At 64.4% G+C, this 113,926-nt stretch carries 102 protein-coding genes, 2 tRNA genes and 8 pseudogenes (2 of these 112 only partly in view); 40 read left to right on the top strand and 72 right to left on the bottom strand.

Annotated elements, in window-relative coordinates; all coding sequences use genetic code 11:
* The 3 genes from HAP41_RS25005 to HAP41_RS25015 form a co-directional block, all read left to right on the top strand.
* Positions 1-1,131, top strand: partial view of a multicopper oxidase family protein gene (locus tag HAP41_RS25005; RefSeq protein ID WP_166096575.1) — the 3' portion only. Its footprint begins 1,077 nt before the window's first position; the window shows 1,131 of its 2,208 coding nt (coding positions 1,078-2,208); the start codon falls outside the window, past its left edge; the stop codon is at positions 1,129-1,131.
* 31 nt (positions 1,132-1,162) lie between these two features.
* Positions 1,163-1,810, top strand: coding sequence for a DJ-1/PfpI family protein (locus tag HAP41_RS25010; protein WP_166096574.1), 648 nt, complete (start codon positions 1,163-1,165; stop codon positions 1,808-1,810).
* Between the two features lie 115 nt (positions 1,811-1,925).
* A complete protein-coding gene (locus HAP41_RS25015) occupies positions 1,926-2,117 on the top strand; it encodes a hypothetical protein (protein WP_028153368.1) in 192 nt (63 codons plus the stop codon).
* A gap of 58 nt (positions 2,118-2,175) precedes the next feature.
* Here the strand turns inward: HAP41_RS25015 and HAP41_RS25020 are convergent, their stop codons facing one another.
* Positions 2,176-2,391: a hypothetical protein gene (locus HAP41_RS25020; protein WP_166096573.1), complete on the bottom strand. Its 216-nt coding sequence runs from the start codon at positions 2,389-2,391 to the stop codon at positions 2,176-2,178.
* Between the two features lie 261 nt (positions 2,392-2,652).
* On the opposite strand from HAP41_RS25020, the gene HAP41_RS25025 reads away from it, so the two are divergent.
* On the top strand, positions 2,653-2,973 hold the full coding sequence (locus HAP41_RS25025) for a DUF1476 domain-containing protein (protein WP_063986370.1): 321 nt from the start codon (positions 2,653-2,655) through the stop codon (positions 2,971-2,973).
* Between the two features lie 18 nt (positions 2,974-2,991).
* Here HAP41_RS25025 and HAP41_RS25030 read toward each other — a convergent pair whose 3' ends face one another.
* The gene (locus tag HAP41_RS25030; RefSeq protein WP_166096572.1) at positions 2,992-3,582 is read right to left on the bottom strand and encodes a TIGR00645 family protein; all 591 of its coding nucleotides are present in this window, start codon (positions 3,580-3,582) and stop codon (positions 2,992-2,994) included.
* A gap of 162 nt (positions 3,583-3,744) precedes the next feature.
* Between HAP41_RS25030 and HAP41_RS25035 the strand changes: the two genes are divergently transcribed.
* The gene (locus HAP41_RS25035) at positions 3,745-4,035 is read left to right on the top strand and encodes a hypothetical protein (RefSeq protein WP_071913898.1); all 291 of its coding nucleotides are present in this window, start codon (positions 3,745-3,747) and stop codon (positions 4,033-4,035) included.
* A gap of 31 nt (positions 4,036-4,066) precedes the next feature.
* On the opposite strand, the gene HAP41_RS50080 is transcribed toward HAP41_RS25035, so the two are convergent.
* The gene (locus tag HAP41_RS50080; RefSeq protein ID WP_256374848.1) at positions 4,067-4,195 is read right to left on the bottom strand and encodes a hypothetical protein; all 129 of its coding nucleotides are present in this window, start codon (positions 4,193-4,195) and stop codon (positions 4,067-4,069) included.
* Positions 4,196-4,999: 804 nt separating this feature from the next.
* Here HAP41_RS50080 and HAP41_RS25040 point away from each other — a divergent pair.
* Positions 5,000-5,932 carry a septal ring lytic transglycosylase RlpA family protein gene (locus tag HAP41_RS25040; RefSeq protein ID WP_166096571.1) on the top strand — a complete coding sequence of 311 codons (933 nt, stop codon included), beginning with the start codon at positions 5,000-5,002 and terminating at the stop codon, positions 5,930-5,932.
* Positions 5,933-5,998: 66 nt separating this feature from the next.
* Here the strand turns inward: HAP41_RS25040 and HAP41_RS25045 are convergent, their stop codons facing one another.
* The 3 genes from HAP41_RS25045 to HAP41_RS25055 all read right to left on the bottom strand — a co-directional run bounded on the left by HAP41_RS25045 (position 5,999) and on the right by HAP41_RS25055 (position 11,881).
* Complete coding sequence (locus HAP41_RS25045; protein ID WP_224580749.1) at positions 5,999-8,038, bottom strand: IPT/TIG domain-containing protein; 2,040 nt, start codon at positions 8,036-8,038, stop codon at positions 5,999-6,001.
* 92 nt (positions 8,039-8,130) lie between these two features.
* On the bottom strand, positions 8,131-9,405 hold the full coding sequence (locus HAP41_RS25050; RefSeq protein WP_166080342.1) for an IS256 family transposase: 1,275 nt from the start codon (positions 9,403-9,405) through the stop codon (positions 8,131-8,133).
* Positions 9,406-9,481: 76 nt separating this feature from the next.
* Positions 9,482-11,881, bottom strand: a complete 2,400-nt coding sequence (locus HAP41_RS25055; RefSeq protein WP_224580748.1) for a beta strand repeat-containing protein — start codon at positions 11,879-11,881, stop codon at positions 9,482-9,484.
* A gap of 584 nt (positions 11,882-12,465) precedes the next feature.
* Here HAP41_RS25055 and HAP41_RS25060 point away from each other — a divergent pair.
* From HAP41_RS25060 to HAP41_RS25075, 4 genes are all read left to right on the top strand, one after another.
* On the top strand, positions 12,466-13,011 hold the full coding sequence (locus HAP41_RS25060) for a phage tail protein (RefSeq protein WP_166096569.1): 546 nt from the start codon (positions 12,466-12,468) through the stop codon (positions 13,009-13,011).
* 110 nt (positions 13,012-13,121) lie between these two features.
* Positions 13,122-13,649: a phage tail protein gene (locus tag HAP41_RS25065; RefSeq protein ID WP_166096568.1), complete on the top strand. Its 528-nt coding sequence runs from the start codon at positions 13,122-13,124 to the stop codon at positions 13,647-13,649.
* A 40-nt stretch (positions 13,650-13,689) separates the two neighbouring features.
* Entirely contained in the window at positions 13,690-14,238 is a 549-nt protein-coding gene (locus HAP41_RS25070; RefSeq protein ID WP_085401505.1) for a phage tail protein, read from the top strand.
* A 10-nt stretch (positions 14,239-14,248) separates the two neighbouring features.
* Positions 14,249-14,776, top strand: coding sequence for a GNAT family N-acetyltransferase (locus tag HAP41_RS25075; RefSeq protein ID WP_224580747.1), 528 nt, complete (start codon positions 14,249-14,251; stop codon positions 14,774-14,776).
* Here HAP41_RS25075 and HAP41_RS25080 read toward each other — a convergent pair.
* Positions 14,773-15,729: an alpha/beta fold hydrolase gene (locus tag HAP41_RS25080; protein WP_166096567.1), complete on the bottom strand. Its 957-nt coding sequence runs from the start codon at positions 15,727-15,729 to the stop codon at positions 14,773-14,775. The genes HAP41_RS25075 and HAP41_RS25080 overlap by 4 nt on opposite strands.
* 152 nt (positions 15,730-15,881) lie before the next feature.
* On the opposite strand from HAP41_RS25080, the gene HAP41_RS25085 reads away from it, so the two are divergent.
* The 6 genes from HAP41_RS25085 (at position 15,882) to HAP41_RS25110 (ending at position 22,595) form a co-directional block, all read left to right on the top strand.
* Complete coding sequence (locus HAP41_RS25085; RefSeq protein ID WP_166096566.1) at positions 15,882-17,144, top strand: D-alanyl-D-alanine carboxypeptidase family protein; 1,263 nt, start codon at positions 15,882-15,884, stop codon at positions 17,142-17,144.
* Between the two features lie 2 nt (positions 17,145-17,146).
* Complete coding sequence (tmk, locus tag HAP41_RS25090) at positions 17,147-17,833, top strand: dTMP kinase (RefSeq protein WP_085401502.1); 687 nt, start codon at positions 17,147-17,149, stop codon at positions 17,831-17,833.
* Positions 17,830-18,876, top strand: coding sequence for a DNA polymerase III subunit delta' (locus HAP41_RS25095; protein ID WP_166096565.1), 1,047 nt, complete (start codon positions 17,830-17,832; stop codon positions 18,874-18,876). Before tmk ends, HAP41_RS25095 begins: the two co-directional genes overlap by 4 nt.
* Positions 18,877-18,985: 109 nt before the next feature.
* Positions 18,986-20,995, top strand: a complete 2,010-nt coding sequence (metG, locus tag HAP41_RS25100) for a methionine--tRNA ligase (RefSeq protein ID WP_166096564.1) — start codon at positions 18,986-18,988, stop codon at positions 20,993-20,995.
* Positions 20,996-21,007: 12 nt separating this feature from the next.
* Positions 21,008-21,784, top strand: coding sequence for a TatD family hydrolase (locus HAP41_RS25105; protein WP_166096563.1), 777 nt, complete (start codon positions 21,008-21,010; stop codon positions 21,782-21,784).
* A gap of 13 nt (positions 21,785-21,797) precedes the next feature.
* Positions 21,798-22,595, top strand: a complete 798-nt coding sequence (locus tag HAP41_RS25110) for an MBL fold metallo-hydrolase (protein WP_166096562.1) — start codon at positions 21,798-21,800, stop codon at positions 22,593-22,595.
* Between the two features lie 15 nt (positions 22,596-22,610).
* Here HAP41_RS25110 and HAP41_RS25115 read toward each other — a convergent pair whose 3' ends face one another.
* The 5 genes from HAP41_RS25115 to HAP41_RS25135 form a co-directional block, all read right to left on the bottom strand.
* Positions 22,611-24,260, bottom strand: a complete 1,650-nt coding sequence (locus HAP41_RS25115; protein WP_166096561.1) for an acyl-CoA synthetase — start codon at positions 24,258-24,260, stop codon at positions 22,611-22,613.
* Between the two features lie 23 nt (positions 24,261-24,283).
* Positions 24,284-26,173 (bottom strand): TRAP transporter large permease, encoded by a 1,890-nt coding sequence (locus HAP41_RS25120; RefSeq protein WP_176400465.1) that lies wholly within the window; start codon positions 26,171-26,173, stop codon positions 24,284-24,286.
* Between the two features lie 32 nt (positions 26,174-26,205).
* Positions 26,206-27,225: a TRAP transporter substrate-binding protein gene (locus HAP41_RS25125; protein ID WP_166096560.1), complete on the bottom strand. Its 1,020-nt coding sequence runs from the start codon at positions 27,223-27,225 to the stop codon at positions 26,206-26,208.
* 504 nt (positions 27,226-27,729) lie between these two features.
* Positions 27,730-28,269, bottom strand: a complete 540-nt coding sequence (locus HAP41_RS25130; protein WP_166096559.1) for a 4-hydroxylaminobenzoate lyase — start codon at positions 28,267-28,269, stop codon at positions 27,730-27,732.
* On the bottom strand, positions 28,248-28,877 hold the full coding sequence (locus tag HAP41_RS25135) for a nitroreductase (RefSeq protein ID WP_248577113.1): 630 nt from the start codon (positions 28,875-28,877) through the stop codon (positions 28,248-28,250). Before HAP41_RS25135 ends, HAP41_RS25130 begins: the two co-directional genes overlap by 22 nt.
* Here HAP41_RS25135 and HAP41_RS25140 point away from each other — a divergent pair.
* Both HAP41_RS25140 and HAP41_RS25145 read left to right on the top strand, forming a co-directional pair.
* Positions 28,871-29,635, top strand: coding sequence for a LysR substrate-binding domain-containing protein (locus HAP41_RS25140; RefSeq protein ID WP_224580745.1), 765 nt, complete (start codon positions 28,871-28,873; stop codon positions 29,633-29,635). The genes HAP41_RS25135 and HAP41_RS25140 overlap by 7 nt on opposite strands.
* A 55-nt stretch (positions 29,636-29,690) precedes the next feature.
* Positions 29,691-30,888 (top strand): annotated as a pseudogene (locus tag HAP41_RS25145) (M24 family metallopeptidase).
* 149 nt (positions 30,889-31,037) lie between these two features.
* On the opposite strand, the gene HAP41_RS25150 reads toward HAP41_RS25145, so the two are convergent.
* Positions 31,038-31,853: a hypothetical protein gene (locus tag HAP41_RS25150; RefSeq protein ID WP_166096558.1), complete on the bottom strand. Its 816-nt coding sequence runs from the start codon at positions 31,851-31,853 to the stop codon at positions 31,038-31,040.
* A 317-nt stretch (positions 31,854-32,170) separates the two neighbouring features.
* Between HAP41_RS25150 and HAP41_RS25155 the strand changes: the two genes are divergently transcribed.
* A complete protein-coding gene (locus HAP41_RS25155) occupies positions 32,171-32,371 on the top strand; it encodes a hypothetical protein (protein WP_248577241.1) in 201 nt (66 codons plus the stop codon).
* Positions 32,368-32,463: pseudogene (locus tag HAP41_RS25160) on the top strand (ClpX C4-type zinc finger protein); the annotation flags it as partial. The gene HAP41_RS25155 and the pseudogene HAP41_RS25160, both read left to right, overlap by 4 nt.
* Positions 32,464-32,811: 348 nt before the next feature.
* On the opposite strand, the pseudogene fsrB (HAP41_RS25165) reads toward HAP41_RS25160, so the two are convergent.
* Positions 32,812-33,711 (bottom strand): annotated as a pseudogene (fsrB, locus tag HAP41_RS25165) (siderophore utilization protein FsrB); the annotation flags it as partial.
* 116 nt (positions 33,712-33,827) lie between these two features.
* Here fsrB (HAP41_RS25165) and HAP41_RS25170 point away from each other — a divergent pair.
* On the top strand, positions 33,828-35,171 hold the full coding sequence (locus tag HAP41_RS25170; RefSeq protein WP_166053720.1) for an IS1380 family transposase: 1,344 nt from the start codon (positions 33,828-33,830) through the stop codon (positions 35,169-35,171).
* Positions 35,172-35,341: 170 nt separating this feature from the next.
* On the opposite strand, the pseudogene fsrB (HAP41_RS25175) reads toward HAP41_RS25170, so the two are convergent.
* From fsrB (HAP41_RS25175) to HAP41_RS25190, 4 genes and pseudogenes are all read right to left on the bottom strand, one after another.
* Positions 35,342-35,740, bottom strand: a pseudogene (gene fsrB, locus HAP41_RS25175) (siderophore utilization protein FsrB); the annotation flags it as partial.
* Between the two features lie 553 nt (positions 35,741-36,293).
* Positions 36,294-37,700, bottom strand: a complete 1,407-nt coding sequence (locus HAP41_RS25180) for a Dyp-type peroxidase (RefSeq protein ID WP_166096556.1) — start codon at positions 37,698-37,700, stop codon at positions 36,294-36,296.
* A 115-nt stretch (positions 37,701-37,815) separates the two neighbouring features.
* Positions 37,816-39,723 carry a primary-amine oxidase gene (locus HAP41_RS25185; protein WP_224580743.1) on the bottom strand — a complete coding sequence of 636 codons (1,908 nt, stop codon included), beginning with the start codon at positions 39,721-39,723 and terminating at the stop codon, positions 37,816-37,818.
* A 15-nt stretch (positions 39,724-39,738) separates the two neighbouring features.
* Positions 39,739-40,935 (bottom strand): annotated as a pseudogene (locus tag HAP41_RS25190) (serine hydrolase domain-containing protein).
* A gap of 179 nt (positions 40,936-41,114) precedes the next feature.
* On the opposite strand from HAP41_RS25190, the gene HAP41_RS25195 reads away from it, so the two are divergent.
* Positions 41,115-42,098, top strand: coding sequence for a helix-turn-helix domain-containing protein (locus HAP41_RS25195; RefSeq protein WP_166096555.1), 984 nt, complete (start codon positions 41,115-41,117; stop codon positions 42,096-42,098).
* A gap of 175 nt (positions 42,099-42,273) precedes the next feature.
* Here the strand turns inward: HAP41_RS25195 and HAP41_RS25200 are convergent, their stop codons facing one another.
* From HAP41_RS25200 to HAP41_RS25220, 5 genes are all read right to left on the bottom strand, one after another.
* The gene (locus HAP41_RS25200; protein ID WP_166096554.1) at positions 42,274-43,047 is read right to left on the bottom strand and encodes a MetQ/NlpA family ABC transporter substrate-binding protein; all 774 of its coding nucleotides are present in this window, start codon (positions 43,045-43,047) and stop codon (positions 42,274-42,276) included.
* A 28-nt stretch (positions 43,048-43,075) separates the two neighbouring features.
* Positions 43,076-43,732 carry a methionine ABC transporter permease gene (locus HAP41_RS25205; protein ID WP_166096553.1) on the bottom strand — a complete coding sequence of 219 codons (657 nt, stop codon included), beginning with the start codon at positions 43,730-43,732 and terminating at the stop codon, positions 43,076-43,078.
* A complete protein-coding gene (locus tag HAP41_RS25210; protein WP_175618083.1) occupies positions 43,722-44,861 on the bottom strand; it encodes a methionine ABC transporter ATP-binding protein in 1,140 nt (379 codons plus the stop codon). Before HAP41_RS25210 ends, HAP41_RS25205 begins: the two co-directional genes overlap by 11 nt.
* A 233-nt stretch (positions 44,862-45,094) precedes the next feature.
* Positions 45,095-46,567: a DASS family sodium-coupled anion symporter gene (locus tag HAP41_RS25215; RefSeq protein WP_063983311.1), complete on the bottom strand. Its 1,473-nt coding sequence runs from the start codon at positions 46,565-46,567 to the stop codon at positions 45,095-45,097.
* A gap of 128 nt (positions 46,568-46,695) precedes the next feature.
* The gene (locus tag HAP41_RS25220) at positions 46,696-47,502 is read right to left on the bottom strand and encodes an enoyl-CoA hydratase/isomerase family protein (protein ID WP_063986375.1); all 807 of its coding nucleotides are present in this window, start codon (positions 47,500-47,502) and stop codon (positions 46,696-46,698) included.
* Between the two features lie 120 nt (positions 47,503-47,622).
* On the opposite strand from HAP41_RS25220, the gene nthA reads away from it, so the two are divergent.
* From nthA to HAP41_RS25235, 3 genes are read left to right on the top strand one after another with little or no spacing between them, the layout of a single operon-like run.
* The gene (gene nthA, locus HAP41_RS25225; protein WP_063983312.1) at positions 47,623-48,246 is read left to right on the top strand and encodes a nitrile hydratase subunit alpha; all 624 of its coding nucleotides are present in this window, start codon (positions 47,623-47,625) and stop codon (positions 48,244-48,246) included.
* Entirely contained in the window at positions 48,243-48,902 is a 660-nt protein-coding gene (gene nthB, locus HAP41_RS25230; protein ID WP_166096551.1) for a nitrile hydratase subunit beta, read from the top strand. The genes nthA and nthB overlap by 4 nt, the downstream gene beginning before the upstream one ends.
* A complete protein-coding gene (locus HAP41_RS25235) occupies positions 48,902-49,279 on the top strand; it encodes a nitrile hydratase accessory protein (protein WP_063983314.1) in 378 nt (125 codons plus the stop codon). The genes nthB and HAP41_RS25235 overlap by 1 nt, the downstream gene beginning before the upstream one ends.
* A gap of 242 nt (positions 49,280-49,521) precedes the next feature.
* Here the strand turns inward: HAP41_RS25235 and queC are convergent, their stop codons facing one another.
* A complete protein-coding gene (queC, locus tag HAP41_RS25240; protein WP_166096550.1) occupies positions 49,522-50,238 on the bottom strand; it encodes a 7-cyano-7-deazaguanine synthase QueC in 717 nt (238 codons plus the stop codon).
* A gap of 137 nt (positions 50,239-50,375) precedes the next feature.
* On the opposite strand from queC, the gene mazG reads away from it, so the two are divergent.
* Positions 50,376-51,230, top strand: a complete 855-nt coding sequence (mazG, locus tag HAP41_RS25245; RefSeq protein WP_166096549.1) for a nucleoside triphosphate pyrophosphohydrolase — start codon at positions 50,376-50,378, stop codon at positions 51,228-51,230.
* Positions 51,231-51,508: 278 nt separating this feature from the next.
* Positions 51,509-52,261: a YukJ family protein gene (locus HAP41_RS25250; RefSeq protein WP_248577114.1), complete on the top strand. Its 753-nt coding sequence runs from the start codon at positions 51,509-51,511 to the stop codon at positions 52,259-52,261.
* 3 nt (positions 52,262-52,264) lie between these two features.
* On the opposite strand, the gene HAP41_RS25255 is transcribed toward HAP41_RS25250, so the two are convergent.
* From HAP41_RS25255 to tnpA, 4 genes are read right to left on the bottom strand one after another with little or no spacing between them, the layout of a single operon-like run.
* On the bottom strand, positions 52,265-52,867 hold the full coding sequence (locus HAP41_RS25255) for a plasmid pRiA4b ORF-3 family protein (RefSeq protein WP_166055583.1): 603 nt from the start codon (positions 52,865-52,867) through the stop codon (positions 52,265-52,267).
* Positions 52,864-54,429 carry an IS66 family transposase gene (tnpC, locus tag HAP41_RS25260; RefSeq protein ID WP_166055670.1) on the bottom strand — a complete coding sequence of 522 codons (1,566 nt, stop codon included), beginning with the start codon at positions 54,427-54,429 and terminating at the stop codon, positions 52,864-52,866. The genes HAP41_RS25255 and tnpC overlap by 4 nt, the downstream gene beginning before the upstream one ends.
* 51 nt (positions 54,430-54,480) lie before the next feature.
* Positions 54,481-54,834, bottom strand: coding sequence for an IS66 family insertion sequence element accessory protein TnpB (gene tnpB, locus HAP41_RS25265; RefSeq protein ID WP_166065968.1), 354 nt, complete (start codon positions 54,832-54,834; stop codon positions 54,481-54,483).
* A complete protein-coding gene (tnpA, locus tag HAP41_RS25270) occupies positions 54,828-55,250 on the bottom strand; it encodes an IS66-like element accessory protein TnpA (protein ID WP_166055731.1) in 423 nt (140 codons plus the stop codon). Before tnpA ends, tnpB begins: the two co-directional genes overlap by 7 nt.
* A gap of 35 nt (positions 55,251-55,285) precedes the next feature.
* Between tnpA and HAP41_RS25275 the strand changes: the two genes are divergently transcribed.
* Complete coding sequence (locus HAP41_RS25275) at positions 55,286-55,564, top strand: hypothetical protein (protein WP_175618081.1); 279 nt, start codon at positions 55,286-55,288, stop codon at positions 55,562-55,564.
* Positions 55,565-55,642: 78 nt separating this feature from the next.
* On the opposite strand, the gene hflX is transcribed toward HAP41_RS25275, so the two are convergent.
* From hflX to HAP41_RS25295, 4 genes are all read right to left on the bottom strand, one after another.
* Positions 55,643-57,022 carry a GTPase HflX gene (gene hflX, locus HAP41_RS25280; RefSeq protein WP_166096548.1) on the bottom strand — a complete coding sequence of 460 codons (1,380 nt, stop codon included), beginning with the start codon at positions 57,020-57,022 and terminating at the stop codon, positions 55,643-55,645.
* A gap of 11 nt (positions 57,023-57,033) precedes the next feature.
* Complete coding sequence (gene hfq, locus HAP41_RS25285; RefSeq protein ID WP_007591126.1) at positions 57,034-57,282, bottom strand: RNA chaperone Hfq; 249 nt, start codon at positions 57,280-57,282, stop codon at positions 57,034-57,036.
* A 248-nt stretch (positions 57,283-57,530) separates the two neighbouring features.
* Entirely contained in the window at positions 57,531-58,901 is a 1,371-nt protein-coding gene (gene ntrX / locus HAP41_RS25290) for a nitrogen assimilation response regulator NtrX (RefSeq protein WP_071914044.1), read from the bottom strand.
* 17 nt (positions 58,902-58,918) lie between these two features.
* Entirely contained in the window at positions 58,919-61,306 is a 2,388-nt protein-coding gene (locus HAP41_RS25295) for a sensor histidine kinase (protein WP_166096547.1), read from the bottom strand.
* A 45-nt stretch (positions 61,307-61,351) separates the two neighbouring features.
* Here HAP41_RS25295 and HAP41_RS25300 point away from each other — a divergent pair, with 45 nt between their 5' ends.
* Positions 61,352-61,636, top strand: a complete 285-nt coding sequence (locus HAP41_RS25300) for a histidine kinase (RefSeq protein ID WP_166096546.1) — start codon at positions 61,352-61,354, stop codon at positions 61,634-61,636.
* 166 nt (positions 61,637-61,802) lie between these two features.
* Here HAP41_RS25300 and ntrC read toward each other — a convergent pair whose 3' ends face one another.
* Genes ntrC through dusB form a run of 3 tightly spaced genes read right to left on the bottom strand, consistent with a single transcriptional unit; the run spans position 61,803 to position 65,428 of the window.
* Positions 61,803-63,245, bottom strand: a complete 1,443-nt coding sequence (gene ntrC, locus HAP41_RS25305) for a nitrogen regulation protein NR(I) (protein ID WP_166096545.1) — start codon at positions 63,243-63,245, stop codon at positions 61,803-61,805.
* A gap of 9 nt (positions 63,246-63,254) precedes the next feature.
* Entirely contained in the window at positions 63,255-64,430 is a 1,176-nt protein-coding gene (locus HAP41_RS25310; RefSeq protein ID WP_166096544.1) for a two-component system sensor histidine kinase NtrB, read from the bottom strand.
* Positions 64,427-65,428 (bottom strand): tRNA dihydrouridine synthase DusB, encoded by a 1,002-nt coding sequence (gene dusB, locus HAP41_RS25315; protein WP_175618410.1) that lies wholly within the window; start codon positions 65,426-65,428, stop codon positions 64,427-64,429. Before dusB ends, HAP41_RS25310 begins: the two co-directional genes overlap by 4 nt.
* Before the next feature lie 282 nt (positions 65,429-65,710).
* Between dusB and HAP41_RS25320 the strand changes: the two genes are divergently transcribed.
* Positions 65,711-66,892, top strand: a complete 1,182-nt coding sequence (locus HAP41_RS25320) for a bifunctional 2-C-methyl-D-erythritol 4-phosphate cytidylyltransferase/2-C-methyl-D-erythritol 2,4-cyclodiphosphate synthase (protein ID WP_135213616.1) — start codon at positions 65,711-65,713, stop codon at positions 66,890-66,892.
* 3 nt (positions 66,893-66,895) lie between these two features.
* The gene (locus tag HAP41_RS25325) at positions 66,896-67,507 is read left to right on the top strand and encodes a CinA family protein (RefSeq protein WP_028161429.1); all 612 of its coding nucleotides are present in this window, start codon (positions 66,896-66,898) and stop codon (positions 67,505-67,507) included.
* Between the two features lie 49 nt (positions 67,508-67,556).
* On the opposite strand, the pseudogene HAP41_RS25330 reads toward HAP41_RS25325, so the two are convergent.
* A pseudogene (locus tag HAP41_RS25330) lies at positions 67,557-67,685 on the bottom strand (mechanosensitive ion channel domain-containing protein); the annotation flags it as partial.
* The gene (locus HAP41_RS25335) at positions 67,686-67,865 is read right to left on the bottom strand and encodes a hypothetical protein (protein ID WP_071914051.1); all 180 of its coding nucleotides are present in this window, start codon (positions 67,863-67,865) and stop codon (positions 67,686-67,688) included.
* A gap of 466 nt (positions 67,866-68,331) precedes the next feature.
* Here HAP41_RS25335 and HAP41_RS25340 point away from each other — a divergent pair, with 466 nt between their 5' ends.
* The 6 genes and pseudogenes from HAP41_RS25340 to HAP41_RS25365 all read left to right on the top strand — a co-directional run bounded on the left by HAP41_RS25340 (position 68,332) and on the right by HAP41_RS25365 (position 73,483).
* Positions 68,332-69,039 carry a c-type cytochrome gene (locus HAP41_RS25340; protein WP_063986378.1) on the top strand — a complete coding sequence of 236 codons (708 nt, stop codon included), beginning with the start codon at positions 68,332-68,334 and terminating at the stop codon, positions 69,037-69,039.
* A gap of 8 nt (positions 69,040-69,047) precedes the next feature.
* Positions 69,048-70,304 (top strand): cytochrome c, encoded by a 1,257-nt coding sequence (locus HAP41_RS25345; RefSeq protein WP_166096543.1) that lies wholly within the window; start codon positions 69,048-69,050, stop codon positions 70,302-70,304.
* 19 nt (positions 70,305-70,323) lie between these two features.
* Positions 70,324-70,500 (top strand): hypothetical protein, encoded by a 177-nt coding sequence (locus HAP41_RS25350; protein ID WP_166096542.1) that lies wholly within the window; start codon positions 70,324-70,326, stop codon positions 70,498-70,500.
* On the top strand, positions 70,497-71,060 hold the full coding sequence (locus HAP41_RS25355) for a cupredoxin domain-containing protein (protein WP_135213614.1): 564 nt from the start codon (positions 70,497-70,499) through the stop codon (positions 71,058-71,060). Before HAP41_RS25350 ends, HAP41_RS25355 begins: the two co-directional genes overlap by 4 nt.
* A pseudogene (locus HAP41_RS25360) lies at positions 71,047-72,668 on the top strand (b(o/a)3-type cytochrome-c oxidase subunit 1). Before HAP41_RS25355 ends, HAP41_RS25360 begins: the two are co-directional and overlap by 14 nt.
* A complete protein-coding gene (locus HAP41_RS25365; RefSeq protein WP_166096541.1) occupies positions 72,668-73,483 on the top strand; it encodes a c-type cytochrome in 816 nt (271 codons plus the stop codon). Before HAP41_RS25360 ends, HAP41_RS25365 begins: the two are co-directional and overlap by 1 nt.
* A gap of 110 nt (positions 73,484-73,593) precedes the next feature.
* Here the strand turns inward: HAP41_RS25365 and HAP41_RS25370 are convergent, their stop codons facing one another.
* Together HAP41_RS25370 and lipA are read right to left on the bottom strand one after the other, a co-directional pair.
* Complete coding sequence (locus HAP41_RS25370) at positions 73,594-74,064, bottom strand: type II toxin-antitoxin system RatA family toxin (RefSeq protein WP_071914058.1); 471 nt, start codon at positions 74,062-74,064, stop codon at positions 73,594-73,596.
* Positions 74,065-74,070: 6 nt separating this feature from the next.
* Positions 74,071-75,025: pseudogene (gene lipA / locus HAP41_RS25375) on the bottom strand (lipoyl synthase).
* 130 nt (positions 75,026-75,155) lie between these two features.
* Between lipA and HAP41_RS25380 the strand changes: the two are divergent.
* Positions 75,156-75,764 carry a DNA-3-methyladenine glycosylase gene (locus HAP41_RS25380; protein ID WP_135213610.1) on the top strand — a complete coding sequence of 203 codons (609 nt, stop codon included), beginning with the start codon at positions 75,156-75,158 and terminating at the stop codon, positions 75,762-75,764.
* Positions 75,765-75,850: 86 nt separating this feature from the next.
* Here HAP41_RS25380 and HAP41_RS25385 read toward each other — a convergent pair whose 3' ends face one another.
* From HAP41_RS25385 to HAP41_RS25465, 17 genes are all read right to left on the bottom strand, one after another.
* Positions 75,851-78,727 (bottom strand): valine--tRNA ligase, encoded by a 2,877-nt coding sequence (locus HAP41_RS25385; protein WP_166096540.1) that lies wholly within the window; start codon positions 78,725-78,727, stop codon positions 75,851-75,853.
* 150 nt (positions 78,728-78,877) lie between these two features.
* Positions 78,878-79,645, bottom strand: a complete 768-nt coding sequence (locus tag HAP41_RS25390; protein WP_166096539.1) for a PopZ family protein — start codon at positions 79,643-79,645, stop codon at positions 78,878-78,880.
* Positions 79,646-79,951: 306 nt separating this feature from the next.
* Positions 79,952-81,343 (bottom strand): TolC family outer membrane protein, encoded by a 1,392-nt coding sequence (locus HAP41_RS25395; protein WP_166096538.1) that lies wholly within the window; start codon positions 81,341-81,343, stop codon positions 79,952-79,954.
* A 217-nt stretch (positions 81,344-81,560) separates the two neighbouring features.
* Entirely contained in the window at positions 81,561-82,217 is a 657-nt protein-coding gene (locus HAP41_RS25400; RefSeq protein ID WP_176400466.1) for a protein-L-isoaspartate O-methyltransferase family protein, read from the bottom strand.
* 137 nt (positions 82,218-82,354) lie between these two features.
* Positions 82,355-82,531 carry a hypothetical protein gene (locus HAP41_RS25405; protein ID WP_094183926.1) on the bottom strand — a complete coding sequence of 59 codons (177 nt, stop codon included), beginning with the start codon at positions 82,529-82,531 and terminating at the stop codon, positions 82,355-82,357.
* Positions 82,532-82,800: 269 nt separating this feature from the next.
* On the bottom strand, positions 82,801-83,805 hold the full coding sequence (locus HAP41_RS25410; RefSeq protein ID WP_166096537.1) for an ABC transporter substrate-binding protein: 1,005 nt from the start codon (positions 83,803-83,805) through the stop codon (positions 82,801-82,803).
* Positions 83,802-85,907, bottom strand: coding sequence for an adenylate/guanylate cyclase domain-containing protein (locus tag HAP41_RS25415; protein ID WP_166096536.1), 2,106 nt, complete (start codon positions 85,905-85,907; stop codon positions 83,802-83,804). The genes HAP41_RS25410 and HAP41_RS25415 overlap by 4 nt, the downstream gene beginning before the upstream one ends.
* A 22-nt stretch (positions 85,908-85,929) precedes the next feature.
* Positions 85,930-86,946, bottom strand: a complete 1,017-nt coding sequence (locus HAP41_RS25420; protein WP_166096535.1) for a SphA family protein — start codon at positions 86,944-86,946, stop codon at positions 85,930-85,932.
* Between the two features lie 61 nt (positions 86,947-87,007).
* The gene (locus HAP41_RS25425) at positions 87,008-88,435 is read right to left on the bottom strand and encodes a DUF1254 domain-containing protein (protein ID WP_166096534.1); all 1,428 of its coding nucleotides are present in this window, start codon (positions 88,433-88,435) and stop codon (positions 87,008-87,010) included.
* A 25-nt stretch (positions 88,436-88,460) separates the two neighbouring features.
* Entirely contained in the window at positions 88,461-89,480 is a 1,020-nt protein-coding gene (locus tag HAP41_RS25430; protein ID WP_166096533.1) for a DUF1214 domain-containing protein, read from the bottom strand.
* An 11-nt stretch (positions 89,481-89,491) separates the two neighbouring features.
* Positions 89,492-90,433: an HlyD family secretion protein gene (locus tag HAP41_RS25435; RefSeq protein WP_085399542.1), complete on the bottom strand. Its 942-nt coding sequence runs from the start codon at positions 90,431-90,433 to the stop codon at positions 89,492-89,494.
* Positions 90,433-90,672, bottom strand: coding sequence for a DUF3302 domain-containing protein (locus HAP41_RS25440; RefSeq protein ID WP_014495358.1), 240 nt, complete (start codon positions 90,670-90,672; stop codon positions 90,433-90,435). Before HAP41_RS25440 ends, HAP41_RS25435 begins: the two co-directional genes overlap by 1 nt.
* Before the next feature lie 32 nt (positions 90,673-90,704).
* Positions 90,705-91,214: a hypothetical protein gene (locus tag HAP41_RS25445; protein ID WP_166096532.1), complete on the bottom strand. Its 510-nt coding sequence runs from the start codon at positions 91,212-91,214 to the stop codon at positions 90,705-90,707.
* A gap of 57 nt (positions 91,215-91,271) precedes the next feature.
* Positions 91,272-92,315: an HAD family hydrolase gene (locus tag HAP41_RS25450; RefSeq protein WP_166096531.1), complete on the bottom strand. Its 1,044-nt coding sequence runs from the start codon at positions 92,313-92,315 to the stop codon at positions 91,272-91,274.
* An 83-nt stretch (positions 92,316-92,398) separates the two neighbouring features.
* A complete protein-coding gene (locus HAP41_RS25455; protein WP_166096530.1) occupies positions 92,399-94,219 on the bottom strand; it encodes an arylsulfatase in 1,821 nt (606 codons plus the stop codon).
* Positions 94,220-94,291: 72 nt separating this feature from the next.
* The gene (locus HAP41_RS25460; protein WP_414643392.1) at positions 94,292-95,896 is read right to left on the bottom strand and encodes an arylsulfatase; all 1,605 of its coding nucleotides are present in this window, start codon (positions 95,894-95,896) and stop codon (positions 94,292-94,294) included.
* 121 nt (positions 95,897-96,017) lie between these two features.
* Complete coding sequence (locus HAP41_RS25465) at positions 96,018-97,031, bottom strand: formylglycine-generating enzyme family protein (RefSeq protein ID WP_166096529.1); 1,014 nt, start codon at positions 97,029-97,031, stop codon at positions 96,018-96,020.
* Positions 97,032-97,541: 510 nt separating this feature from the next.
* Between HAP41_RS25465 and HAP41_RS25470 the strand changes: the two genes are divergently transcribed.
* The gene (locus tag HAP41_RS25470; RefSeq protein WP_166096528.1) at positions 97,542-98,534 is read left to right on the top strand and encodes a helix-turn-helix domain-containing protein; all 993 of its coding nucleotides are present in this window, start codon (positions 97,542-97,544) and stop codon (positions 98,532-98,534) included.
* A gap of 151 nt (positions 98,535-98,685) precedes the next feature.
* On the opposite strand, the gene HAP41_RS25475 is transcribed toward HAP41_RS25470, so the two are convergent.
* The 11 genes from HAP41_RS25475 to HAP41_RS25525 all read right to left on the bottom strand — a co-directional run bounded on the left by HAP41_RS25475 (position 98,686) and on the right by HAP41_RS25525 (position 110,755).
* Positions 98,686-98,760 (bottom strand) — tRNA-Asn (locus tag HAP41_RS25475).
* Between the two features lie 132 nt (positions 98,761-98,892).
* Positions 98,893-99,261, bottom strand: a complete 369-nt coding sequence (locus HAP41_RS25480; protein ID WP_166096527.1) for a hypothetical protein — start codon at positions 99,259-99,261, stop codon at positions 98,893-98,895.
* 210 nt (positions 99,262-99,471) lie between these two features.
* A complete protein-coding gene (locus HAP41_RS25485; protein ID WP_166096526.1) occupies positions 99,472-101,166 on the bottom strand; it encodes a flotillin family protein in 1,695 nt (564 codons plus the stop codon).
* Between the two features lie 23 nt (positions 101,167-101,189).
* Positions 101,190-101,849, bottom strand: coding sequence for an OB-fold-containig protein (locus tag HAP41_RS25490; RefSeq protein ID WP_166096525.1), 660 nt, complete (start codon positions 101,847-101,849; stop codon positions 101,190-101,192).
* Positions 101,850-101,859: 10 nt separating this feature from the next.
* Positions 101,860-103,023 (bottom strand): PspA/IM30 family protein, encoded by a 1,164-nt coding sequence (locus tag HAP41_RS25495; RefSeq protein ID WP_166096524.1) that lies wholly within the window; start codon positions 103,021-103,023, stop codon positions 101,860-101,862.
* 340 nt (positions 103,024-103,363) lie between these two features.
* Positions 103,364-103,747: a RidA family protein gene (locus HAP41_RS25500; RefSeq protein ID WP_085401464.1), complete on the bottom strand. Its 384-nt coding sequence runs from the start codon at positions 103,745-103,747 to the stop codon at positions 103,364-103,366.
* 14 nt (positions 103,748-103,761) lie between these two features.
* Positions 103,762-106,092, bottom strand: a complete 2,331-nt coding sequence (locus tag HAP41_RS25505; RefSeq protein ID WP_085401463.1) for an acetamidase/formamidase family protein — start codon at positions 106,090-106,092, stop codon at positions 103,762-103,764.
* Between the two features lie 134 nt (positions 106,093-106,226).
* The gene (locus HAP41_RS25510) at positions 106,227-107,468 is read right to left on the bottom strand and encodes an acetamidase/formamidase family protein (RefSeq protein WP_166096523.1); all 1,242 of its coding nucleotides are present in this window, start codon (positions 107,466-107,468) and stop codon (positions 106,227-106,229) included.
* Positions 107,469-107,511: 43 nt separating this feature from the next.
* Positions 107,512-109,134 carry an amino acid ABC transporter permease/ATP-binding protein gene (locus tag HAP41_RS25515; RefSeq protein ID WP_166096522.1) on the bottom strand — a complete coding sequence of 541 codons (1,623 nt, stop codon included), beginning with the start codon at positions 109,132-109,134 and terminating at the stop codon, positions 107,512-107,514.
* Entirely contained in the window at positions 109,134-110,051 is a 918-nt protein-coding gene (locus HAP41_RS25520; RefSeq protein ID WP_166096521.1) for an ABC transporter substrate-binding protein, read from the bottom strand. The genes HAP41_RS25515 and HAP41_RS25520 overlap by 1 nt, the downstream gene beginning before the upstream one ends.
* 440 nt (positions 110,052-110,491) lie before the next feature.
* Positions 110,492-110,755 carry a hypothetical protein gene (locus HAP41_RS25525; RefSeq protein ID WP_166096520.1) on the bottom strand — a complete coding sequence of 88 codons (264 nt, stop codon included), beginning with the start codon at positions 110,753-110,755 and terminating at the stop codon, positions 110,492-110,494.
* A 262-nt stretch (positions 110,756-111,017) separates the two neighbouring features.
* Between HAP41_RS25525 and HAP41_RS25530 the strand changes: the two genes are divergently transcribed.
* Positions 111,018-111,212, top strand: a complete 195-nt coding sequence (locus HAP41_RS25530) for a hypothetical protein (protein WP_039148908.1) — start codon at positions 111,018-111,020, stop codon at positions 111,210-111,212.
* An 81-nt stretch (positions 111,213-111,293) separates the two neighbouring features.
* Here the strand turns inward: HAP41_RS25530 and HAP41_RS25535 are convergent, their stop codons facing one another.
* From HAP41_RS25535 to HAP41_RS25555, 5 genes are all read right to left on the bottom strand, one after another.
* On the bottom strand, positions 111,294-111,440 hold the full coding sequence (locus HAP41_RS25535; protein ID WP_008132040.1) for a hypothetical protein: 147 nt from the start codon (positions 111,438-111,440) through the stop codon (positions 111,294-111,296).
* Between the two features lie 189 nt (positions 111,441-111,629).
* A tRNA-Cys gene (locus tag HAP41_RS25540) sits at positions 111,630-111,703 on the bottom strand.
* A gap of 56 nt (positions 111,704-111,759) precedes the next feature.
* A complete protein-coding gene (locus HAP41_RS25545; RefSeq protein WP_166096519.1) occupies positions 111,760-112,521 on the bottom strand; it encodes an ABC transporter ATP-binding protein in 762 nt (253 codons plus the stop codon).
* A 7-nt stretch (positions 112,522-112,528) separates the two neighbouring features.
* Positions 112,529-113,374, bottom strand: a complete 846-nt coding sequence (locus tag HAP41_RS25550) for an ABC transporter permease (RefSeq protein ID WP_175618079.1) — start codon at positions 113,372-113,374, stop codon at positions 112,529-112,531.
* Between the two features lie 67 nt (positions 113,375-113,441).
* Positions 113,442-113,926, bottom strand: partial view of a tRNA-uridine aminocarboxypropyltransferase gene (locus HAP41_RS25555; RefSeq protein WP_063983412.1) — the 3' portion only. The gene runs 250 nt beyond the window's last position; 485 of the gene's 735 nt are visible here — the last part of the coding sequence; the start codon falls outside the window, past its right edge; it ends in the stop codon at positions 113,442-113,444.

The raw sequence follows: 113,926 nt of genomic DNA on the forward strand, positions 1-113,926 counted from the left end.
CGCTTCGTGCATGCCGGCATTCACGATACGATCAACATTCAGCTCGTGCGCGCCACGCCGGTCGGCACAACGAACCTGATCGCGACCTCGGCGCTGAGCGGCAACCGCCAGCAGCAGAAGGCCGATCTTCTGGCCGCCTGTAACGCCTCGACGGGCACACTGATCCAGCAGTTCGAGATCGCATCCGACGGTCTGACCCGGACCAAATTGCGCACCGTGCACGCCTCGCAAGTCGGCGGCGTGCTCGAATCGAACTACATGCAGCCCGGCTATCGCAGCGACGTTCTCGTCGTATTCCCCTCGGACGGCGACTATTGCCTGCTCAACCAGGCGGCGCCGAAGGCTGAGCGCGTGTCCAACGGCAACGGCGGCGGGCAGGGGCCGACGACGCCGCAATTGCTGGCCTATGTCCATGTGCGCGGAGGGCAGCCCGTGACGGGGGACCTGCAGGCCTATGTCGGCAAGGCGCTGTACGATGCCAATCCGACGTTGCCGGACGCCGTTCGCACCGGGCTGCGTGACGGCGATCTGCGGCCGTGGGCGCCATTCGAAAACCTTGCGCCGCCAGCTGCCGGCAGCCAGCAGCAGCAGGCGGCCTTTGCGATCAACTTCCCGGCCTTCACGGTCAACAACGCCTCGTACGATCCCGACGTGGTGAACTTCACGCGCGAGGTCAACACCACGGACGACTGGATGCTGTCCGCGCAAGGCGAGCCGCACATCTTCCATATCCACGTCAATCCGTTCCAGGTGATCGACGTCACCACCACCAACACCAACGGTCAGCAGATATCGATCTACAATCCCGACGGCACCTGCAAAGCTGACATCGTGTATGCCGACAAGCAGCAACTGGCCAACCAGTATTGCGGCATGTGGCACACATTCCGCGACACGATCATCGTCGAGAACAACTATCAGATCCGCGTCAGGACGCGGTACGACCGCTACATCGGCGAGTACGTCCTGCATTGCCACATCCTGGACCACGAGGACGCGGGCATGATGGCCAATATCGCGATCGTTCCCGACCTCAACGCGCCGGGCGGCGGCCTCGGGATGGCGGGGATGCGCCATGCCAAGCAGCCGACGGCGACACCCGCGGCGACGCCCGTAGGCCACAAACATTGATCGTCACAGGAAGCAGGGAGGATTACGCGCGATGAAGATCGGCATCCCCGTCTACGACGGCGTCGACATGCTCGACGTCGCCGGTCCCTTCGAAATGTTCGACTGGGCCGACTTCGACGTCGAGGTCGTCGCGGCAAAGCCGGGAATGAAACGGTTTCGCAACCGGGGATTTCCGTTCGAGGTCGCAAAATCCTTCGCGGAATGCACCCAGTATGATGCCGTCTGGATTCCCGGCGGCGATCCAGACGCGCTCACCGAGATCATCAACGATCCGCACCGGACCTACGTCCAGTTTCTGACCAGGCAGGCCGCCGGTGCGAAGTACGTGTGCTCGGTCTGCGAGGGAGCAATGCTGTTCGCGGCATCGGGCCTTCTCGACGACCACTGGGCGACGACGCACTGGGCTTTCCTGGAATGCTTCCCGACGCTGTTCCCGAAGGTGAAGGTTGCCGACGGACATCCGCGTTTCGTGCTGGATCGCAATCGCCTGACCGGAGCCGGAATATCCGCGGGCCTCGACGAGGCCCTGATGTTGATCACGCTGCTCGGAGGCACGGAGCTGGCGCGTCAGGTTCAGCAAAACACCGAATACTATCCGGATCCGCCCGTGCGCAGCGCGATTCCCGCAGCGCCGCAGTGCCCGCTCACAGGCGTCAAGCCGCCGGGGTCGATGCAATAGGTCCGGCCGACCGAATGCATCATCTAACTATCTGATATGTTGATACTTCAATCGGCCGCGTCGACTGCCGGGTTCAACTCATGGAACCGTTTCGTTGCTTGCGCGTTGTCTCCGCATGACCGAAGACCTTTCCTTCCGACGCAAACCCCTGACCCCTGAGCAGCGCCAGGCTCGTGATGCCGCACGCCGGATCGAGGCCGAAAAGGCCATGCGCGATCACGAAGAGGCCCAGAAGGCGTTTTACGCCAATAAGGAACGGCTGAGGGCCGAGCGGCTCGCGCGCGAAGCGGCCGAGGCGAAGGGCTGACCGAACGCGGTCGTCGCCCAAAATCTTCTGAGGCGATCTCCCAACCGGAGACCGGCAGCTAATGCCGATTGGACATTCCCGTTGCGCTCAAAGCCAGCTTGAGCGCCTGGACGGCGCCGGCGAACGCGCCGCGGGGCGCTTGCGCCTCGATCGCGATGCGACAATCGTCGGCGACCTTGAGCAACCCGCTTCGCGCGAGATCCATGGTGGAGAGGGCAGCCTGCTCCAGGCAGACCCGTTCAAGCCGTCGAAACTCCCGCAGCTCTTTTTTCATGCGCCAGCTCTCGATGTCCCCCGGCCCATCCGGCGCCGAGTCTGCTTAACGGACGGTAAACATCTCTGCCTAGCCGATTTGGCTGGCGCGGCGCTGGTGCGTGCCGTGCCCACGCCCGGGCTGCGGTGCACCACCGCGCAGACTTGACGGCCTCTGCCTTCCGGGAGGAAGATTCAAATGATCCTAAACTGACGAGAACCACGGAGACGTTCGCTCCCAGCCAGTCCGATTCTCCTCAGCGAAAACGCATTGGAGCTGACCATGACCACGTTCGACAAGCGCGAGCAGGGCTTTGAGGCCAAATTCGCTCACGACGAGGAATTCATGTTCAAGGCCACGGCCCGGTCCAACAAGCTGCTCGGGCTCTGGGCCGCGGGCCAGCTCGGGCTCAGCGGCGACGCCGCGGCAAGCTACGCAACGGCGCTGGTGACAGACAATCTGGAGAGCCAGAGCATCGACGATGTCGTGGGCAAGGTGTCCGGCGATCTTGCCGCCAAGGGCGTGGCGCGCGAGCAGGTCGCGCAGAAGCTTCAGGAGTGCCTGCACCAGGCGCTCGCGCAGCTCGAAGCAAGCAAACAATAAGAAGGCCGGCCGTTGCCCTCACTCGGCGTGCTTGCGCATTCCGGAGTCGCTGAGCCTGTCGACGTAGGCAATGCCGATCGCCGAGGCGATGAAGGTGATGTGGATCAGGACCTGCCACATCACGCCGGTCTCGGTGAAGCCGGCGCGGTTCGAGCCGAGATTGCCGGCCTCGATGAAGGTGCGCAGCAGCGCGATCGAGGAGATGCCGATGATGGCCATGGCGAGCTTGATCTTCAGGACGCTCGCATTGACGTGGCCGAGCCATTCCGGCTCGTCGGGATGACCCTGGAGGTCGAGCCGCGAGACGAAGGTCTCGTAGCCGCCGACGATCACCATCACGAGCAGATTGGAGATCATCACGACGTCAATCAGCGCCAGCACGCTCATCATGATCTGCTGCTCGGTGAGATCGATCGCGTGCCGGGACAGATGCCAGAGCTCCTTGAGGAACAGCACGATGTAGACGCATTGCGCCACGATCAGTCCGAGATAGAGCGGCAGTTGCAGCCAGCGCGAGCCGAAGATTATCATCGGCAGCAGGCCCAAACGCGGCAACGGCGGGCGGGGTTCGGTGCGCAGTTCGGACTCGGGTCCAGGCTCAACCGACATTCAGGCAGCATCCTCGCGAGCTGAGATGATCTCGCCTTCATGTAACCCGACAAGATGGCCGGTGGAAGACGGCCAAGCCGCTGGCTGCGGCCGGCAGATCGCGCAGTCTCGTGCTACCGTGCCGAACGGCCAAAGAGTCAGGGCTTGAATGGGGAGGCGGGGGTGTCTTGGAGCGGCTTCGGCAAAGGGCTCGGCGGCATCGCGGTCGCCGTCGCAATCGTGGTTGGCGCCGGTGGCGCGGAGGTCTCGGCGACGCCGCTGACGCCGTTTCGCTACGAGGCGCAGGCGCAACGTCATTGCCCGCACGATCAGGTGGTCTGGCTCGATTTCAGGAAAGGCATCTACTACGGCAAGGGCCAGAAGCGGTATGGCCAAGGTTTCGACGGCAGCTTCGTCTGCCTGAGCGAGGCCCGCGACAGCCTTTATCGCCGCTCGCTATTGGGCCTGCGCTGAGCAGCGGGTGATTCGGAGGTTTGGGGGACGGCTATTTCCGGTCCGGCAGCTTCACCGGCACGTGCGGGGAGGTGCTGATCACCCGGGGACTTCCGTCGGGATAGGTGCGGTCGCCGCGGATCAGCGATTCCAGAACCAGAAAAAATTTCTCAGCAAGCATTTGCGTCACCCTCGTTGGTGATGGCCTCTTGAAATGAGTCGAGGCGCCGAACGCAGAAATTCAATCAACTAAACGGGAGCAGGGCAATACCGGACAGCGCTGTATGCTGCATCGCGGTGTAGTTGTGGTTAGAAAGAAGGAGACTGGTGGTGGTGCTCAGGCGAAGGCCAGTGCCACCAGGCTCGAGCAGAGAAGAAACAAGCCGCCGGCGGTCAGTGCCAGGAAGCCATCGGATACGAAGTCATGATTGCGCATGGGACACCTGCCGCTCTCGTGTTCGATGCTCGGTCGGATCGATTAAGATTGTCCGAACGTGCCGTCTTGAAAGAGGTGATCCTTGCCGTCCGCGCGAATGCCCTCAGGCCCTCGTGCGGTAACCTTCAAACGCATGGGCCAGGAAGATCCCCGCGCTTACCAGACCCATCAGTGCCGAAACCGTCTCGATCATCGTCAAATTCCAGTTCGCCCCTGCAACCGAGAAAACGCGTGCGGCCTTGCACAGTCAAAAGAATTCCAGTGAGCCACAAGACAATGGGGCTGGAGTGAGGATTTGGCGCAACAGAATGTCCAGGAGTGGCACAGAGCAGGGGGCCTGCGCTCCGTAGATCAACGGGGAGAAGCGAACGCCCCGTTTACCATCCCGGCGTGAACGCTGTGGGCTCCCCATTTCCGCCGTGTTCGGGTTGCGTTATCCTTACTGCTTCCGACGCGGTGGTGGGCCGCCTTGGATTTTGGGACCGGACAGCGCTCCCCCGTAGCCAAAGCGGGTTGGGTATGCCTCCGGCGAAGTGGTATTTGGGGCGCATGGGGATCCGACGGTCAGATTCGGTTTTGCGGGCCGCGCGCGGTGTTGCCGCGGTCGCGACCTGCCTCGCGCTCGCCAATTGCGCCTCCTCGAACAAGTTCGCCAGCCGGGTCGATCCGAAATACGGCGTGTCCTCGAGCCCGCGGGTCGTGGCGTTTGGGGATCCGGTTCCGAAAGGCGGCGGCACCTACCGCGTCGGCAAGCCCTATGTTGTGGGCGGCCGGACCTACGTGCCGGAGGAGGACGTCAACTACCGCGCCGAGGGTATGGCGTCCTGGTACGGCGACGATTTCCACGGCCGCCTGACCGCCAATGGCGAAGTGTTCGACATGACCTCGCTGACAGCGGCGCATCCGACCCTGCCGATGCCGTCCTATGCGCGGGTGACCAATGTCTCGAACGGCAAATCGCTGATCGTGCGCGTCAACGACCGCGGGCCCTATCACGGCAACCGGCTGATCGACGTCTCGAACAAAGCCGCTGAACTCCTTGAATTCAAAGGCAATGGCGTCGCCAAGGTCCGTGTCGAATACGTTGGCCGGGCGCCGCTGGAAGGCTCCGACGATCGCCAACTGATGGCGACCCTGCGCACCGGGATCCCGGCGCCGTCGCCCTCGATGGTGCGGGTTGCCTCGGCAAGGCCCTTCGTGCCGGAGCTTCCGTCGTCGAACCGCGGCGCCATTCGCGGTGAGGTTCCGACGCCGGAGGGGCGGCCCTATAATCTCGGCAACACCTCCGCCGACATGGCGTCGCTCAACGCGACCTCGGAGATGTCGGCCTCGAGCCGCAGCCGCAGCCGGGGCCGGGCGCTCCAGAACGCGCGTGCCGTGTCCTATGACGAGGATGGCCGCTACGCGACCGAGAACGCACCGTCATCGGCCGACGGCGCCGCCGAGGCCCGCAGCATCCTGAGCGGCCGCGGCCTCTACTAAGCAGGTACCAAACCGGCAAATCCGGCGAGCGGCGTAGCGCCGCTGGCCCGTCGTCGCGCCCAGGGATCAGAATGGGATGCGCGCGCGTCCCGTGAACGTCCAGATCTGCGTGTTGCTGCCGATGCCGCCGAGTTCGGCGCCGAAGCCGACCGTGGTGCCACCCGCCAGCCTTGCGCCGATGCCGCCCGTGATGCGGGCTGACCAGCCCTGGAGCAATGGTGTCGAAGCGAGCGGGATGCCGCCCGCAGCAACGATCGCGGCCGCATCGTCCTGCGTGAAGTAATAGTCGGCAAAGACGCCGGCATAGGGCGCCAGCAGCACGCTATCGAGCCACGGTATGGGGTAGGAGACCCTGTTGCCGGCAGACGCGCGGCCGCTCGAGAAGGTGCGGGCCGCCTGCTGGGTGCCGAGCGAGTCGACATAGGCGTTTTCCCGCTCCCAGATCGCGTAGACCTTGGCCGACGGTTCGATATTGAAATTGGCCCAGCTGTAGCTGCCGGTGAAGCCGGTCGCGAATATCCAGCGATTGCCGTTGAAATTGCCTTGCGCCGTGCCGGCGGTGCCGTCATAGCCGATGCCGGAATAGGTCACGGCCACGTCGTAACGCAGCGTCGGGATGATCTTCCAGCCGAGATAGGCGCCGACGGTCCAGCCGTCGCCCTTCAGCTTTCCGTTGATGTCGGTCTGGGTGTAGCTGAAGTTCTCGTAGCCGCCGGTCACACCGACCAGCAAATTGGGTCTCGCCCGGTAGGTCAGTCCGGACAGCAGGTTGATCTGCTGGCCGAAGAGCGTGGCCTGGGTTGCACCCTGACCGATGTTGCCGGACGAGCCCCATTGATCGATGCCGGTGCCGCGCACGTCGATCCAGAACAGCCAGTCCCTCTGCTCCCTGAAGCGCGCAGCCGGTGCCTTGGTCGGAGCCGCCCGATCGATCGCGGCGAAGGCGTCATCGATCCGCGAGGAGCCGCGCCCGCGGCCGCCGGTCCGGCCGGAGCCGCCGTCGCCCGAATAGGCGTTCAAACTTTGAGAACCGGGCTGCTGACCGGATTTGGGCTTGTCGTCCTCATCGCCGTCGGGCGCGGCGGCGAAATTGACGCGCAGCCCGCCCGCGCCTGGCGTGATGTATTGCCCGCCGTCGCTGAACCCTTCGGAAATCGCGGTGTCAATCGAACCGGAGATCGCCTGTCCCGAACTCTGCGCCACGATCTTGGTGACGTTGAGCTGGAGGGCGCGCAGCTTGGCGCTGTCGGCGGGCATGTCGATCGACTGGTTCAGGGCCGGCGAGGTCGAGGCGTTGAAGGCCACACTGCCGTTGTAGGTCACCGTGATGCTGTGATTGCCGACGGCGAGCGTCGTCGTGGCAAAGGTGGCGACGCCGGCCGACAGGCTAGACGTGCCGATCGGCGTGCCGCCGTCGTTGAAAGTGACCGTTCCCGTCGGCGTTCCGCCCAAGCTGCTCACCTTGGCCGTGAACGTTACAGACTCGCCGTAGCTGCTCGGATTCTTCGACGAGGTGAGCTCCGTGGTGGTCGTCGCGGACAGATAGGTGAACCTGTCTGCCGCCGAGGTCGGCGACGTCCCTCCGGCCGTCGTCACGGTGACATCGACCGTGCCGGCGCCGGGCGGCGAGGTTGCCGTGATCGACGTTGCCGAATTAACCGTGAAGCTGGTCGCGTTGTTGGCGCCGAACTTCACTGCGGTGGCGCCGCTGAATCCGGTCCCCGTGACCGCCACGGAGGTGCTGCCGATCGCGGATCCGGAGCTCGGTGAGATCGAGCCGACCGTTGGTGCCGGCGTGTAGCTGAATTGGTCCGATGCCGATGTGGCGGACGTTCCGCCTGGCGTCGTCACGGTGACATCGACCGTACCGGCGCCGGCCGGCGAGACCGCGGTGATCGAGGTTGCCGAATTGACCGTGAAGCTCGATGCATTCGTCACCCCGAACTTCACGGCGGTCGCACCGGTGAAATTGGTACCGGTGACGGTCACCGACGTGCCGCCTGCGAGCGGGCCGCCTGTCGGCGAGATCGACGTCACGGTCGGCACGGCGAAATAGGTGAACTGGTCTGCCGCCGATGTGGCCGAGGTGCCGCCCGTGGTCGTCACCCTGACGTCGACGGTACCGGTGCCGGCCTGCGATGTCGGGGATGTCCCGATCGCTGTTGAACTACGTCGGGTCGACGTTGCCGGAATGAATATTACGCAGCCCTCGTGACGTGGGCAACGGACTTGATTGTCATGCGATCGTGGTGAGCTTGAAGGGCCGCACGCAGAACCGACAATTGCTTATGCGCCTTCAATCGTCGGAAGCCCTTGTTGGCCTCGATCATACCGGCCGCGACCCATCGCAAGGCCATACCGGCATCCCGCCAGCGTTTAACGTTGCGCGTGACGCGGCGAATGGTGCCCATCATGTTCTCGGCGATATTGGTACAGGCGAGCGATCGGCGAAGCTCCTTCGGCAACTTCAACCGGACGACAGTCAGGATTTCGTCGAGGCCTTCGAGGATACTGGCCGCAACGCCGGGCCATTGCTGGTCGAGTCGACGCGCGAGATTGCGGATCAATTTTTCAGCCTTGTCGGCGTCATCGAGCTCCCAGGCCTGGCGCAGCACCCGGCGGGTGGCCGCATGATGCTCTTTCGGCAGGCGTTCCATGATGTTGCGCGCCTTGTGGATCTGGCAGCGCTGGATCGCAGCGGCCGAACCGAAGGTGCGGCGGATCGCCTTCGACAACGCCTTCGCGCCGTCGGCGATGAACAGTCTTGGCACCGTCGGGTCGAGCCCGCGCGAGACCAGGTTGTCCAGCAGGGCCTGAACCGTTGCTGCATTCTCGGTCGCCCCTTCCACCAGCGCCAGCGGATGCTTGTTGCCTTCGCCGTCAACCCCGATCGCGGCCACCAGCACGAGATCGTCGTCGAGATGCAGCCCGTCGATTTGGACCACCAGAAGGTCGAGCGCGGACAGATCGGCAGCCATGAAGTCGGCCAGCCGCGCCGCCGACAGAGCCACGAACCTCCGCGAGGCCGCCGACTTCGAAATCCCCGATCCGGGCGGTGCCGGCACGTCACCCTCGGGCAGCCGGACGGCGCGGCCGAACCGGCGCGTCGACACATTGATCAGCATCAGGTTCATCGCCCAGCGACCGAGCCAGTCCTCCTGCGCCGCCGTTTCCCAGCTCGGGATCGTGACCTCGCGGCCGTCCATGCCCCGGACCCGCGGGCGACCGACCTCGATCTTGCCGCCGTGGAAACCGATCCGCCCCCGCGTTCGGCCCCAACGGTGCGCCCGCCGCGCCGCATCACGACCGTGGCGCGGCCCGCAGGCCGCTGTCACATCCGCCTCCATCATCGTGCCGAGCGCCTCGATTCCTGCCGCAAGGCAGAACCGATCGAAGCTCGCTCGCACTTCCGCAAATGATTTCTCCACAGCCCCGGTCGCCGGCCAACCAGCCGGTGTGATATCTCTCGTCATGGCGTTGCTCTCCTTTGTGGAATCAGCACCCCGAGCCTACCGGCTCAAGGTGGGCAACGCCGACCTCTTCAGAAATTCAACAGAACCCGGGACATCCCCGCGATGTCGCGGTGATCGAGGTTGCGGAGTTGACGGTGAAGCCCGCCGCCGCGGTTGCACCGAACGTCACGGCTGTCGCGCCGGTGAAATTGGTGCCCGTGATCGTTACCACCGTGCCGCCGGCCGCCGGCCCCGACGTCGGCGAAAGCGACGTGACGGCTGGCGTGGCGACATAGGTGAACTGGTCGGCGGCGGAGGTGGCCGAGGTGCCGCCTGGATTGGTCACGCGGAGGTCAACGGTGCTGGTACCGGCGGGTGACGTCGCGGTGATTGATGTTGACGAATTGACGGTGATACTCGTTGCGGCGGTTGCGCCGAATGTCACTGCGGTGGCGCCGGTGAAGCCTGTGCCCGTGACCGTCACGACCGTGCCGCCTGTCTGCGGACCCGTAGTCGGTGAGATCGAGGTGACGGTCGGCGCGGCGGTGTAGGTGAATTGGTCAGCGGCGGACATTGCCGACGTTCCGCCCACGGTGGTCACTCTGACATCTACGGTGCCGGCCCCGGCAGGCGATGTCGCGGTGATCTGGGTTGCCGAATTGACGGTGAAGCCGATTGCCGCCGTGGCGCCGAACGTCACCGCCGTTGCACCTGACAGATTAGCGCCGGTGATCGTGACCGTCGTGCCGCCGGCAAGGGGGCCGCCTGTCGGCGAAATCGACGTGATCGAGGGAGGGCCGGCATAGGTGAACTGATCAGCCGCCGAGGTCGCGGACGTCCCGCCCGGCGTCGTCACCCTGACGTCCGCGACGCCGGTCCCGGGCGGCGAGGTCGCTGTGATCGATGTTGCCGAATTGAACGTGAAGCCGAGCGCGGCCGTCCCGCCGAATGACACGGCCGTGACGCCGGTGAAATTTGTGCCTGTGATCGTCACCACCGTGCTGCCGGCCGCCGGCCCCGACGTCGGCGAAAGCGACGTGACGGCTGGCGTGGCGACATAGGTGAACTGGTCGGCGGCGGAGGTGGCCGAGGTGCCGCCGGCTGTCGTCACCCTGATGTCGATCGTGCTGGTTCCTGCCGGCGACGTCGCGGTGATCTGGGTCGCCGAATTGACCGTGACGCCAGTCGCAGCCGTTGCTCCGAACACTACGGTCGTCGCGCCTGTGAAGTTGGTGCCGGTGATGGTTACGGTGGTGCCGCCAGCGCCCGGACCCGAGGTCGGCGAAATCGAAGTGACCGTCGGTGCCGGAACATAAGTGAATTGATCGGCTGCTGACGTTGCCGATGTTCCGCCCACGGTCGTCACCGTGATGTCGACCGTACCAGTGCCTGCGGGCGATGTCGCGGTAATCTGGGTCGCCGAATTGACCGCGAAACCGGTTGCCGCCGTTGCGCCGAACGTGACCGCAGTTGCTCCGGAGAAGTTCGTACCGGTGATGACCACGGTCGTGCCGCCGGTCTGCGGACCCGATGTCGGCGAGATCGACGTCACGGTCGGCGGCGCGGCATAGGTGAACTGATCCGCAGCCGAGGTCGCTGATGTCCCGCCCGGTGTTGTGACCCTGACGTCAACAGCACCGGCGGCACCCGCCGGCGAGGTCGCCGTGATCGATGTCGCTGAATTGAATGTGAAGCCGGCCGCCGCGGTCCCGCCGAACGTCACGGCCGTGACTCCGGTGAAGTTGGTGCCGGTGATCGTCACCGATGTTCCGCCGGCGGTGGGGCCTGCGGTCGGTGAGATCGAGGTGACAGTCGGGGCGGCAATATAGGTGAACTGGTCTGCCGCCGACGTCGCCGACGTCCCGCCGGCGGTCGTCACTCGGACATCCACGGTGCCAGTCCCGGCCGGAGATGTCGCGGTGATCTGGGTCGCCGAATTGACCGTGAAGCCGGCCGCGGCCGTTGCCCCGAACGTCACGGCCGTCGTACCTGTGAAATTGGTGCCAGTGATGATCACGTTGGTGCCGCCTCCACCTGGGCCTGAAGTCGGCGTAATCGAAGTGATGGTCGGCGCGGGGACGGGCAGATTGATCGTGAACGTGTAAGCGGTGTTTGCTATCGAACTGCCGGAGCAGCCCACGTTGAAATCGCTGCAGCCCGGCGCGTAATACAGGATGATCGTGTCCTGTCCGTTACCTGTCTTGCTGTTCAGCGTGATATCGATCTCGGCCTGGCCGGCCTTCGCGGATTGACCGTTTTGGTTCGGGTTCGTTGGATGAAATGTGTAAGTTGCCTTTGACGTGGTCGGATTATAATCGGCCGCTGTGAGCAGTGCGCTGCCCAAATGGCCGCTCGAATTTGCGATCGGTGCATTGTAAAAGGCGTCTGTGCCCGCGACGGAATAGACGCCGTATACAACCGAGTCGTCGGCCGCGGCTGCGCCGACGGTCAGACACAGGCGATAGATCTGACCGACCGACGTGAAGTTGATGGTCACGCCCGACGTCGAATCCGTCGTTTGATCGCAAGCCGCGTTCGCCGCTGCCATCGCGCCGAGCATCACGACGGCCGCGATGCAGATGCGTTGAGCCGCCCGCCAGAGAGAGCGCAATATCCGCGAAGGCGTAGCTTCACCATCGCGTGTCGGGACGGCCAGTTCCCCGACTATCTCTGGAATGGCCACCGCAATTGCGTGACTCACCGGCCCCCCTTAGCGGCAGCTCTCGATAGAGCATCCGCCTAAAATCCCTGATTGTGAAATTATTCGCCTATATCGTTGCGTGCATTTGACGGGACGCGGTGCGCAACGCAAGCGAACGAGCCAGCCAAACGGCCGGTACCAAGTCGCGGGCACTACTTTCCGGCGAACCGTTGCATAGTGGCAACAAAAGCGTGCTTTGATGGCAATCGACGGAAACGCTTGACGCGTCAATTTATGGTTGCGCTTGCGCTTGACTGTCGACGCTGGCTGTTCAACAATCTTGGCGAGTGGGCCGCAATAAATTCATTCTTTAATTTAAGTGCCGCCGTCGTGGTCTGCATCATCACGCGACGGGTCGTTAGATTTTTGGGGGAGGCGTCATGCCGTTACAGCCGGTTCTCGGACAAATCATGCCTTTTGCGGGCGCAGTGATTCCCAGAGGTTGGGCGCTGTGTAACGGTGCGCTGCTGGCCATCCAGCAAAATGCCGGGCTGTTCTCGTTGCTCGGCACCTATTATGGCGGCAACGGAGTGACGACGTTTGCACTCCCGGATCTGCGCGGTCGCGCGATCCTCGGCTCGAGTGGCGCCGGCCAATATCCCGTGGGCATGACCGGCGGATCGTATATGGCCAGCCTCAATGTGCAGCAGCTCCCGGCCCACAATCATCTCATTCAAGTGTCTGCAGCGGTCGGAGGAGGCGGACGCGGGAGCGTCCCTCCCACAGGCAACGTCTTCGCGACAAACTCACTGCCGGCGACCAATCCGACGAAGATTTTTGCCGCAGCCGGGAGCGGCGACACGCCATTGGCCACCGCCACCAATCTGGTGAACGAAGGCGGCAACCAGCAGCATAACAACATGCAGCCCTATCTCACGATCAGCTATCTGATCGCGACGCAGGGGATTTTTCCGTCGCGAAGCTGAGCGGCTGCACGGCCGCATTTTCGCAAACGTAATCCGTCCACTTCAATTTTCCCATATTCGCGCATTCGCCGATCGGATCGGAACGGGCGCACACCAAAGGATCATATGCGATGGCAGATCCGTTTCTCGGCGAGATCAGGTTGTTCGGCTTTCCGCGGGTGCCGGACGGCTGGTTCGCCTGCAATGGACAGTCGGTCTCGATTGCCCAGTTTGAGACGCTTTACGCCGTGATCGGCACCACCTATGGCGGCGATGGCGTCAACACGTTCAACCTTCCTGATCTACGCGGCCGTGTGCCGATCGGACAGGGACAGGGGACAGGCCTTCCGAACTATACGCTGGGCCAGCCCGGGGGTGAGGAGAACCACACCCTGATCGAAGCCGAAATGCCGACCCACAGTCATGCGCTGATGTCCTCGACCGTGACGGCAACGGATGTAACGCCCGGGCCGACCCTTCATCTTGCCACGGCGTCAGCAGGTGAACTCTACGCACCGATTGCGAACGCTGGGACGTACTCCACGATGGCCCCCTGCGTCGCCACTTCGGGCAACAGCCTCGGGCACAACAACATGATGCCGAGCGTCGTTGCCAATTACTGCATTTGCTACGCGGGCGTCTTCCCTTCGTCCGGTTAGGCTGCGCACGCATCCGTATTCAGTCTCAAGGAAAGACAACATGTCAGATCCGTTCGTCGGAGAAATCCAGGCTTTTACGTTTCCTTTTGCGGTCGGCGGCTTCAACAGCGCCTGGCTGCCGTGCGGCGGCCAGCTCCTGCCAATTCAGGGTTACAGTGCGTTATTTGCACTCATCGGTACCTACTACGGCGGCAATGGCACGACCAATTTCGCCTTGCCGAACCTGAACGGTTCGGTCGCGATCGGTCAGGGGCAAGGCCCGGGATTGCAAAATTATGTCGTCGGCGAGACCGTCGGCAGTTCGACGGTGACGCTGATCGGCGACAACATGGCGAGGCACACGCACGCCCTGCAACTCGGCGACAAGAGCGCGACAGGCGCTACGGCAGGTCCCGGCGCGGCGGGGACCACGGTTGCGATCGACCCGAACTTCACCGGCTTCACGGCGCCACCCGGCAGTCTCACCTTGGTGCCAAGCGCCGTCACACTCACCGGGCAGAACCTGCCGCACGACAACATGCAGCCGACCCAGGCGATCGTCTGGTGTATCGCCTATGCGGGAATCTTTCCGGCTTTCGGCAGCTCCTGAACGATCTTGAGTGCGCGACGGCATGATTGACGGCGCGCCGCTCGACATCGTCCCGGACGATCCGGCGCTTCGGCTTCGGCCCGCAGGCCCGAATGACGAGCCGTTCATCCGGCATCTCTTCGAGGAGGTGCGGACGGGGCAATTCACCGCGACCGGATTGTCCGGGCCGATCGTCGGCCAGATCATCGCGCAACAGTTCCGCGGCCAGGCGGCCAGCTATGCCGCGCAATTTCCGGGTGCGATCTCGCTGATCGTCACACAGGACGCGACCGCGATCGGCCGGCTGCTGCTTCATTGCGAAAGCGAGCACTGGCACATCATGGACATCGCGCTGCTGCCGGCCGATTGCGGTCGCGGCGCCGGCACGAAGATCCTCGACGCTCTCGAAGCGAGCGCACGGCAGCAGGGTGTCGGCGCGCTGACGCTCTCGGTGCTCGCGGACAATTCGGCCGCGCTCAGGTTTTACCTGCGGCGAGGATTTGCCGAGACCGGGCCGGCGGGCGCCGCTCACATCGCGATGAAAAAGGATCTCGGCTAACGCGCAGCCACTTCGTGCAGGAACTTCAGCAGCGCAGCGTTGACCTCGTCGGGCCGCTCCTGCTGGACCCAATGGCCGGCGCCCTCGATGATCAGCTTCCGCGTCAGATTGGGCAGCACGCGCTCGAGCTCGTTGACGCGCTTGGCGCCGATCAGGCCGGTGATGACGGCGTCTTTCGAACCGGCAATGAAGAGCGATGGCTGATGGATCTGCGCGTCCTGCCAGGGCGCCGTCAGCTCCCAGTTGCGGTCGAGGTTGCGATACCAGTTCAGCCCGCCGCGGAAGCCGGACTTGCGGAAGCTTTCGGTGAAATAGGCGAGGTCAGCCTCGCTGAGCCAGTTGGGCAGCGGCTCCTCGGCGAGCGCGTGACCGAGAAAGCCCTTGCCCTCCTGGACGAACATCGCGGCGCTGGGATCGGCAAGGCCGCGCCCGCCGAGCACGATGCGCATGGTGCGGGCGATGTCACGCTCGAACTCGGCCTCGGCGACGCCGGGTGTCTGGAAATACTGCCAGTAGAAATTGGTGACGCCGCCCTGGCGCAGCAGATCGAGCGGCTTGCCGCGGCCGCGGAATGGCGGCGGCACGCTCAGGCCCGCCACCGCCGTGAAGATGTCGGGCCGGAACAACGCCGCATGCCAGGCTACCGGCGCGCCCCAGTCGTGGCCGACCACCATCGCCTTGCTCTCGCCGAGCGCGTGCACGAGGCCAACGACGTCGCCGACCGTGTCGAAGATCGAGTAGGCGGCAACGTCCGCCGGCGCCGCGCTCTGGCCGTAGCCGCGCATGTCGGGGGCGACGACGTGGAAACCGGCGTCCGCCAGCGCCGGGATCTGGTGGCGCCAGGAGTAGGATAGCTCGGGCCAGCCGTGGCACAGCACCACCAGCGGACCCTGGCCGGCCTCGCGGATGAACAGGTCGATCCCGTTGGCCTTGATCACGCGGGTGGACAACATCGCTTTTCCGCCTTGTTTCAGGGGTTTGGTCGGGAAATATCAGGTGCCACGATAGGGGCGCGCCGAGAATCGTGCAATCTCGGGTTCGGCGGCCAGCCCCGTGTTGTTCGCACCGGTTCCTGCTGTTAGAACGCCGCTCTCAGGGCTTCGCCATGGCATTTCGTCTTTTTCCGCTCCGTCGCACCCGGTTCTCCGCCGGTGCGCTGGCGCGCGGGCTGATCGCGGCGGTTCTGGTGGCGGGCATCGGCTGGGGCGGTGCCCTCTACGCCGCCAACCAGAGCATCCAGGGCGCCAAGAAAGCCGAGGATTCCGGCTTCGACGGCGACGCCCCCACCGCGATCCTGATCGAGGCCTCCAGCGGCAGCGTGCTGTTCGAGAAGAACGCCGACGAGCTGCGCGCGCCCTCCAGCATGATGAAGCTGATGACGGCCGAGGTGGTCTTCAATGCCATCAAGAAGGGCGACATCAAGCCGACCGACGAGTACCGGATCAGCGAGAACGCCTGGCGCAAGGGCGGGGCGCCCTCGGGCGGCTCGACCATGTTCGCCGCCATCAACAGCAAGGTTTCGGTCGACGATCTCCTGCATGGCGCGATCATCCAGAGCGGCAATGACGCCTGCATCGCGCTGGCCGAGGGCATTGCCGGCAACGAGAAGATCTTTGCCGCCGACTTCATGACCAAGCGTGCCCGCGAGCTCGGCATGACGAAGTCGACTTTCGGCAATTCCAACGGCCTGCCCGATCCCGGCAACAAGATGACGGTGCGCGAGCTCGGCATCCTCGCGCGCCACATCATTCTCGACTTCCCCGAATTCTACAAACTATTCGGCGAGAAGGAGTACACCTGGAACAAGATCCGCCAGCCCAACCGCAATCCTCTGCTCAATTCAATGGAAGGCGCTGACGGTCTGAAGACCGGCTACACCAAGGAAGGCGGCTACGGCATGGTCGGCTCGGCCGTGCAAAACGGCACGCGGCTGATCGTGGTCGTCAATGGCCTCGAAGATTCTGAGGATCGCGCCACCGAAGCCAAGAAGATGCTGGAATGGGGCTTTCGCAATTTCGAGACCCGCACCTTGATCGCGGCCGACCAGCAGGTTGGCTATGCAAAAGTGTTTGGCGGCGAGAGCCGCTCGGTCAAGCTGGTCGCCAAGACGCCCGTCAAGGTGATGGTGCACAAGAACGGCAGCGACAAGCTGATTGCGCGCATCGTCTATAGCGGACCGGTGCGCGCGCCGATCGAAGCCGGCCAGAAGGTCGGCGTGGTCAAGGTCTGGCGCAGCGGCAATATCGCGGTGGAGACGCCCGTCTATGCCGCCGAAGCGATCGGCACCGGCTCGACCATGCGCCGCGCGATCGACGGTGCCAGCGAGCTCGTGATCGGCATGTTCCGCGCGGGCGCCGAGAAGCTCTGATCATGAGTGAGAGCGCAGCACAGCGACCGTCCGGACGCGGACGCTTCATCACCTTTGAAGGCGGCGAGGGCACCGGCAAGTCGACCCAGATCAAGAAGCTCGCCGACCGCCTCACTGCGGCGAGGATGCGGACCCTCGTCACGCGCGAGCCCGGCGGCTCGCCGGGTGCCGAGATCATGCGCCACCTGGTGCTGTCGGGGATGGGCAAGCTGCTCGGGCCCGAAGCCGAGACGCTGCTGTTCGCGGCTGCTCGCGATGACCATGTCCGCACCGTGATCCAGCCTGCGCTCAATCGGGGCGCCTGGGTGCTGTGCGACCGCTTCGCCGACTCGACGCGGGCCTATCAGGGCAGCCTCGGCCGCGTGCCGATGGGCCTGATCAACGCGATGCAGCGGGTCACGATCGGCGATCTCAAGCCGGACCTCACCCTCATCCTCGATTTGCCGGTCGAGATTGGATTGCAGCGCGCCGCCGTGCGTCGTGGTAGCGGCACACCTGACAGGTTCGAGGGCGAGCAGCTCAGCTTCCACCAGGGCCTGCGCGAGGCCTATCGCAAGATCGCCGAGGACGATCCCGGCCGTTGCGTCCTGATCGATGCCAATTCCGATCCCGACACGGTTGCTGGACGAGTCTGGACGGCGCTGCGCGACCGTCTTCTCCCAACCCCTGCATCGGTGGTTTCCCTATGAGCCCGCGCCAGGCCGAACGCGAAACCGCCATTCCGCATCCGCGCGAGACGAGCCTTCTGTTCGGCCATCGCGAGGCCGAAACGGCGCTGCTCGCGGCCTATCGCAGCGGGCGCATTCCGCATGCCTGGTTGATCGGCGGGCCGCAGGGGATCGGGAAGGCGACGCTGGCCTATCGCATAGCGCGCTTCGTGCTTTCCAACGGCCAGCCGCTGGCGCCGTCCGTGCAGCGCGCCGAGACCCTCGCGATCGATCCTGATAACGCCGTGGCGCGGCAGGTTGCGGCCAGCTCGCATGGCGGGCTGTTGACGCTGGAACGCACCGCCAACGACCGCGGCGTGATGCGCACCGTGATCACCGTGGACGAGACGCGCGAGACGATCGGTTTTTTCGGCTCGACTGCCGCGGCAGAAGGCTGGCGCGTCTGCATCGTCGACACCGTCGACGAGCTCAATCCGAATGCCGCCAACGCACTGCTGAAAATCCTCGAGGAACCGCCGCAGCAGTCACTGTTCCTCCTGGTCAGCCACGCGCCGGCGCGTGTGCTCGCCACGATCCAGTCGCGCTGCCGCAAGCTGCGCCTGCGCCCGCTCGGCACGGATGATGTGATCGGCGCCGCAGCTTCGGCGGCTGACCTCGATCCGAACGATCCGGCGCTACACGAGGCCGCGGAGGCCTCCGAGGGCAGCGTCGCGCGGGCGCTGACGCTGCTCGGCGGCGATGCCCTGAAGCTGCAGCAGCGCACGGCGGCGCTGCTCGCGCGCCTGCCACAGGTCGATCCGCGCGAATTGCACACGCTCGGCGATTCGCTCGGCACCAGCGATCGAGTCGCGCTGGCGGCCTTCATCGACGGCATCGATCGCTGGATTGCGGAGCGCCTGCACTCCGACGAGGCCAATGCCAACCAGAATCTGCCGCGCCTTGCGCGCCTAGCTGAGGTATGGGAAAAGATCGCCCGCGCCGCGCGCGACACTGAAACCTACAATCTGGAGCGAAAGCCCTTGGTTTTCTCGGTGTTCGGCTGGCTGGCGGACGCAACGCGCTAGAGCATGATCCGGAAAAGTGTGCAGCGGTTTTCCGACAGGATCATGCTCCAAATAATGACCTAACGCAGGTTCGTTTCCAAATTTCGAGAAGCCGGTAAAGGAATTCGTCGTGGCCACGCGAGCTAAGAAAACCGCTAGAGGCAAGAGCAGCAAGAAGAAGGCTGCCAACAAGGCCGCGAAGAAGGCCGTGAAGGCGCTCGCGCGCAAAGCTGCCAAGAAGGTCAAGAAGACCAGGAAGGCTGCCGCCAAGAAGGGCGTGAAGAAGAGCGCTGCGAAGACGACAAAGAAGGTCGGCAAGAAGGCCGCGAAGAAGCAGGCCGTCGCCAAGAAGGCGGTGAAGAAAGCGGCCAAAAAGGCAGCCAAGTCTCCGGCGAAGAGCAAGGCTCCCGCGAAGAGGGCCGCCAAGAAAACGAAAGTGACTGCGCCTGCCGTGACCGTCGCACCGGCTCCCGTCGCCACGCCGCCGAAGGTTGTGAAGCCCAAGGTGTCGAAGCCCAAAGTGTCGAAGCCTGAGGCGCCGCCCGCACTGAGGCCCGTCGCAGCTCCGCAAGCCGCAACTCCTGTTGCCGCTCCCGCGCGCGACAACGTCTTCTACATCTCGACCGCCATCGCCTATCCCAACGGCAGCCCGCATATCGGCCACGCCTATGAGGCGATCTCGGCCGACGTGCTGGCGCGCTTTGCGCGGCTCGACGGCAAGGACGTGTTCTTCCTGACCGGCACCGACGAGCACGGTCAGAAGATGGTCCAAACCGCGCAGAACGAAGGCCTGACCCCGTCCGCGCTCGCGACCCGCAATGCTGGTCGCTTCAAGGAGATGGACGAGCGTCTGAACGTGTCGTTCGACCGCTTCATCCGCACCACCGAAGAGCAGCACCATCGCTCCAGCCAGGAGATCTGGCGGCGCATGGAAGCGAACGGCGACATCTACGCCGACAGCTATGCCGGCTGGTACTCGGTGCGCGACGAGGCGTATTACGCCGAGGACGAGACGCGCCTGAACGACGACGGCGTGCGCCTCGGACCGCAAGGCACGCCAGTCGAATGGGTCGAGGAGAAGAGCTATTTCTTCCGCCTGTCGGCCTATCAGGACAAGCTTCTGAAGCTCTACGAAGATCATCCTGAATTCATTGGCCCGGACTCGCGCAAGAACGAGGTGGTGAGCTTCGTACGCGGCGGCTTGCGCGATCTCTCGATCTCGCGCACGACCTTCGATTGGGGCGTGAAAGTGCCCAGCGACGAAGAGCACGTGATGTATGTCTGGGTCGACGCGCTGACCAATTACATCACCGGCGTCGGATTCCCCGACGAGAGCGACAAGAACTGGCGCTACTGGCCGGCCGACGTGCACATCATCGGCAAGGACATCATCCGCTTCCACGCGGTCTACTGGCCCGCATTCCTGATGTCGGCCGGCATTTCGCTGCCGAAGAGGGTCTATGCCCATGGCTTCCTGTTCAACAGGGGCGAGAAGATGTCGAAGTCGGTCGGCAATGTCGTCGACCCCTTCAATCTTGCCGACCAGTATGGCGTCGACCAGATGCGCTATTTCTTTCTGCGCGAGGTCTCGTATGGCCAGGACGGCAACTACAACCACGAAGCCATCGTCGCGCGCATCAATGCCGATCTCGCCAACGATCTCGGCAACCTCGCGCAGCGCTCGCTGTCGATGATCGCCAAGCAGCTCGGCGGCGTGCTGCCGGAGCCGGGCGAGTTCAGCGACAACGACAAGGCGATTCTGGCGATGGCGGACGGCATGATCGCCGCATCGCGCGAAGCGATGGCGACGCAGCAGATCCATCACTGGCTCAACGCCGTGTGGGCCGTGGTCGCGGAGGCCAACCGCTATTTCGCGGGCGAGGCGCCGTGGGCGCTCGCCAAGACCGATCCTGTCAGGCAGAAGACGGTGCTCTATGTCACCGCCGAAGTCGTGCGCCAGATCGCGATCCTGGCCCAGCCGGCGATGCCGACTGCCTCGGGCTTGCTGCTCGACAGCCTCGGCATTCCCGCGGGCGAGCGGAATTTCGTGATGCTCGGGGGCGCCAAACGGATCGCGCCCGGCTCGACGCTACCGGCGCCGACACCGGCGTTCCCGCGCTACATCGAGCCGGCGGCCTAGGGCGTTCGGGCGATGCTGGTCGACAGCCACTGCCATCTGGATTTTCCGGACTTTGCGGAAGATCTCGACGGGATCGTCTCGCGTGCACGTGCGGCCGGCATCGGCCGTATGGTCACGATCTCCACGCGGGTGCGAAAGCTCAATCAGCTTCTGGCCATCGCTGAGCGCTACGACGACGTCTACTGCTCGGTCGGCACCCATCCGCATAACGCGGACGAGGAAGACGGCATCTCGCCGGACGAACTGATCGGGTTGACCGGGCATCCCAAGGTGGTCGCGCTCGGCGAGGCCGGGCTCGACTATTTCTACGACAACGGCACGCCGGAGGCGCAGGCGAGGGGCTTCCGCGCCCACATCGCGGCGGCCCGTGCGACCGGCCTGCCGCTGGTGATCCACACCCGCGAGGCGGACGAGGATTGCGGCCGCATCCTGGAGGAGGAAGCGGCCAAGGGATCGTTTCGCGCCGTGCTGCATTGCTACACGGGCGGGCGCGAGCTGGCGCTGAAGGCGGTGTCGCTCGGGCTCTATATCGGCTTCACGGGCATCCTGACCTTCAAGAAATCGGAGACCCTGCGCGCGCTTGCGGCTGAACTGCCGTCTGACCGTATTCTGGTTGAAACAGACTCGCCCTATCTTGCGCCCGGCAAGTTCCGGGGCAAACGCAACGAGCCGGCCTATGTGGTCGAGGTCGCCAAGGTGCTCGCCGAAACGCGCGGCGTGTCGCTCGATGAGATCTCACGCCAGACCACCGAAAACTTCTTCCGCCTGTTCTCCAAGGTGAAATCTTAGGACTGGGAGCCGCATGACGCTGACGCTGACGATCCTGGGCTGCGGCTCCTCCGCCGGCGTGCCGCGCCCGGCACTCGGCTGGGGCGCCTGCGATCCCAACAATCCAAAGAACCGCCGCCGCCGCTGCTCGCTGCTAGTCGAGCAGACGTCGAGCCACGGCACCACGCGCATCGTGATCGACACCTCGCCTGACCTGCGCGAGCAGCTCATCGATACCAATGTCGACCACATCGACGCGGTGTTCCTGACCCATGAGCATGCCGACCAGACCCACGGCATGGACGATCTGCGCTCCGTCGTGCTCCACATGCGCAAGCGCATCCCGGTTTATTTCAACCAGTCGACCGCGAAAGACATCATGGCGCGGTTCTCCTATTGCTTCATCTCGCCCGAGGGCAGCGACTATCCGCCGATCCTGCACCGGCATTCGATCGAGGCCGGCGAAAGCCGGACCATCAGCGGCAAGGGCGGCGACGTGACCATGACCGCGTTCCTGGTCCAACACGGCCAGATTCCCGCGCTCGGCTATCGCATCGGCAATGCCGCCTACACGCCCGACCTCAACGACATCCCGCGCGAGAGCTGGGGCGCGCTGGAGAATCTCGATCTCTGGATCGTCGACGGCTTGCGCTACACCCAGCATTCCAGCCATTTCAGCATCAACGATGCGCTGTCCTGGATCGAGCGCTTCAAGCCCAAGCGCGCCGTCATCACCAACATGACGGCCGACGTCGATTACGAGGTGATCCGGCAATCGCTGCCGGCGGGCGTGGTGCCGGCCTATGACGGCATGCGGCTCGACACGCACTGATCGCGCCGGCTCGGTTCAGGCCGAGATCGCCTTGGACGAGCCGACCTCGTTACGCAGCAGGAATTTCTGGATCTTGCCCGTGGACGTCTTCGGGATCGGTCCGAACACGACGGCCTTCGGCGTCTTGAAGCCGCTCATATGCGTGCGGCAGAAGGCGATGATCTCGGCTTCGGTCGCGCTGGCGCCGTCCTTCAGTTCGACGAAGGCGCAGGGCACCTCGCCCCATTTCGGATCGGGCTTTGCGACGACGGCTGCGAACAGCACGGCCGGATGCTTGTAGAGGATGTCCTCGACCTCGACGGAGGAAATGTTCTCGCCACCGGAAATGATGATGTCCTTGGAGCGATCCTTGATGATGACGTAACCGTGCTCGTCGAGCACGCCGAGGTCGCCGGTGTGAAACCAGCCGCCCTCGAAGGCTTCTTTCGTCGCCTTCTCGTTCTTGAGGTAGCCCTTCATCACGATGTTGCCGCGGAACATGACCTCGCCGATGGTCTCGCCGTCGCGGGGCACCTCCTGCATCGTCTGCGGATTGATGACGGTGACGCCTTCCTCGAGCGGGTAGGGCACGCCCTGCCGCCGCTTCATGCTGGCGCGCTCGGCGGCGGGCAGATCGTCCCAGCCGGGTTGCTCGGCGCAGACGGAGGCGGGGCCGTAGACCTCGGTCAGGCCGTAGACGTGCGTGAGCCTGATGCCGATGTTTTCTGCGCCTTCGAGCACCGCGACCGGCGGTGCGGCGCCGGCGATCAGGCCGACGACGCGGCGCGCGGCACTGCCCTTCGGCGCGTCGGGTGCGTTGATCAGCGTGTTGTAGACGATCGGCGCGCCGCACATGTGGGTGACGCCGTGCTGCTTGATCAGCTCGAAGATTTTTGTCGGCTCGACCTTGCGCAGGCAGACGTTGATGCCGGCGGCCGCCGCAATGGTCCAGGGGAAGCACCAGCCGTTGCAGTGGAACATCGGCAGCGTCCAGAGATAGACCGGATGTTGGCCGAGCTGGCCGGCAAGGATGTTGCTGACGGCGTTGAGATAGGCGCCGCGATGATGGGTGACGACGCCCTTGGGATTGCCCGTGGTGCCCGAAGTATAGCTCAGCGCGATGGCGTCCCATTCGTCGCCCGGCGGGATCGCCGCGAAGTCCGGATCGCCTTGCGCAACCGCCGCCTCATACTCGATCTCGCCGATGCGCTTGCCGCCCTTGAAAGCGGCGTCGTCGACGTCGACGACGAGCGGCTTCGGCCCCTTCATCTGCGCGAGCGCGTCGGTGATGACAGTCGAAAACTCCGGATCGACCAGGATGATCTTGGCGCCGCCATGATCGAGCTGAAACGCGATCGAAGGCGCATCGAGACGAATGTTGAGCGCATTGAGGACGGCGCCGGTCATGGGGACGGCGAAGTGCACCTCGTTCATCGCCGGAATGTTCGGCAGCATCGCCGCGACGGTATCGCCGACGCCGATGCCCTTGCCGCCAAGCCAGGACGCAAAGCGCTTGCAGCGCTCATGCGTCTCGCGCCACGTGAAGCTGCGCCCCTCATAGACCGTGCTGACGTGGTCGGGATAGACGGCGGCGCTGCGCGCGAGGAAGCTCAGCGGGCTCAGGGGGACGTAGTTGGCGGGGGTCTTGTCGAGGCCGATATTGTACTGGTTCTGCGGCTCGCTCATCGAACCCTCCTTGACGCCGCGCTCTACAGGAATCCGATCGAGATCCAGGGGAAGATCGCGACGATGATCAATCCCACCAGCAACGCCAGCAGATAGCCCCAGATCGGCCTGATACCTTCGGCCGGATCGACGCGTCCGATGGCGCAGGCGGCATAATAGCCGACGCCGAAGGGCGGGGCGAATAGCCCGATACCCATGGCGAGAATGATCACCATGGCATAGTGCACCTCGTGCACGCCGACGGCACGGGCGATTGGAAACAGCAGCGGACCGAACAGCACGATTGCCGGAATGCCCTCGAGCACGCTGCCGAGGATGGTGAAGGCCAGGATCGACACGGCGATGAAGGTCGCAGGTCCCCCGGGCAATCCGGTCATGGCTGAAGCCAGCGAGCGCGAGAAGCCGGATTGGGTGAGCCCCCAGGCCATGCCGGTCGCCGTGCCGATGATCAGCAGGATCGCGCCCGACAGCGACGCGGTCTCGACCAGCATGGGAAACAGCCGCCGCCAGTCGAAGCGGCGGTAGACGAGGAGGCCGACCAGGGCGCCGTAGACGATGCCGATGGTGGAGACTTCGGTCGCGGTCGCAATGCCCTCGACCACGGCGTAGCGGATCACGAAGGGCAGCGCGAGCGCGGGCAGGGCGACGATGAAGGTCTTGCCGATCTCGCCACCCGTGGCGCGGCGGACATGGCTCATGTCCTCGTGGCGGTAGCGCCACCACACCAGCATGCAGAGCGTGATGGCTAGCACGACGCCGGGCAGCAGGCCGCCGGTAAAGAGGGCGGCGATCGACACGCCCGTGACCGAGCCGATCGTGATCAGCACGAGGCTTGGCGGAATGGTCTCGGTCTGCGCGCCGGTGGCCGCGAGCAAGGCCACGAGGTCGCCGGGCTTGGCGCCGCGCTGCTTCATTTCCGGGAACAGCACGGGCGCCACCGCCGCCATGTCGGCGGCCTTGGCGCCGGAGATGCCGGAGACGAGGTACATCGCGCCGACCAGCACGTAATGCAGGCCGCCGCGGACATGGCCGAGCAGGCTCGCCAGGAACGCGACCATGGCCCGCGCCATGCCGGTCATCTCGATCAGAAGCCCCAGGAACACGAACAGCGGCACCGAGAGCAGGATGAGGTGGCTCATGCCCTCGTCCATCCGCCCGACCAGCACCATGACCGGCGTCCGCGTGGTCAGCGCCAGATAGCCGTAGATCGCGAGGCCAAACCCGAACGCAATGGGAACGCCTGCAAAGACGCAGAAGCCGGCGACGCCGACGAAGAAGATGACGAGGTTGAGATTGCCGAGCGGCCGCAGATAAGGCTGCGCCAGCCAGAACAGACCGACGATGACGGCAACCGATATCGCCGCCGTCAGCACCATGCGGTAATCGGCGGCGCGCAGCAGCCGCAGCAGCGCGAACACCGCCATCAGGCAGACGCCGGCCGGCAGCGCCGCGGCGCGCCACATGTTCGAGATCTGGAGCGCCGGCGTGGTGATGAAGCTTTCCTCGTAGGCGTATTCGGCGGACGGCCAGACGATCAGCGCCAGGAACGCCAGCGCCGCACAGGTCGCGACTACGTCCAGATAGGCGCGCAAGGCCGGCCGCGCGCTCGCGACGAGCGCCGTCATGCGCATGTGCTCGGAGCGGCGGAACGCGACCGCGGCGCCGAGCATTGCCAGCCACAGGAACAGGATCGAGGCGAGCTCATCCGACCAGATCAGCGGCCGGTGCACGCCGTAGCGCGCGACCACACCCGCAAACAGGATCACGATCTCCGCGACCACCAGAATGGCCGCGGGGATCTCGACGGCGAGGCCGAGGATGCGCTCCAGCGAGGCCAGCACGAGGGATCGGTGAGGGGGCTGAACGGCCACCTCGCCCACCACTCCGGTCGCCTCAACCTCGACATGAGCCATCTCGATAAGAACCTCGGCGGCCCCAACGCGCGTTACGACAACTTGCCGACGGCCTTTTCCAGGAGATCCCAGGCCTGGTCGCCATACTTGCCCTTCCACTCGGCATAGAAGCCGGCGGAGCGCAGCTTGTCACGGAACGGCGCCACCGCAGGCTGGTTGAAGGTCAGGCCCTTGCCCGCGAGCTCCTGCTGGAGGTTCGCATTCAGCTTGGCGGTATCCTCACGCTCCTTGACGGCGGCGGCGTTGATGTTCTTGGCGACGATGGTGCGGACGTCCTCCGGCAGCGCGCTCCAGGCGCGGCGGTTGGCCAGGAACCAGAAGCCGTCCCACATGTGGTTGGTCAGCGAGCAGTACTTCTGCACCTCGTACAGCTTGGCGGTCGAGATGATCGCCAGCGGGTTCTCCTGGCCCTCGACGATCTTGGTCTGGAGCGCGGAATAGACCTCGGCGAAATTGATCGAGGCGGGCGCCGCATCGAACGCCTTGAACATCGAGGTCCACAGCGGCGACACCGGCACGCGGATCTTGAAGCCCTTGAAATCATCAGGACCGTTGATCGGCTTGCTCGACGACGTGGTCTGGCGGAAGCCGTTGTCCCAGATCTTGTCCATGACATCGAGGCCGGCCTTCTTGATCTCGCCGCGGACATGGGCGCCGAGGTCGCCGTCCATGGCCTTCCAGACCGTGTTGTAGTCCGGGAAAGCGAAGCCGATGCCGTTGATGGACGCGGCCGGCACCAGGGTCGACAGGATCAGTCCTGACAGCGTGAAGAACTCGACGCCGCCGGACCGGATCTGGCTCAGCATGTCGGTGTCCGACCCGAGCTGGTTGTTCGGGAAGATCTGGAGGTCGAACTTGCCGTTGGTCTCGGCCTTGATCGCCGCCGCCATCTCCTTGGCGCGCACGTTCAGCGGATGGGTGTCAGGCAGGTTGTTGGCGTATTTGTAGGTGAACTCGGCGCTCTGGGCGCGGGCCACATGGGGCGCACCGAGGCCGCCCAGGACCGCGGTCGCGGCGGAGGCCTTGAGAAGCGTGCGTCGGGAAAAGCTCATGGGTCTGCTTCCTCGGAAGTTTGTTGTTGTTCTGAGATGCAAACCTATACGGACGGAAGGCCTGAAGGTCATCTGCGATCTCGCGAGGTCTCGCTTATTGCAGCCGGACACCGTCGCGGCAATATCGGCTTTCGGCAGATGGGCCGGATTCAAAATCTGAAAAACAACCCCATGCACAGTAGCCGTCAAGAGCCGAGAGGCCGGTCGCGGCGTAGACCGAAAGCGGACGGCAAGCGAAGGCGCCGTGTCAGGAATTCGATCTAAATATCTGATCTAATTGTATATAAAGATATTCCATAATATACCTTATGCGAATTACGGATATGGCGGTCCGGGCTGGGGCCCGCCTGGCGCATGGTCGCCGAAATCCCTCTCCACCGTTCATGGTGAGCCGCCTTGCTGGCCGTGGCGTCGCGGCGCATCGCCGCGCGCGGACTCAGCTGTGCATGCTTCTGAACGGGTGACGCTCGCGCACGGCGTCACCCGAGACCGTCCGGCCGGCGATTAGGACGGCGCCGCGAAGTCGTAGGAGATGCGTCCGGCGGGCAGATAGAACAGCGCGATGACGGCGCCGCCGCGGACCTCGGGATAGTGCCGGCTGCCGGGATCGGGCGCGGTCCAGCCGGGCCCTTGCCAGCCCTGCAGCCCCTTCAGCTCGGCGCCCTTGTCCAGCGGCACGACCAGGTTCAGTTCCCCATATGGGTGACCGTGATATTGCCCGCGGAGCACGTCGTGGTCGTCCTCGTCCTTGAAGCGGCGCGGATCGGTGCTGTTCATGTAGACGGCCGTGATGCTGAACTGGAACGTTTCAGGCGTCGGGTCCATGATGCGGCTGCGCCGGTAGTTCGGACCGTCGACCTCCTGGTTCGCCGCCCAGCCTTCCGCGACGCCGCGCTTAATCAGCCGTGCCAGGTCCTGGTAGAGCTGGCTGCCCTCGCCGTATGTTTGGTTGAGCCACCGCTCCATCTCCGCGCCGGGCGTCATATCCTTGACCTCGCGCAGAAACGGAATGCTGTACTGAATCAATTCGTCTCGGCTTCCCATGGCGTTGTCCTTTCCATTTGGGTTGCACTTTGTTCTTCAAAGCCCGCGAACGAGGCGAAGTCCGCGATGTCCGCGCGCGGCATCAGCCTGCCCGCGATTTGGTCCCTGGCACGGCCGATCGAAATGCCGCACACGACCATTTGCTCCGCCGGGATCGACAGCAGCGGACGCAGGATCCGGTGGTATTTCGAGAACGTCTCCTGCGGACATGACTGGAGCCCATGGCCTGCCGCAGCCAGCAGCACGTTCTGGATGAACATGCCGAGGTCGAGCCAGCTGCCGACCTCCAGGCGCCGGTCGATCGTGACGATCAGCCCGACGGGCGCGCCGAAGAACGCATAGTTCTTGGCGGTCTGGCCGCTCCTGGCTTTGATATCGGTCTGGGCGATGCCGAGCGAACCGTAGAACAACCGGCCGAACTCCTGTCGTCGTTGCAGGTAGGGTTCGGGCAGGTCACTGGCGTAGTATCTGTATTCCGACATATGTGCGTCGCGGGCGGTTTCGTGCGCTTCGCGCAGTGTGGCCGAGACCCTGTCTTTGGCATCGCCGGCCAGCACGTAGACGTGCCAGGGCTGGATATTGGCGCCGCTTGGCGCAAACCGTGCCACAGGTTCGCGAAGCGCTGCGATCTCTCGAGGCGGCGGTCGAGCAGCCGCGCTTCGTTCCGGCGGCCTCCACAAGGCAATTCACCCTCGCCGCCAACGACTTCACCACGATGGTGCTGGCCTCACCGCTCCTGAAGATACTCGGGCTTGAGGCGCCGGCGATCGACCTGATCATCAAGCCGGTGACACGGATCGATCTTGCCGAGCAGATCGACCTTGGTCGCATCGACGTTGCGATCGGTGTCTTCTCGGATCCGCCAAGCCGCTTCCGGACCTCGCTATTGTTCGAATATGACGACGTGCTGATCGTGGGCGGAAAGCGCAAGCTCGGCCGGATCGACAACGCGGCCCTGGCGCGCATGCCGCTGGTCGTCGTCTCCTTCGGCGGCGAGCAGGAGGGAGCAATCGGGGGCTTCATCTCCGAGCGCGGCCTCGCCAGGCGATCGGAAATGTATGACCGCGCAGCGCTCGAACGGGCATTGTCCGAAAGCGACCGGCCGCCGCGCATAGCTGTTTCGCTTCCACATTTCCTGGCGCTGCCCGCCCTGCTCGCGGACTCCGAACTCGCGGCCATCGTTCCGCGTCCATTGGCGCGGGCATTCGAACGTGAGCATGCCATCACCGCGTGCGAGCTTCCTTACGCGACGACCCCGGTCGAGGTCCGGCTGTTGTGGCACGAACGTATCGAGGGCGAGCCATCGCATGACTGGCTTCACGATATTCTTCGGCGCGCAACCGCGGACCTCAGGCGCGGACGCTAGCTGGCGACGGTCTCGGTCCTGGTTCCATTTGCCATTGGGGCGTAAGGAGCCCGTCATGCAGGAGAACATCGCCCGCGCGACCACCTCGCGCGCCATTCCGTTCGATGCCGCCAAGCTCGACCGTCTCATGGAGGCCGCCGGCCTCGACGTGCTGGTCGTGACCTCCAAGCACAATGTGCAGTACCTGCTGGGCGCCGAGCGCGCGATTTTCTTCGACTACATGGACGCGATGGGTGTCAGCCGCTATCTGCCGGTCCTGGTCTATCCCAGGGGCGCGCCGGACAAGGCGGTCTATATCGGTCACCGTCTGGAAACCCATCAGCGTGCCGTGGCGCCGCCGTGGGTGCCGCAGGTCCGCACCGAATCCAATGGCTCGGTCGAGCGCGGTCACACGGGCCATTGGCCTGATCCGGGCTGCCGGCGTGCCCTTGAAGCGGGTCGGCGTCGAGATGGCGTTCCTGCCGATGGATGCAGGAAGGGTGCTCGCTGACGCCCTGCCCGGCGCCGAGCTCAAGGACGCGCTGCTGGTGCTGGAGCGGCTGCGGGCGGTCAAGTCGGCGGACGAGCTGGCCAAGCTCAAGACGGCGTCCGAGCTCGTCATCGCATCGATGCTGGAGGTGATCGCCGCGCACGGCCCGGGCACCACCAAGCAGCAATTGTCGGACAGTTTGCGTGTCGCCGAGGCCAATCGCGGCCTGACCTTCGAATACTGCCTGCTCGCATGCGGCAGCAGCCACAACAGGGCGCCATCATCGCAGCGCTGGGAGCAAGGCGACGTGCTGTCGCTCGATTCCGGCGGCAATTATCACGGCTATATCGGCGACCTCGCCCGAATGGCCGTGCTGGGCGAACCCGACAGCGAACTGAAAGATTGCCTGGCCGAGATCGAGGCGGTCCAGCGCGCCGCCTTTGCCGCAGTCCGGCCGGGCGCCCTGGGCGGCGACATCTACGTCGCGGCCGAGCGGCAGCTTGCCCAGATCACCCAGCGCGACTGCACCGATTTCCTGGCTCACGGCATGGGCCTCGTCAGCCACGAGGCCCCTCGCCTGACCGCCAAGGGACCGGTCCCCTACGACGACACCGACGCCCGGCTGCCGCTCGAAACAGGCATGGTGGTCTCGATCGAGACCACGATGAAGCATCCGAAGCGCGGCTTCATCAAGCTCGAGGACACGGTCGTGGTGACGGCGACGGGGTATGAGATTTTTGGCGAGGGCGGCCGCGGGTGGAATTTGGGCGGCAGCGCGCTCTAGCCTGATGGCGTTGCAGGACCCTCATGGTGAGGAGCGCGGCACACGCGTCTCGAACCATGAAGGCCCGCCTCTCGCGTGTGGCCATCCTTCGAGACGCCCGCTTTGCGGGCTCCTCAGGATGAGGTGCGGAGTGTGGTGAAGCTGCGCAATTACCGCGCCAGCAGCAGCTCCAACTGGCTCTGTGCCTTCTTGACCGCCGCCGCGAACCAGCCCTGGCTCGGCGCTTCCCTGGCGAAACACTTTGTGTAGGCGTCCATGGCCTGGTCTTCCTTGGCCATGGCGTCCTGCGGGGTGTTCCTGGCCATCATCTGCTTCCAGACTTTTTCGCAGGCCGGGATCTCGGCCGTCTTCACGGCGTCGGTTGCGGCGAGGAAGTAGACCTTGTCGCCCTGGATCGCGACGACGTCGATTTCATGCGGCGCGCCCTTCAGGTCGCCGTTGCCGCGCACGCCGAGCACGGCGACCGCGGCACTCGCGGATGCGGGCTTCGTGATCGGCAGCTCGGCATATTTGGCGAAGGCCGAGTCCTGGATGGCTTGATAGTAGAAGCGATCCGACTTGAAGGCTGCGGCGATCTCCTGCGGCAGGCCGTCCTCGCGGTGCTCGGCAAGCCAGTGCTTGAGCAGCGCGGTCGTCGTCACCACGGCCTGCATCTTGTCGCCCTCTGAGGCGAAGCCCAGCCCGTCGAGATGGCCGAAGCCCGAGTCGCCCTTGAACAGCGTGTCGGCGTTCGACTTGCCTTCCGCCGGCAGCCCCTTGATCGTGACCGGTCCGACCAGGCCGCGCAGCACACCGGTCAGCTCGTTGAGCGCCGCATCGTGCTGCTTGAAAGTCTCGTCGTTCTCCTTGGCTTTGGAGAATTTTGCGATGTAGCGATCGCGCAAATCGAGATAGTGCTGCTCGGGCGTGGCGGCGTCGGTGGGTGTCGCGAAAACGAGCAGGCAGAGCAAGACGAGCAATCTCATTGCAATTTCCGGAAGACTGGGAGCGATCTCCAGTCTTTGTGCTGGTGCCGGACGGGAAGGTTCATCGGCTCCTGAACTGCGAACGTGCGCGGCGGCCGGAGGTGTCGATGTACCCGTTTCAGGTTGACAAGAGCGGCCGTCCGGCGCCAAAATTCGATCGGGTCGATACACCCGCTGCCTGCGCCCTTTGGGGATGGTGAACGTATCAAAGTCGCCCTCACCCTCGCTATTGGCGAGCGGGTCGGCAAGGCAGGCACCGATCTTCTCCGTTCGCCGATACGGGTGCTCTCATGCGCGATTTCCGCGATGCGAAGGCTATGGCTCGTTCCTTGCGCGATGCCTTGAATGCCAAAGCCGTGCAAACCACTCACAGCGAAGCTTTGGAACTGATGCGAAAGCGTTCGGGTACGAGAACTGGAATATTCTGTCGGCCAAGATTGATGCGGCGCAGCCGAGTGCTGGCGTGCAGAATCCTGCCCAGCAGGATCGTCCCATCTACTGTTCGTTCTGCGGCATGAACCAGCATGAAGTGAGCAAGCTGGTGGCTGGGCCGGCTGTCTTTATATGCGACGAATGTATCGACCTATGCACCGATATCGTTGATGAGCAGCTGCTTCGCCTCATCGAAGGAGATGCAGACAGTGCTCGCGACATGCCCACCGATCGACTGCTTCACTATGTGGAGCACGCGAACAAAGGGGTGGAGCGCAATCGGCTGTTGTCGCAGAGCATCGAAAGGGTTTTTGCGCTTCGACAGAACGCCTCGGCGGCGAATGATGACGCGTTCAAGACATCCAAAGTCGCTCGATTGAGAGGCAAGACGTCCGACGAACTGCTGGCGATGAAGAAATTCTCGCTAAGTCAGTTGAAACGTTACGAGCAGGCGCTGCAGACCGCGATGCCCATCGTCAACGAGCGGACTCGGTAAACGCACAGACGATCGAGCGGCACGCCGGCCCTACTCCGCCGGCGTGAGTTGCTGCCGGCTCAGGCGCATCGCCGCCGTCTCGCGCGCCCGGACGCGGGCGCGGCGCTTGCGCCACCAGATCACGACGCCGGTGACCGACAGTGCCGCCACCACGAGGCCCATGATCGAGATCAGGATGCGGCCGAACAGCCCGACGATGCGGCCCGAATGCAGCGGGAATTGCGCCTGCACGAAGATGTCGGCGGCGGTGCCGACCCACGGCAGCCGTTCGCCGATCGGACGGCCGTCCTCGCTGTCGTAATAGAGCTGGGCCGGCCCGACGCCGCCGGCGCCGTGATCGTCGCCGGGATGGAAGTAGGCGGCCGCGTAGACGCCATGGGCCGGGCCGTAGCTGAGCGCGCCGACCGGGACGGTCCACCCTCGCCCCTTGCCGTCAGCCGCCGCGCGCGCAGCAATGTCGGCGAACGTCACCCTGGGCTCGATGGGATCGTCGAGATTGCGGTAGGGCCGCTGCTCATAGGGCGTCGGCGTGTAGTTCGACACCATCTTCATCATCGGCGAGAACACCTCGAAATAGAGGTTCAGCGAGAACGCCGTGAAGGCGATGATGAACAGCACGCCCCAGGTCCACAGGCTGAAGGCGCGATGGATGTCGAAATTGATCCGGTAGGCGCTGCCCGATGCCTTGATGGTCCAGGCCGGCGCCCAGCGCGCCCAGAAGCCGCGTTCGAGCTGGCGCGTGACCTGGGGCGCCCGCGCGGCCTTGGCGCGCCGTCGCGAGGGCAGCGTCAGATAGAAGCCGACGAAGCAATCGATGGTCCAGATGATGGCGATGACGCCGAGCACGCGCATGCCCCAGCGATCGCTGCCCCAGAATTCCGGAATGTGCATGGTGTAGTGGAGCTTGTAGAGGAACGAGACTAACCCGTCTTATTCGTCAGAGGGCGCCTGAGAGGCTGGCGAGCGTGGTGTAAAGCGCTGATGCGGCGTAGGATTCGGTTGCAAAGCCAACCCCATCACCTTCAGCCGCGAACACCACGCCCGCCATGACCGACGATACGATTCTGCCCTTCTCGTTTCCAGCCGTTCACGCCAAGAAAGTCACAGCTGCCTTCGATGGCGGTCGGCTGACCTCGAACGGGGGCGTGATGCTTCTGGCGATGGCCGAGCGGCGTCTCGGCTTGGCCGACAATTTGGCCCGGGTGTTCCCGGATCGGCGCGATCCGACGCGGGTCGTGCACAGCCTGGTCGATATGTTCCGCGCGCGCATGTTCGCGATCTGCTGCGGCTACGAGGACGCCGACGACCTCGATCATCTGCGGTCCGATCCCGCATTCAAGCTGGCCTGCGGACGGCTGCCGGACACGGGTCGCGATCTGTGTTCCCAACCGACGCTGTCGCGTCTGGAGAATGCTCCGCGCCTGCGCGACGTGATCCGACTGACCTACACTTTGGTCGACGCATGGATGGATAGCTACCCGCGCGAGCCGGCATCCGTCACGCTCGACATCGATGATACCTGCGATGTCGTCCACGGCCATCAGCAGCTCTCGCTGTTCAACGCTCATTATGACGAACGCTGCTTCCTGCCGATCCACGTCTACGACACGGAGAAGAGCCGGCCCGTGGCGGTCGTGCTGCGGCCCGGCAAGACGCCGGGCGGCGTCGAGGTGCGTGCCCATCTGCGCCGCCTGGTACGGCATATCCGGACGCGGTGGCACAACACGCGAATTACGTTCCGTGGCGACGGGCACTATGCCCGGCCGGAGGCAATGGCGTGGTGCGAGACCAACGGCATCGACTACATCTTCGGTCTGTCCGGCACCAAGCCGCTCGCCAGAAAAGTCGACGCGGTCGCCGACGACATCCGCACGCGACGCGCCATCGAGAACCTGCCGGTTCTGCGCGGCTATACCGAGACGCGCCACAAGGCAAAGTCCTGGGATCGCGAACGACGCACCGTCGCCCGTATTGAGGCGACGATGCTCGGCCTCGACATCCGCTTCGTCGTCACCAGCCTCGATGTCGGCTCGGCCGAGTGGATCTACGACAGCCTGTATTGCGCGCGCGGCCAAGCCGAGAATCTGATCAAGCTGCATAAGACGCAGCTCGCCTCCGATCGCACCAGTTGCCGTTCGGCGCTCGCCAATCAAGTCCGCCTCGTTCTCCATACCGCCGCTTATTGGCTGATGCTGACCGTGCGCGACGCCATTCCCAAAGTCCGGGAATTGGCCACTGCCGAGTTCGCGACGCTGCGTCTTCGGCTCTTGAAAATCGCCGCCCGGGTTGTCGAGACCAAGAGCCGCATTCGCCTTGCGTTCGCCGCGGCATGTCCCGAAGCCGACCTGATCCGCAGCTTGCCCGGCGCGCTGCTGCCGCTCGGTCCTTGACCGGTGGGGCGTCCGCCCGCGTTCACCCAACCCATCCCTCAAGCGCGTTGCAAAGTACCGGTCGTCAGGCGGTGAAAAGCCGAAGGCAATCCTGTGCGCCTCGTCAGCGGAGGTGTGCGGATGCACCAGTCGGACCAAAATACCGCGCTCTCACGAATAGGGCGGGCTAAGTTTTCGCGCGTCACCGGCCACACCGCGCCCCAATAGCGCCGGCCGAGCTCCGCGCCGGTGTTGGGATCGAGGAAAATCTGGTTGTAGTCGATCGCGAAGCGTTTTCCCGTCGCCGGATCGATCCGCGGCATCACGAAGAACCACAGCGAGTGCCCCTCCTCCGGCGTCATGAAGAGGTAGACGACGCGTGCGCGGGGATCGCGCTGTTCGATCATCTTCGCGAGCTCGATCGAGGGAATCGCCGGGCCTTTGCTGGTGACATCGAACAGGTGGTGATTCAGCACCTCGTCGATCTCGTGGTCCCAGGAGATGATCGCCCCGGTGATGCCGGAGAAGAACAGGAAGCCGGCCGTCAGCAGTCCCGCCCAGCGATGCAGCCTGCCAAATATCGCTCTCATCGTCTCGACTCTCATCAAGCGGGGCGGGCGCGCGGCGCCGGCGCTTCCACCGAGACCGTGGGAATTTGAGTCTGCGCCTGCACGGGCGCGAAGGGAACGCAGAGAGCGAATATGCTGACGGCGCCGAAGAAAAGCACCTGAAGCTGTCGAACACGCGCATTGGAGCACGAACGAAGTTGGAAGTCTGACACGTCTATCGAGGTCCCACGCACTGCCGGCTTTGCCGGAATGATTTTTGGACTCTCGCCCTAACGCGGGGGCATTCTCAGTGCGAGAGACGCAGAGTTAGAATCTATCGAGACCGGGGAATAAATCGTGCGACCAATGCGCCCATCTGCGCGTCGAGGTGCATCGCCGGCCTCTATGATCGCTTCGATATGGAATGCTTCTAGAGTGAGAACATTCGCCGCTTGTCCGCGACCGCCTGGAAACGGCGGGCTCGCTGTCTCGCGCCGCTCGCCGGAGCTTGGGCGATCAGCGCTGCCGCGAACGAATTGCTACGACGACAATGCGACGGCTGACGGAGACCCGTCACCAGGACATTGCCGGCAGTTCAACCTTGCGCGTCAATCATCGTGTTGAGTGCTTTAACGCTCGGCGCAAACAGCACTGCGACACCCTTGTAGCGGATAAACTGCTTCATCTGGAACGTCACGGAGCCGTCCCCCGCGAGCGGAACCTGGAACCGGGTCTCGGCCTTTGGGTCTGCCCGGTTTCCGGTCAACGCATCCTGCGCATTGGCTCCGTTCGGAAGGCGCATGTAGGCGTCGGCAAAGTCCGTCTGATGCATCCACCGCAGGATGGTATAGAATTGCTCGTTGATCCTGGCGAAGTAGAAAAGCCCTACGATGCCGCGGTCCTTGCCGTCGTCCTCCGTGCTCTCCAGATGAGGACCGTAGGAAAATCCGCGGCGTATGACTCGCGGCGGCCCCTTGGGGAAACGAATCTGATTGGCAAATTTCAGCGGATGATCGCGGCAATTGACAATGCGAATGTGAGCCCCGAGCGGGCATTTGACGCCGTTTGGATCGTCGCCATAGCCGAAAGCATCGTTCAATTGCGGGGTCGATGGTGGTGCATCCGGAAAACGTGACAGCGGCGACCCGTGTCGCCAGCGCCCCATCATCTTGGCCGCGATCCATTCCTCGGCCAGTTCCGGACCGACATGCGGCGCCGCCTGCGGTGCATTCGCCTTCAGGAATTTGTTGAAGGCCGCGACGTCCTGATAAAGCCACGACAGGCCGACGAATGATCCATCGCGCGCGAAGTCCTGCCATGGACCGGGCTTGAACGGTGCAGTGGGAAAATCGCTGTTCGGATAGCCGACGACGATCTCGCGACAATCGACGGCGTCGGAAGCCCTGGCAGCCGGCGCATCCTTCCAGTCAACATTGGGCGCGGTGATTCCATCGCGATAGCCAAAATGCAGGCGGCCGTCGGCTGGCCGACAGCCGGACAGCGCACCGTCGTCCCAACTTTCAAGTGACAATTCCCGGACACCGAATCCTGTCGCCGACTGCCGCACCTGCGCGAGGCAATCGGCTTTCTGCTCGGGCGTATCGAACCCGATATGGATGGCGAGATCGATATCGCTCGACTTGAACTTGCCGTCCCACCATCCCGCCGGAGCGCTGGCGTCGAAGAAACCGAGCTGTGTCGCAATGCCGCCATCCGGCGCCTGCGCGGGGTCCACGAACGATACCTCGAACTGCCGCCGCCCCTGCGCGACGTCAAGGTCGGGGCGACCCGACATCAATGTCGCGATGCCGTTCCAACTGAACATGAAGTGGAACGCGGGACCCTCGGCGTCCGGGCCCGCCCCCACCGCGGCCCGCGGTATCCATTGCCGCAGGAAGGACCTGGCACCGCCGACGTCGCCAAACCTAAACAACAGAACCGCGAGTAGCGGCTTGGCGGAGCTTCGAGCGACGATTGCCTGCAAATTGTCGAGATCCACCATGGCGCCTGTCCTGCAAGAACGGTCAGCCGATAGGCAGCCTCAAAGCCGGCCTATCACGAAGTGCAAATACGCTCTGAAAGCTATTTCCCGAGCTTTGCCAGAATGTCTGCGACAGTCATGCCGTCATAAGCCGAGAACAGCCAGCCGGACGGGTTGCCGCTGATGTCGGTTGAGCCGTCGGTCGCCGTGCCCAGCGAGCGCGCGTTGTGGTTCTTCGAGAAAAGGAGTGCCAGACCACGAGATCTGTATTCTCGATATTGCGGTTCTGCGCGGCGTAGCGCGGCAGGCCGTCGCCGCCGGCATGGACATTGGGATAATCGCCGCTGGCGTATTTCTCGTCCTTGTCGAAGGCCGTGACCCAGACATGCTTCGTCGCAAAGCCGCCGCGCTTGCGCACGTAGCTGCCCTCCTGCGCCAGCATCAGCGGGCTCGGATTGACCACGAGCTTGTAGGCCGGCGCGTTGCCGACCGAATTGGTCTCGTTGGGATTGCTGATCTTCCAGAACCGGCCGGTCTCGCCGTTCGCAATGGCAGCCGCATCACGCTCGCGCGACAACACGCGCGTGGTGGTGTCGAAGGCATTGCCGTGCGGATTGTCCGCGCCCCAGGGCCGCGGCACGAACTCGTGCTCGGTGACGGTATTGCCGCCGCCGTCGAGATCCATGTGCAGGCGCACGTTGAAGAAATGCTGGTGCGTCGGCCCGCCCAGATTGTCGTCGACCATCCCGCCCCATTTGTACTTTTCGCCGGATGGCACAGCGGCGGTCTGGATGATGCCGGTGAGTTTTGTTTCGAGCTGGATCGTGCCGTCCTGGTACAGGTACCAGTAGAAGCCGTAATCGTAATTGCCGACGGTGGCGAAGAACGAGATGACGAGCCGTCGCGAGCGTCGGACCTCGAACAGGCCGTTGCGGAATTCGTAATGCTTCCAGGCAATTCCGTAATCTTCTTCATGCATGCAGATGGCGTTCTGCATGACGAAGGGCGCGCCCTTGTTGTCGGCGGCCGGCACGTCGAAATAATGGATGTTGCCGAGACAGTCGCAGCCGAGCTCGAGCGCGTTCGCGAGCATGCCGAGCCCGTATTCGCCGGCATCGAACGCCGACTTCCAGAAATGGTTCTCGGTCGGATCGGCATAGGGCACCACCATCTCGGTGACGCTGGCGCGATGGATCAGCGAGCGCTTGCGATCACCGTCCTGGTAGGCGAGCTGATGCAGCACCAGCCCTTCGCGCGGCGTGAAGCCGACGCGAAAGCTCCATTTCTGCCAGTCGACCTTCCAGCCATCGACCTTGAAGCTCGCGCCCTCCGGCTGTTCGATATGCAGCGGCTTGATGTCGGTGCGCGGGTTTTTGACTTCATGCGCGCCGTAATTCCGCTTTTTGCGCGGGATCGGCACGATCGGGTCTGCGTCCGTGAGGTCGATGACCTTGCCGCCGATCAGGTCGACCACAGCGACTACGCCCTCGATCGGATGGGCGTAGCCGTTGTCCTGCAGATGTTCGCGGAAAAAGCTGACGGCGCGCACGATACGGGCGCCGCGCTCGTACTCAAAATCGAAGAAGCCCGAGGAGAACGGATCGACCTGGACCAGCTCGATATCCTTGTCGGTGAGCCCGCGGCGGACCATCGCCGCGCGCCAGCCTGGATCGGCCTTCACCACGGCCTCGCACTTGAAGAATTCCTCCAGCATCACCGGCGGCTGCCCGTAGGGCGCCTCGCGGTGCGGAATGACCTTGCGGCCGACAATCTCATTGCGCGCGAGATCGACGATGTGCTCGATCGCCTCGCCCGTGGTGATGTCCAGCGTGAGCGCGAAGGCGCGGCGCCCTGCTCCGCCCGCAGCCAATTCCTGTTTGGTCGGCTCCTCCAGCCGCACCGTCGGGAAGCGGCAGTTCTCCGGCGAGGTCGCGGCGGCACGAACCAGCGTGCAGGCGGCCGTGATCTCTTCGGCCGTCAGGGGATCGAGCGGATGAGGTGCGGCCGCTTGAATCGGTGATTTGGCTTTGACGGTATCGAGCATGATGATGACCAAGAATCAGCGCGGGGCGAGATGCGCGGTGATGGCGCGGAAGGCGGCGAGCCAGCGGTGGTCGAGCGGAACGTCCATCGCCTTCGGCTGCGTCGCGAGCTTGACGATGACGGTGTCGGTGGCTGCGTCGATATAGAGCCATTGGCCGTGAATGCCGATCCCCGCGAGATCGTTGCGCGAGGGATCGATCGTGTACCATTTGCTGCGGTAGCGGGCGCCCGGGAAAATGTCGGCGAGATCACCGTCTTTCCACGCCTGGGGATCGCCGTTCTCGTGGATGTCGTCGATCCACCAGCCCGGCACCACCTGCCGGCCCTCGACCACGCCGCGGCAGCGGATCATTTCGCCGAAGCGCAGCAGATCGCGTGCGGTGACGGAAAGCCCGCCGGCGATGCGGCCCATGCCGTGGCTGTCGAGTGTGAGGGAGCCGTCCTCCTCGGCGCCCATCGGCTGCCAGAGATAGTCGGAGAGGATGCGATGGTAAGGCATGCCGCAGGCGCGCTCATAGACCCAGCCGAGCACTTCCGTGTTGGTCGAGACGTAGTGGAACACCTTGCCGTGCGGCTTTCCTGTCCCGCGCAGCGTGGTGAGATAGGCGCGCTGATGGCCGGCCTCGACGCCTGGCGGCGGCACGTCCCAGCCCGAGGAGAAGCGTTAGCGCGCGACGTCGCCGGCGGGGTCCTCGTAATCCTCCTCGAACTTGATCGCGACCGCCATGTCGAGGACGTTGCGGACGGTGCAGCTGCCATAGACCGAGCTCTCCAGCTCCGGCACGTAGCGCACCACCCTCGCCTCCGGATCGAGCAGGCCGCGCGCGGCCAGCACGCCGCCGAGCGTGCCGGCGATCGACTTGCTGATGGAGCAGATCAGATGCGGCGTGGTAACGCTCATGCCGTCGCCGTACCATTCGTGGATCAGCGTGCCCCGGTGCATGACCAGCAGCGCATCGCCGAAGGTTTCGCGCGACGTGGCCTCGACCGTGGTCGGCTTGCCGTCCGGCGCGGTGAAGCTGAGCTTTTGCAGCTCGCGCGGCGCGCTTGCCATCGGTGTGGGATGCGCGGAGCGGCGAACCTCCGCGGTCGGCAGCACTTCGCGGGTGTGGGTGAAGCCCCAGCGGATGGCGGGAAAGCTGCGCCAATTGGCACGGGTCACCTGGGCCTCGGGCGTGGGCGGGCTGCCGCGCATGATGTCCGTCGGTCGCATCTCGATCCTCCGCAAGGCCATCCCGACTGCGATGTCGGAACGGCAAGGGAGAAGACTGCACACAGGCCGCATCGGGCGTTATCGAGATCCGGCAATATTTTGCTGGACAGCGGCCATGGCCGTGCCAGTCTGGCGTAGTTCTTGCTGGCTATTCGGCTTGCAAATTCTGACGTGCTGTCATGGCCTTAAGCGCAACTCTTCCGATTCAAGACTCGGCTGCCAATCTACTTCAAGCGAGCAGCACGGATGTCGACGAGCATTGCGCCACGCTCGGCCGCTGGCGGCTGAGCTACGACCAGCGCCGGGCGTTCCGGGGCAGCTTCACGCAACTCTCCCTGCCCCGGCTCGAAGTGTTCTGCGAGATCACCAGCCAGCAGGTGCGCCAATATGGCCAGTTAGGTGCCGACAGCTTTGGCATCGGTCTGCCCTGGCACGGCGATGGCGAGGTGAATTGCAACGGGGCCAGTGTTGCGGGCTCCCAGGTCATCGCCAGCATCGACGCCGAGATCGACATGTGTACGCCGAAGGCGTTCGAGTTGCGCGGTGTCGTCGCCAGCGCGGTGCTGATCGCGGAGCTTGCGGCACGGCTCGACATCGAATTGCCGCGCGCCGTCTGGCACCAGTTGCGGGTGATCGAGATGGCGGCGGCGCCGGTCGCGCGGCTGCGCGCCCACCTCGCCGCCATTCACGAGACCATCACGGCCGCACCCGAACGGTTCGACGATCCGGCCGCGCGGCAAGCGCTGGAGGACGCCCTCCTCGTCGAGATCATGGACATGCTGCCGACGGCCCAGCCCAGCGATCCCGGCCGCAGCGCCACGGCGCGCAAGCGCACCGTGGATCGCGCCCGTGAGCTGATGCATGGCAGCGGTGATCGCTCGCTGTCGCTGCTGGAGGTCTGCAAGGCGGTCGGCGCGAGCCCGCGCAAGCTCGGCTATTGCTTTCAGGAAGTCGTGGGCACGAGCCCGATGCATTACTGGCGCGCGATGCGGCTGAACCGGGTGCGGCGGGACCTGAAGCGCGCCAGTGGCGCCGAGACGTCGATCTACGACGTCGCCGTGCAACACGGCTTCTGGCACTTCAGCCAGTTCTCGCTCGACTACAAGCGCCACTTCTCCGAGCTGCCCTCGGAGACGCTGCGGCGCGCGAGGCTTGTCGCCTGACGCGCGCGTCTTCTACTCCAGGACAAGTCGTGGCTAGCAGCTCGCTTGCGGCCATCCTTCGAGACGCCCGCCTCTGGCGGGCCCTCAGGATGAGGTCATTTTGCAGCGAGATATCAGACCCTCATGGTGAGGAGCCCGCGCAAGCGGGCGTCTCGAACCATGCAGGCCGGGCACGTTACCAGGTCGGCAAATACGTACCCTTGAAGCGCGTCTCAAGAAACGCCTTCACGGGATCGGAGTGATAGACCGCGATCAGCTGCTTGACCCACGGCTTGTCCTTGTCCTCCTCGCGGACCGCGAGGATGTTGACCCAGGGACCATCGGGGTTTTCGCGCGCGATCGCATCGGTCGCCGGATTGAGGCCGGCCTGCACGGCGTAATTGTTGTTGATCGAGACGACGTCGACGTCCTGCAGCGCGCGCGGAAGCTGGGCGGCATCGAGCTCGACGAAGCGCAGCTTCTTCGGGTTCTCGGTGATGTCGGCAATGCTCGAAGCGACGTTGTTCGGATCCTTCAGCTTGATCACGCCGTGCAGCGCCAAAATCATCAGGCCGCGCGCGCCGTTGGAAGGATCGTTGGCGATCGCAACGCGGGCGCCTTCGGGCAGGTCAGCAAGTTTCTTGTACTTCTGCGAATAGACGCCCTGCGGCGAACCGATCGTGTTCGCGACCTTGACGATTTTCCAGCCGGTCTTGGAGATCTGGTTCTTCAGGTAAGGCTCGTGTTGGAACGAGTTCGCCTCGAGATCCCTGAGCGCCAGCGCCTGGTTCGGAATGACGTAGTCGGTGAACTCGACCACCTTGATGTCGAGGCCGCGCTCGGCGCCGACCTTCTTCACCACGTCCAGGATCTCGGCATGGGGGCCGGCGGTGACGCCGACGCGGATGGTTTCAGCTTGAGCGGTGGTCGCAAGCAAGGCTGCAGCCGCAAGGGTTGCGAGAAAACGCATTGAAGTCTCCAGTTTCAAAGAATGTGGTTCAGCGTTGCCGCAGCCGGCGGTTGACCCGGCGTGCGAGATAATCGCCCGCGCTCTGGACGAGTTGCACCAGCGCGATCAGAACGACCACGACGGCCAGCATCATTTCCGGCATGAAGCGCTGATAGCCGTAGCGGATGCCGAGATCGCCGAGCCCGCCGCCGCCGACCATGGCCGAGTAGCCGAGCAGGCTGACCACCGCGAGCGTCAGCGCCAGGAGCAAGCCGGGCAACGCTTCGGGGATCAGTACCTTGAGAACGATCTGGATCGGTGATGCCCCGAACGAGGACGCGGTTTCGATCAGGCCGCCATCGACCTCGCGGATCGCAGCTTCGACCAGGCGCGCGATAAACGGCGTCGATGCGACGACCAGCGGCACGATCGCGGCAGTCGATCCGATCGAGGTGCCGGCAATGAGCCGGGTGAACGGGATGATGGCGACAACCAGGATGATGAAGGGCGTGGAGCGCGTCGCATTGACGACCATGCCGAGCACGCGATTGATGGTGGGCGCCGCGAACAGCTCGCCTTTCCGGCTGGTCGCGAGGAACACGCCGAGCGGCAGGCCGAAGGCGGTGCCGAGCAGTGCCGCGATGCCGACCATGTACAGGCTTTCGCCGGTGGCCTGGATGATCAGGTTAATGAGTTCAGGCGACATAGCCGAGACGCTCCGCCGAGAATTGATATTGAGAGAGCCAGGCGAGCGTCCGCGTCGCCGTGTCCTCGCTGCCGGGAATGCCGAGCACCAGCGAGCCCACATGCTGGCCACCGATCTCGTCGATGCGGGCCGACAGCAGCGAGACGTCGAGACCGAGCTCGCGGGCGAGCCGCGCCACCAGCGTGTCGCCGGCCCCTGCCCCGCGCACCTGGACGCGGATCACGGCCTGCCCGCCCGCGGACGGCTCCGCCACGATCCGGCTCGCAAGCGACACCGGCAGGCTGTCGCCGATGACTTCGGCGAGGAAAGACTGCGTGATCGGATGTTTGGGATGAGTGAAGATGTCGGCGACATGGCCGCTCTCGACGATGTGGCCGGCGTCGAGCACGACCACTTCCTTGGCAAGCTGGCGCACCACGGACATTTCGTGGGTGATCAGCACGATGGTCACGCCCAGCTCGCGATTGATGTTGGCGAGCAGATCGAGGATCGCGCGCGTGGTTTGCGGGTCGAGCGCCGAGGTCGCCTCGTCCGACAGCAGCACGCTCGGCCGCGTCGCCAGCGCACGGGCAATGCCGACGCGCTGCTTCTGGCCGCCCGAGAGTTCGGAAGGATAGCGGTCGTGCTTGTCGGCGATGCCGACCAGCGCCAGCAGCTCGGCGACGCGGGCCCTGATGTCGGCCTTGGCCCAGCCGGCGATCTCCAGCGGCAGCGCGATGTTGTCGGCCGCCGTGCGCGACGACAGCAGGTTGAAATGCTGGAAGATCATCCCGATCGAGCGCTGCGCCAGCCGCAATTCGCGGCCTGCCAGCGCCGAGATATCGCTGTTGTCGACGATCACGCGGCCCGTGGTCGGCTTCTCCAGCCCGTTGATGAGCCGGACCAGGCTCGACTTGCCGGCGCCGGAGCGGCCGATGACGCCAGTGATCGAGCCGCGCGCAATCGCGAAGTCGATGTCTTGCAGCGCGTTGACGCCGGGCTTGCCGCGATAGGCCGGATAGATCTTCGAGATGCCCTCGAAACGGACCATCGCGTCAGCGTTCCGGGCGGCAGGTGAAATCGCTTCAAGCGTTTCGATCTTCTGTCCGATCGCGAGCGATTGGTGGGCGTTCATGGAGGCGGCCTTCATGCACAACAGTTCCTGCTGCCCCCGTGGGGCATGCGGGAACCGGTCGCGTCAAGCGACGGAGAGTGAAATCGCGGCGAGGGTTCGGGTGGAACACGCTGCACTGCAGCACACACCATCGCCTTTTCGGGTCTTCCTTGCAATGTCAGATATTTGCAGGGAGTTGGACGAAGTTTTCCTAATCCCACCCCGGCGAAGAAAATTCGTCTGCCGGGGGTATGAGCTTCCGGCCCCGCTCAACTGATCTGCAACCAGGGCAGCACGATCAGCAGAAGTCCCGCGAAATAGAGCAGCCCGAACAGCAGCCCAAAGCCCCAGAACTGGCCCTTCCCGATGTAGCCGCTGCCGAAATACATCGGCGCGGGTCCCGTCGCGTAAGGCGAGATCACGCCCATCAGGCCGAGCGAATACATGCAGAGCATGGCGAGCGTCGTGACCGGCAGGCCGGGAATGCCCGATCCGACCGCGAGCACCACCGGCAGCACGGCTGCGGCATGCGAGGTGATGCTCGAGAAGAAGTAGTGGATCCAGAAGAACAGCGCGACCAGCAGGATCATCGCGGTCGACGGCGACAGCCCCGCGAGCGGTTTGGCGTATTCGGTCGCGAACCATTTGATGAAGCCGATCTCGTTGAGGCCCGAGGCCAGCGTCAGCAGCGAGGTGAAATAGAAGAACACCTCCCAGGCGCTCTTCTCGCTGACGATGTCGGCGAATTCGATCACACCCGTCACCAGCATCAGCGAGATCACGATGAACACGACGGTGGTGGCGTTGACGAAGTTCGAGCCGAGCAGCGGCACGTGGATGTCCGGGCTCGAGCCCGCGATCCACAGGAACATCGCGAGGATGATCAGAGCCAGCATGATCCACTCGTTGCGCGACATCGGGCCCATCTCGCTGACCTCCCTGGCCGCCCATTCGGAGATCTCCGGGCTGTGCTTCACCTCGGGACGGCAGACCACATAGCTTAGCAGCGGCACGAGGATCATCAGGAGGATGCCGAGCGGCGCAAAGCCGACGAACCACTGCGCCCAGCTCACCTCGACGCCGGCGGTCCTCTTGGCGATCGCAAGCGCGGCCGCATTGGGCGCGAGCGCGGTGAAGAACAGCGAGCTGGTGATCGCGGTTGCCGCAAACGCCGTCCACATCACATAGGTGCCGATCTTGCCGGCGGTCGGCCCGGGCTCGGAGCCGTAGATGCGCGGGATGTTGCTGATGATGGGATAGACGATGCCGCCGCTGCGCGCGGTGTTGGATGGCGTCGCTGGTGCCAGCAGGAAGTCCGACATCGCGACCGCATAGCCGAGACCGAGCGTGTTGCGGCCGAGCTTCTGCACCAGCACCAGCGCGATACGGCGGCCGAGCTGGCTCTTGCGATAACCGATCGAGAATACGAAGGCGCCAACGATCAGCCACACCGTGCTCTCGGCAAATCCCGCCAGCATCCAGCGCAGCGATTTGCCGGGATCGGGATCGATATAGCCGGCGACGCCCGCGACCGTCAGCCCGATGAACCCGACCGCGCCGACCGGCATCGATTCCAGGATGAGCCCGGTTATGACGGCCGCGAACACGGCAAAATAGTGCCATTGATTGGCGTTGAGACCGGTCGGCACCGGCCATAGATAGATGGCCAGCCACACCACGAGCGGCGCGATCAGCTTCCAGCTAAACCCTTTTGCCTGAGGCGTCTGCGAGCTAGCGGCCATGGGCCCTCCCCCCTCGATTGTCGTCGCATTGTACCGCCCGTTGGCCGAGCCGTTTTTGTCCTAGCGCGGCGTATACGGACTGTCCGCGGCGCGATCAATGGCCTGACTTCACGTTCTACCGCCCCTTGCTACCGCCCCTTGAAGCGCGGCTTGCGGCGGGTCAGGAACGCCTCGATGCCCTCCTTGTGGTCTTCGGTGAGACTCGCCAGCGCGAACTGGTCGACGTCCATGTGGCTGGCGAGATCGTCCAGCGCATGTGCCAGCCGGTTGACGGTCAGCTTGGTCATGGCGACCGAGAGCGGCGGCTGCGCGGCGACCTTCCGGGCAAGCTCCATGGCGGCATCGAACGCATGGCCGGGATCGGCCACCTGCTCCACCAGGCCCCATTCATAGGCCTCATCAGCGCTGATGCGCTGGTCGGCCAGGATCACCGCCTGCTTGGTGCGGGCCGGCCCGATCAGATGCAGCATGCGCGGGATGCTCTGCCAGCTCATGTTCATGCCGAGCCCGATCTCGGGCACGCGCAGATGCGCGTCGTGCCCCATCACGCGGAAGTCGAGCGCCACGGCCAGTGCGACGCCGCCGCCGACGCAAAAACCCTCGATGGCCGCGATCGTGATCTGCTCCATCTCATGCCAGGCATGGGTCAGACGCGGCCCGAGCTTGAGATGCCGCCGCAGCGTGCCGAGATCCATGTCCTTGCGCGAGCGGCCCTCGGCATCCTTGAGGTCGAAGCCGGCGCTGAAGGCGCTGGTGCTGCCCGTCAGAACCACGACGGACGTTGCGGCATCATCCTCGAAGCTGCGCGCGGCCGCGGTGAGCTGGCGTAGCGCCTCCGGCGAGAGCGCGTTGATGCCGTCGCCGCGGTCGAACCGCACCACCGCAATCCGCCCCTCCGGTCCGAGGCCCTTCTCGATCGTCACGAAGTTCGTCACCAATGTCTCCCAATCCGCTTTGCTGCGAGGCTAGCCTACATCCGGCCTCACGAATATGGGACCCGGTTGCGCCCCAGCGCATACTCGACAGGCAGGGACCATTGCGCCTATCTTTGCGCCATGAGCCACGATCACGACCATCATCACGACCACTCCGAGCTGTCGGAGACCGAGCTGCGCGTGCGCGCGCTCGAGACGATCTTGACAGAAAAAGGCTATGTCGAGCCGGCCGCGCTCGACGCCATCATCCAGGCCTATGAGACCAGGATCGGACCGCACAACGGCGCGCGCGTCGTCGCCAAGGCCTGGACCGATCCTGCGTTCAAGAAGGCGCTGCTGGAGGATGGCTCGAAGGCCATCGGCACGCTCGGCCATGTCAGCCGCGTCGGCGACCATCTCGTCGTGGTCGAGAATACGCCAGAGCGACACAACATGGTCGTGTGCACGCTGTGCTCCTGCTACCCTTGGGAGATGCTGGGGCTGCCGCCGGTCTGGTACAAGGCTGCGCCCTACCGCTCGCGCGCGGTGAAGGACCCGCGCGGCGTGCTCGCCGATTTCGACGTCACGCTGCCCAAGGACATGGAAATCCGTGTCTGGGATTCGACGGCCGAGACCCGCTTCCTGGTGCTGCCGATGCGCCCCGCGGGCACCGAAGGCTGGAGTGAGGAGCAGCTTGCCGAGCTGGTTACGCGCGATTCCATGATCGGCACCGGCTTTCCCAAGACGCCTGGAGCGCCGTCGTGAACGGCGTGCACGACATGGGCGGCATGGACGGGTTCGGCAAGGTCGAGGCCGAGCCGAACGAGCCGATGTTTCACGAGGAGTGGGAATCGCGTGTTCTCGCCATGGTGCGCGCGATGGGCGCCGCCGGCGCGTTCAACATCGACACCTCGCGCTTCTATCGCGAGACGCTGCCGCCGCACGTCTATCTCTCGAGCTCCTACTACAAGAAATGGTTTCTCGGGCTCGAGGAGATGCTGGTCGAGAAGGGCTACCTCACCCGGGACGAGGTCGCCGCCGGCCACGCGATGCAGCCTGCAAAGGCGCTCAAGCACGGCAAGTTCGACCTCGCCAATGTCGAGCGCGTCATGGTGCGCGGCAAGTTCGCCCGCCCTGCTCCGGCGCCGGCAAAATTCAACATCGGCGATCGCGTCCGCGCCAAGAACATTCATCCGACCACGCATACGCGGCTGCCGCGCTATGTGCGCGGCCACGTCGGTGTCGTCGAGCTGAACCACGGCTGCCACGTATTTCCGGATTCGGCGGCGATGGAGCTCGGCGAAAATCCGCAATGGCTTTACACGGTGGTGTTCGAGGGCCGCGATCTCTGGGGCGCGGACGGTGATCCGACCTTGAAGGTGTCGATCGACGCCTTCGAACCCTATCTGGACCCGGCGTGATGAGCAGCCCGGCTGCGGCCGCTGCGACGGCGGCCATTCCGAGCATTCCGCGCGATGACGACGGCCCGGTGTTCCGCGCACCCTGGGAAGCGCATGCGTTTGCGATGGCGCTGACGCTGCACGAGCGCGGCGTGTTCACCTGGCCGGAATGGGCCGCAGCCTTGGCCTCCGAGATCAAGCGCGCCCAAGCCGCCGGCGACCCTGACACGGGCGAGACCTATTACCTGCACTGGCTCGCCACGCTGGAAGGTTTGGTTGCAAGCAAGGGCGTCGCATCGGCGGAGACGCTGCACCGCTACCGCGACGCCTGGGACCACGCCGCGGATCGTACGCCGCACGGTAAGCCGATCGAGCTGCGGCCGGAGGATTTTCGGTAGGTCTTGGCTCCCCCGTCATTGCGAGCGCAGCGAAGCAATCCAGTATCTCTCCGCGGTGACAGTCTGGATTGCTTCGTCGCTTCGCTCCTCGCAATGACGCGTTGAAGGAGCGCAAGCTCTCTCCTCCGTCGTCGCCCGGCTTGACCGGGCGACCCAGTACGCCGCGGCTTCTCGGCTCAAGCACCTTCTCTGGAATACTGGATCGCCCGCTTTCGCGGGCGATGACGGCGGAGATTGGAGCGCTATTTGCGCCCCGCCGCAAACGCCCGCCATCCCTTCGCCCGCAAACTGCACGCCGGGCACTCGCCGCACCCGAAACCCCACTCATGCTGCGCGCCGCGCTCGCCGAGATAGCAGGTGTGCGAATGCTCGCGGATGAGATCGACCAGTCCTGCGCCGCCGAGGTCATGGGCTAGCTTCCACGTCGCCGCCTTGTCTATCCACATCAGCGGCGTATGCAGCTCGAATGGCCTGGCCATGCCGAGCGAGAGCGCGGCCTGCATGGCGCGGATGGTGTCGTCGCGGCAATCGGGATAGCCGGAATAATCGGTTTCGCACATGCCGCCGACGATGTGGGTGATACCGCGCCGGTAGGCGAGCGCCGCGGCGAAGGTCAGGAACACCAGATTGCGGCCGGGCACGAACGTGTTCGGCAGGCCGTCGGCGCCCATCGCGATGGCGACGTCGCGCGTCAGCGCCGTCTCGGACACGGCCGCCAGCGTTGGGATCGACAGCGTGTGGCTCTCGCCGAGCCTTGCGGCCCAGTCTGCGCGCAGACCCTTGATGCCGTCGAACAGCCGGTCGCGGCAGGCGAGCTCGATGGCATGGCGCTGGCCATACTCGAAACCCAGTGTCTCCACGCGTGCAAAGCGGCTGAGCGCCCAGGCGAGGCAGGTGGTGGAATCCTGGCCGCCGGAAAAGAGCACCAGGGCGGTTTGTGATGAAAATGCGTCACTCATGGCCCGCGCTTTAGCACTGCGGGCGCGGCTCGCCAATCTGCCGCCAATCGGTGGAAATCGGCCTGTTCCGCCGCGCCGCGCTGGGAACGGCGGGCCGCTTTTGGCATAAGGCTTTGGAGCCAGGAGACTGCCCCGCAATGACCCCTTCCCGCGACATTTCCCGTCTGATCGAGATCATGGCGGCGCTGCGCACGCCGGTGACCGGCTGCCCCTGGGACCTCGAGCAGAATTTCGCGACGATCGCGCCCTACACGATCGAGGAGGCCTATGAGGTGGTCGAGGCCATCAGCCGCGGCGATCTCGACGATCTGCGCGAGGAGCTCGGTGACCTCCTGCTCCAGGTCGTGTTTCACGCCCAGATGGCTTCAGAACAGAATGCCTTTGCCTTCGGCGACGTCGTGGAGGCCATCACCCGCAAGATGATCCGGCGCCACCCTCATGTCTTCGCCGACAAGGACGGCAACCTCGCCTCCTCCCACGTCAAGGAGGTCTGGGACCGCATCAAGGCCGAGGAGAAAGCCGAACGTGCGGCTCGCCGGCCGCCGGAGGAAACGCCGACGCACAAGTCGTTACTCTCGGGCGTCAAGGCCGGTCAGCCCGCGCTGACGCGCGCGATGGAGCTCCAGCGCAAGGCCTCCACCGTCGGCTTCGACTGGAACGACCCGCGCGCGGTGCTGGCGAAAATCCGCGAAGAAGCCGACGAGATCGAGGCGGCGCTCGACCGCAACGACAGCGAGGGGCTGGCGGAGGAAACCGGCGATCTGATGTTCGCACTCGTCAATCTCGCCCGCCACGTCGACGCCGATCCGGAAGCCGCGCTACGCGCGACGAATGCAAAGTTCGAGCGGCGCTTCGCCTTCATCGAGCGCGCGCTTGAGGCGCAGGGGCGGACGCTCGAGCAGTCGTCGCTGGCGGAGATGGACGCGCTGTGGAACGCGGCGAAGAGTGAGGGGAAACCGGTATCAGAGACTCGCTCGCAGGCCCGCCGCTAGCGTTGTGGCCTGCTCCATCGGTGTACCCGCAAGGATCGAAGCGGTCGCGAAGGAGATATAGGTCAGCATCTTTTCCCGAATGCAGCGAGGCGGTCATGGCGGATCGCAGTCAAGCCATGAAACCGTCACGACAAGCAGTCTAAAGTTGAGCAACGGAGCCCGCGCAGCCGAAATCCCACCTCAGGTGAGTGCGATGCCATTAAAGCACTATTCGGTCCTCAAGGGACGCCCGATCGCGTTTCGGCACCGGCCAGTCGCCGCACTATCAAGTCCATGTCGTGGCCGACAACGCGGATTTCCGCATCGCCGTCAATGTGCAGTCAGCCGACGGAAGCGAAGTCGAGTTCCTGGTGCGATCGCACTTTGTCCATCCGATCACCGACCATCTCGCGGCGTTGCCGGAGGGCCTGCACCCGCAGCCGCCGAAGCCGGCCAGCATCGCGCTGGACTTCATTCGCGGCAATCTGATGCAGCCCCAGGAGATGATCCCGCTGCCGCTGTCCGTGCCCGGACCGGACAATGACCTCAACGAGAAGCTCGACCAGTTCGTCCAGCGCGCGCTCTCGAACGAAAGCGCGATGATCTACGCATTCGGTGAGACATGGGGGCCGGAAACCAAAGCGGACAATTATTTCGGCTTCCGGCCGGGTCGCGGCATTCACGACATCCATATGAATCAGGGAAATCCAATCGGGCGATTCTCGGGCGACAACGGGCCATGGCAAGACGGCGGGCTGGTGTTCGAATTCCCGGATCAGAAGCTATGGACGGCGGTCTTCCTCAAATTTCAGACGCAGGCCTGGCACACCGACGACAAGACCGGTGACCCCATCGATCTCGGCGCGCCGACACAGCCGCCAGATCCGACCGCTCCTCCGACCGGGCAAATGCCTGACGGACTCGTGCGCATCATCGCAGCACTCGTCAATGCCTTGAAAACGCCTGAGCGGGAAGTCGTCACGCTGCTCAATACGGCCGATCGCGACATCGATCGTAAGCGTAGCTCTGCGGCCCTTTTGAATGGCGCTTGACGCCTATTTTGTTCGCGTGGCGCGTCGCCGCGGCTTCCTTGTGTCGGACAACGCGTTGACGGCGGCTTCGAGTGCCTTCCGGTCGACGACGTTGGGATCGAACCGCTCCGGGCCCCAGAGGCGCATGTGTCCGTGCTCGGGATGGGCGGGGTCGCTGATGGCGGCGAGGTATTCGGCATAGCCTGGCGCACCGCCGACGTCTTCCGGAGGACAACGACCGGCGGCCTCGAGCAGGAAGGGAAGCCCCTCCGTCGTGGTGTTCTCGAACCATTTTTCGAGCTTGATCACATGGTCCCAGCTGTCGCCGAAGTCATAGAGATAGTGGATCGTCTTGGCGCCGGTCTCGCGAACGATATCGCACAGCCGCGCTTTGCGGGCATCCATGGGCTGGTGACCGTAATCATTGTCGGGGTCGGGAATCCCCCAATGTGCCTCACCAGCAAAGAACTCGAAGAGGTGACTGTTCGTCCAGCCGAATGCCTCCTGAAGCGTCAGATGCAGCCGATCAAGGCGCAGGGTGACGGGTACGACAAGGCGACGCATCACCTCCGGCTTCACATCCTTGAGGGTCACCTTGATCCGGACCGCGGTCGTGTTCAGGCTCATGCCGCCAGCCTCGGATCGCGTGTATGCATCGTATAGGTCGACGCCCAGGGAAGCAGTTCGTCCAGTCGCGCTGCAGGCCAACCATTGACGAGCTTGGCGAGAACGTCAGCGAGCCAGTGCTCGGCACTGACGCCATTGAGCTTACAGGTCTCAATGAGCGAAGCCAGCAATGCCCAATTCCCGGCGCCTTCGTCGCAACCGGCAAAAAGAGAGTTCTTGGCGTTGAGCTTGATCGGTCGCATCGCACGCTCGACAGCATTCGTGTCCATTTCGATGCGCCCATCATCAAGATAGAGCGTCAGGCCGTCCCAATGACGTAGTGCATAGCGCAAAGCCTTCGCCGTGTCGCTCTTCTGCGCAAGGTGATCGAGCTTGGCCTCAAACCACTGCTTCAAGGCTGCAACCAGAGGCCGGGTATGCGCTTGTCGGCCAGCACGGCGCTCGTCCGCAGATCGGCCGCGGAGGGCCTTCTCGACCGCGTAAAGCTGGGCGATGCGCTCAAGAGCCTCGCGGGCAACCGGAGCTGGCGCAGGCGCAGCCTCCCGCTCGATCTTCACAAACTGGCGCCGCAGATGCGACCAGCAGAAGGCGAGCGTCCCGGACAGGGCGTCCGCACGCGTCTCTCGGGTCATGGTCTTGTAAGCCTGATAGCCGTCGCAGTGGATGATGCCGCGATAGCCCTCCAGCAGCCGCAAGCCATGAACGGCGCCGCGGCCCGGTGCATAGGCATAGACTACCCCAGGCGGATCAGGTCCGGCCCAAGGCCTGTCATCGCGTGACAGCGCCCAGAAGTAGCCGGTTTTTGTTCTGCCGCGCCCCGGATCCAGCACCGGCGCCGGGGTCTCATCGACACAGAGCTTCGAGGAGGCGAGCAGAAGCTGGCGCAGACGATGCCACACGGGCTTCAATTCCTGGGCGGCATAGCCGACCCAGAAGGCGAGCGTGGAACGATCCAGCGCTATTCCGTGCGTCGCCAGCATCTGCGCCTGGCGGTAAAGCGGCAAATGCCAGTGATACTTGGCATCGATCACATGCGCGACCAGCCGCTCGGTGGGCAATCCTCCCCTGATCAATCGCTCGGGAGCCGCGTGCTGCAGGACGACGCCATGACAGGCGCGGCAGGCCAGCTTGGGACGGCGGGTGATGATGACGCGATACTGCGCCGGAACGACGTCGAGCCTCTGGCTCTCATCCTGACCAATCTCGAAGAGGTTGCCCTTACAAGACGGGCAGCAGCTCTCGGCCGGCATCATAGTCTCGATGACGCGCGGCAAATGCTCCGGCAGCTGACCACGGTTGGCTCTGCGCGCGGCAGCTCTCTTCTCGCCTGTTTTGGGATTGGCACGATTCTCGGCGGCTTCGAGAGCCGCAACGGCCTGATCGATATCCTCCAGAACAAGCTGCAGCTGATCAGCGTCCAGCTTTTCCGAGGACCGACCGAACTGCGCATCTTTCGCAAGCTTGAGCAACCGCTCGAGCCGGGCGCAGCGATCCAGCAGAGCCGCGGCAAAGGCACGCAACTCGGCTGGATCGCTCGGTAGCTCATCAGGCAAATCACTCATTGGCCCGAGCTTGCCATGCTTCGCGTCACGATGCAGCGATGATTTGCATTTTTACGCAAGCGCTTTCGGCTGCGGGATCCGAGGCGCGTGCATGCGCGTCCAATCCATGCCGGCCAGCAGTGCTGACAGCTGGGCCCCATTCATCCGCATCACACCGGCCACGATGGGTGGCCATTTGAAGCCGCTGCCATCGAGCCGCTTCCAGTACATCACAAGGCCGCTGCCATCCCAGACGACGATCTTCACCCGATCGGCGCGCTTCGCACGGAACACCACCGCCACGCCCTTCATCGGGTCATGGCCCAGCGTATCCTTCGCCAGCAGCGCCAAGCCCTCTGCACCCTTCCTGAAGTCCACAGGTTGCGTCGCCACGTAGATCATGAGGCTCGCCGGCATCGTCAGCATGAACGTGTCCGTCGCAGCGCAATGAACACATCGCTCAACGCAGCAAGGCCAGGCGCCCCGCGCACCTCCACGCGCGCGCCCTGGAACTCAACCGTAACAATGGCTGCTTCCGGCGAACCGGAGGGCTCTGCGGCCGCAGGCAACGCTAATTCCGACACCACCGGCACGAACGACAGCGTGTCCGCCGACGCCGGCAATACCAACTGGCCCAAACGCGCCCGGCGCCGCCAATCATGCACCTGCTGGGGCCGGCAGCCATGGCGACGAGCGACGTCTGTTACAACCGCCCCCGGTTCGAGGCTTTCCGCCGCAATCTGCGCCTTCAAATCATCCGGCCAGCGCTTTCGACCTGCGCCAGCGAACACTTCAATACGCGGTGACAACGGTCGTCTTATGTCGTCAGAATGGTCGTCCATTGTGAGCACCCTTCCAGAAGATGACTCTTCTAACGGTGCTCTCAAGACTCCGCACAAACAATCAGACGGGCCTCGGCGCTACGCTTACCATCGATCTCACCGGCTGGATGCTGGCCGACAAGCAGAAGAACAAGATGGCCCTGTCAGGGAAGATCGCGGCCGGCGGCACGCTCGCAATCGTCGTGCAGAAGCCGATGGAGTTGTCGAACCAGGGCGGCATCATTTCGCTGCTGGACGAGCGCGGGATCAAGATCCACGGCGTCGCCTATACCAAGGCGCAGGCGAAGAATCCGGGCCTGACCATTCCATTCTAGCGTTACGCGTCTCAACCCAGAAACGCGGATATGGTCGATATCGCACGCAGGCCGGTCGGGCGCACCGCGCCCTTCGGATCACGCCACGCGCGGCACGGCATCGAACCGGTTCACCACGATATCCCGCTTGGTCTCGTCGACCCGCACCGTCATGTCGAAGCGGCCGTCGTGCAGCTCTTTCGCCAGCACCTCGGAATTCCTGTGCAGCCAGCTGATCCCGGCACCGTCGGCGGCGTCGATGGAGAGATCGAGCGTGGTGCGCTTTGCGGCGAGCCGTTCCTCGATCGCGGCGAGCAGCGCGTCGATCCCCTCGCCTGACACGGCCGACACCAGCATCGCCGGGTGATCCTCCGGCCGGCGCGCGGCGATGTTCAAGAGCTCTTCGCGCTTGTCAGGCTCGTAACGGTCGATCTTGTTCCAGACCTCGATGATGCGGCCGGAATCGTCGGGGTTGATGCCGAGCTGGCGCAGCACCGCGTCGACGTCACTCTGCTGGGCCTCGGCATCCTCGTGCGAGATGTCGCGCACATGCAGGATGACGTCGGCCTCCAGCACCTCTTCCAGCGTAGCGCGGAAGGCCGCGACGAGCTGGGTCGGCAGGTTGGAGATGAAGCCGACGGTGTCGGACAGCATTGCCTTGCCGCCATGCGGCAAAGTGAGCGCGCGCAGGGTCGGATCGAGTGTTGCAAACAACATGTCGGCGGCCTGGACGTCTGCGCGCGTCAGGCGGTTGAACAGCGTCGACTTGCCGGCATTGGTGTAGCCGACCAGCGCGACGACGCGATACGGCACACGCTGACGGCCGGCGCGATGCAGCCGCCGCGTCGCCTGCACCTTCTTCAGCTCGCCCTCGAGTTTCGAGATGCGCTCCTGGATCAGGCGGCGATCGGCTTCGATCTGCGTCTCGCCGGGACCGCCCATGAAGCCGAAGCCGCCACGCTGGCGTTCCAGATGGGTCCAGGAGCGAACGAGGCGCGAGCGCTGGTAGTTGAGATGCGCAAGCTCGACCTGGAGCGAGCCTTCCTTGGTCTTGGCGCGGCGGCCGAAGATTTCCAGGATGAGCCCGGTGCGGTCGAGCACCTTGGCGTGCAATTCCTTCTCGAGATTGCGCTGCTGGATCGGCGCCAGCGCGCAATCCATCACCACGAGCTCGACGTCGAGGCTCTTGGCCAGCGCGGCGATCTCCTCGACCTTGCCCTTGCCGATATAGGTCGCGGGGCGGATCTGGCTGATCGGCGCGATGATGGCGTCGGCAATGACGAGGTCGATCGCCCGCGCGAGGCCGGCGGCCTCATCAAGCCGGGCCTCCGCGTCACGCTGAACATGGCTTTCCGATTGCGTGTCGGTACCGCCCGCGCGCACACGCAAGTAGGGGCCGATGACAAGCACCCGCCCCGTCTGCTTCGCCCCTGCCGACCGCGGACGGTCGGCCTCCCCGTCGAAATTCCGGGGTTCCAATCAGATCACTCTCAAGCCGGCTGATCCTCGCCGCCTTCGAACAACTGGATCGGAGCGCCCGGCATGATGGTCGAGATCGCATGCTTGTAGACAAGCTGCGAGTGACCGTCGCGCCGAAGCAGCAAACAGAAATTGTCGAACCAGGTCACGATGCCCTGGAGCTTCACTCCGTTGACCAGAAAGATCGTCAGTGGCGTCTTGGTTTTGCGAACGTGATTGAGGAAGGTGTCCTGTAGGTTTTGTGCGCGGTCTGCCGCCATTGTTTTTTTCTCGCTTTGAGTTTCTTTTTATTGCGCCGGTTGCGGCCCTCTTTGTGACATTCGGGGCCTCTTCCGGTTGCTATTCCTCATGAGATCCCCCTCGGAGGAACAGCGGTTCGATTAGAGGACAGGACGGGTTATTAGGCAAGCCGCTTCACGCGGCAGGCCACGCCCAAATGCCCCGAAAAACTACGGAAATCGATGATTTTCCTCGCTAATCCCTGAGGTGCGGCCGCGACGTCGCGGTGTCAGCCGACACCGAGCGCCTTCAGCTTCCGGTGCAACGCCGAACGTTCCATGCCAACAAACTCAGCTGTGCGAGAAATATTTCCTGAAAAACGGCTGATCTGTGCAATCAAATAGTCGCGCTCGAACACTTCGCGCGCTTCGCGCAGCGGCAGCCCCATGATGTGCTCGCCATTGTTGCTGGTCGGCATCGCCGGCACCATCGAGCCGACGTCCTGCGGCAGCATGTCGGCGGTGATGATCACCTCCGGTCCGCCCGCGGCCAGAATCATGACTCTCTCAACGTTGTTGCGGAGCTGGCGCACGTTGCCCGGCCACACATGCGATTGCAGCACCGCCATCGCGTCCTGCCCGATCTGCCGCTTGGGCAGGCCGCTGCCGGCCGAGATCTGCTCCATGAAATAGTCGATCAATTCCGGAATGTCCTCGCGCCGCTCCGAGAGCGCGGGCACGCGGATCGGCACCACCGAGAGCCGATGATAGAGGTCTTCGCGGAAATGACCGGCAGCGATCTCCTCTTCGAGATTTCGCGCCGTGGAGGAGATGATGCGGACGTCGACCTGCACCTTGCCGGTGCCGCCGACGCGCTGGAACGACTGCTCGACCAGCACGCGCAAAATCTTGTTCTGGGTCTCGCGCGGCATGTCCGCGATCTCGTCGATGAACAGCGTGCCGCCATGGGCTTCCTCGAGCGCACCGGGCTTGCGCGCCTGCTCGCCGTTAGATTGCTCGACACCGAACATCTCGTGCTCCATGCGCTCCGGCGTGATCGCGGCGGCATTGATCACGACGAACGGACCATCGGCGCGGCCCGAGGCCGTATGCAGCGTGCGCGCGGTCAGCTCCTTGCCCGCGCCGGCCGGGCCGACGATCAGGATGCGGCTGTTGGCCTTGGCCGCGCGATCGATGGTCTGGCGCAGCTGGTTCATGCTCGGCGAGCGGCCGACGAGCGAGCTTGCGCTCGGCGCGAGCTGCTTCAGCTCCTTGACCTCGCGCTTGAGTCGCGAGTTCTCCAGCGCTCTGTTCGCGACCAGGATCAGCCGGTCGGCCTTGAACGGCTTCTCGATGAAGTCGTAGGCGCCGCGCTTGATCGCGGCGACCGCGGTCTCGATATTGCCGTGGCCGGAGATCATCACGACCGGCAGATCGGCATTGTCCTTCTTGACCTGCTCCAGCAGCTGCAAGCCGTCGAGCTTGGAGCCCTGGAGCCAGATGTCGAGAAACACCAGGTGCGGCCTGCGATTGGCGATCTCGGCGAGCGCCGTATCGCTGTCGCGAGCGGTCCGGGTCACGAAGCCCTCGTCTTCGAGAATGCCCGCGACGAGATCGCGAATATCGGCCTCATCATCGACAATCAGAATTTCACTTGCCATGGTTCGCGCCTGTCTTGTCAGATGCCTGTTGAGGCTTCGATCTTCGTTGAATCATTGGTCATTTCAGCCGGCTCTTTGGTTTCGGCGGCCGGCGGTTTTGTTTCGGGCGGCTTGGCGATGTCCGTGACCGCGTTTGCGGCCAACGATGCCTGCACGGCCCCCTCGCTCTTCGCGGGGGCACCGGAGATCGCAAAACGCATCCGCATCCACGCGCCGCGCTGGCCCTCGCGGAAATCGGAAGCGTCCTTCAGCTCGATACGCCCGCCATGGTCTTCGAGCACGCGGCCGACGATCGCCAGGCCAAGGCCGGTGCCCTTGGCCCGCGTCGTCACATAAGGCTCGAGGAGGCGCGAGCGCGCGACCTTGGGCAGGCCGATGCCGTTGTCGATGACGTCGATCAGCACGTCCTCGCCCTCGCGCGAGACCACGACGTCGATGCGGCCCTTGCCGTAATCCTTGCCGAGCTCCTCCGGCGGCACCTGCTCGACCGCCTCGGTGGCGTTCTTGACGATGTTGGTGACCGCCTGCGAGATCAGCCGCCGGTCGAACTGCGCGCGCAGCGGATCTTCCTTGAATTCGGCCTCGATATCGATCTCGGGATGGGCGACCTTCATCAGGAACACCGCCTGCCGCACGGTGTCGGCGACGTCCTCGCCCTCCATCACCGGCTTCGGCATCCGTGCGAAACGCGAGAACTCGTCGACCATGCGGCGGATATCGTCGACCTGGCGCACGATGGTATCGGTGCACTGCTCGAAGATCTGCTTGTCCTTGGTCTCGGTGATGTCCTTGCCGAACTTGCGGCGGATGCGCTCGGCCGAGAGCTGGATCGGCGTCAGCGGATTCTTGATCTCATGCGCGATGCGGCGCGCGACGTCGCCCCAGGCCGAGGTGCGCTGCGCCGAGACCAGCTCGGTGATGTCGTCGAGCGTGATGATGTAGCTGTCGTGCGGCTGGCTGGTCTTCTCGGCGCTGACGCGGACCGACAGGTTGCGCTCGGTGCCGTCGCGCGTGATCGTGATCTGGCCCTGCACCAGGCGCTGGGTCCCTTCCCGCGCCGTCTTCATCATCTCCTCGAGCTCGGGCAGCACGTCGGAGAGCGGATGGCCGAGCGTCTCCGCTTCGGAGTGCCCGATCAGCTTCTCGGCAGAGCGGTTGAGGATGCCGACGCTGCCCGAATTGTCGACGCCGATGATGCCGGCGCTCGCCGAAGACAGCACGGCCTCGATGAAGCGGCGGCGGCTGTCGATGAGATCGCTGGCGTTGACGAGTTCGTCACGCTGGCTGCGCAATTCCTGTGTCATCTTGTTGAAGGTCTCACCCAGCTGGGCGAGGTCACCTTCCGACTGATGCACGGGCACCTTCACATGGAGGTCGCCGGTCGAGACCGTGTGGGCGGCGTTCATCAGCCGCCGGATCGGGGCCACCAGCGAGTTGGCGAAGTTGAGGCCGATCAGCACCGAGGCCATCAGGATGGTCAGCGCGATCACCGCGAACATCAGCGCGAAGGCGACCTGGATGCCGAGCCGGCGCGACTCGATCTGAGCGTATTCGGCGACGCTGACCTCGGTCTGCTTGAGCTGGTTGACGACGTTCGGATCGAGCGGTCGCGCGACATAAAGGAAGGTGTCGCTGAAGGCGCGCAGGCGGATCACCGCGGCGACGAAGCTCGCATCCGGGAGCACCGCGATCTCGGGCTCGGATTCGTTGACGTTGCTGAGGAAGTCCGGCGCCGGCGGCGAATAGGCTAGCCGCATGCCGGTGTCCGCCGATTCCAGGATATTGGTGTTCTTGTCGATGATCATCGCGCCCGGCAGGTTGCGGGAGCCGGCGCTGGCGGTCAGCAGCTCGCGGAACGAGCGGCGGTCCTGGTCGTAGAGCGGCCGGGCGTGCGCGATGTCATTGGCCATGCCGAGAATGTCGCCGCGGATCAGCTGCGCGTGGTCTTGCATGTAGGCCCGCGCGATCGTCAGCGAATTCTGGATCACCTCCTTGGTCGGGCCGGAGAACAGCCGGTCGAGGCCGCGCTCGATGGTGACGTTGGCGACGACGGCGACCAGCACCGCCGGCAGCACCGCGACGATCGAGAACAGGCTGACGATCTGGACATGGAGGCGTGCCGCCGCCCGGCCCCGCCGACGCGCCAGGATCAGCTGCCAGAGCTCGCGGACGATGATGCCGACCAGCAGCAGGATCGTGGCCGCATTGATCAGATAGAACGAGCGGACCACCTCCGGCGTCGGCTCGATCCGCGTGAGACCGGTCAGGACCAGGAAGGTCAGGAGGGCCGACAGCAACGCCATCGCCACGGCAAGGGGTGCCAGCCAGCGTCGCACCGACCAACGCCGGGGCTCTTCCGCTGGGGCCGTGTCGAAGTGTGCGGCCGAGGTGTCTGCGCTGGTCATTCCGGCAATGGTGCTGAAAACGGGGTCCGCGGCGGGCGGATACTGATGTATTCGTACCACATTGTTGCCGAATTGCGACAATTCCGCGGCGCCCTCGCCGCGACGGACCGGCGCATCCACAGGCCGCTGTTCTGGCAAACCTCGCTTGCGGGAACGGATTCCCGCCCCTACGGCTTGACCGCCATGGACAGGTTCTTTCTCGCGATGATGGTGTCGGCCGTGCTGCTGCTGATCGTAGCCGCCGACCTCCTGGTCAATGGTCTCGGGGTGCAGCAGCCGCTGGCGAACGTCGCCAGCGCCCAGTCGGTCTCGGCGCGGCTGATCAGATGAGCGCGACGCAGCGCTCGGCGGTTGAATAACAATTCATACGTTCCAGCGGAACGTTTCGGCCTGATTCGGACTTTTGCTCACCGCGTTAGCCACAACGGCCAGCGCGATCCGGAAGGCTCAGCTCCGCTTTGGTAGGGGGGAGCTGAGCCACCGTCCGTTCGGAAAACTAGCCCCCGCTCCGATACACCTGGATATCGAGGTCCCGGATCTTCTTCCGCAGCGTGTTGCGGTTGAGGCCGAGCAAATCGGCGGCGCGGATCTGGTTGCCGCGGGTGGCGGCGAGCGCGGCCGTGAGCAGCGGCACCTCGATCTCTTTGAGGATACGGTGATAGAGGCCCGGCGGCGGCACGCCGTTCGGGAAGCCCTGGAAGTGCGAGGACAGATAGGCCTCCACGGCGCCGCCGAGATTGTCGACGCCCTGCTGGACAGCGGCACCCGGGCTGACCGTGGGCGGCGCCAGCTCGCCGTGGATGACGGAGCCGGTGATCACGTCCTGCGGATAGAGCGCGGCGAGGCGCCGGGCGAGGTTCTCGAGCTCGCGCACGTTGCCGGGCCAGCGGTGCTGCTTCATCCGCTCCAGCGCCAGCGCATCGAGCTTCTTCGGCGGCAGACCGTCCTTCTCGGCCAGTGTGAAGAAGTGCCGCACGAGGTCCGGCAGGTCTTCGATGCGCTCGCGCAAGGGGGGCAGCCGCAGCGGCACGACGTTGAGGCGGAAGAACAGATCCTCGCGGAACAGGCCCTGCTGGATCAGGACGCGCAGGTCCTTGTTGGACGCCGCGACGATCCGCACGTCGGTCTTGATCGGGGTGCGGCCGCCGACGGTGGTGTATTCGCCCTGCTGGAGCACGCGCAGCAGGCGGGTCTGCGCCTCCATCGGCATGTCGCCGATCTCGTCCAGGAACAGCGTGCCGCCCTCGGCCTGCTCGAACCGACCCGAGGCGCGGGTGTTGGCGCCGGTGAAGGCGCCGCGCTCGTGGCCGAACAGTTCGGACTCGATGAGGTCACGCGGGATCGCCGCCATGTTGACCGCGACGAACGGGCCGTTGCGGCGCTTGCCGTAATCGTGCAGCGCGCGCGCCACCAGCTCCTTGCCGGTACCGGACTCGCCCGTGATCATCACGGTGAGGTCGGTCTGCATCAGACGCGCCAGCACGCGGTAGATTTCCTGCATCGCCGGCGAGCGGCCGACCAGCGGGATCGCCTCCATCTCGGCGTCCTCGTCCGGCGTCGAGACCCGTTCCTTCGGCTCGGCCAGCGCACGGCCGACGATGGCGATCAGTTCCTTCAGGTCGAAGGGCTTTGGCAGATATTCGTACGCCCCGCGTTCGGAGGCGCGGATCGCGGTCATGAACGTGTTCTGCGCGCTCATGACGATGACGGGCAGATTGGGCCGCATCTTCTTGATCCGCGGCAGCAGGTCGAAGGCGTTCTCGTCGGGCATCACCACGTCGGTGATGACGAGATCGCCCTCCCCCTGGCTGACCCAGCGCCATAGCGTTGCGGCATTGCCGGTCAGCCTGACCTCGTAGCCGGCGCGGGATAGCGCCTGATTGAGAACCGTGCGGATGGCGGTGTCGTCATCAGCAACGAGAATGCTACCTGCGGGCATCGTTAATCCTCATTTCGCCCCCTGTGACGCAGACGACGACTTCCCGGCAGAGCCGTCGCGGCTGCTTTGATCGGCATGTTTGACCGATGTGGAATACATCGGCATCAGCACGCGGAAGGTGGTCTTGCGCGGCTGAGTCTCGCATTCGATGATGCCCCCGTGATCTCCGATGATCTTTGCGACCAGCGCCAGGCCAAGACCCGAGCCGGTCTGCTTGGTGGTCACGAAGGGATCGAACAGGTTGGGCAGAAGATCGTCCGGCACGCCTGGTCCGTTGTCCTTCACGCAGAACTCGAGCGGCAGGGATACACGGGATTTTTGACCGGGGACTGACAGGCGCACGCCGGGACGGAACGCGGTGGTGAGCTGGATCTCGGCGTCGGGGACGTCGATCAGCGCTTCGGCGGCGTTCTTCACGAGGTTGAGGAACACCTGGACGAGCTGATCCTGGTTCGCCAGGACCGGCGGCAGCGAGGGATCATAATCCTCGATGAAGCGGATGTTGCGGGCAAAGCCCGACTGCGCCAGTCGCTTCACGTGATCGAGCACGGAATGGATGTTGACGGGACCGCGCACCACGGGGCGCTCGTCGCCGAACACCTCCATGCGGTCGACCAGCGTCACGATGCGGTCGGCCTCGTCGCAGATCAGCCGCGTCAGCATGCGGTCCTCGGACGAGGCCTGCTGCTCCAGCAGCTGCGCGGCGCCGCGGATGCCGGAGAGCGGATTCTTGATCTCATGCGCCAGCATGGCGGCCAGCGCGATCACCGAGCGCGCGGCGCTGCGATGGGTGAGCTGGCGGTCCATCTTGTCGGCGATGGAGCGCTCCTGGAGCATCACCACGATATGGCCGGGCCGTTCCGTCAGCGGGGCGACATGCAGATCCACCTGGCGGTCGCCGCCCATGCGCGGCGTGCCCAGATCGACCTTGTATTCGTTGACCGGCGAGTTCGACGAACGAACCTGGTCGATCAGCGCTAGCAAGGGGCTCCCGAACGGCACCAGCTCTTTCAGCGACTGCCGTTTCAGGAACTGCGTCGAGATGTCGAAGAAGGCTTCGGTCGCGATGTTGGCGGCGACGATCTTGCCGTCCGGCCCGATCATGAGCACGGGATTGGGCAGCGCATCCAGGATCGCGTCGCTCTCGGACGGAAGCGGCCGGCGATGGTCAGCAACTGAGCTCATGCAGCAGCGCTCCATGCGAAATCGTCGAAGGCATCTTGCAGCGACTGGTGGACGAGGCGCGGATCCTCGGAGGTGAGGATCTTCTGGCGCCAGGCTTTCAGCTTCTCGGCCGGCGCACGGCTCACATCGGCCGCGACGTCGAGCGCCCAGCCGAGATGTTTTCGCGCGTGCCGGAGGCCGATCCGCAGGCCGTAGAGCGCGCAGACGCCCTCATAGAGCGTGCGGACATAATGCAGCTGGGTCTCGAGCGACGGCGCGGCTTCGACCGCCCCGCCCTTCAGGCGGCGGCCGACCTCGCCGGGCAACCAGGGCTGCCCCTGCGCGCCGCGGCCGATCATCACGGCATCGGCGCCGGAGGCCTCCAACGCCGCGAGCGCCTTCTCGTAAGTGGTGATGTCGCCATTGACGACAAGCGGAATGGAGATCGCTTCGCGCACCGCGCGGATCGCATCCCAATCGGCCTCGCCCTTGTAGAACTGGCAGCGGGTGCGGCCGTGCACGGTGACGAGCTCAATGCCGGCGGCTTCCGCACGCCGCGCCAATTCCGGCGCGTTGCGGGTGTGATCGTCCCAGCCGAGCCGCATCTTCAGCGTCACCGGCACCTTCACCGCCGCGATCGTCGCATCGATCAGGCTGACGGCATGGTCGAGATCGCGCATCAGGGCGGAGCCGGACTGGCCGCCGGTGACATGCCGGGCCGGACAGCCCATGTTGATGTCGATGATGTCGGCGCCTCCGGCTTCGGCGATCCGGGCCCCTTCGGCCATCCAGTGCGCCTCGCAGCCGGCGAGCTGGACTACATGAGGCCCGATCCCGGTCGCTTCGCAGCGCAACCGTGACATCTTGTGGCCATTCGCGAGCTCATCGCTGGCGGTCATTTCGGACACGACCAGACCGGCCCCGAGCTCGGCGGCGAGCCGGCGGACGGGCGAGTCGGTGACCCCCGACATCGGCGCCAGGAAGACCGGGGTGGCGACCTCGATATCGCCAATTTTCAACGGCTTAGAGCCTGATACTGCCGAGCCGGTCACAGGGGTCTCGTTGCGTAGGCAGGGCCTCATCGCGCCTGCCATGACCTATCTTGCGCACAATTCTTGTGCAGTCAAGCGTCATGCCTACAGTTTAGACAGTTCTGCAAATCTTTCAAGTGCAGTGCAGCAAAATGCTGTTTCCCACAATCCGGGGAAACCCCTTTTTTTGCGGGCCTGCCGTGCTAGAGGCATGCGGCAATCACCCCACTCCCCCGACTCTCTTCATCACCAACTGAGTATTTGAGTCCTATGGCGAAATCACAGCGCACCGCAGTCGTCCTCGTCGCGGCCGGACGCGGCCTGCGGGCTGGCGCCGGTGGTCCCAAGCAATATCGCGAGATCGGCGGCGTCCCCGTGATCTACCGCGCCATGGAAGCCTTCAGCCGCCACCCCGACGTGTTCGCCGTGCAGCCGGTAGTGAACCCCGACGACAGCGCCATGTTCACGGCAGCGGTCGCAGGTCTCAGCCACGAGCCGCCGACCAATGGCGGCGCGACGCGGCAGGCCTCCGTGCTCGCAGGGCTCGAAGCACTCGCCAAGCATAAGCCCGATATCGTGCTCATCCACGACGCCGCGCGCCCCTTCGTCTCGGCAGGCGTGATCTCGCGCGCGATCGAGGCGGCCAGCCGCACCGGCGCTGCGCTCCCCGTCGTCCCTGTCACCGACACGATCAAGGTCACCGGCGAGAGCGGCAATGTCGAGGACACGCCGGACCGCGCAGCCTTGCGAATCGCGCAGACGCCGCAATCCTTTCGTTTCGACGTCATCCTCGAGGCGCATCGTCGCGCGGCAAAGGATGGGCGCAGCGATTTCACCGACGATGCCGCGATTGCCGAATGGGCGGGATTGACGGTCGCAACCTTTGAAGGCGATGTTGCCAATATGAAGCTCACCACTCCCGAGGATTTCGTGCGCGAGGAAGCGCGCCTGGCCAGCCTGCTCGGCGACATCAGGACCGGCACCGGCTATGACGTGCACGCCTTCGGCGAAGGCGACCACGTGATGATCTGTGGCGTACGGGTGCCGCACACCAAAGGCTTCCTCGCCCACTCCGACGGCGATGTCGGCCTGCATGCGCTGGTCGACGCCATCCTCGGCGCACTCGCCGACGGCGATATCGGCTCGCACTTTCCGCCGAGCGATGCGAAATGGAAGGGGGCTTCCTCCGACCAGTTCCTGAAATACGCCATCGAGCGCGTTGCGCAGCGCGGCGGCCGCGTCGCCAACCTCGAGGTGACGATGATCTGCGAGCGGCCGAAGATCGGCCCCTTGCGCGACACCATGCGCGCCCGCATCGCCGAGATCTCCGGGGTCGATATCTCGCGCGTCGCGGTGAAGGCGACCACCAGCGAGCGGCTCGGCTTCACCGGCCGCGAGGAAGGCATCGCGGCCACCGCGAGCGCCACCATCCGTCTGCCCTGGAGCGTCTAGGTCATGGGCGGCAGCGACGCACGCGCCCTCTCCCGCTCGCTGCTCGATCTGTGCCGGATGCGCAAGCTGACGATTGCCACCGCCGAGTCCTGCACCGGCGGTCTGGTTGCCGGCGCGCTGACCGACATTCCCGGCTCCTCCGACGTGATCGACCGCGGCTTCGTCACTTATTCCAATGACGCCAAGCGCGCGATGCTAGGGGTCGAGGCGAGCACGCTCGCGAATTTCGGCGCCGTCAGCAAGGAGACCGCAACCGCGATGGCGGTCGGCGCGCTGGAGCGTGCCGGCGTCGATCTCGCCGTTGCCATTACCGGTATCGCCGGCCCCGGCGGCGCCACGCCCGGCAAGCCGGTCGGTCTCGTGCATTTCGCGGTTGCCGCGCGCGACGGCCGCATCGTCCATCGCGAGCATCGCTTTGGCGCGATCGGCCGGACCGCCGTGCGCCAGCGCTCGGTGGTCGAGGCATTGCGCATGCTGATGGATCTCGCCCGCGGCCCGAAGGCCCAGCCCAAGCCCCGGCGCGCCGCCGCGGCAACCCGCCTGCGTCCCCGCGTGACCCGCTCGCCGCGCCGGCATGCGGTGAAGCGCAGGACGCCGCGGTCACCGCGCGGCTGAGCCACTTCATGCCGCCGCCAGCAGCGCGCTCGCGCTGTGATTGATGATCGCCACGCCCCACACCGACCTCGACGTCGGCGCCGATGTGGAAGGGCCGGAACAGCAGCAGCATCACGCCGGCAGCGAGATTGGACAGCGTGCCCTGTAACGCCAGACCGATCGCGAGCGATATCGCGCCCTATTGTTCCTGGCGCTTCGTCCGACAAATGACAGGGAGCTTCTGCTCAATCGCCTTCGCCAGCACCGTGCCGCGGGTCCGGCCGAGCTCTTTCGCTATCAGCGCAATCGGCTTGGTGCCTGCCAGGACCTTCAGCCTGCCAAGGTCTTCTTCGCTCCATGCCTGCTTCCAGCGTCCCATCTCCCCGATCCCGCGATAAGGCGCCCGCGCCCGACTCGGATTGTAGTCGAACCTTTCGCGAAGGGCAGAGCTCGCGGTGCGCCGTTTCCGGCAAGGGGTGTTGCGTCAGCGCGGTGCGTTTTGGCACAAACTGCACTTGTCGCCCGACGGGAAGATGCACTCTGATGATGGGTCGTCTGCCCGGCCCAAGCGGCAGAACATCCGCGCGCGCGCGAACGGATTCCACATTGCCGCGCTTCCCGCTTGTGAAGCAAAGCTCGGGCGGAATACGCCGCGAGATCGCGGCGTTACGCCAGTTTTCAAAAAGCACGCAATTCTTGTCGAATTCGATCAGGATCGCAAATGTGCAACCGCGACCAAGCGTCATCGCCATGTCCGATCTTGCGCGCGACTGTATTGGCGCAATAATGCGGCTCTACGCTGTGGCCAGGAATCAACCCGGTCCTGCTTTCTGGAGGGCGACGGCGTGTTCGCTCGCGACACTGCACTGGCAATCGCTATTGCTACCTTGGCCGCTATTGATGGTACTGCAGCACAAACGGCCAACCAGCCGCCGGATACCATGGCGGCGCGGGTGGAGGCGTGCACGCCCTGTCACGGCAACAAGGGCGAAGGCACCAGCGACGTCTATTTCCCGCGGCTTGCCGGCAAGCCGGCCGGCTATCTCTACAACCAGCTCCTCGCCTTCCGCAGCGGCCGGCGCAAATACCCGCCGATGAACTATCTGCTGGAGTTTCTGCCTGATCCGTATCTGGAGGCGATGGCCGAATATTTCGCCAGCGAGCATCCGCCGCTGCCGCAGCCCGCGCCGAGCGAAGTCAGCAAGGAAGTGCTGGCGCAGGGCGAGCTGCTCGCGACCAGCGGCGATGCCGGTCGTAACATACCGGCGTGCGTGAGCTGTCACGGCCCGGGCCTCACCGGCATGCAGCCCGGCATCCCCGGTCTGCTGGGCTTGCGCGCCGCTTACGTCAGTGCGCAGCTCGGCGCCTGGCGCTACGGCACGCGAACGGCAAAATCGCCGGACTGCATGCAGCTCGTCGCCGGCCATCTGACGGAAGCAGATGTTACCGCCGTTGCGGCCTGGCTCGCGACGCGACCCGCGCCCACCAACCCGGCCCCCGTCCCGAAAGGCACCTACGCGCTGCCGTTCGGCTGCGGCAGCCAGCCCAACTGACGAGGCGCATGATGGGCTCAAGACTGTCGATCACGCTGCTTTCGATCAAGCTCCTGGCCCTCGCCGCGCTCATCACGGCCGCGCAGGCGCAGGACAAGGCCGGCGACGTCATTGCGCGGGGTGAATATCTCGCCCGCGCCGGCGATTGCACGGCCTGCCATACTGCGGCTGAGGGCGGGCTGTTTGCCGGCGGGCGCCCGATGCCGACCCCGTTCGGAACGATCTACACCTCCAACATCACGCCCGATCCGGAGACCGGCATCGGCAAGTGGAGCGCGGACGATTTCTACAGAACCATGCACAACGGCCGTTTCCCGGATGGCGGGCTGATCTATCCGGCGATGCCGTTCGCGTCCTACACAAAGGTGACACGCGCCGACAGCGACGCGATCTTCGCCTATCTGCGCTCGATTCAGCCGGTGAACCAGAAGAACAAGCCGCACGAGCTGCGCTTTCCCTATGACAACCGCCAGCTCATCCTCGGCTGGCGCACGCTGTTCTTCCGCGAGGGTGAGTTCAAGTCCGACCCCACCAAGTCGGCGGAATGGAATCGTGGCGCCTATCTGGTCGAGGGGCTCGGCCATTGCGGCATGTGCCATTCGCCGATCAACGCGCTTGGCGGCACCTCGCAATCGGACGCCTTCAAGGGCGGCCTGATCCCGATGCAGAACTGGTACGCGCCGTCCCTCACCTCCAACCGTGAGGCGGGGCTCGGCGACTGGAGCATCAAGGACATCACCGACCTGCTCCAGACCGGCGTCTCCATGCGCGGCGTGGTCTACGGCCCGATGGCCGAGGTCGTGCACAACAGCCTGCAATATCTCAACGACGAGGACACGCGCGCCATGGCGGTGTACCTCAAGGGCATCGCGGAGCCCTCGCCTCCGCCGGCGCCGAGCTCGGCGCTGCCGACCACCGAGAGCAGCCTGCTGATCAGCCTCGGCAAGACCGTCTACGACAAGAATTGCGCGAGCTGTCACGGCCTCCAGGGCGAAGGCAAGCCGCCGCACTGGCCGCCGCTCGCCAACAACCAGTCGATCGAGATGCAGTCGGCGGTCAACCCGATCCGCATGGTGCTCAATGGCGGCTATCCGCCGGGCACCAAGGGCAATCCGATGCCCTACGGCATGCCGCCCTTCGCAGGCCTCCTCTCCGACAACGAGGTCGCCGCCGTCGTCTCCTACATCCGCACCGCCTGGGGCAATCGCGGCACGCCGGTGTCGGCGCGCGAGGCCAACGAGCTGCGCTCCGCACCGCTGAACTGAGAGGCGCCAGAGAACCGTCATGTTCAATTCCGATCCGCCGACCAGCCCAGCCGCCGCCGACCAGGCCGTCGAGGAAGTCGTCTCGCAAGGACCGTCTGGCGCGATCGTGCTGGCCGGCATCGCCACGGCCTGCGTGGTCGCGATGTGGCTTGCCTTCTATCTCTTCGTCTTCCTGCCGCGCGGATCACTGCAATGAGCGCAGAGGACACCCATGGCAGCGCCGAGGTCGCGGCCCGCGTCGAGCGGCGCTGGGCGACCATTGCCGTGATAATCGTCGTCGGCATGGCGCTTCTGGCAGCCTTCGCCGGCATCCATCGCGCCACCATGCCGCAGCCGCGCGTCGAGACCACCGATCCCTCGCGCATTCATCTGTCCGGCGAATTCGTCGAGAGCAATCTCGGCAGCGTGCTGGAGGCCAATGGCAATGTGACCGTGCGCGCGATCGGCCAGCAATATTCCTTCACGCCGGCCTGCATCGTGGTGCCCGTAGATACGCCGATCACGATGCGCGCCACCAGCGCCGACGTCGTCCACGGCATCCTGATCCAGGGCACCAACATCAACACCATGCTGGTGCCGGGCTACATCTCCGAGCAATTGATGCGCTTTACGAAGACCGGCGACTATCTGATGCCCTGCCAGGAGTTTTGCTCCTTCGGCCACGAGGGCATGTGGGGCAAGGTCAAGGTGATCAACAAGACCGACTTCGCCGATCGCGCGAAGGGTGGCGGGAGGCTGAGCTGTGTTGGCGAATAGGAAACTCATCCTCGCCCATTTCTGGCTGGCCTTCGGCGTGTTCGGCATCGCGCTCACGCTCGGCGCCTGGCAGATGTTCATCCGCAGCCCGATCGGCACCTGGCTGTCCAATCCCGAGCTCTATTACCGCTCGCTGACCGCGCACGGCACGGTGATGGGCTACGTCTTTCCCACGCTCGTCGCGATGGGCTTTGGCTATGCCATCAGCGAGTCCGCGCTGGAGCAGCGCCTGGTCGGCGTGCGCTGGGCCTGGACCGGATTTTGGCTGATCGTGATCGGCAGCGTCATGGCGCTGATCCCGGTCGCGCTGGGGCGCGCGTCGGTGCTCTACACCTTCTATCCGCCGCTGATCGGCAACGTTTTCTACTACCTCGGCGTCGTGCTGGTCGTGGTCGGCTCCTGGTTTGGGTCGCGCTGATGGCGATCAATCTGCGCGTCTGGCGGAAGGCCCATCCCGGTGCACCGGTGCCGCTGGCGATGTTCGCCAATGTTGCGGGCTCCTATCTCTGGGCCTGGACCGCGGTTGGTGCCGCGCTCGAGCTGCTGCTCCAGATCATTCCCGTCGCGGCCGGGCTGAAGGCCACGATCGACGCGGGTCTTGCCCGCGTGTTCTTCTCCTGGACGCTGCACGCCATCGTCTATTTCTGGCTGATGCCGACCTACATCGCCTATTACACCATCGTGCCGCGCGCGATCGGCGGCCGGGTTTATTCCGACAGCATAGCGCGGATCTCCTTCATCCTGTTCCTGGTGGTGGCGATGCCGATCGGCATGCACCACACCTTCGCCGATCCGCAGGTCGGCGCCGGCTTCAAGTTCATCCATTCGGCCTTCACGGCGCTGGTCGCGCTGCCGACGCTGCTGACCGTGTTCACGATCTGCGCCTCGGTCGAGATCGCGGCGCGCCTGCGCGGCGGCCGCGGCCTATTCGGCTGGATCAAGGCGCTGCCCTGGGACAACCCGATGATGCTGGCGCTGGCGTTCTCGTTCGTCATGCTCGGCTTCGGCGGCGCCGGCGGCCTGATCAACATGAGCTACCAGCTCGATGCGTCGATCCACAACACGCAGTGGATCACCGGCCATTTCCACCTGATCTTCGGCGGCGCCATCGTGATCATGTACTTTGCGATCGCCTATGATCTGTGGCCGCATCTGACCGGGCGCGAACTCATCGACATCCGCCTGATCCGCACCCAGCTCTGGCTTTGGTTCATCGGTATGATCATCACGACCTTCCCGTGGCACTGGGTCGGCATCCTGGGCATGCCGCGCCGCATGGCCTATTTCGACTTCGGCGATCCCGCGATCGCGCCGCAGGCGCTCTCGGTCACGTTCTCCGCGATCGGCGGCTTCATCCTGCTGGCGTCGGGCATCATGTTCATCGTCATCCTCGCACGTGGCATGCGTGCGCCCCGGGTTGACGCCGGCCCGTACCGCTTTGCGCTGGCTGTGCATCAGCCCGCGACCGTGCCGGTCGCGCTCAACACGCATGCGCTGTGGGTGGCGCTGATGATCGTCCTCACCCTCACCAATTACGGCTACCCGATCGTGACGCTGGCGCTGACCGAGGGCACGTCGGTGCCGGCCGTCTATGTGGGAGCGCAGTGATGAGCGCGCGCGACCTCTTCACCTTCCGCAACAGCCATTTCAGGATGGGCGTCGGCATCACCGCCGCGATCCTGATCGTGACGGCGATCACCGGCTTCATCGTGCTGCCCTTCGCACAGCCCTGGGTTCAGTTCGCCAATGTCTGGGATGCGATCTGCAGCGCCGCCGGCGTGCCACAGCGCGCGGCGAATGTTACTGCGCCCGAGCAGACAAAACGCCTGTCGGAGGTCGTGCTGACCTCGCATACGCTGTCGCGTCCGAGCCAGGAAGCGATCGGCCGCGGCGCGACGCTGGCGCAGCGCTGCGCGATCTGCCACGGCCCGACCGGCATCAGCCGCGCGGATTCGCCCAATCTCGCCGGCCAGTACGCGGCCGTCATCTACAAGGAGCTGCACGATTTCCGATCCGGCGCCCGCACCAATGCCGTGATGTCGCCATTCGCCGTCAATCTGACGGACCAGGAGATCGCCGATCTCTCGAACTATTACGCCTATCTGCCGCGGCCGGCAGCCTATCACCCGACGCCGCAGCTGCCGAAACCGAGCATCGTCATCTACGGCGCGCCGATGCGCGGGATCGCGCCCTGCGGCTCCTGCCATGGCAGCCTCGACAACAAGACCGGCAGTCCGTGGCTCGAAGGCCAGTCCGAAGCTTACATGAAGGCGCAGCTCCAGGCCTTCGCATCCGGCGAGCGGCGCAACGACATCAGCCAGCAGATGCGCAACATCGCCCGCGCGATGACGCCGCAGGAGATCGAGGCGGCCGCGGCCTATTACGCCTCGCAGCCGCCGGATGTGGTGAAGGCGGTGGATTGAGCCTCACTGTCATTGCGAGCGCAGCGAAGCAATCCAGAATCCCTCCGCGGAAAGACCCTGGATTGCTTCGTCGCAAGGGCTCCTCGCAATGACGGCGGAGAGAGTACGCCTTACGACGACGCCAGCTTTGGCCGGCCGTAGATCGCATCCGCCCGCTTCTCGAATGCGATGGAGAAGCGCGCGAACGCGGCATCGAACATCGAGCCCATCAGCATCGCCAGCATCCGGCTCTTGAACTCGTAGGCCAGGAAGAATCCGACGTCGCAGACGCCCTCACCCTTGGGCTCGAACGTCCAGCGGTTCTCGAGGTTGCTGAACGGGCCTTGCAGATATTCGACCCGGATATTCAGATTGGCGCGGTCGAGCGTCACGCGGCTGGTGAAGGACTCCTTGACCAGCTTGAACGACACCGTCATGTCGGCGACCAGCACCTCGGTGCCGTCGGGTTTGGCCATCCGCTGGCGGATCTTGAGCGCGCTGCACAGGGGCACGAACTCCGGGTAGCGCTCGACGTCGGCGACCAGATCAAACATCTCGGACGCGCTGTGATGGACACGGCGCTTGCTTGAAAACTTGGGCATGGCGGTTCAGCGGGCAGACGCGGCCCGTGCGGCCTTCAGTCTCGCAAAGTCCTCGCCGGCATGATGCGACGAACGGGTGAGCGGGCTCGCCGACACCATCAGGAAACCCTTGGTGTAGGCGACCTTCTCGTAGGACGAAAACTCGTCGGGCGGCACATAGCGCATCACGGCGTGGTGCTTGCGGGTCGGCTGGAGATATTGCCCGATGGTCAGGAAGTCGACGTCGGCGGAGCGCAGATCGTCCATCACCTGCTGCACCTCGTGGCGCTCCTCGCCGAGGCCGACCATGATGCCGGACTTGGTGAAGATGGTGGGATCGAGCTCCTTGACCCGCTGCAACAGCCGGATCGAGTGGAAGTAGCGCGCGCCGGGCCGCACAGTGAGGTAACGCGATGGCACGGTCTCGAGATTGTGGTTGAACACGTCGGGCCTCGCCGCGACGACGACCTCCAGCGCGCCCTCCTTGCGCAGGAAGTCCGGCGTCAGGATCTCGATCGTGGTCGACGGGCACGCGGCCCGGATCGCACGGATGGTCTCTGCAAAATGCTCGGCGCCGCCATCGGCCAGATCGTCGCGGTCGACGGAAGTGATGACGACGTGGGCCAGCCCCAGCTTGGCGACGGCTTCGGCGACGTTCTGCGGCTCGACCGCATCCAGCGCATTGGGCATGCCGGTCTTGACGTTGCAGAACGCGCAGGCCCGGGTGCAGGTGTCCCCCATGATCATGAAGGTCGCGTGCTTCTTGTCCCAGCACTCGCCGATGTTCGGGCAGCCCGCCTCCTCGCACACCGTGTGCAGGCCGTTGGCGCGCACGATGTTGCGGGTGTCGGCATAGCCGCGGGTATTGGGAGCGCGCACGCGAATCCAGTCCGGCTTCGGGCGAAGCGGAATCAGGGCGATTCACCTTTTCAGGGTGGCGGGGGCGCAACGGGTTCGAGATGGTGTCGACAATAACGACCATGGGCTGTCCGGTCTGTTCAGGTCCTACCTAGTCGGTCTGGCTGCCTGCCGCAACCCGGCTCGCGCCGCTTCAGGGAACATGGCAGATATGGGCAATATCCTGCTCTGTTCTCAGGCGATTCTCACCTCGAATGGCTCCAACATCGAAAGCCTCACCACCGCGGCTCGGCAAAGCCCTGAAGCGTGCGTTTTTCGGCCGCAGCGTCCACGAGGTCGCGCCCGACCTGATCGGGGCCACCATGCTGGTCAATGGCGTCGGCGGCCTCATCGTCGAGGTCGAGGCCTATCATCATACCGAGCCGGCGGCGCACTCCTACAATGGCCCGACGCCGCGGAACCAAATCATGTTTGGCCCGCCCGGCTTTGCCTATGTCTACCGCTCCTACGGCATTCACTGGTGCGTGAACTTCGTCTGCGAGGAGGAAGGCTCCGCCAGCGCCGTGCTGATCCGCGCACTGGAGCCGACGCATGGCCTGGCGGCGATGCGCCGCCGCCGCCATCTCCAGGAGGCGCACGCGCTGTGCTCGGGCCCCGGCAAGCTGACCGAGGCGCTGGGCATCACCATCGCGCACAACGCCCTGCCGTTGGACCGGCCGCCGATCGCGCTGCATGCGCGGACAGAGGAGGTCGAGGTGGCGGCCGGGATCCGGATCGGCATCACCAAGGCCGTCGAGCTGCCCTGGCGCTATGGCGTCAAGGGCTCGAAGTTCTTGAGCAAGCCGTTCCCGAAGGAGGCCTAGAACCCGTTCCGATGGAACGGGCTCTAGATTCTAGTTTTGACGCGTTTTCTTGACGCGAACCGGTTTCCACTTCGCTCGAAAACGCTCTACGACGCCTGCTTCAGCCGCTCCTGCGCCTCCAGCAGCTTGGCCTTCCGCGCCAGCGCCGCCTCGCGCTTTTCGCGCTCCTCCTCGACGACCTCTTCGGCCGCATTGGCGACGAACTTCTCGTTCGCCAGCTTGGACTCGGCGCGCTTGATGTCGGCGTCGGCCTTGCCGATCTCCTTGTCGAGGCGCGTGCGCTCGGCGGCGACGTCGATCACGCCCTTCAGCGGCAACGCGGCCACCTCGCCGCGCACGAGGAGCTGGACCGCACCATCAGGTGCGCGGTCGGCGAAGGAGATGTCGGACAGCCGTGCCATGCGCTTGATGACGTCGGTCCAGCGCGGCGCGCGTTCCTTCGTCTCGGTCGAGGCGCCCGCGAGCACCAGCGCCGTCAGCGTCGCCGGCGGGATGTTCATCTCGGCGCGCACCGAGCGGATCTGCGTGACGAGGTCGATCACCCAGCCGATCTCGGCTTCCGCCTTGGGATCGGTGAAGTCGGCATGGTCGAAGATCGGCATGATCAGGACCGGCGAGATCAGCGGATCAGTCGGCCCGGCTGCCGCGGCGAGCATCGCGAGTTGCTCCGGCGTCGGCTCGGACGGTTTCAGCGGCCATTGCGCCAGCGCCAGCAGGCCGTCGCGCTTGGCCGTCACCTCCCACAGCTCTTCGGTGATGAAGGGCATGAAGGGGTGCAGCAGCTTCAGGATCTCGTCGCGCGCCCAGGCGACCATGGCGCGGGTTTCGTCCTTGGCGGGGCTGTCCGGACCGAGCAGTACGGGCTTTGCGAGCTCGACATACCAGTCGCAATAGACGTTCCAGACGAAGCGGTAGATCGCACCGGCCGCGTCGTTGAAGCGATAGGCTTCGATTGCCTCGGTCACCTCGCGCGTGGTGTGGGCGCTCTCATGCGCGATCCAGCGGTTCAGCGTCTCCTTGGCCTTCGCCGGCTCGAAACCTTCGGGCACGGCGCAGTGGTTCATCTCCGCGAAGCGCGACGCATTCCAGAGCTTCGTCGCGAAATTGCGGTAACCCTCGACACGGCTGGTGGCGAGCTTGATGTCGCGTCCCTGCGCCGCCATGGCGGCCAGCGTGAAGCGCAACGCGTCGGCGCCGTATTCGTCGATCAGGTTGAGGGGGTCGATGACGTTGCCCTTCGACTTCGACATCTTGGCGCCCTTCTCGTCGCGGACGAGGGCGTGGATGTAGATCGTCGAGAACGGCACTTCCTTCATGAAGTGCAGGCCCATCATCATCATCCGGGCGACCCAGAAGAAGATGATGTCGAAGCCGGTCACCAGCGCGTTCGTCGGGTAATAGCGCTGCACTTCCGGCGCGTCCTCGGGCCAGCCGAGCGTCGAGAACGGCCACAGTGCCGAGGAGAACCAGGTGTCGAGCACGTCCTCGTCACGCGTGATGAAGCCTTCGCGCTTGTTGCGGTCGAGCGCCATCTCGCGGCCCTGCTCGGCCGTGATGACCTCCTGCTCGACGTAATAGCCGAGCGCGTGGCTGACGGCCTCCTCCTCGGTCTCGGCGACGAACACCTTGCCATCGGGGCCGTACCACGCCGGGATCTGATGACCCCACCACAGCTGGCGCGAGATGCACCAGGGCTGGATGTTCTCCATCCACTCGAAATAGGTCTTTTCCCAGTTCTTCGGCACGAACGTCGTTTCGCCCGAACGCACCGCCGCGATCGCGGGCTTTGCCAGCGTCTTGGCGTCGACGTACCACTGGTCGGTCAGATAGGGCTCGATCACGCTGTTCGAGCGGTCGCCGTGCGGCACCATGTGGGTGTGCGGCTCGATCCGCTCGACGAAGCCGAAGGATTCCAGCCGCTCGACGATGCGCTTGCGCGCCGCGAAGCGGTCGAGCTTGTGAAACTCCTCGGCGAATTGCGAAGCGCCTTCCGGCAGGTTACGCAGGTAATCCTCATTGTCGACGAGGTCGAGGCAACCTTCCTTGTCGATGACGCTGATCCGGCCCAGGCCGTGGCGATTGCCCACCTCGAAATCGTTGAAGTCGTGCGCCGGCGTCACCTTCACCGCGCCCGAGCCCTTATCCGGATCGGAATATTCGTCGGCGACGATCTTAATCTTGCGACCGACCAGCGGCAGGATCACGTTCTTGCCGACCAGCTTCTGATAGCGCTCGTCATCGGGATGCACCGCGACGCCGGTGTCGCCGAGCATGGTCTCGGGCCGCGTGGTGGCGACGACGATGAAGCTCGAGGGATCCTCGGGGCTGAACGTCTTGCCCTCGATCGGATAGCGCAGATACCACAGGCTGCCCTTGACCTCGGTCTGCTGCACTTCGAGGTCGGAGATCGCGGTCAGCAGCTTGGTGTCCCAGTTCACCAGCCGCTTGTCCTTGTAGATCAGGCCGTCGCGATGCAGCTCGACGAACACCTTGATGACGGCCTTCGACAGGCCCTCGTCCATGGTGAAGCGTTCGCGCGACCAGTCGCAGGAGGCGCCGAGGCGCTTGAGCTGGTTGATGATGGTGTCGCCGCTCTCGGCTTTCCACTGCCAGACCCGCTCCAGAAACTTCTCGCGGCCCATCTCGCGACGGCTGGGCTGCTGGCGCTCCATCAGCTGCCGCTCGACCACCATCTGGGTGGCGATGCCGGCATGGTCGGTGCCGGGCTGCCACAGCACGTCGCGGCCGCGCATGCGCTCGAACCGGCACAGGATGTCCTGGAGGGTGTTGTTGAGGGCGTGGCCCATATGCAGCGAGCCCGTCACGTTCGGCGGCGGGATCACGATGGTGAAGGGCACTGCGTCGCGGCGGTCGGGGCGGCCGGCCCTGAAGGCAAGGCTGTCCTCCCACACGACGGACATGCGGGCTTCGATATCGGCGGGCTGGTAATTTTTCTCGATCATGGGCTGCTAGAAAGCCGCGCGCGGGGGGCAAGTCAACGAAAAGGTCCGGGAGAGGATCAACGGAAAGCCCGGCGGCAAAACGGCTTTCCGGCCGGTCGGCAGGCCAAACAGGCGCATAAGAGGGGCTTTATGAGGGCTCGGGAGCCGCCCTCACCTGCCGCCGCGCGAGACCCGCTCGATTTCGGCCTTCACGATGCGTTCAACGAGGCCCGGCAGGTTGTCGTCGAGCCAGGATTTCAGCATCGGACGCAGCATCTCCTTGACCAGATCTTCCAGCGTCCGCGCATTGCTGCTGAGCACCGTGTGGGCCAGGGAGTTGAAGGCGGATTCGACCGCCGAGACCGTCGATTGGGCCAGGATCGGCTGTTGGGGCGGTACCGGCGGCGCATCGTAGTCCACCGCCGCATAGGACGATGACGGCGTCAGGCGCGGCGGCGATTCGGCGAATTCCAGATCGTCTCGCGGCTCGACCTTGCGGAAGCTCGGCGGCGGCGGAGGCGGCGTCGGCTCCGGATCCACCGCCATCTCGTCGGTCAATTCGAGCACGTCGGGTTCAGGTTCGGGCTCTGGCTCAGGCGCACGGACCTCGGGCGCAGGCGTAGCCGCGTCCAGCCCCGCCAGCAGAGCATCAATTTCGTCCTGGTTATTGGATGCATCCGCCGCAGGTGCGGGCGGCGGCGGCGCTGGAGCTGGCTTCGCAGCCGGCGGCGGCGCGGGCTTCTCGGCAGCAGGTTTTGCGGGAGCGACCTTGGATGGCGGAATGTCGTTCATCGCCTGCGGCTTTGGTGCGGGCGCCGCGGGAGCGGGCTTGGCAGCTTCTGCCGGCGGCGGCTTGGCCTCATCGTCGGCAATGATGCGCCGGATCGAGGCCAGAATCTCCTCCATCGAGGGTTCTGTGACCTTTGCAGGCTGCGTCATCTCCGACTCCACATCATCAACGCCCTCGCATGCGTTGTTTTACACCAAGCACGACAGGATTGGCCGGTTCCGCAACGGACGCCCCGACATTTTCGTCGCGGCAGCCCGACTTGTCCCCAGTTCACGGCTCAACGTGCGGCGGTGCGCCCCTGCCCTCGGCACTCAAGCCTTTACGCACACGACATCAGGTGCCGGGCGAATCGACCCGCATCTTCTTGGCAAGGCTATGTCAGGGATTTTGATGATTGCAAGCAAAGCACCAGTCGGCCTCGGCTGTTTGCGAGGCCGACCGGATGACTACGGACCTTAGCGTCCGTCAGGCGTGCGCACGCCGGCCCAGCTGTCGCGGACCTGATGGTAGTGAACGCTCGCATCATAAACCGTGGTCGCAAGGCCGAGGACCTGCGGCGACAGACGGCCGATGGCGGCCAGAACCTGATAGGACGCGACCACGCGGTCGTGCTGTGCGGTCACCAGCGCGACGCGCGCGTTGACCAGCGCCTGCTGCGCGTTGAGCACGTCGAGGGTGGTACGCTGACCAGCCTTGGCTTCTTCGCGCACGCCGTTCAGCGCGATCTCGGACGCCGTGACCTGCGCCTGCGCGGACTGCACCTGGGCCTTGCCGGCCTGCAGCGAACCCCACCACTGCACGACCGTCGCGCGGGTCTGGTCGCGGGTGGTTTCGAGGTTGAGACGCTGCTGCGCCAGGTTTTCCTTGGACTGGCGGATCAGCGAATATGAATTGCCGCCATCGTAGAGCTGCCAATTGGCCTGCGCGATGGCGGACGCGTTGAACGACCTGTATTGAATCAAGGACTGTTCGTTCCCCTGCGTGGCCCCCACCTGCAACGCGATCGTCGGCAGCAGCGCGCCTTCGGCGACCTTGACCTGCAGAAAGTTGACGTCGATGCCGAACATCGCGGCCGTGACGTTGGGATGTTCGATCAGGCCGAGCTCGACTGCCCCGGCGAGGCTTGCGGGGAGGAAACGATCGACCGGCGAACCGGGCGCGAGGTTCGTCGGCTCGTTGCCGATGATGCGGCGGAAGTTCGCGCGCGTCGTGGTGAGATTTGCTTCGGCAGTGAGGGCCTGCGTCTTGCCAGCCGCCAGCTGCGCTTCCGATTGCGCAACGTCGGTGCGCGTCACTTCGCCGACGTTGAAGCGATCACGCGTCTGCTTCAGCGTCTGCTCGAGCACGCGCACGTTGCTGCGCTGGACTTCGAGCGTAGCCGCATCGCGCAGATAGTCCATGTAGATCGAAGCGCCCTGAAGCAGCACGCTCTGATCCAGGCTGCGCAGCGCTTCGCGGGAGCCGGAAACCTGGCTCTCGGCGGCGCGCGTCCTGTTGCCGGTGATGTTGCCGTTATAGAGCGTCTGCGTGACGGTCACACCCACGCTGCGCGGCACGCTGGGCCCGTTGATTGGTGTGTTACCCGGCCCCGGCGAACTCAGTGTATCCTGATATTGATAGCCGCCGTTCGCCGTCAGCGCGACCCTGGGACGATAGCCCGACAACGCCTGAGGCACGTTCTCGTCGGTCGAGCGCACCTGGGCGCGCTGTGCGTTGAGCTGCGGATTGTTCTGATAGGCCCGCACCAAGGCGGCCTCGATCGTGTCCGCCAAGGCAGGCGTCGGCCCGGCAAGCGCCAGCAGCAGGACCGAAACCGCAGCTCCGGTGAAGAGCTTCACCCCATTCATCCCTTAAATTCCGTTCATTCTAACGCCCCGCTCGTGCCCGCGAGCTAGGATACCGTCTACCGAGTGGAGTCGTTGCCCCTCAGCAACATAGGCTGCCAATTGGCGCAACGGAACCACCTGAAGGTAGTTCCCGGTGGAAACTCTTCACGTGCAGCATCCGGGCCACACTTCTGATTCAGAACGGGATTTTAACGGGCCAAAGCCCTCAATCGGGCGTTCAGAAAACGAAAGCGGCGGCCCGTTCCAACCCGGGAAGGACCGGAGCTGCGGCATCGAACAGCGCCCGATGGCCGAATTCACCGTGGGTATGGGTCACGATCACGGCCCGGGGGGGCGTGGATTGGGCCGACACCCCCACGAGGCGCCCGCCCTCCTTGAGCTGCCCGAGCAGCGCCTCTGGCGTCACCTCGAAGGCGCCGTTGAGGATAATGACGTCATAGGGAGCGGCAGAAGGATCCCCTTCGGCGCAGGCTGCGGCCTTGCACGTGACGTTGGCGAGGCTGGCGCAAGCATCCTTGGCCTTCGCGGCCAGGGCCGAATCACATTCCGTCGCGGTGACCTGACGGGCGAGCGTAGCCGTCAGCGCGGCGAGGTAGCCCGTGGCGCAGCCGACCACCAGCACGTTGTCCCCCTCGCCGATTTCGGCGGCCTGGAGCAGCTTACCGGTCAGCTGCGGCTTGATCAGGAACCGCTTGGCCCCGCCTTCGCTCACGTCGAGATCGAGGTCGAGATAGGCCAATGCCTGCCTGGCAACCGGCACGAACGCCTCGCGCGGAACTGTGAGCATTGCGTCGAGAATACGGCGATCGGTGACGTCATTGGTGCGCACCTGGCCATCGACCATTTTTAGGCGCGCGGTCGAGAAACCGGACATTTGCGGACCCTGCAATGCGGACGATGCCGCGGACGAAATTTGGCGGCATCTTTGGAACAGGCTCCGCGAAAACGCAACACGTCCGTTGGCCCGGCGGACCAGGCTGCGCAACCCGAGGCGTCAAGGTGATCGATGAGCTATTCGATCGTGACTGCGAGGCGGCCGATCAATGCGGCGACTTCGTCGAGCCGCGCCGAATCGTGCGCCTCGACGGCGCGCGCGAGGCAGGCCAGGCATTCATCATCGCTGAGCTCGGGAACGTCCGCCGGCAGAATCGAGGGGGCCATTTCGGAACGGTCGAGGACGTCTGGCATTGGAATCACCTCCGTAAGGATCCGGCGCCTGCCAAGCTCGATTTGAATTGGGTCGAATTGGCGTCGCCCTCATGACGCGACCGCGCCCGACACACACAACTGCTTGAGTGCGATTCTGCGCTGGGGCGGATATCACCTGAAGTGGTGCCGCGGCTACATTAGAATGCGGGCGCAGGATATTGAAAACACATTGAAATATGATCTGGACGCTGGGCAGTCGATGCATGGCCCGAAGGGAGTGTCCGTGCGAGCCTGTGCCCCCTGCAAGTTCAGGCGACGGTTGCAAGGTAGAGCTGCGTGTCGAAATAGTCTGCGGCCCGCACGGGTGTGGTGACGCCGGCATCCGTCATGAAGAAGTCACTGACCTGCTGGAGCCATTTCACGACGGTCCCGTCGGAATACAGCCGCTTCCATTCGCGCGAGGAATAGAGCTTCTGGGCCTTGAGGGCTTCCGCGATGTCGGCGGGACGCGACTGCCCGTAATGTGTCTGGAGCGCCTCCGCTGCGGCCGCCGGGTTGCGCACCATGTGGTCGTTCGCTTCCGCCCAGGCGCGGATGATCCGGGCCAGCACGTCCCTGTTCCCCGCATAAAAATCCATCCGCGCGGCCCAGCCGCCGAGCACGGCGGATTGCGGGTAGAAGGCGGAGGCGTCCACCAGCTTGACCGCATCCGGCAACGCCTCGCGGACGGCAATGTTGAACGGCACCCAGAGCGCAACGGCCGGCACCTCGCCGGCGATGAACGCCTTGACGGCGGCGGCCATGCTGCCGTTGACGATCTCGACCTCGGACGGATTGACGTTATTGGCCCGCAGCGCGCGATCGAGAAAAATGTGCGCCGTGGTTTTCATCGTCGTCGCGATCCGCTTGCCCCTGAGATCGGCCATCCCCTTGACGCCGAGCGCCGGCCGGACCCAGAGCTGCGCGGTCGCGACCTCAATGTCGTTGATGAGAAAGCCGCGGCCGCGGCCGAGCGCCAGATAGTTGGAGATGACGCCGCCGGCCGAGAGGACGTCGAGCTCACCCCGCGCCATCGCCTCGAAGACCTCAGGTCCGGTGTTGAACTCGTGCAATTCGAAATCGATCCCCTCGCGGTCGAACGAGCCGCGATCGAGCCCGGTCCAGATGTGTCCGTCCACGGCGACCACGTGGAGATAACCGAGCCGAATTCTGCTGCGCGCCTGCGCAATGGCTGGCGCCGCGTGCATTGACGCAGCCGCCAGCGCCGCGCCGTGCCGCAGCAACTGCCGGCGATTGACACCGAAGATGTTCATGCCGCCGCTCCCGCATTCCGGGCCGCGGACCGAAATCGCTGGGCATGAAATAGCGCGACGCTATCCTTGGGATAGTCGTGCAGGAAGCCCGACAGCCGGACCCGCGTCGTCTCGGCCGCGCCGTCCTGCGCGATCGCCGCAAAGACTTCATCCCAGCGTCGACACATCGCAACCTCGGCTTCATCGGCGTGCGCCAGCTCGCCGCGGAGCTCACTGACTTCGATCGCGTCGGCAAATCCCTTCGGCGTGATGCTGTCGACGCTGCGGAACAGGAACCGATCGCCGACGCTGGCGCGGACCGCCGCGCTGACCAGCACGCGCGTGCCGTAATTCTTGTTCAGTCCCTCCAGCCGCGACGCCAGGTTGATGGTGGCGCCAAGCGCGGTGTAGTTCATCCGGTCGCTCGAGCCGATGTTGCCGACCACGGCGTCGCCGACATGCAGGCCGAAGCGGGTGTCGTAGGGCGGCCAGCCCTCGCGCCGAAACTCCTTGTTGAGCGCTTCGTTGGCCGCGAGGCATGCCAGGATGGCGCGGCAGGCATTGACGGTGTGGTCGGGATCGTCCGCCGGCGCGTTCCAGAACGCCATCACGGCGTCGCCGATATATTTGTCGACCGTGCCCTGGTGCCGCATAATCTCATCCGACAGCACCGCGAAATAGCGCGAGGTGTGGATCATCACCTGCGACGGGTCGGCGCGCTCCGTCTTGGCGGTAAAATCGGCGACGTCGGTGAACAGCACCGTGACCTCACGCCTGGAGCCGCCGAGGCTGAGCGAAGAGCCGGTCTCGATCAGCTGCCGCACGATCTGGCGCGGGATGAAGCTCGCAAAGCTGCGGACCACGCTGCGCATGGTGAACACCGAGCGGCCAAGCTCCTCGATCTCGGCGATGACGGAATGGACGCGCGGCCGCTCGGTAATCTCGAACCGCTGAATCGCGTCGGTCTCGTCGGCGAGCTTGCGCAGCGGCTGCGCCATCAGTGATCCCAGCCAGAACGCGAATGGCAGCGTGGCTCCGACGAAGGCGAGCGCCAGAGCGAACAGCGTGCGGCGCTCATCGATGATCTGCGCATAGAACTCGTCGAGCGGCGCGACCATCGCCATCCGGATATTGGCCGAGCCGGCCGTCTCGAGCCTGTGAACCGCTGCAACATAGGTTCGGCCCGACGCGTCGGCAAAGAACTGCTGGGCCGCCCCTCCGTCCCGCCAGGAGCGGATGACCGGCACGAGCGCGGGCAGCCGGAGCGCGCCGATCTGTGGCAGGTCGTCCTGCCGCTCCGGGATCTCCGCCATCAGGCGGTTCATCTCGGGATGGCCGACGATGCGCCCGGCATCGTTGAACAGGAACGCCAGCCCTGATTGGCCGAGCTTCTGCTCCGCCAGCATGTCCTCGAACCGGTTCAGCAGCAAATCACCCGCAATGACGCCGCGGCGCCCTTCCCTCAACGGCGTCCGCAGCGTGTAGCCCGGCTCGCCCGTGGCGTAGAAGACGTAAGGACCGGTCAACAGCGTCTTGTCGTTCTTGAACGCCTCGACATACCAGGGCCGCTGCCGCGGGTCGTAGCTCGCGGGTCCGGCGACCTCGGCAACCTGAATGAGGTTTTCGGAGAGATACTGCGTGACAGGCGCGGCCCCCGCCGTGCGCGAGATCACGACCAGCCGGAAGGCAGCATCCTCATCGACGTTCAAGCCCTTCCGGAACGACGGCTGGGCCCGGTCGATCACGTCCATCTCGATGAACGAGCCGTCCTCGTAGCCGACATAGAGATTGAAGAGCTGCGGGTTGTTGCGCAGCATCGCCGCCATCAGGCTGTAGAGCCGCGTATTGTCCGCGATGTCGGCCTCCTGGATCGGCGGCAGGCCGGACAGGATGTCGAGATTGTCGCGGACATTCTTGAACTGCTCGTCGATGTGATCGGCGCCAAGCTGCGCCACCTTCTCGATGAAGCCAGAGGCGGCCGTCCTGGTGATGGCGGTCACGCGTTCGAAGCTGAGATAGACCAGCGTCAGGCCCACAAGCAGCACCACGCCCACGAACACCGTGATGATCGATGTCTGGTAGCCAATGCGAAATACGCGTTTGCTGGTTTTCTCTCCGGTCATCGGAGCTGCCTGAACGCCTCCATCAGTACTTTCGAACGATGGGCTTCGTCGCCACCGGCGCGGGCGCTGCCGGCGAGACCGAGAAAGTAACCCAGGTCGACCAGCTGTTCGGCCGGTTCTCGGTCTCAAGGTCCTTGTAGCCTCGGACATTGAGATAGCCCTGGTAGCCGTCGGACATCGGGATCATGAAACCGATCTGCGGACCGATGCCGACCGCCTGACCGCGGAAGCCACCGAGCTTGGCGCCGGGACCGCTATCGTCGGTGATCTGCTGGAAGAAATAGCCGGCGATGCCGATGTGAACGTTCTTGCTGACGAACTGCGAGGCAGCCCAGTCGACATGAAAATCCATGCCGTTCTGATACTGGAGGGCCCCGTTCATGAAACTATAGGTGAGGCCGCCGACGATCGAGAATTCGTGTCCGGTCTTCGGATCGAGATAGGTGTAGCCGGCACCGACGTCGATGGCGGGGAAGCCAAAACTCAGATTGGCGAGCCGGCTGGAATCATAGGTGCCGCTCGGGATGTTGCCGGTGATGTAGACCAGCTCGTTGTGGACGCCCTGATTCCATTTCAGCGTGCCCTGGTAGAACACGTCGGTCAGCGTCGTGCGGTTGTCGGTGGCGCTGCCCGAGATCGTATTGCCGCGCGGACCGGTCAGCGTCGCATCGATGCCGGCGCCAATGTTGCCGGGCGCGGTGAGCACGGTGAAGCCGGCTTGGCCGCCCAGCACCGGCATCGGCGAGGTGTAGGTGATGCCCATGACGAACGCGTCGGCATGTGCGTTGAGGCCGGCGGTCACCGAGCCGGGTATGCCGCCGCTGGTGACGAAGTTCTGCCCTCCTCCGGCCTTTTCGTTGAGGTGAAGGTAGATCGTCGAATAGGCCCATCCAGGCGTTACGGGAACGGCGGCCAAGCTGCCGAAGATGCCCGGAAGCCAGAAGCTCACGCCGCCAGAAACGGCGAGCGCGGGCTGAGCGGCGAAGCTCGCCAGCGCCAATGCAGTCCCGAGCCCGGCTTTGCGAATGTGTCCCGTCACGTCGCGTCTCCCTATTCTCGTCACGTCTTCCACCCGAACGCATCACGCTCGCCCAATTGCACTACTTCTTGGCGCCCCCGATCGTGGCGGCGACACGCTCGGCATCGGGCAGTTTCCAGCTGTGGTCGAACAGCGGCTGCTCGGGCCCGTAGAGGCGGAATAGCAACTCGAACTTCCGCGCCGGATCGGTCGGCACCCAATTGGCTTCCTTGCCCTCCGGCGCCTTCGGACCGAAATAGACATCGACCGAACCGTCGGCATTCTTCTGGATGCCCGGGCTGATCGAAGCCCGGCTTGCACTCGGCATGTTGCGCACCAGCGCGTGCGTCTCGCGGTCGTAGACGGTTGCGGACCAGTATTGCTTGACCGGCGCGTTGGCGGGCACCGTCAGGCGATAGGTGGCGGCGCCGTCGAACGGCTGGCCATCCCTGTCCTTGTTGGCCAACAGGTAGAACTGCGCGGTGCCCAGTCGCTTGATACCGGTGAAGCCAAGCGTGTAGGAGACGCCGCGCATGTCGACCGGATAGGTGTTCGGATCGGCGTATCCAGTACTCGCCGCCTTGACCATCTCCGGCACCGCAGCCGGGAACCAGCGGATGCCCGGGTTGATTACGGCGAAGCCGGCGTCGTAGCGCTGTTCGAGTATCGCATGGGCCTCGCGGGCGGCCTGATCGAGCAGCGCGACGGTCTTCTGATCCGGATTGAAAGCCTTGCCCTTCTCGATGCCGATGCTCGCGAGCTGGTCGATCATGGCCCGATCGCGATCGAGCCACGGCTCGTTCTGCACCACGCGGTCGAGGCTGCGATAGAAGCTCGCATCGAAGGGAATCGTGGAGTCGAACAGCACGTCGTAGGCGTCAGTGAAATTGGTCTGCGGCGGATCCTTCGCCTGCGCGAGTGGGTAGACCTTGACCTGCTTGCCGTAGGAGACCGACTTCGCCACGTCGGCATCGCCGTGGCTTGCGAGATTGGAGCGCAGCAGCGCGAAGCCGCTGAACGTGTCCGACTGAAGCGAGATGTAGCCCGCGGGCGCGTCGCCCTTGTAACCGGGCGGCAGGATCAAATATTTGCCGCCCTGCCCCTTGTCGGCGCCTTCGGGACCTGCGTCCTCCAGCGGCATCTGCCACGCCGTGACGATGTTGCCCGCGATCGAGCCGCCTTGCGCGGGCGGAATGTCGATCACGACCGGGCCGTCCTTCACGTTCCAGAACGACATCAGATAGATCGAGTCCGGATTGGGCGTCAGCGTCTGGTTCTTCCAGTTCACCGGCTTCGACCAGTAAATGATCTCGTTCGGCTTTGCCTTGGTCGTCCCAAGCATGGTCTGGAGCATGAGATCGGCATTCACCGCCGGCATGCCCCAGATCATCGCCTCGACTGCGCGACGCTGGATAGTGCGCGCGGCAACCTCATCCGGCGACAGACTCTGCGCATGCGCGCTCGCTGTCATCAGTGTCATGGCGATGGCGCCTGCGATTGCGTGTCTCATGACAGCCTCCATTCTCGTTCAGCCTTCAGCTCACCGGCTTCGGCTCGGGGAATTTCCACTTGCCGTTCAGAATTTCGGCACGCGGCCGATAGAGTCGCACCGTGTAGTTCCAGCCCTTCATGATCGGCAGGCAGTTCGGGATCTTGCCGTCACAGCCACCGAACTGGACCACCGTGGAGCCGTCGGCTGATTTCGTCGCCGTCAGATTGTTGAGCGAGTAAGCGTTGTAGGGGTTTTTCTCGAAATAGCCCTCGGCGTTGTAGAGACTGATCGACCAGAAGCCGTCCACCGGCACATTGCCGGGGACGGTCAGCTTGTAGACGGTGCTGCCGTCGTTCTTCTCGGGAGTGACGCTGAGATAGGTGGCGTCCTTGTCGGGATTGCCGCCCCATCCCGCAGCGGTCGCGATCAGGTGCCGGATCGGATCGACCTGCCCCTTGGCGCCAAACGCATTCTTGAAGCCGCCTGCGGTTGACGACAGCACCAGGAGCGCGTCCCGCACCTTCTTCTGACTGACCGGATCCCAATTCGGTATCTCGAACTTGCCCGGGGCCTTCTGGCTGATCGTGACGGCGTCCTGGACTGCGCGGACCTTCTCGACATCCTTGGGATCGTTGGGATCGACGAGGGTTCGAAGCCCGATCAGCGCATAGCGTGTGCCGACCCTCTTCCGATCGTAGGTGTAACTTCCGGCGCGATACTCTATGTCGCCGACGATGTAGTGATCCTCGTTGACCACCATCAACGACCGGAACCGCTTGCCAGCGTCCGGCAACTTGATCGTTACCGGTCCCGCATCGAGATCAACGACGACCATGGAGTACAGCGTGTCACGATTCGACCGGATGACGCCCTGCTTATCGATCGCCATCGGCTCGCGATGGTGAAACAGCTTGCCGATGCCACCGGCGTCCTTGACGCCGTTGCCGAAGTACAGGTCGGATTCCGCGCGCCCAAAATTATCGATCGTCACCGGGACCGGCGACTGCGCCTGCGTGGCCGAGGTGAGGATGAGGAACGAAGCCGTCAGCACTGCTCTTTTCATGCGCCCTCTCGCTAGAACGGATTGACGTAATTCAGGATCGCGACCTGCCGCAGGATCACGCGGCGCACGACGTGGGTCGGTTTGACGTGATCGGTGTAGATCGCAGCCGTTCCGGCGCTGCCGGCCGGCAACCGTTTGACGAAATCGGCGTCGTCGAGCTTGACGCGCACGACGAAGGGGGCGGCCTCGATGGCTTTCGGCAGGACTGCCGTGCCCGATGTCTGCACCTGTCCGGTCGCGATCGCCTGGAGCACGCTCTCGACCTTGCCGGAGTAGATCTGCCCGGGTGCGAATTTGAATGTGGCCTCGACCTCCTGGCCGGGCGCCACGTAGCGCGCATCGTTCTGGTTGATCTCGACGCCGATGATGGTGCTTGAGACGTCAATGAACGCCATCACCGGTGCCAGCGGCAGGTTCGCCACGCGCGCGCCCTTGCGCAGCGCGAGATTGGTGACGTAGCCGTCGGCCGGCGCGCGCACCACTGTCTTGTCGAGATTCCACTGCGCGGCCTCGAGCTGGCCGGAGAGCTGGTCGGCCTCCGATTGCCGCTGTTCGACATCGAAGCCGCGGCCGGCGTCGCGCTCGTAGAGCTGCGTCATCTGGCCGAGGCGCGTCTTGGCGAGCTTGAACTGCGCGTCGATCGCCTTGACCTGCGCCGCGTAAGGCGTCGGGTCGATCTTGAACAGGACATCGCCTGCCCTCAGCGGCGCGTTGGCGAGAACCGGAACATCCGTCACCTCGCCCGCCACATCAGGCACGATCGAGACTGCATTGCGCACGACCAGCGCATTGCCCTGCGGTGCGCCCCACCCCATCGGGATCAGCAGTCCGAACAGCAGCAGCACCAGCACGATCGCGGGCGACGCCTTCCAGAACAGGTTGAAGCGTACGATCCCGAAATGCACCAGCAGGAACAGCAGCACCAGATAGGTATTGAAGAGCGCGACACCCATCACGCATCTCCCGCCTTGCGTGCGGGCACGTCGAGATAGGCCCAGATCAACGCGATCGGCCACAGCGCGAAGCCGAAGAACAGCGTGATCCAGCCGGCGACAGTCACTGCCTGCGCATGAGGATGGTTGCGCGACTTCGCGATGTGGCCGGGCAGCCAGCCCGCGATACAGACCACGCCGATCGCGCTGGCGAGCAGGATCACCAACACGATCCAGGCGAAGATGTCGTAGCCGCTCATGACCGCCGCCTTATTGCGTCAGTGACGTGCCTTCATTGGCAGTAGTCCCAAAAACCCTGCGTGCGGGATGGATCGGTGTAGTACCAGCACATCCCCGGCGCGGGCGCAGCACCCGCCCAGGCCACAGCCGTGGCCGCCGTCACGAAACCGATCGCCGCACCGGCAGCGATCGCGCCGCCCCTCGGCCAGTGGTAATAGCCGGGTCGCGCCCAGCCGCCGCGCCCGGCCACGGCCGTGGTGCTGCGGACGGCGACGTTGCCGCGCGGTCCGACCACTGCGGTCCGGCCGCGATAGGCGGCGCCTCGGGGGCCGACCACGGCGCCGCCACGATGGACCACGGCCCCACCACGCGGCCCCATGGCGGCCCCGCCGCGGCGAACAGCGGCACGCACCTCGATCAGATCGGATGGTCCAGTCGCGCCCTGCTGGATTGCCGCTGGCTGGAGCGGCGCCGCCGACACCGTTCCGACCGGAAGCGACGCGCCGGTTGCCAACGCCAGCAGGCAGTTCGTCCACCGAAACATGCGCATATGTCCAGACATCCTTGTCCCTCCCTTTGTTATTGCTGTCGTTGATGCAGCTTCCCGCACGCGTCCTCGTCATTGCGACGCTTCCGCGGTGCCGCGTTCGGACGCAAACACCGTCGTCCAGTCCTTTGCCATGTCGACGACGGTCCAGCCGCGCTGCGTGGCCTCGTCCCAGGCCTTGTCGAGCTTTCCGATCTTGGACTCCCTGTCGTAGGAATATTCGCGGGCCGCATCGGTGTGATGGACGATGCCGACGAAGCGCGCTCCAGGTCCGGCCGCGGTCCATTGCAGCATCTGGTGGTCGCCGTCCGAATTGCCGAAGGCGAGGATTGGACGGCGGCCGATGAAGCGGTTGATGCCCGACGGCTTGCCGGGGCCATCGTCGATGAACTCGACCTTGGGCAGCTTCGTCAGGACGGGACGCCCGTCAGTGCCGATCTTGAACTGCGCGACTCCGGAGGAGCCAACTACCTGCTCCGGCGGGATGCCGTAGGCTTTCTCCGCCCACGCCCGCATGAATTCGACGCCTCCACCCGAGGCGATGAAGGTCTTGAAGCCATTTGCGCGCAAGTATACGAGCAGCTCCACCATCGGCTGATAGACAAGCTCCTTGTAGGGGCGCTGACAGCGCGGGTGCTGCGCCCGGGCCAGCCAATCGGCAACCGAGGCCGCATAGGCGTCCGTCGTTATGCCGCTATGGGACGCCGCGATCAGCGTCAAAAGACCTTTCTCACCCTGCGCCGCCAGCACGTCCTTGTTGCCTGAGAGGAACGCCTTTAAGGGCTGCTGCTGCTTCCACTCGGGATGCTGCGGCGCCATCGCCCTGACGCTATCGAGGCCGAAGGCCGCCTGGAAATAAATTGGCTGTTCGCACCAAAGTGTACCGTCGCTGTCGAACACGGCAACGCGCTCCGCCGGCGGCACGAAATCGACTCCGCCTTGCGAGGTCACCCGCCCAACAAAGTCGATGATTGATGTCTTCGTGACCCCGTCGTTCCACGAAGGTAGAGGTCCGGTTCGAGCAAAAGCTGCCGCACTCCAGACCGCGACAGCATTGATGGCGGCGAAACCGATCAGAAACCCACGCCGGGTGGCAGATGCGAGGGAAACGGGCATTCTGGATCTCACAGGCGCAAGCGAGTAACTACGAAGGTGGCACCGGCCCGCAACGACGCGGGCCGGTGAGGATGGGGTGTCAGCTATTTGACTCCGCGTTGCTGGAGCTGCTGTTCGATCATCTGATTGACGCCTGAGCGTATCTTGTCGATGCTCTGGGCTCGTTGTCCTGCCCTGGCGCGGTTGTCCTTGATCTCATCGAGCTGCTCTTCAAGGATCGTGGCCGGTACGAAACTCGGTGGGAACGACCGCGGCGGAAAATCCTTGAAGGTCATGACGAAGGCGCCGACGTCGTCCATCGCGCCGTAGACCTGCCCGACATGGTTGAGTTGCCAGTCCCAGAATGTGTTCGAGGTGATGTCAGCCCTCTCGAACGGATCCTGAAGCAGGTTGAATATCTTCTGGAGGCGTAGCTTGGTGAAGGGCTCGGCCCAGACGCCCAGTGTGCCGGGCAGACGCTGCTCGGCGTAGACATACTTGTAGTCGCCCTTGCGCAAGGCCACGAGCAAGCCGTCATCATCCGAGTAGAAGAACTTGTCACGAGCGCTCTTGGTGCCGTTGTTGTTGCCGGCCGTGCCGCTGACGTTGCGCAGGAATGCGGTCTGGTCGAACCCGTCGAGATGGACCTTGTAGTTGATGCCGTTGGCGGTGTACCCGGCGCTCAGCTTGTTGACGATGTCGGGCTCACCTGCCGCCGAGCACAACGTCGGAATCCAGTCGTTGTGGCTCATCAGCTCATTGGTGACCGTGCCCGGCTTGATGACGCCCGGCCAGCGCACCAGGCACGGCACGCGGAAAGCGCCTTCCCAGTTGGTGTTCTTCTCGGAACGGAACCAGGTCATCGCGCCGTCCGGCCAGCTGTTCATGTGAGGACCGTTGTCGCTGGAGTAGACGACGATGGTGTTGTTGGCGATCCCCATATCGTCGAGGGCTTTGAGCAGAGTACCCACCGTATCGTCATGCTCCTGCATGCCGTCGATGTATTCGCTGTCGCCATGCGTGTAGCGGCCGCGATGATCGGTACGCACATGGGTGCGCAAATGCATGCGCGTGGCGTTGAACCAGCAGAAGAACGGTTTGCCGGCGGCCTGTTGCCGTTTCATGTAGTCGATGGCCGCGGCCGACGTCTCGTCGTCGATCGTTTCCATGCGCTTCTTGGTCAGCGCGCCGGTATCTTCGATGGTCTGTTTGCTGATCTTGCCGAAGCGGGGGTCTACGGTCGGATCGTCGCGGTCTGCCGCCTTGCACCTCAGCACGCCTCGGGGGCCGAACTTGGCGAGGTAGCTGGGGTCCTTGGGATAGTCGGGTAGTTCCGGCTCCTCCTCGGCGTTGAGATGATAGAGATTGCCGAAGAATTCGTCGAAGCCGTTCACGGTCGGCAGCGACTCGTTGCGGTCGCCGACGTGGTTCTTGCCGAACTGTCCGGTGCCGTAGCCGAGATTTTTGAGGAGGCCGCCAATCGATGGGTCGAGCTGGCTCATGCCCATCGGCGCACCGGGAAAGCCGACTTTGGTCAGGCCGCTGCGAATGCCGTGTTGGCCGGTCAGGAACGCCGCGCGACCCGCCGTGCATGATTGTTCGCCGTAATAGTGGAGGAACTTGATCCCCTCGCGTCCGATGCGATCGATGTTGGGCGTCTCGTAGCCCATCAATCCGTTGGAGTAGGCGCTGATGTTGGCGATGCCGATATCGTCGCCCCAGATCACGAGAATGTTGGGCTTGCCTCCCGCTGGCTGAGCTGCCGCCGGCGCGCGAGAGGGCGCTGCTTGCTGCGCTTGCGCCAGTGCTTCCGAGGTCAGCGTCGCTGCTGCGACGATCGATGATGTTCCAAGGAGCAGATTTCTGCGGTTGATCGTTTGTTCAGCGTCGGAGGAATTGTTCTTGTTCTTTAGTTCGCCGCTCATTTCTACGCTCCCTGTGTTTCATTGGTCGTTCACGTCAGCCGCTCGGCGTTGCTGCCAGGCGGTTACGCCACACTATTGCGTGACTTGAAAACTCCTCTGCATCTTCTCGACGATCTGATCGATGCTGAAGCTCGACGGCCGCTGACTCGGGGGAAATTCCTTGAAGGTGGCGAGGAACTCCCCCACAATTCTAGGCGCAGCAATGAACACACCCGCGCCGTCCGTCATGAGCCAGTCGTAGTAGGTGTTCGACGTGATATCCGCGCGCTCGTAGGGGTCCGAGCGCAGATCGAAGATTTTCGGCACGCGCAATTTGGTAAACGGCTCGGCCCAAATTCTTAATGTACCTTGCGCACGCTGCTCTTCGAAGACGACTTTCCAGTTCTCGTAGCGCAGAGCCACCACGTCGCCATCATCGTCGAAGTAGACAAACTCCTTGCGCGCGCTGCGCTCCTGCTGACCCGTGAGGTGGGGAAGCTGGTTATATCCGTCGAGATGGACCTTGAACGTTTTGCTTCCGGCCTGGTGCCCCCTCAGCAGTTTGTCCTTGATATCCGGTTCACCCGCGGCCGCCAGCAGGGTCGGCATCCAGTCGAGCGCGCTGATGGTCTCGTTCGAGATCGAGCCGGGTTGAATTCGTCCTGGCCAGCGGATCATGCACGGCACGCGGAACGCGCCCTCCCAGTTGGTGTTCTTTTCGCTGCGGAACGGCGTCGTTCCCGCATCCGGCCAGGAGTTCTGATGCGGCCCATTATCCGTGGTGTAGATCACGACGGTATCGTTACCGATGCCGAGATCGTCGATAGCCTTGAGCACCGTTCCGATCGTCGCATCGTTTTCGATCATGCCGTCGGCGTATTCGGTCCTGGCCGTCAGCCCGGGCGGGCCACGATGGGACTCCCGTACATGCGTGCGAAAGTGCATTCGGGTCGTGTTGAACCAGCAGAAGAATGGCGTGTTGGCCTTCGCCTGACGTTGCATGAAATCGATGGCGGCAGCCGATGTTTCGTCGTCGATCGTTTCCATCCGTTTCTTGGTGAGTGCGCCGGTGTCCTCGATGGTCTGCTTGCCGACCTTGCCCCAGCGCGGATGTTCGGTCGGATCGTCGCGATCCGACGCCTTGCAACGCAGCACGCCCCGTGGGCCGATCTGGTCCCGCATACCGGTCGGATAAAAGCGGTTCTCCGGATCTTCCTCGGCGTTGAGGTGGTAGAGATTGCCGAAGAATTCGTCGAAGCCGTGCACGGTTGGCAGATATTCATTGCGGTCGCCGAGGTGGTTCTTGCCGAACTGCCCGGTGGCGTAACCAAGCGGCTTCAACAACTCTGCGATGGTCGCGTCTCGCGCTTGCAGACCCACGGTCGCGCCGGGAATGCCCACCTTTGAAAGGCCGGTGCGCAGCGTGCATTGGCCAGTGATGAACGAGGACCGCCCCGCCGTGCAGCTCTGCTCGGCGTAATAGTCAGTGAACATCATGCCTTCTTTCGCGATGCGGTCGATGTTCGGCGTGCGATAGCCCATCACACCAAAGGAATAGGCGGAGACATTGGTCTGTCCGATGTCGTCGCCGAAGATCACGAGGATGTTCGGCTTGCGGCCGGACGCCGATGAAGCCGCCGGGCTCGCGGCTGAACCTGGCGCCGCTTTCTGCGCTTGCGCCAGTGCCTCCGATGTCAGCGTCGCCGCGGCGACGGGACGAAGTTCCCAAAAGCAGTTTTCGGCGATTGATCGACTGGTCAGCCCCGGACTGGGTGTTGTTCTTCTCCAACTCGCTGCTCATGCGATACTCCCTATCTTGCTATGTTGCAGCAGACCCTTCTTGTTCGCGATGAACAACGAGAGGCGTCCGCATCACGCAGCGGAAGCCGACATGGCTGGTTGAAGTATCGACCGGCTCGGCGTGGCGCGCCGCGGGGCGGTAGCGACGGCAATAGTTCGGCGCGCAGAGATGCGAGCCGCCCTTCAAGACTTTGCGCGGGATGCGGATGTCGGGTTGACATGGATCAAAGCTCGCCTCCTCGCGGCCACCGCGGGGATTTCTGGGAATGCAGCAAGGCTTTACGGCATCGGCGGCATGCTTTGACGACCACCAGTCCGAGGTCCACTCCCAGACATTGCCGATCATGTCGTGGAGGCCGTAGCCGTTCGGCGGGAAAGCCATGACCGGCGAGGTACGCTTGAACCCATCCTCGCCGAGATTCTGGACGGGGAAATTGCCCTGCCAGATGTTGGCCATGTGCTTGCCGCCGGGCATCAGCGCATCGCCCCAGGCGAACTCCTCGCCGTCGAGGCCGCCGCGCGCGGCGAACTCCCATTCCGCTTCCGTCGGCAGCTCCTTGCCGGCCCAGCGGGCATAGGCTGCCGCATCGCTATAGGAGACGTGCACGACCGGATGGTCGTCGAGGCCCTTGATGTTGCTGCCGGGGCCGTAAGGATGACGCCAGTTGGCGCCGCGCATGAAGGACCACCACTGGCTCCAGTCGGTGAGATCGGTGATACGCGGCAGCGGCGAGAACACCAGCGAGCCGGCGTAGAGCATCTCCTTCAGCGCGCCGGGATAGTCCTTGGGGTCGGGAACGATCTGCGCCTCGGTGACGTGGCCGGTCGCGTTGACGAATTGCTTGAACTGCCGGTTGGTGACGGAGGTGCGGTCGATCCAGAAACCGTCGACGGAGACGCGATGGCTCGGCGCCTCCTCGGGATAATGATGGTCGGATCCCATACGGAAGGTCCCGCCGGGAATGAAGACCATCTCGCCGGTCTTCACGTCGTCCGGCAACCACTCGCAGTGATCCGTATCCGCCCTCAGCATCGTGGAAACTCCGATACGAGTATTCCACCCGATACTATGGCGCGGATTTCAGCAGGCGTCGACGAGAGCACATTGCCCGGCATTCTGGACGCATTGTCTGGTCCCCTCTTCTTGGCGCCGAGGGTGCGAGATGGGTGTCGTAGACTTGCGTCAGCATCTCTCCCTCTTTTGCGCACATCCTTCGAGCCCGCGGCAACACCATACCGCCATCCCCGCCCCGCGGTTCGCAGAACGATCGTTGCCGATATCGCCTAGGTTGCAAATGGTATCCGAAGATAGGATGCCCGTGATGTGCAGTTTGTGCCAATACGTCGCGCCGATCGGTGAGGCTTAACGACACATGTCGCAAATTCCTCAATCCGCAGCGTCGTGTGGCGTACAGCTCGCGTCAAATTCGGCGATGATTTACCTCAAAGCGCGAACTCGGACTGTCGTACCCACTTCGCGTTGTAGTGGTGTTCAGCCGCCGCCTGCCGCAGAATTGTCGCGCTTGAGTAACAGGGTGGCGCCATGGGCCAATTCCTTCTGGTTGATTCGCGTAAGCTCGACGGCTTCGAAGGTCTTCACCAGGCCGTTCACGGCTCACACGTCGATGTCATGCAGCTCGGGCGCGGGCGATTGCGCGGATCGCTCTCCCATGTCGGCATCGGCGATTTCTCGCTCAGCATCGGCACCTTCAGCGTCGGCATGCGCACGCAGCGTGTCGCCAGCGACGACAAGCTGATCATCGGGATGCTGCTCGCGGCCGAAGAGCGCGTCACCCACTGGTCCTTCGACATGCGCCTCAACGACGTGCTCGTGATTCCGCCGCTGCTCGAGCATGACGGAATCTTTCACGGTGCATCCGCTTACGCCGCCATGCGCTTCGACATCAACGAGGTCGCATCGCTGTTCGGCGGCGAAGCGAGGCTGAGCAATCCCGACACCTGGCGCAGGCGCGACCATTTCCGGGCGGACCCCGATAGCGGCGCGATCGCCGCACATCGTCTGGTCCGGATCATGTCACATCTGCGCACCTACAGGAGCGGCCTGACGCCCTCGACCGCCGATTTCTGGAAGCGATCGATCGTCGAATGCATGGCGGCCAACGTGATGTCGTCGCTACCGCCCGACGACACCGGCTGGCTGCCTTCGGCAAGGCGGCTGATCCGCCGGGTCGAGGAGTATCTCGACGAGGCCGGCACGCGCCCGGTGCATGTCTCGGAGATCTGCGCCGCTCTCGGGGTGTCGCGCCGCACCCTCCATCGCGCGTTCCAGGAGGTGTTCGGCTTGGGCCCGGTCAGCTTCCTCAGGCACAAGCGGCTGTGTGCGGTTCATTCCATTCTGCATGAGAGCGTTCCCGGCTCGACGACCGTGGCCGCTGCCGCCATGCAGCAGGGCTTCTACGAGCTCGGGCGGTTCTCGCAGTATTACTATGCGATGTTCGGGGAACGTCCGTCGCAGACCCTGGGAGGACGAACTGTCCCTCGCCTGAGGGTTCAACCCTCTCAGCATGAATTATAGGCGCCTGGTCAGGCTGTGCTGGGGGACAGCTATGGTCCGACCGATTCCCTCTCCACCGGCCGACTGCACAGCCGTGCGCCGGGCCCAACGCGCGGCCCCGAGTGGTGTTGCGCAATTACAACGCAAGTAAGGCTTTGAATTTGCTGGATTTTGGCTCCCCGGGCTGGATTCGAACCAGCGACCATCCGATTAACAGTCGGATGCTCTACCGCTGAGCTACCGAGGAAAGGGCGAACCAGTCGTTCGCGCGCGGCTGCGTATAACAAAGCCGCTTGCACTTGCAAAGGACGAATTCGCGATCTTGCACAATGCGCCGAGGAAGGGCCGCCGCCCCTCCCCTGGCTCAAGTTAGGTCAAACTATTCGGCGACGAAGGACGTGGTCTTGGTTCCGGAGTCGTACCGCAGCCGAAGCGCGGTGATCTTGCAGAGGTTGACGTTCTTCCAGAGCACGGACTCGTCATAGTTCTGCCAGTCGACGCGGATGTTCCAGACACATCCCTCGTCGTCCTCCTCGAACTCGACATAGGTGCTCGCCTGGTTCTGCAAAACCTTTTCGAGCTCGTTCTCCCATTCGTCCAGGCCGTCGTCCGGCGCGTTGAAGCCCAGGAATTTGATGGCATAGCCGGTCTCGTTGACGACGGTGACGTTGCGGGCGTCGGCCGCGAACGACGGCGTAACGGCGATCGCAAGACCGATCGCGATCAGTCCGGACAGAAAATACTTCATGTGAAATTCCCCCGATCGAAAGAGGCTCCGGTGCCTGACGTCGATCCGCGCAGGCACCGCGGCAACAAATGGCGTTGCCTCGAAGAATTCACCCGGAGCGCGATCGAGTGGTTCAACACGCGATCGATCGACGCTCCGGAGCTTGCGCGACGCGAGACGCGCACGGGCAGTTCATATCGATTCGAATTCTCCGCAGCAATGAACCGGCGTTCATAGATCGGCGGTGTTTGTTTTCTCCGGCACGGGCGCTGGCACTGCGGCGCCGTTGCTCTTTCCCGTCACGGCGCCGACCAGCGCTTTCACGGGATCCTCGCCCGGCGCAAACCCGCTCTGGCGCAGGATCTCGTCGATCATCGGACGCAGCGCGTGCACCTTGAGGAGCTCGCCCGCAAGCCCTTCGCCGAAGCCGACATTGCCGCCGCCGGTGCCATTGCCGCCGAACGCGCCGCCGGTGTGCAGGATGCGGACGTCCTTGAGATTGCCGATCGGCTTGACCATCTCGGCCAGCGCTGAGGGCATGGTCTCGATCCGCTTCTTGGCGAGCTCGAAGTCGATGACGTTGGCGCCGAGCTTGTTCTGCGCCTCGTTCTTGAGCGTGATGATGGCGGCTTCGGCCTCGCCGATATTCCTGACGCCGACAGCCTTGATCTTGTTGGACTCGGCTTCCGCGGTGGCCAGCGTCTTGACGGCCTCGGCGCGATCGAGCGAGGCCTTCTTTTCGGCTTCGGCCGCGACGATCAGCTCGGTCGACTTGCGCTCGGCCTCGGTGCGCGCGGCGAGAACCTGGGTGAGACGGGCACGGTCGGCGACCTCGACCGCGCGGGCGGTCACGACCTTTTCTTCCGCGGAGACGGCGAGCGCCTCGGCGGTCTTGGCGTCGGCGACGGCTTCCGAGGTCTGCTTGCTCTTAGCCGCGATCTGAATCTCGTTCTCCTGCGTGGCGATCTGGATTTCGCGCTGCGCGTCGGTCTTGCGCTTGTTGATGGCCAGATCCGACTCGATGACCGCGGTTTCCTTGACCTGCTTGGCGCCGGCCTCCTTCTCGGCAACGGCGCGGTCGGTGTCGATGCGGGCGTTCTCCTCGGTCAGGCGCGCGGTCTGGGTTGCGGTCGCCACCTCGGCGCGGGTGCTCGCGGTCTTGTTGGCGATGTCCCGCTCCTGGGAAAGCTCGGCCTCCTTCTTGGTGCGCTCGATGGTCAGGGTCTGCTGCCGCGCCTCGAGGTCCTTTTGCGCAATCGCCACCTCGTTGTCGCGCACGATCGAGTTGCGGTCGCGCCGGCGCGTCTCGGTAACGGTCTTCAGCTGGGTCAGACCTTCGGCGTCGAAGAAGTTCTCCGGGTTGAAGAATTTGACGTCGGTCTGGTCGAGCTTGGTCAGCGACACCGATTCAAGCTCGAGACCGTTGGATTTCACGTCCGATTCCACTGTCGCCTGCACATGCTTGACGAAGTCGCTGCGCTTCTCCTGCAACTCCAGGATGGACATGGTGGCCGCCACCGAACGCAGGCCGTCGACGAATTTTGCCTCGACCTGGTTACGCAGGGCTTCGGCGTCATTCGTCAGCGCGCCCAGCGTCTGGCTCGCGAGCGCAATGCTCTCATCGTCAGGACGGACGCGCACGTAGAACTCGGCGACGATGTCGACGCGCAGGCGGTCCTTGGTGATCAGGGACTCCCGCTCCTTGCGCTCGACGGTGAGCCGCAGCGTCTTCAGATTGACGCTGGCATAGGAGTGGAAGATCGGCAGGATCATGGCGCCGCCGTCGAGCACGACCTTCTTGCCGCCGAGGCCGGTGCGTACGAAGGCCTCGTCGCGGGTAGCGCGCTTATAGAGGATGGTGAAGACGATCCCGAGGACAACGATCAGCGCGACGCCGATCATGGCCGGGACTGCGATGTCGAACATGACTTTCTCCAATAAATGGCTTGCTAGCTGCTTAGAGTCGGCTTGGAAGGTTTCAGTTCATCGTCGGCCTTCACCGCCACGAAGCGGGTGCCGGCGCGATCGACCAGCAGGACCATAGTTCCCTGCGGCAGGGGCGATGATGACGGTGCGGCGACCGCCCAGACGAAATGGCGGTTGCCGTGGACATCGGCGACGCTGACGCGGCCGGGCGGCCCCTGATCGAGCGGGCCGATGACGACCTCGCCGACGCGGCCGACGAGATCGCCAAGACCGACGGCATAGCTTTCATCCTTGGGGATGACCCGCGCGATGGCGCGGCTGGTAGCGCGGACGAGCGGAATCGAGACGGCGACCGCCCCGACCGAGGCGAGCGTCGCCGGCAAGGGACCGGCCACCATCCGCGCGATGTCCTGGATCAGAAAGCCGGTGATGGAGAAGGCGCCTAGCAGCAGCAGCAGGAAGATGAGCAGCGGCACGCCGCCGACATTGATCCAGGAAATGGCGTTGATCACGCCATTGTCGCTGGGGTGACCAAAATCGATGTTGGTGCCGAGCATCTCGCTCAGCGAGGCCCCGACCAGCATCGAGACCACCTCGATCGAGCCGACGATGAGGATCATGGCCGCCGCGATCGCGAACGGCCTGACCTCCGGCGACATCACATGTTCGAGCAGAGCGCTCATGACACATTACTCAGGAGCGCGACTTCAACCGCGCCAGCCTCGCTGCAATCTCCTTGTCGCGATGCAACGTGCTGAGCTCGTCGATGTCGCTTGAATACGGGATCGCTGCCGGAACGCCGGTGGCGCGCGCCACCGCCCTGCCCGCGCGCAAGGCCTTCGCTGCCGCCGAGGCACCACCGGACTTCCGGGGCGACGTCGAGGCCTGATGGCTTGCGTGAGCCTCGCTCTTTTCGAGATCGGCGCGGCGCTGCTCGGCATCTTGCAATGCTGACAGCACGGCGCGCAGCGACGTCACGCACTGTTCGATCTTCTCGTTGTTCTCATCGATGGCCCGGGAGAGCACCTCGAACTGCGCCTCGAGGTCTATCTGACGCGCGATGCCGGCGCAGGCGAGATCGTCGCGGCTATCCGCGATCGCGCCCTCGATCTTGGGCGTGAGATCGGTCATCTCGCGTTCGATCTCGGTGCGGCGCGCGTTGAGACGGTATTCCTCGGCGCGCGCGGCCGCGAGCGCATCGCGCGCTTCGCTCTCCGCGCGCTCGATCTCGCGGATGGCTTGGCCAACCACGTTCAGCTTGTTCTTCCCCTCCGCCTGCTCGATCGCGTCATAGGCGATCCCGGCGATCAGGCGCCCGACCCGGGACAGGAAGTTGTCGGGGGCGGCAGCGATGGTATCCATAGCGTTCTCCTCCTCTGGCAGATTGTTCGGCGTGACACCGTAGTGAACTTCGAAACCGTCGTCGGTGCGGATGAGGTGCGCGGGAGCGCTCTGCCCCCAACCCTCGGCATAGCCGGCATAGTCGAAGGGAACGCTGAAGCGCCCTTCCACGGTTGCAATCGAAATGGTGGCGGGGCCCTTGATCTTGGCGAGCTTGTCGTCGAGCGGCAGGCGGCGGCCCTGCGCGGCGCGATAATCGGCGCGGTCGCGCAGGCCCAGCGTCACCAGGCGCGAGGGCAGCGCGGTCTGTTTCCGGATCGACTCATAGGCATGGGCATGGAGCAGGACGACGTTCGATCCGACGTTATGGCTCCGCGCGACCTCGTCCAGGATCTCCATCATGCGGTCATAGGCCTGGAACGTCGCCTCCATGGCGGCCTTGGCGGCCGGGTCAGGGGCAAGCCTGTAACGCAGCGCGGATGGCGCGTTTCGGGACGACGGGCTCATGGAAAGCACTAAAGCACCATTTTGGTGCCTTAGGAAGAGGAAGTACGATCACGTTCCCCTGACCCTCATGCACTCTGTGGGTTAGTCGTCGGCCGCAGGCGACGCGTTCAAGGCGGTTGATCATCCCTAGATCACGGCCGATCAAGACTTCTTGCACGCGCGGGTTGCAATTTAAGACGAAGTGGAGGGAGCGTTTGGCGACTGCTACTCTCGTGTCCCGGCCGCGTTGCAACGTGGAACGTTACGGCGCCAAGCCGGGACCCGGAAAGCCGCACCGTAGCTGTGGCATGGGCCCCGGCTCTGCTGCGCATCAGTTCGTGCCGCAGCGACCGGGCTGCGAAAGCCGAGCTCACGGCCGCCGGCACACCAGGTCGATCTCGATCAGCGCATCATAGGCGAGCCCGGTGACGCCGACACACGTGCGAGCCGGCAAACGATCCGGTGCGAAGAAGCTGCGATAGGTCTCGTTCATTGAGGCGTAGTCTTCCTTGAAACGCGTCAGATAGATCCGCGTCATCACGACGTGCTCGAGGCCGAGATCGAGGCCGGCGAGCACCACCTTCAAATTCTCCATCACGGCCCGCGTCTGCGCCTCTATGCCGTCGGGCAGCACACCCGGCGCCTGCGGCGTGTCCGGCATCTGGCCGGTGACGAAGACAAACCCGTCGGTCTCGACGGCGTGGCTGAAGGGCGCGACCGGCTTCGGTCCGCCGCTGATCATGTGGAATTTCACTTGAGATGTCCTTGTTAAGTCGCGTCCCGAAACAGGCGCTTGCTGAGGATGGCGTGCACGCCCCAATTACCGTCGACGACCTGGGTGACGCCAAAATCGACGGCGGCCGACATCAACGCGATCGCCTCGTCCTCGCTGAGGCCTTTGACGTTCATCAGGAAGCGCCGCATTTTCCGGAACGCATCCTTCATGGCAAGGTCGAGCGAGGACTTTGCGTAGACCTCGCTCTGGCCCTGCGCGCCGAACTCGGCGAGATAGTTGGGATGGCTGAACCCGGTCAACACCCAGTCGGTCTCGGTCTCGATCAGGGGATAAGAGAGATCGGCAAAGGGCCGGCCTGCAAGATCGGCCTTCTTGTGCAGGATCACCTCGAACGTCCCTGTCATCGAACATTCGATCGCGGTGCCGCTGAGCTCGCCGTCGCCCTGCGTGGCATGGGAATCGCCGACCGAGAGCAGCGCGCCGGGCACCGAAACCGGAAGATAGACGGTAGACCCCTTCCCCAGCCGCCAATTGTCGAGATTGCCGCCGAAATAGGACGGCGGCACGGAGTCGACGAAATCGACCTCGCGCGGCGCCACCGCGATCACGCCGAAATGCGGCCTCAGGGGAATGCGGATGCCATCGAGTACGGCATGCCGGCGCTTCACCGTGGCCGGCGCGACGGGGACGCCGGGATAGTCGTAGGTGGCGTGCATGACGCCGAAGGGGTCGGTCTGCGGCTCCCAGCGATAGGAATAAAGCGCCCGGGCGTGCGGCTCCTCTGGATCGTCGAAGATCTCGTAGATGGTGACGACCTCGCGCGGCATGGGACCGCCGAGAAACTCGTTGTAGTGATAGCCCCACCAGGCCGCGACCGAGGAGCCGAACACGCGGCCGGCATGGTTCGGATTGCGGCTCGCGCGCGGCACGATGTCGAGGATGCGCACCTCCAGCACGTCGCCGGGCTGAGCATCCTTCACCGCGACCGGCCCTGTGCAGATGTGCACGCCAAATCCTTCGCCGGCGCCACGGCCGAACACGCTGGCATCCATCGGGCCAGCGCCGCGACGATCGACGTTCTTCTTGTCCCGTGTCCAGCCGAACACGCTTTCAGCACCGGCATCGCCCGCGATCATCATCTCGGGTGCGTCGGAGGCGTGCTGCGTCAGCGTCTCGACGGTGATGGTGTCCCCCGAGGCGATCTCGATTTGCGGCGCCAGCGAGCGGCTGAAATAGCCCCAATGGATGCGGCTGGCTTCGACCGGGAGATGGTGATGCCTGCGTTCCGTGGTCGTCCGCTCCTCAGTGCCGGCACACGCAACGGTGCTGCGTGCCTCGACGCTCGAATGCACGCGCAGTTGCGCCAGCGCCTCCTGCGGCCAGCCGCGCTGGCCGGCAATGCCGTGCTGCAAGGTCGCCCGCTCCGCCTCCTGCTGGCGAAACTCGCGCGGCGGCAGGCCGAAGCGGTGACGGAAGGCGCGGCTGAAATGAGCGGAATCGCCAAAGCCGTAGGCATAGGCGATCTCCGAGATCGAACGATGCGCCTCGGTCGGATTGGACAGATCGGCCCAGGCACGCTGGAGGCGGCGCTCCCGGACGTAATGGGTGAAATTGTCGCCGACCGTCTCGAACAGCTTTTGCAGGTAGCGCTCGGAAATCCCCTCGGCCTGCGCGACGCGCGCCGGTGCCAGTTCGGGATCGTCGAGCCGGCGCTCGATGGTCTGGCAGATCCGATGCAGCAGCGCTGCCTGCGTCGCGCTCGATCCGGCATCGGACGTCGAAGCCGCCAGTTGATGCGCGAGCGTCAGGAGCAGATCAACGAGCGACTGCGCGACCGAATTCCACTCGGCATCGCTCAACGTGTCGAGCGTGCGCGCGGTCGCGTCCAGCAGACGCGAGAACACATCGGCAAAGCCGCTGGGTGGAACGACGCGGGGCTCGCCGAGCCGCGGCCTGCCCGAGAGGCGTCCGTGCAGCGCTTCCGAGGTCACCGACAGCACGATGGCCCGCATGTCGCGCTGGAACACGATGCTCCAGTCCCCGCTCCGCGGCAGCAGCACGAGATGGCCGACCGGAACGATGCGGTGGCCGCCGGCGCTCTTCAGCACCATGCCGTCCTCGACCGGGATCAGCGCGATCGGAAGGTCTTCATTCGGTTGCGAAAGAGGCGCGACGCTTTGCGCGCCAGCGGCCATGCGCGTCAGCGCAACACCTGCGGCATGGCGATGCGATGCGGTTGCATGTCCGTCAAAGAAGGAATGGCCGGTCGCCGGTTGCAGGCCAACCGCCGCCAGCACGTCCCGCCAGGCTTCGGGGCGGTCGTCTTGCGCGTAGGACTCGCTCGTGAACGGCCGGAAGCTCATCGGATCAACCCAGATTGCAGTTGATCGAAGCAACCTCTGTGCCAGACGAACGCGGTCATCCGTCGCAGCAACGGGCCGCAAATGACGTTCGCCGCTCATCCCCTCATCCCGAAAACTCGCTGTGTCTCAATGCATTAGTCGCAGCGAAAGATGTTCTTGCGGATCGTGCCGTGGACGCCCCAATTGGCGTCGACGACCTGGGTGACGCCGAAATCGGCGCCGACCGATAGCAGCGAGATCGCCTCGTCCTCGCCGAGACCGTGCACGGTCATCAGGAACCGCCGGAGTTTTCTGAACGCATCGCGCATCGCACGGTCGAGGCTCGAGTGATTGGCAATCTCGGTTTGTGCGTCGGCGCCGAGCGCGGCCAGATAGTTCGGATAGGTGAAGCCGTAGAACGACCAGGCGTGATCGGTCTCCAGCATCGGATGGTCGAGGCCCTCCAGATTGGTGCCGGCCAGATCAGCCTTCTTGTGCAGGATGAACTCGAAATCGCCGGTGAGCGAGGTCTCGATTGCGGTGCCGCCGAGCTCGCTGTCGCCTTGCGCGGCGTGGGGATCGCCGACCGAGAAATAGGCGCCGGGGACCGCGACCGGATAGAACATCCGCGCGCCCTTGCCGATGCGCCAGTCGTCGATGTTGCCGCCGGTGTAGCTCGGCGGGATCGAGCTGACGAAGTCGGCTTCCGACGGCGCGAGGCCCATGGTGCCGAAATGCAATCGCGCGGGCACCCTCACGCTCGACAGAATGTTTTCGCGCTTCCTGACGGTGGCGTGATCGACGCGCACGCCGGGATAGTCGATGGTGGGATGCACGATGCCGTCGGGGTCGGTCTGCGGCGTCCAGACGTAGTTGTAGACCGCTTTCGCATAAGGCTCGCCCGAGGTGTCGAGCTCGAAGATGGTGACGACCTCGCGCGGCTTCGGCTCTTCGATCAAATCGTGATAGTGAAAGCCCCAATTGGCCGCGACGTTGGAGCCGAAGCAGCGGCCGGCATGGCAGGCGCTGCAGCTCGGTCGCGGCCTGATATCGAGGATACGCACTTCCAGGATGTCACCGGGCTCGGCGCCTTCGATCGCGACCGGTCCGGTGAGGAGATGCACGCCGATCCCCTCGCCCGCGCCGCGCATGAACGGACCTTCGGTCGGGCCCGAGCCGCGGCGCGCGACCGCCTTGTGCTCGCGCGTCCACTGGAACACGCTCTCGGCGCCGGGATCGCCCTGGATCATGCGCTCGTAATCGTCATTGGCATGATGGGTCAGCGTCTCGATGGTGGCGCGATCCCCGGAGCGCAATGTCAGGGCCGGCGTCACCTTCTTGGAGAAATAGCCCCAGTGGACGTTCTTCGGCGAAACCGGCAGCGTGAAATGCTTCATGAGATGGCCTCTTCGGGAGTCTTGAACCTTACGAAGGCAGCGCTCATCGCACCACCTCCGGAGTCTTGTCGGCTTCCATCACGCTGAGGAAACGCGCCGTCAGCGGATTGCGGGGATTGGTGAGCACCTCGTGCGCCGGTCCCTCCTCGATGATCGCGCCGCCGCTCAGGAAAGCGACGCGGTCGGCGACTTCATCGGCAAAGCGGATCTGGTGCGTCGAGATGATCATGGTGAGGCCGTCGTCGATGGCGAGCCGCCGGATCACTTCCAGCACCTCGTTGACGAGCTCGGGATCGAGCGCCGAGGTCGGCTCGTCCAAAAGCAGCACGCTCGGATTGGGCGCCAGCGCGCGGGCGATGGCGACGCGCTGCTGCTGGCCGCCGGAGAGATGTCGCGGCAGCGCGTCGGCGCGATGCGAGAGACCGACACGGTCGAGCAGCTCGGTGGCGCGACGGTCGGCGTCGATGCGGGTCATACCGTGGACCCAGCGCAAAGGCCCGGCGATGTTTTCGCGTGCCGACAGATGGGCGAACAAATTGAACTGCTGGAACACCATGCCGACACCGACGGTTGCCCGCTCGTTGGCGATCGCCCGCGGTGACAGCAACTTGCCGTCGTCGTCAAAGCCGAGACGGCGGCCGCCGACGCGCACGGTGCCTCCGTCCCAACTTTCGAGATGGTTGATGCAGCGGAGCAGCGTGCTCTTGCCGGAGCCGCTGGGTCCAAGCAGCGCGACCACTTCGCCAACGCGAACGGTGAGATCGAGGCCGCCGAGCACGTTTTGCGTGCCGTAACTCTTGGTGAGGTCCTTGGTCTCGACCGCGATGTTGTTGCGCGCGATCGTCGCGGAACGCCGCGTGCGCTCCTCTCTGGTCAGAGCAAGCGGCGGCGTGTCGGTCAGCTCTGCTTGCACGAGTTCGGAATTGGCAACGGTCGCCTCAGTGAGCTCGAGCTTGGTGCCGAGGTCGACGCGACGCCAGGGCAGATAGTCGGCGAGCTTGCGCTGACGCCCCTTGGCGCGATCGAGATCGAGCAGCCATTCGACGAACAACTGGATGACGCTGATGGCGAAGGTCAGCACGAGGTACAAGAGTCCAGAGGCGAAGAAGATCGAGAAGAAGTCGAAGGTCGAGGACGCCAGCTGCGTCGAGCGCAAGGTCAGCTCCTGGACCGCGACGACGGACGCCAGCGATGAATTCTTCAGCGCACTGACGGCCTCGTTACCGAAGGCCGGGATCATGGTGCGGATCGCCTGCGGCGCGATCACCCGCCACATCAGGATCCGCGGCGTCATGCCGAGCGCCTGACCGGCCGTCACCTGCCCGCGATCGACGCCGAGCACGCCGGCGCGCAGCATCTCCGCGATGAACGGCGCCTCGTTGCAGGCGAGCGCGAGGCCGGCCGCCAGCACCGCCGGCAGCTTGATGCCGATATGCGGCAGCGCGTCGTAGGCGAACACCATCTGCAGGATCAGCGGCGTGCCGCGGAAGATCACGGTGTAGGCCCTGGCGATCGCCGCCAGGGGCCAGAAGCGCGAGAGCTGCATGCCGGCGAGGATCAATCCGAGGATCAATCCGCCGCCGAGCCCGAGGGCCGTCACCTCGAGGGTGAGCTCGATGCCCTCGAGCAGATACGGCATGCTCAAATAATGGAGGAACAGCGACATCAGTCAGCCGTCAGAATGTCCGGCTCCTTGAAGTTGTTCACGTCGAGCCCGTGCTTCTTCAGAAGCTCCATATGCGTGCCGGCCTTCTGCACCTCGATCAGTGTGGCCAGCACGGCGTCGCGGAATTTCGGCTTGTCCTTGGGCACGGCGATGCCGACCGAATACGGGATCGTCACCGCGACCGCCTTCTCCAGCTTGTCCGGATAGGCCTTCACCGCACTGTCGACGGTATTGACGTCGTTGATGTAGGTGTCGGCGCGGCCGGCCAGGATCGCCTGGATGCAGTTGGCGTTGTTGTCGTAGAGCTGGATTGTCGGCTCGGCCTTGCCGGCCTTCTTGCATTCCGGGATCAGGGCCTGGATCAGGGGCACCTCGACATAGCCGGTGTTTTCGGCGGCAGCAGCACCGCACATCGACGTGTTGATGCCGTTGATGCCCTTCGGATTGCCCTTGGCGACCAGCACGCCGTCGAACACTTTCGAGTAGGTGATGAAGTCGGCGGCCTTCGCGCGCTCCTTGGTGGCGTAGATGTCTGAGATGACGATGTCCGCCTGGCCGGCAGCGAGTGTTGTGAGGAGTGCTGCGAACGTCACCGGCTTGTAGGTCAGCTTGAAGCCGAGGCATTCGCCGATGGCTTCGCCAAGATCGATGTCGAAGCCGATATATTTGCTGGGATCCTTCGGGTCGATCGTTTCATAGCCCGGCGTGTGCGGGTTGATCGCGTTGACGAGGGTCTTGCCCTTCCAGTCCGGATATTTCTCCTGGAGTGCGGCGCAGGCGGCGGGCGCGGCGGCCTGCGCGCTCAGCGGCACCGCGGCGACGAAGCCGAAAGCGATGGTTGCGCCGAGCGCGACCTTGCGCCATGGCAATGATGCGCGTGCGATCCCCCGTGCATGGGGCAATACCCGTGTCTCCATCTCCAGCTCCTTCGAATTGTCATGGCACTGGCCATGTTCCAGATCTCGGGAACGAGCCTAGGTGGAGTGCGGACGGGAAAGCTTGTCCGCGGGCGTACAAAAAATTGGATGAATGGGGCCCGCGAATTGGGCAGCCCGCTGCACAAAAACTGTTCGTGCGTCAGGTGTCCTGCGGCACGCAATTCCGAATTCGGGAGAACCAAATGATCTCGCGCGACGCAATAATCTGGGCGGTCGGAGAATCAATCAGTCAGGATATTTGACAGAGATATGACGTTTGCTGACGGAAATGAGGCGCGGGGCAGACGCATCTGTGGACGACATCCACAGCATCTCACCGCTTTCCACAGCCTGTCCGCAGCATATCCACAGGCCGACTATGCCGGATTCGCGAGACCGCACGAGCCACTTGCTGCGCACAAACCCACAGGGCGGCTATGTCAGCCGCCGGCCTGGTCGAAGACGGTGCGGCAAGCCTCGCTCAAGCTTGAGCAGTTACGGCGCAGACAGGCCGTGATGGCGCGGACGTTGGGGATCTCACCGGCGCAGAGCCGATAGACGTCGGGGGTGCAGGCCCGGCGCTGCTCCGGCGTTCCCTGCTGCGCATTGGCGGCGGAGGCGAACAGCGCCAGGAACAGCCCGACCGTCGAGGCGCGGCGCGCCCGGCTCTTCGCACCCGCAAACCGTAAGAACCTTGCCCTCATGACCAAGTCTCCCGTCTGCCTTGCCCGCCCCCGGCCTTCGCTGGCCGGTGTCGTGCCAAGGGGTAGGAGAAATAAATCGCGGGGGATGTGATCTCTTTCACACTGAGGCCGGACGGGAGGAACGTACGGTTCCGCGGGGATTTTAAGGAATCGCTAACCAATCGGAGCCCGATCGCCGGATCGCTAAAATGCGAACGATCGGCTCAATCGGGTAACAAACCGGCTTTGCGACATTGCGCCATCCGCGTTCTGCGAGGGTGCGATGAGCGAAGCCGAATTCAACTTGCTGCTGGATGCCGTCCGGGACGCCATGGTCTATCAAGATTTCGCGCCCGAGCCGGAGGAGGAATTCGTGCCCCGCTCGTGGTCGTACGTCGCAACGCCCAAAGCCGCCAATGACAATGAGGGCGCCTGGCCCCTTCTGCCGTTTCCGGACGGCTGGTACGCGGCCTGTTGAGACCACTTTCAACGTCAACCGATGCGCCCGCTCACGCGGGCGTTTTGCTATCGGCCATGCGCCGGAACGGCGCGGGACCGATCAGGTCTTGACCCGCTCCTCGCCGTCCTGCGGCGCCCGGTCGGGTGCGGCCGGCGGAAAGATGCTGTCATAGATCGCACGGGCCTCGCGAATGAGGCGAGCCCGCTCCAGCTCGGATTTCGGGACAAATCGGACGACGTCGCTCACGTGCTCTCCAGCTCCAGGGGTTCGTGACGCATCACTTCGCAGATGCGAAGTCTATGCCATCGGGCCTGAATCGCTGGTGTCCGCCAAGCCCCGGGCAAACCCGGTGTGCACGGCCTGGCAGGCCTCAATCGCGTGCTCCGCGGAACGCGCGGTGAGCAAAATTTATGATGAAATATCAGGAGGTTGTTATGGAGGCCACGACCAGAATTGAACTGGTGTACACGGTTTTGCAGACCGTTGCGTAACCACTCCGCCACGTGGCCCCGTAAGGGCGGAGCAATATAGGGGATCAATGGCTTAGGCAACCCCGACCGGGCGTTTACGCCTTGGCCCCGCTGGGGCCAGCGAGATATTTCGCAAGAATCGCATCGGTCGGGCCGGCCGCGGTGATCCGCCCTTCCTCGAGCAGGATCGCGCGGTTACAGGTATTCTGGATCAGCTCGATGTCGTGGGAGGCCAGCACCAGGATGCCGGCACGGGCCACGATCTCGTCGAGCCGCTGCCGCGCCTTCCGGCGGAATTGCTGGTCGCCGACGCCGATCCATTCGTCGAGCAGCACGATCTCGCCTTCCACGGCGGTTGCGACCGCGAAGATCAGGCGCAGCATCATGCCGCTGGAATAAGTCCGCAGCGGCAGGTCGAGCCGGTCACCGAGCTCGGTGAACTCGGTGATCTCCGCCCGCCGCGCATCGATCTCGGAGCGCCGTGCGCCGATCACGAGACCGCGGCGCACGATGTTCTCGTAACCTGTCGCTTCCTCGTCGAACCCGGCCGACAGGTCGAACAGCGACAGGCAGTGGCCGAGCACGTCCACGCTGCCCGCGGTCGGATGATAGATGCCGGCGAGAACCCGCAGCAGCGTGGTCTTGCCGGCGCCGTTGGCGCCGATGATGGCGACGCGGTCACCGGCGCGGATGTCGAGACTGACGTCGTTGAGCGCGGAGACGATGTGCGGCACCGCCGGCGTCCGGCGCAGCGTCACCGCGCTGACGAAGCGGCTGCGCAGCGAACGGTCGCGGAACGACAGCACCGGAAAGTTGACCGAAACATTGCGAAGCACGATGTGGGCAGCAAGGCTCATGCGCGCCTCACAGCCAATACGCCACGCGGTGGCGGTATTTCGCGTAGTAGCCGAAGGCGATGACGGCTACGACGATCGCATAGATCGCCCCGAGCAGCCATTGCTGCGGATCGGTCGGCTGCGACAGCAGCGGCCTGCGCACGAGGTCGAGCAGCGTCGCGAACGGATTGGCCCGGATCAGCCAGTGGAACGCGGTGCCGCGCAGGGCGTCCTCGGTCCAGATGATCGGCGTCAGGAAGAAGATGAATTGCAGGCCGCTGACGATCGCCGTGCCGATATCGCGAAAGCGCGCGCAGAGCATGCCGAGCGCGACCGAACCGCCGAGCAGAACGATGAGCAGGATCGCAAAGCCGGGCACCGCGAGCAGCATGCTCCCATGCAGCGGCCAGGGCATCACGATGTACAGCAGCACGACGATCACCAGATGATGCGCGAAGATGAGGACGTTGCGCGCGATCATCTGGAGCACATGCACGATCAGCGGCGCGGGTACGGCCTTGATCAGGTGGCCCGACGCCACGAAGATGCTGGAGCCTTCCTGGAGCGTCGTCGCGATCAGGGTCCAGACGATCAGGCCGACGGCGAAGGGCGGCAGGAAACCGGCGATGTCCTGCTTGAACAGCGCTGCGTAGACCGTGCCGACACTTGCGATTGTTGCTGCCAGCGTCAGCGTGATCCAGAGCGGGCCGATCACGGTGCGCCGGTAACGCAGCGAAATGTCCATCAGCGCGAGCGTGCCCCAGCGATCGGGCCGCGCCGCCTGTGCAAGGATTTCCTTCGCCGCGGCCTGAATGCGACTGCCCCTTCCGCGTCCGGCTATCCGATGCTGCGAAGATAACAGTTCGCGGCCCATCGGCCGATCGTCTCTACCCGCCCGTCTCGCGCGGGGCAATCAACCGTACGGAGGATTTAAGCGCGAGTCAGCTGCGCTTGCTGCGCCGGACACCGCGCCGGCGGTCCTTGACCGGCGGTTTTGGTGCCAATTCCGGCATTTCGGCCTGAACCTCGCGGTAGCGCGTCAACATCCGTTCAAAACTGGCATTGAGCGTCTCGGCGATATCGGGGCGCTTCTCAAGACTGGCCAGGATGGTCGCGGCCGCCTCGATGGTCGACAGCCCGTCTTTCCGCGGCTCCTTGCGCAGGCGTCCGTATCGGGAGGGATGCGCCGGGTTGAGGATCACGCGCTGGCATTTGAGCATCCAGGGATTGCGCCACCACAGCGCCTTGGCCTGGCTCCAGGTGCCGTCGAGCAGCACCACGCCTTCGAGCTTGCCGAGGATCGAGCGCTGGTTCTCCGCGACCTCGCCCTTGCGGTTGAGCGCCAGGATCTCGCCCTCGGCCTCCAGATCGGCCGCGCGCGCCGAGCCAAGATAGAGCACGGCCCAGTGCGAGGCGTTCTCGACCG

The sequence above is a fragment of the Bradyrhizobium barranii subsp. apii genome (genome assembly GCF_011516635.5).
In the GTDB taxonomy this organism is placed as follows: domain Bacteria; phylum Pseudomonadota; class Alphaproteobacteria; order Rhizobiales; family Xanthobacteraceae; genus Bradyrhizobium; species Bradyrhizobium barranii.

Excerpts from the sequence above, each read along its gene's own strand:
- HAP41_RS25105 (WP_166096563.1), top strand. The coding sequence starts at position 21,008 with ATGCTGGTCGACAGCCACTGCCATCTGGATTTTCCGGACTTTGCGGAA.
- HAP41_RS25530 (WP_039148908.1), top strand. The coding sequence starts at position 111,018 with ATGAGCGAAGCCGAATTCAACTTGCTGCTGGATGCCGTCCGGGACGCC.
- tnpC (WP_166055670.1), bottom strand. The coding sequence starts at position 54,429 with ATGAGTGATTTGCCTGATGAGCTACCGAGCGATCCAGCCGAGTTGCGT.
- HAP41_RS25150 (WP_166096558.1), bottom strand. The coding sequence starts at position 31,853 with ATGAGATTGCTCGTCTTGCTCTGCCTGCTCGTTTTCGCGACACCCACC.
- HAP41_RS25545 (WP_166096519.1), bottom strand. The coding sequence starts at position 112,521 with ATGAGCCTTGCTGCCCACATCGTGCTTCGCAATGTTTCGGTCAACTTT.
- tnpA (WP_166055731.1), bottom strand. The coding sequence starts at position 55,250 with ATGGACGACCATTCTGACGACATAAGACGACCGTTGTCACCGCGTATT.
- hfq (WP_007591126.1), bottom strand. The coding sequence starts at position 57,282 with ATGGCGGCAGACCGCGCACAAAACCTACAGGACACCTTCCTCAATCAC.
- HAP41_RS25020 (WP_166096573.1), bottom strand. The coding sequence starts at position 2,391 with ATGAAAAAAGAGCTGCGGGAGTTTCGACGGCTTGAACGGGTCTGCCTG.
- HAP41_RS25030 (WP_166096572.1), bottom strand. The coding sequence starts at position 3,582 with ATGTCGGTTGAGCCTGGACCCGAGTCCGAACTGCGCACCGAACCCCGC.
- mazG (WP_166096549.1), top strand. The coding sequence starts at position 50,376 with ATGACCCCTTCCCGCGACATTTCCCGTCTGATCGAGATCATGGCGGCG.
- HAP41_RS25050 (WP_166080342.1), bottom strand. The coding sequence starts at position 9,405 with ATGACGAGAGATATCACACCGGCTGGTTGGCCGGCGACCGGGGCTGTG.
- ntrX (WP_071914044.1), bottom strand. The coding sequence starts at position 58,901 with ATGGCAAGTGAAATTCTGATTGTCGATGATGAGGCCGATATTCGCGAT.
- HAP41_RS25410 (WP_166096537.1), bottom strand. The coding sequence starts at position 83,805 with ATGAACATCTTCGGTGTCAATCGCCGGCAGTTGCTGCGGCACGGCGCG.
- HAP41_RS25430 (WP_166096533.1), bottom strand. The coding sequence starts at position 89,480 with ATGAAAAGAGCAGTGCTGACGGCTTCGTTCCTCATCCTCACCTCGGCC.
- HAP41_RS25010 (WP_166096574.1), top strand. The coding sequence starts at position 1,163 with ATGAAGATCGGCATCCCCGTCTACGACGGCGTCGACATGCTCGACGTC.
- nthA (WP_063983312.1), top strand. The coding sequence starts at position 47,623 with ATGAGCCACGATCACGACCATCATCACGACCACTCCGAGCTGTCGGAG.
- HAP41_RS25405 (WP_094183926.1), bottom strand. The coding sequence starts at position 82,531 with ATGCCAGACGTCCTCGACCGTTCCGAAATGGCCCCCTCGATTCTGCCG.
- HAP41_RS25400 (WP_176400466.1), bottom strand. The coding sequence starts at position 82,217 with ATGTCCGGTTTCTCGACCGCGCGCCTAAAAATGGTCGATGGCCAGGTG.
- HAP41_RS25060 (WP_166096569.1), top strand. The coding sequence starts at position 12,466 with ATGCCGTTACAGCCGGTTCTCGGACAAATCATGCCTTTTGCGGGCGCA.
- queC (WP_166096550.1), bottom strand. The coding sequence starts at position 50,238 with ATGAGTGACGCATTTTCATCACAAACCGCCCTGGTGCTCTTTTCCGGC.
- HAP41_RS25070 (WP_085401505.1), top strand. The coding sequence starts at position 13,690 with ATGTCAGATCCGTTCGTCGGAGAAATCCAGGCTTTTACGTTTCCTTTT.
- HAP41_RS25180 (WP_166096556.1), bottom strand. The coding sequence starts at position 37,700 with ATGGTGGATCTCGACAATTTGCAGGCAATCGTCGCTCGAAGCTCCGCC.
- HAP41_RS25095 (WP_166096565.1), top strand. The coding sequence starts at position 17,830 with ATGAGCCCGCGCCAGGCCGAACGCGAAACCGCCATTCCGCATCCGCGC.
- HAP41_RS25490 (WP_166096525.1), bottom strand. The coding sequence starts at position 101,849 with ATGAGCGCTCTGCTCGAACATGTGATGTCGCCGGAGGTCAGGCCGTTC.
- HAP41_RS25300 (WP_166096546.1), top strand. The coding sequence starts at position 61,352 with ATGTATTCGTACCACATTGTTGCCGAATTGCGACAATTCCGCGGCGCC.
- HAP41_RS25350 (WP_166096542.1), top strand. The coding sequence starts at position 70,324 with ATGTTCAATTCCGATCCGCCGACCAGCCCAGCCGCCGCCGACCAGGCC.
- HAP41_RS25470 (WP_166096528.1), top strand. The coding sequence starts at position 97,542 with ATGGGCCAATTCCTTCTGGTTGATTCGCGTAAGCTCGACGGCTTCGAA.
- HAP41_RS25325 (WP_028161429.1), top strand. The coding sequence starts at position 66,896 with ATGGGCGGCAGCGACGCACGCGCCCTCTCCCGCTCGCTGCTCGATCTG.
- HAP41_RS25080 (WP_166096567.1), bottom strand. The coding sequence starts at position 15,729 with ATGTTGTCCACCCGCGTGATCAAGGCCAACGGGATCGACCTGTTCATC.
- HAP41_RS25525 (WP_166096520.1), bottom strand. The coding sequence starts at position 110,755 with ATGAGGGCAAGGTTCTTACGGTTTGCGGGTGCGAAGAGCCGGGCGCGC.
- HAP41_RS25485 (WP_166096526.1), bottom strand. The coding sequence starts at position 101,166 with ATGTTCGACATCGCAGTCCCGGCCATGATCGGCGTCGCGCTGATCGTT.
- HAP41_RS25110 (WP_166096562.1), top strand. The coding sequence starts at position 21,798 with ATGACGCTGACGCTGACGATCCTGGGCTGCGGCTCCTCCGCCGGCGTG.
- HAP41_RS25465 (WP_166096529.1), bottom strand. The coding sequence starts at position 97,031 with ATGCTGAGGGCGGATACGGATCACTGCGAGTGGTTGCCGGACGACGTG.
- HAP41_RS25355 (WP_135213614.1), top strand. The coding sequence starts at position 70,497 with ATGAGCGCAGAGGACACCCATGGCAGCGCCGAGGTCGCGGCCCGCGTC.
- HAP41_RS25065 (WP_166096568.1), top strand. The coding sequence starts at position 13,122 with ATGGCAGATCCGTTTCTCGGCGAGATCAGGTTGTTCGGCTTTCCGCGG.
- HAP41_RS25155 (WP_248577241.1), top strand. The coding sequence starts at position 32,171 with ATGGCTCGTTCCTTGCGCGATGCCTTGAATGCCAAAGCCGTGCAAACC.
- HAP41_RS25440 (WP_014495358.1), bottom strand. The coding sequence starts at position 90,672 with ATGAGCGGCTACGACATCTTCGCCTGGATCGTGTTGGTGATCCTGCTC.
- HAP41_RS25185 (WP_224580743.1), bottom strand. The coding sequence starts at position 39,723 with ATGCTCGATACCGTCAAAGCCAAATCACCGATTCAAGCGGCCGCACCT.
- HAP41_RS25390 (WP_166096539.1), bottom strand. The coding sequence starts at position 79,645 with ATGACGCAGCCTGCAAAGGTCACAGAACCCTCGATGGAGGAGATTCTG.
- HAP41_RS25125 (WP_166096560.1), bottom strand. The coding sequence starts at position 27,225 with ATGAGCTTTTCCCGACGCACGCTTCTCAAGGCCTCCGCCGCGACCGCG.
- HAP41_RS25445 (WP_166096532.1), bottom strand. The coding sequence starts at position 91,214 with ATGTCTGGACATATGCGCATGTTTCGGTGGACGAACTGCCTGCTGGCG.
- HAP41_RS25085 (WP_166096566.1), top strand. The coding sequence starts at position 15,882 with ATGGCATTTCGTCTTTTTCCGCTCCGTCGCACCCGGTTCTCCGCCGGT.
- HAP41_RS25505 (WP_085401463.1), bottom strand. The coding sequence starts at position 106,092 with ATGAGCTTCCGGCCGTTCACGAGCGAGTCCTACGCGCAAGACGACCGC.
- HAP41_RS25170 (WP_166053720.1), top strand. The coding sequence starts at position 33,828 with ATGACCGACGATACGATTCTGCCCTTCTCGTTTCCAGCCGTTCACGCC.
- HAP41_RS50080 (WP_256374848.1), bottom strand. The coding sequence starts at position 4,195 with ATGCTTGCTGAGAAATTTTTTCTGGTTCTGGAATCGCTGATCCGCGGC.
- HAP41_RS25455 (WP_166096530.1), bottom strand. The coding sequence starts at position 94,219 with ATGAGCGGCGAACTAAAGAACAAGAACAATTCCTCCGACGCTGAACAA.
- HAP41_RS25435 (WP_085399542.1), bottom strand. The coding sequence starts at position 90,433 with ATGGGTGTCGCGCTCTTCAATACCTATCTGGTGCTGCTGTTCCTGCTG.
- tmk (WP_085401502.1), top strand. The coding sequence starts at position 17,147 with ATGAGTGAGAGCGCAGCACAGCGACCGTCCGGACGCGGACGCTTCATC.
- HAP41_RS25130 (WP_166096559.1), bottom strand. The coding sequence starts at position 28,269 with ATGGGAAGCCGAGACGAATTGATTCAGTACAGCATTCCGTTTCTGCGC.
- HAP41_RS25345 (WP_166096543.1), top strand. The coding sequence starts at position 69,048 with ATGATGGGCTCAAGACTGTCGATCACGCTGCTTTCGATCAAGCTCCTG.
- HAP41_RS25480 (WP_166096527.1), bottom strand. The coding sequence starts at position 99,261 with ATGAAGTATTTTCTGTCCGGACTGATCGCGATCGGTCTTGCGATCGCC.
- HAP41_RS25425 (WP_166096534.1), bottom strand. The coding sequence starts at position 88,435 with ATGAGACACGCAATCGCAGGCGCCATCGCCATGACACTGATGACAGCG.
- HAP41_RS25025 (WP_063986370.1), top strand. The coding sequence starts at position 2,653 with ATGACCACGTTCGACAAGCGCGAGCAGGGCTTTGAGGCCAAATTCGCT.
- HAP41_RS25380 (WP_135213610.1), top strand. The coding sequence starts at position 75,156 with ATGGCTCCAACATCGAAAGCCTCACCACCGCGGCTCGGCAAAGCCCTG.
- HAP41_RS25195 (WP_166096555.1), top strand. The coding sequence starts at position 41,115 with ATGGCCTTAAGCGCAACTCTTCCGATTCAAGACTCGGCTGCCAATCTA.
- HAP41_RS25510 (WP_166096523.1), bottom strand. The coding sequence starts at position 107,468 with ATGAAGCATTTCACGCTGCCGGTTTCGCCGAAGAACGTCCACTGGGGC.
- HAP41_RS25235 (WP_063983314.1), top strand. The coding sequence starts at position 48,902 with ATGAGCAGCCCGGCTGCGGCCGCTGCGACGGCGGCCATTCCGAGCATT.
- HAP41_RS25365 (WP_166096541.1), top strand. The coding sequence starts at position 72,668 with ATGAGCGCGCGCGACCTCTTCACCTTCCGCAACAGCCATTTCAGGATG.
- HAP41_RS25205 (WP_166096553.1), bottom strand. The coding sequence starts at position 43,732 with ATGTCGCCTGAACTCATTAACCTGATCATCCAGGCCACCGGCGAAAGC.
- HAP41_RS25335 (WP_071914051.1), bottom strand. The coding sequence starts at position 67,865 with ATGGGACGCTGGAAGCAGGCATGGAGCGAAGAAGACCTTGGCAGGCTG.
- HAP41_RS25550 (WP_175618079.1), bottom strand. The coding sequence starts at position 113,374 with ATGGGCCGCGAACTGTTATCTTCGCAGCATCGGATAGCCGGACGCGGA.
- HAP41_RS25040 (WP_166096571.1), top strand. The coding sequence starts at position 5,000 with ATGGGGATCCGACGGTCAGATTCGGTTTTGCGGGCCGCGCGCGGTGTT.
- ntrC (WP_166096545.1), bottom strand. The coding sequence starts at position 63,245 with ATGCCCGCAGGTAGCATTCTCGTTGCTGATGACGACACCGCCATCCGC.
- HAP41_RS25385 (WP_166096540.1), bottom strand. The coding sequence starts at position 78,727 with ATGATCGAGAAAAATTACCAGCCCGCCGATATCGAAGCCCGCATGTCC.
- HAP41_RS25415 (WP_166096536.1), bottom strand. The coding sequence starts at position 85,907 with ATGACCGGAGAGAAAACCAGCAAACGCGTATTTCGCATTGGCTACCAG.
- HAP41_RS25395 (WP_166096538.1), bottom strand. The coding sequence starts at position 81,343 with ATGAATGGGGTGAAGCTCTTCACCGGAGCTGCGGTTTCGGTCCTGCTG.
- HAP41_RS25320 (WP_135213616.1), top strand. The coding sequence starts at position 65,711 with ATGGCGAAATCACAGCGCACCGCAGTCGTCCTCGTCGCGGCCGGACGC.
- HAP41_RS25450 (WP_166096531.1), bottom strand. The coding sequence starts at position 92,315 with ATGCCCGTTTCCCTCGCATCTGCCACCCGGCGTGGGTTTCTGATCGGT.
- HAP41_RS25015 (WP_028153368.1), top strand. The coding sequence starts at position 1,926 with ATGACCGAAGACCTTTCCTTCCGACGCAAACCCCTGACCCCTGAGCAG.
- HAP41_RS25370 (WP_071914058.1), bottom strand. The coding sequence starts at position 74,064 with ATGCCCAAGTTTTCAAGCAAGCGCCGTGTCCATCACAGCGCGTCCGAG.
- HAP41_RS25295 (WP_166096547.1), bottom strand. The coding sequence starts at position 61,306 with ATGACCAGCGCAGACACCTCGGCCGCACACTTCGACACGGCCCCAGCG.
- HAP41_RS25255 (WP_166055583.1), bottom strand. The coding sequence starts at position 52,867 with ATGAGCCTGAACACGACCGCGGTCCGGATCAAGGTGACCCTCAAGGAT.
- HAP41_RS25310 (WP_166096544.1), bottom strand. The coding sequence starts at position 64,430 with ATGAGCTCAGTTGCTGACCATCGCCGGCCGCTTCCGTCCGAGAGCGAC.
- HAP41_RS25200 (WP_166096554.1), bottom strand. The coding sequence starts at position 43,047 with ATGCGTTTTCTCGCAACCCTTGCGGCTGCAGCCTTGCTTGCGACCACC.
- HAP41_RS25115 (WP_166096561.1), bottom strand. The coding sequence starts at position 24,260 with ATGAGCGAGCCGCAGAACCAGTACAATATCGGCCTCGACAAGACCCCC.
- HAP41_RS25215 (WP_063983311.1), bottom strand. The coding sequence starts at position 46,567 with ATGGCCGCTAGCTCGCAGACGCCTCAGGCAAAAGGGTTTAGCTGGAAG.
- HAP41_RS25515 (WP_166096522.1), bottom strand. The coding sequence starts at position 109,134 with ATGTCGCTGTTCCTCCATTATTTGAGCATGCCGTATCTGCTCGAGGGC.
- tnpB (WP_166065968.1), bottom strand. The coding sequence starts at position 54,834 with ATGCTGACGATGCCGGCGAGCCTCATGATCTACGTGGCGACGCAACCT.
- HAP41_RS25120 (WP_176400465.1), bottom strand. The coding sequence starts at position 26,173 with ATGGCTCATGTCGAGGTTGAGGCGACCGGAGTGGTGGGCGAGGTGGCC.
- HAP41_RS25520 (WP_166096521.1), bottom strand. The coding sequence starts at position 110,051 with ATGGAGACACGGGTATTGCCCCATGCACGGGGGATCGCACGCGCATCA.
- HAP41_RS25210 (WP_175618083.1), bottom strand. The coding sequence starts at position 44,861 with ATGAAGGCCGCCTCCATGAACGCCCACCAATCGCTCGCGATCGGACAG.